This window comes from Ignavibacteriota bacterium (assembly GCA_016713565.1).
GTDB lineage: Bacteria > Bacteroidota > Ignavibacteria > Ignavibacteriales > Melioribacteraceae.
In genome coordinates, this window is sequence record JADJOX010000007.1 from 730,172 (window position 1) to 845,514 (window position 115,343).

At 31.9% G+C, this 115,343-nt stretch carries 101 protein-coding genes, 4 pseudogenes and 1 riboswitch (2 of these 106 running past the window's edge); of the genes and pseudogenes, 55 read left to right on the forward strand and 50 right to left on the reverse strand.

Annotated features, from left to right (window positions below; translation table 11 throughout):
• The 7 genes from IPK06_10515 to IPK06_10545 form a co-directional block, all read right to left on the reverse strand.
• On the reverse strand, window positions 1-241 hold the beginning of the coding sequence (locus IPK06_10515; protein ID MBK7980403.1) for a heme exporter protein CcmB. It extends 419 nt beyond the left edge of the window; the window shows 241 of its 660 coding nt (coding positions 1-241); its start codon is at window positions 239-241; its stop codon lies off the left edge, out of view.
• A gap of 42 nt (window positions 242-283) precedes the next feature.
• On the reverse strand, window positions 284-922 hold the full coding sequence (locus tag IPK06_10520; protein MBK7980404.1) for an ABC transporter ATP-binding protein: 639 nt from the start codon (window positions 920-922) through the stop codon (window positions 284-286).
• Window positions 923-1,000: 78 nt separating this feature from the next.
• Window positions 1,001-2,662 (reverse strand): hypothetical protein, encoded by a 1,662-nt coding sequence (locus IPK06_10525; protein ID MBK7980405.1) that lies wholly within the window; start codon window positions 2,660-2,662, stop codon window positions 1,001-1,003.
• On the reverse strand, window positions 2,662-4,743 hold the full coding sequence (locus tag IPK06_10530; protein MBK7980406.1) for a hypothetical protein: 2,082 nt from the start codon (window positions 4,741-4,743) through the stop codon (window positions 2,662-2,664). Before IPK06_10530 ends, IPK06_10525 begins: the two co-directional genes overlap by 1 nt.
• A complete protein-coding gene (locus IPK06_10535) occupies window positions 4,685-5,161 on the reverse strand; it encodes an acyl-CoA thioesterase (protein ID MBK7980407.1) in 477 nt (158 codons plus the stop codon). The genes IPK06_10530 and IPK06_10535 overlap by 59 nt, the downstream gene beginning before the upstream one ends.
• Entirely contained in the window at window positions 5,154-5,906 is a 753-nt protein-coding gene (gene bamD / locus IPK06_10540; protein ID MBK7980408.1) for an outer membrane protein assembly factor BamD, read from the reverse strand. The genes IPK06_10535 and bamD overlap by 8 nt, the downstream gene beginning before the upstream one ends.
• Window positions 5,907-5,953: 47 nt before the next feature.
• The gene (locus IPK06_10545) at window positions 5,954-6,550 is read right to left on the reverse strand and encodes a hypothetical protein (protein ID MBK7980409.1); all 597 of its coding nucleotides are present in this window, start codon (window positions 6,548-6,550) and stop codon (window positions 5,954-5,956) included.
• 210 nt (window positions 6,551-6,760) lie between these two features.
• Here IPK06_10545 and porQ point away from each other — a divergent pair, with 210 nt between their 5' ends.
• The 4 genes from porQ (at window position 6,761) to IPK06_10565 (ending at window position 10,834) form a co-directional block, all read left to right on the forward strand.
• Window positions 6,761-7,687, forward strand: a complete 927-nt coding sequence (porQ, locus tag IPK06_10550) for a type IX secretion system protein PorQ (GenBank protein MBK7980410.1) — start codon at window positions 6,761-6,763, stop codon at window positions 7,685-7,687.
• A gap of 255 nt (window positions 7,688-7,942) precedes the next feature.
• On the forward strand, window positions 7,943-8,365 hold the full coding sequence (locus IPK06_10555; protein ID MBK7980411.1) for a MerR family transcriptional regulator: 423 nt from the start codon (window positions 7,943-7,945) through the stop codon (window positions 8,363-8,365).
• Window positions 8,366-8,387: 22 nt separating this feature from the next.
• The gene (locus tag IPK06_10560) at window positions 8,388-9,491 is read left to right on the forward strand and encodes a hypothetical protein (protein ID MBK7980412.1); all 1,104 of its coding nucleotides are present in this window, start codon (window positions 8,388-8,390) and stop codon (window positions 9,489-9,491) included.
• A 53-nt stretch (window positions 9,492-9,544) separates the two neighbouring features.
• Window positions 9,545-10,834, forward strand: coding sequence for an outer membrane protein transport protein (locus tag IPK06_10565; GenBank protein MBK7980413.1), 1,290 nt, complete (start codon window positions 9,545-9,547; stop codon window positions 10,832-10,834).
• Window positions 10,835-10,881: 47 nt separating this feature from the next.
• Here the strand turns inward: IPK06_10565 and IPK06_10570 are convergent, their stop codons facing one another.
• On the reverse strand, window positions 10,882-12,027 hold the full coding sequence (locus tag IPK06_10570) for a hypothetical protein (GenBank protein ID MBK7980414.1): 1,146 nt from the start codon (window positions 12,025-12,027) through the stop codon (window positions 10,882-10,884).
• Between the two features lie 80 nt (window positions 12,028-12,107).
• Between IPK06_10570 and IPK06_10575 the strand changes: the two genes are divergently transcribed.
• Window positions 12,108-12,443: an ArsC family transcriptional regulator gene (locus IPK06_10575; protein MBK7980415.1), complete on the forward strand. Its 336-nt coding sequence runs from the start codon at window positions 12,108-12,110 to the stop codon at window positions 12,441-12,443.
• A 37-nt stretch (window positions 12,444-12,480) separates the two neighbouring features.
• Here IPK06_10575 and IPK06_10580 read toward each other — a convergent pair whose 3' ends face one another.
• The 8 genes from IPK06_10580 to IPK06_10615 form a co-directional block, all read right to left on the reverse strand.
• Window positions 12,481-13,098 (reverse strand): HAD hydrolase-like protein, encoded by a 618-nt coding sequence (locus tag IPK06_10580; GenBank protein ID MBK7980416.1) that lies wholly within the window; start codon window positions 13,096-13,098, stop codon window positions 12,481-12,483.
• A gap of 166 nt (window positions 13,099-13,264) precedes the next feature.
• A complete protein-coding gene (locus IPK06_10585) occupies window positions 13,265-15,337 on the reverse strand; it encodes an insulinase family protein (GenBank protein ID MBK7980417.1) in 2,073 nt (690 codons plus the stop codon).
• Window positions 15,338-15,366: 29 nt separating this feature from the next.
• Window positions 15,367-16,686, reverse strand: a complete 1,320-nt coding sequence (locus IPK06_10590; protein MBK7980418.1) for an insulinase family protein — start codon at window positions 16,684-16,686, stop codon at window positions 15,367-15,369.
• A 165-nt stretch (window positions 16,687-16,851) separates the two neighbouring features.
• Window positions 16,852-18,300 (reverse strand): glycine--tRNA ligase, encoded by a 1,449-nt coding sequence (locus IPK06_10595; protein MBK7980419.1) that lies wholly within the window; start codon window positions 18,298-18,300, stop codon window positions 16,852-16,854.
• Between the two features lie 112 nt (window positions 18,301-18,412).
• Window positions 18,413-19,231, reverse strand: a complete 819-nt coding sequence (gene amrB / locus IPK06_10600) for an AmmeMemoRadiSam system protein B (protein MBK7980420.1) — start codon at window positions 19,229-19,231, stop codon at window positions 18,413-18,415.
• Window positions 19,228-19,788 carry an AmmeMemoRadiSam system protein A gene (amrA, locus tag IPK06_10605; GenBank protein MBK7980421.1) on the reverse strand — a complete coding sequence of 187 codons (561 nt, stop codon included), beginning with the start codon at window positions 19,786-19,788 and terminating at the stop codon, window positions 19,228-19,230. Before amrA ends, amrB begins: the two co-directional genes overlap by 4 nt.
• Before the next feature lie 17 nt (window positions 19,789-19,805).
• Complete coding sequence (locus tag IPK06_10610) at window positions 19,806-20,618, reverse strand: DUF4905 domain-containing protein (protein MBK7980422.1); 813 nt, start codon at window positions 20,616-20,618, stop codon at window positions 19,806-19,808.
• A 5-nt stretch (window positions 20,619-20,623) separates the two neighbouring features.
• The gene (locus IPK06_10615) at window positions 20,624-21,997 is read right to left on the reverse strand and encodes a tryptophanase (GenBank protein ID MBK7980423.1); all 1,374 of its coding nucleotides are present in this window, start codon (window positions 21,995-21,997) and stop codon (window positions 20,624-20,626) included.
• A gap of 174 nt (window positions 21,998-22,171) precedes the next feature.
• Here IPK06_10615 and IPK06_10620 point away from each other — a divergent pair, with 174 nt between their 5' ends.
• Window positions 22,172-22,990, forward strand: a complete 819-nt coding sequence (locus tag IPK06_10620; protein MBK7980424.1) for a YIP1 family protein — start codon at window positions 22,172-22,174, stop codon at window positions 22,988-22,990.
• A gap of 119 nt (window positions 22,991-23,109) precedes the next feature.
• On the opposite strand, the gene priA is transcribed toward IPK06_10620, so the two are convergent.
• A complete protein-coding gene (gene priA, locus IPK06_10625) occupies window positions 23,110-25,575 on the reverse strand; it encodes a primosomal protein N' (GenBank protein ID MBK7980425.1) in 2,466 nt (821 codons plus the stop codon).
• Window positions 25,576-25,578: 3 nt separating this feature from the next.
• A complete protein-coding gene (locus tag IPK06_10630; GenBank protein MBK7980426.1) occupies window positions 25,579-26,616 on the reverse strand; it encodes an LD-carboxypeptidase in 1,038 nt (345 codons plus the stop codon).
• A gap of 79 nt (window positions 26,617-26,695) precedes the next feature.
• Between IPK06_10630 and IPK06_10635 the strand changes: the two genes are divergently transcribed.
• The 4 genes from IPK06_10635 (at window position 26,696) to IPK06_10650 (ending at window position 31,263) form a co-directional block, all read left to right on the forward strand.
• Entirely contained in the window at window positions 26,696-27,151 is a 456-nt protein-coding gene (locus IPK06_10635) for a DUF4920 domain-containing protein (protein MBK7980427.1), read from the forward strand.
• 279 nt (window positions 27,152-27,430) lie between these two features.
• Window positions 27,431-27,694, forward strand: coding sequence for a hypothetical protein (locus IPK06_10640; GenBank protein ID MBK7980428.1), 264 nt, complete (start codon window positions 27,431-27,433; stop codon window positions 27,692-27,694).
• Between the two features lie 131 nt (window positions 27,695-27,825).
• Window positions 27,826-28,383, forward strand: coding sequence for a PepSY-associated TM helix domain-containing protein (locus IPK06_10645; GenBank protein MBK7980429.1), 558 nt, complete (start codon window positions 27,826-27,828; stop codon window positions 28,381-28,383).
• A gap of 105 nt (window positions 28,384-28,488) precedes the next feature.
• Window positions 28,489-31,263, forward strand: coding sequence for an insulinase family protein (locus tag IPK06_10650; GenBank protein ID MBK7980430.1), 2,775 nt, complete (start codon window positions 28,489-28,491; stop codon window positions 31,261-31,263).
• 27 nt (window positions 31,264-31,290) lie between these two features.
• Here IPK06_10650 and IPK06_10655 read toward each other — a convergent pair whose 3' ends face one another.
• From IPK06_10655 to IPK06_10720, 14 genes and pseudogenes are all read right to left on the reverse strand, one after another.
• The gene (locus IPK06_10655; protein ID MBK7980431.1) at window positions 31,291-32,097 is read right to left on the reverse strand and encodes an alpha/beta hydrolase; all 807 of its coding nucleotides are present in this window, start codon (window positions 32,095-32,097) and stop codon (window positions 31,291-31,293) included.
• A 73-nt stretch (window positions 32,098-32,170) separates the two neighbouring features.
• Window positions 32,171-33,307: a saccharopine dehydrogenase family protein gene (locus tag IPK06_10660; GenBank protein ID MBK7980432.1), complete on the reverse strand. Its 1,137-nt coding sequence runs from the start codon at window positions 33,305-33,307 to the stop codon at window positions 32,171-32,173.
• A gap of 158 nt (window positions 33,308-33,465) precedes the next feature.
• A complete protein-coding gene (locus IPK06_10665; GenBank protein ID MBK7980433.1) occupies window positions 33,466-34,953 on the reverse strand; it encodes a hypothetical protein in 1,488 nt (495 codons plus the stop codon).
• A complete protein-coding gene (locus tag IPK06_10670; protein MBK7980434.1) occupies window positions 34,950-36,986 on the reverse strand; it encodes a Type 1 glutamine amidotransferase-like domain-containing protein in 2,037 nt (678 codons plus the stop codon). The genes IPK06_10665 and IPK06_10670 overlap by 4 nt, the downstream gene beginning before the upstream one ends.
• The gene (locus IPK06_10675; protein MBK7980435.1) at window positions 36,976-37,971 is read right to left on the reverse strand and encodes a PorV/PorQ family protein; all 996 of its coding nucleotides are present in this window, start codon (window positions 37,969-37,971) and stop codon (window positions 36,976-36,978) included. The genes IPK06_10670 and IPK06_10675 overlap by 11 nt, the downstream gene beginning before the upstream one ends.
• 14 nt (window positions 37,972-37,985) lie before the next feature.
• Window positions 37,986-39,254 carry a hypothetical protein gene (locus tag IPK06_10680; GenBank protein MBK7980436.1) on the reverse strand — a complete coding sequence of 423 codons (1,269 nt, stop codon included), beginning with the start codon at window positions 39,252-39,254 and terminating at the stop codon, window positions 37,986-37,988.
• Window positions 39,255-39,458: 204 nt separating this feature from the next.
• Window positions 39,459-40,706, reverse strand: a complete 1,248-nt coding sequence (locus IPK06_10685) for a hypothetical protein (protein ID MBK7980437.1) — start codon at window positions 40,704-40,706, stop codon at window positions 39,459-39,461.
• Window positions 40,707-40,727: 21 nt separating this feature from the next.
• Window positions 40,728-42,893 (reverse strand): TonB-dependent receptor, encoded by a 2,166-nt coding sequence (locus IPK06_10690; protein ID MBK7980438.1) that lies wholly within the window; start codon window positions 42,891-42,893, stop codon window positions 40,728-40,730.
• 77 nt (window positions 42,894-42,970) lie between these two features.
• Window positions 42,971-43,186 (reverse strand): carboxypeptidase-like regulatory domain-containing protein, encoded by a 216-nt coding sequence (locus IPK06_10695; GenBank protein MBK7980439.1) that lies wholly within the window; start codon window positions 43,184-43,186, stop codon window positions 42,971-42,973.
• Window positions 43,183-44,052 carry a MurR/RpiR family transcriptional regulator gene (locus IPK06_10700; GenBank protein MBK7980440.1) on the reverse strand — a complete coding sequence of 290 codons (870 nt, stop codon included), beginning with the start codon at window positions 44,050-44,052 and terminating at the stop codon, window positions 43,183-43,185. The genes IPK06_10695 and IPK06_10700 overlap by 4 nt, the downstream gene beginning before the upstream one ends.
• A gap of 19 nt (window positions 44,053-44,071) precedes the next feature.
• Window positions 44,072-45,196: a T9SS type A sorting domain-containing protein gene (locus tag IPK06_10705; GenBank protein ID MBK7980441.1), complete on the reverse strand. Its 1,125-nt coding sequence runs from the start codon at window positions 45,194-45,196 to the stop codon at window positions 44,072-44,074.
• Between the two features lie 40 nt (window positions 45,197-45,236).
• A pseudogene (locus IPK06_10710) lies at window positions 45,237-46,353 on the reverse strand (YfcC family protein).
• A complete protein-coding gene (locus IPK06_10715; protein ID MBK7980442.1) occupies window positions 46,353-47,204 on the reverse strand; it encodes a cyanophycinase in 852 nt (283 codons plus the stop codon). Before IPK06_10715 ends, IPK06_10710 begins: the two are co-directional and overlap by 1 nt.
• A 6-nt stretch (window positions 47,205-47,210) precedes the next feature.
• Complete coding sequence (locus IPK06_10720) at window positions 47,211-48,098, reverse strand: M20/M25/M40 family metallo-hydrolase (protein ID MBK7980443.1); 888 nt, start codon at window positions 48,096-48,098, stop codon at window positions 47,211-47,213.
• 386 nt (window positions 48,099-48,484) lie between these two features.
• On the opposite strand from IPK06_10720, the pseudogene menC reads away from it, so the two are divergent.
• A pseudogene (gene menC / locus IPK06_10725) lies at window positions 48,485-49,587 on the forward strand (o-succinylbenzoate synthase).
• A gap of 50 nt (window positions 49,588-49,637) precedes the next feature.
• Window positions 49,638-50,332: pseudogene (locus IPK06_10730) on the forward strand (TIGR00730 family Rossman fold protein).
• Window positions 50,333-50,373: 41 nt separating this feature from the next.
• Here IPK06_10730 and IPK06_10735 read toward each other — a convergent pair.
• The 3 genes from IPK06_10735 to IPK06_10745 are packed head-to-tail and all read right to left on the reverse strand — an operon-like array spanning window position 50,374 to window position 53,535.
• Window positions 50,374-50,835: a DUF1905 domain-containing protein gene (locus IPK06_10735; protein ID MBK7980444.1), complete on the reverse strand. Its 462-nt coding sequence runs from the start codon at window positions 50,833-50,835 to the stop codon at window positions 50,374-50,376.
• Between the two features lie 5 nt (window positions 50,836-50,840).
• Window positions 50,841-51,779, reverse strand: a complete 939-nt coding sequence (locus IPK06_10740; protein MBK7980445.1) for an aspartate/glutamate racemase family protein — start codon at window positions 51,777-51,779, stop codon at window positions 50,841-50,843.
• A gap of 55 nt (window positions 51,780-51,834) precedes the next feature.
• On the reverse strand, window positions 51,835-53,535 hold the full coding sequence (locus IPK06_10745) for a short-chain dehydrogenase (protein ID MBK7980446.1): 1,701 nt from the start codon (window positions 53,533-53,535) through the stop codon (window positions 51,835-51,837).
• A gap of 173 nt (window positions 53,536-53,708) precedes the next feature.
• Between IPK06_10745 and IPK06_10750 the strand changes: the two genes are divergently transcribed.
• From IPK06_10750 to IPK06_10765, 4 genes and pseudogenes are all read left to right on the forward strand, one after another.
• Window positions 53,709-54,173 (forward strand): PTS sugar transporter subunit IIA, encoded by a 465-nt coding sequence (locus tag IPK06_10750; GenBank protein MBK7980447.1) that lies wholly within the window; start codon window positions 53,709-53,711, stop codon window positions 54,171-54,173.
• Between the two features lie 20 nt (window positions 54,174-54,193).
• A pseudogene (locus IPK06_10755) lies at window positions 54,194-55,458 on the forward strand (histidine--tRNA ligase).
• The gene (gene rlmB, locus IPK06_10760) at window positions 55,458-56,186 is read left to right on the forward strand and encodes a 23S rRNA (guanosine(2251)-2'-O)-methyltransferase RlmB (protein MBK7980448.1); all 729 of its coding nucleotides are present in this window, start codon (window positions 55,458-55,460) and stop codon (window positions 56,184-56,186) included. Before IPK06_10755 ends, rlmB begins: the two are co-directional and overlap by 1 nt.
• 19 nt (window positions 56,187-56,205) lie before the next feature.
• Window positions 56,206-56,445, forward strand: coding sequence for a hypothetical protein (locus tag IPK06_10765; GenBank protein ID MBK7980449.1), 240 nt, complete (start codon window positions 56,206-56,208; stop codon window positions 56,443-56,445).
• A 93-nt stretch (window positions 56,446-56,538) separates the two neighbouring features.
• Here IPK06_10765 and IPK06_10770 read toward each other — a convergent pair whose 3' ends face one another.
• The gene (locus IPK06_10770; protein ID MBK7980450.1) at window positions 56,539-57,549 is read right to left on the reverse strand and encodes a cytochrome-c peroxidase; all 1,011 of its coding nucleotides are present in this window, start codon (window positions 57,547-57,549) and stop codon (window positions 56,539-56,541) included.
• A 200-nt stretch (window positions 57,550-57,749) separates the two neighbouring features.
• Here IPK06_10770 and sufB point away from each other — a divergent pair, with 200 nt between their 5' ends.
• The 7 genes from sufB to IPK06_10805 all read left to right on the forward strand — a co-directional run bounded on the left by sufB (window position 57,750) and on the right by IPK06_10805 (window position 64,018).
• Entirely contained in the window at window positions 57,750-59,207 is a 1,458-nt protein-coding gene (sufB, locus tag IPK06_10775) for a Fe-S cluster assembly protein SufB (GenBank protein ID MBK7980451.1), read from the forward strand.
• An 80-nt stretch (window positions 59,208-59,287) separates the two neighbouring features.
• The gene (gene sufC, locus IPK06_10780; GenBank protein MBK7980452.1) at window positions 59,288-60,046 is read left to right on the forward strand and encodes a Fe-S cluster assembly ATPase SufC; all 759 of its coding nucleotides are present in this window, start codon (window positions 59,288-59,290) and stop codon (window positions 60,044-60,046) included.
• A 12-nt stretch (window positions 60,047-60,058) separates the two neighbouring features.
• Window positions 60,059-61,369, forward strand: a complete 1,311-nt coding sequence (gene sufD / locus IPK06_10785) for a Fe-S cluster assembly protein SufD (protein ID MBK7980453.1) — start codon at window positions 60,059-60,061, stop codon at window positions 61,367-61,369.
• Entirely contained in the window at window positions 61,369-62,643 is a 1,275-nt protein-coding gene (locus tag IPK06_10790) for a cysteine desulfurase (GenBank protein ID MBK7980454.1), read from the forward strand. The genes sufD and IPK06_10790 overlap by 1 nt, the downstream gene beginning before the upstream one ends.
• 8 nt (window positions 62,644-62,651) lie before the next feature.
• Window positions 62,652-62,966 carry an SUF system Fe-S cluster assembly protein gene (locus IPK06_10795; GenBank protein MBK7980455.1) on the forward strand — a complete coding sequence of 105 codons (315 nt, stop codon included), beginning with the start codon at window positions 62,652-62,654 and terminating at the stop codon, window positions 62,964-62,966.
• A 30-nt stretch (window positions 62,967-62,996) separates the two neighbouring features.
• A complete protein-coding gene (locus IPK06_10800) occupies window positions 62,997-63,533 on the forward strand; it encodes a BrxA/BrxB family bacilliredoxin (GenBank protein MBK7980456.1) in 537 nt (178 codons plus the stop codon).
• Window positions 63,534-63,547: 14 nt separating this feature from the next.
• Window positions 63,548-64,018, forward strand: coding sequence for an Rrf2 family transcriptional regulator (locus IPK06_10805; GenBank protein ID MBK7980457.1), 471 nt, complete (start codon window positions 63,548-63,550; stop codon window positions 64,016-64,018).
• A gap of 2 nt (window positions 64,019-64,020) precedes the next feature.
• Here the strand turns inward: IPK06_10805 and IPK06_10810 are convergent, their stop codons facing one another.
• Together IPK06_10810 and IPK06_10815 are read right to left on the reverse strand one after the other, a co-directional pair.
• Entirely contained in the window at window positions 64,021-66,861 is a 2,841-nt protein-coding gene (locus tag IPK06_10810) for an FAD-binding oxidoreductase (GenBank protein MBK7980458.1), read from the reverse strand.
• A gap of 83 nt (window positions 66,862-66,944) precedes the next feature.
• Window positions 66,945-68,333 carry an aminopeptidase P family protein gene (locus IPK06_10815; GenBank protein ID MBK7980459.1) on the reverse strand — a complete coding sequence of 463 codons (1,389 nt, stop codon included), beginning with the start codon at window positions 68,331-68,333 and terminating at the stop codon, window positions 66,945-66,947.
• 245 nt (window positions 68,334-68,578) lie between these two features.
• Here IPK06_10815 and IPK06_10820 point away from each other — a divergent pair, with 245 nt between their 5' ends.
• Window positions 68,579-71,239, forward strand: a complete 2,661-nt coding sequence (locus IPK06_10820; protein ID MBK7980460.1) for a T9SS type A sorting domain-containing protein — start codon at window positions 68,579-68,581, stop codon at window positions 71,237-71,239.
• Between the two features lie 48 nt (window positions 71,240-71,287).
• Here IPK06_10820 and IPK06_10825 read toward each other — a convergent pair whose 3' ends face one another.
• A complete protein-coding gene (locus IPK06_10825; protein MBK7980461.1) occupies window positions 71,288-72,313 on the reverse strand; it encodes a deoxyhypusine synthase in 1,026 nt (341 codons plus the stop codon).
• Window positions 72,314-72,466: 153 nt separating this feature from the next.
• Between IPK06_10825 and IPK06_10830 the strand changes: the two genes are divergently transcribed.
• The 8 genes from IPK06_10830 to frr all read left to right on the forward strand — a co-directional run bounded on the left by IPK06_10830 (window position 72,467) and on the right by frr (window position 78,838).
• A complete protein-coding gene (locus IPK06_10830; GenBank protein MBK7980462.1) occupies window positions 72,467-73,153 on the forward strand; it encodes a DUF4412 domain-containing protein in 687 nt (228 codons plus the stop codon).
• 82 nt (window positions 73,154-73,235) lie between these two features.
• Window positions 73,236-74,300, forward strand: a complete 1,065-nt coding sequence (locus IPK06_10835) for a hypothetical protein (GenBank protein ID MBK7980463.1) — start codon at window positions 73,236-73,238, stop codon at window positions 74,298-74,300.
• Window positions 74,301-74,383: 83 nt separating this feature from the next.
• Window positions 74,384-74,824, forward strand: a complete 441-nt coding sequence (gene rplM, locus IPK06_10840) for a 50S ribosomal protein L13 (GenBank protein MBK7980464.1) — start codon at window positions 74,384-74,386, stop codon at window positions 74,822-74,824.
• Window positions 74,825-74,841: 17 nt separating this feature from the next.
• Window positions 74,842-75,228 carry a 30S ribosomal protein S9 gene (gene rpsI / locus IPK06_10845; protein MBK7980465.1) on the forward strand — a complete coding sequence of 129 codons (387 nt, stop codon included), beginning with the start codon at window positions 74,842-74,844 and terminating at the stop codon, window positions 75,226-75,228.
• A 135-nt stretch (window positions 75,229-75,363) separates the two neighbouring features.
• Window positions 75,364-76,575 carry a 30S ribosomal protein S2 gene (rpsB, locus tag IPK06_10850; protein ID MBK7980466.1) on the forward strand — a complete coding sequence of 404 codons (1,212 nt, stop codon included), beginning with the start codon at window positions 75,364-75,366 and terminating at the stop codon, window positions 76,573-76,575.
• 37 nt (window positions 76,576-76,612) lie between these two features.
• Window positions 76,613-77,482 carry an elongation factor Ts gene (locus IPK06_10855; GenBank protein ID MBK7980467.1) on the forward strand — a complete coding sequence of 290 codons (870 nt, stop codon included), beginning with the start codon at window positions 76,613-76,615 and terminating at the stop codon, window positions 77,480-77,482.
• A gap of 51 nt (window positions 77,483-77,533) precedes the next feature.
• Window positions 77,534-78,244 carry a UMP kinase gene (locus IPK06_10860; protein MBK7980468.1) on the forward strand — a complete coding sequence of 237 codons (711 nt, stop codon included), beginning with the start codon at window positions 77,534-77,536 and terminating at the stop codon, window positions 78,242-78,244.
• A gap of 36 nt (window positions 78,245-78,280) precedes the next feature.
• Window positions 78,281-78,838 (forward strand): ribosome recycling factor, encoded by a 558-nt coding sequence (gene frr, locus IPK06_10865; GenBank protein ID MBK7980469.1) that lies wholly within the window; start codon window positions 78,281-78,283, stop codon window positions 78,836-78,838.
• 57 nt (window positions 78,839-78,895) lie between these two features.
• Here frr and IPK06_10870 read toward each other — a convergent pair whose 3' ends face one another.
• Window positions 78,896-79,546, reverse strand: coding sequence for a hypothetical protein (locus IPK06_10870; GenBank protein ID MBK7980470.1), 651 nt, complete (start codon window positions 79,544-79,546; stop codon window positions 78,896-78,898).
• Window positions 79,547-79,747: 201 nt separating this feature from the next.
• Between IPK06_10870 and IPK06_10875 the strand changes: the two genes are divergently transcribed.
• The 10 genes from IPK06_10875 to IPK06_10920 all read left to right on the forward strand — a co-directional run bounded on the left by IPK06_10875 (window position 79,748) and on the right by IPK06_10920 (window position 89,858).
• On the forward strand, window positions 79,748-80,374 hold the full coding sequence (locus IPK06_10875; GenBank protein ID MBK7980471.1) for a L,D-transpeptidase: 627 nt from the start codon (window positions 79,748-79,750) through the stop codon (window positions 80,372-80,374).
• Between the two features lie 4 nt (window positions 80,375-80,378).
• Window positions 80,379-82,457 (forward strand): BamA/TamA family outer membrane protein, encoded by a 2,079-nt coding sequence (locus IPK06_10880; GenBank protein ID MBK7980472.1) that lies wholly within the window; start codon window positions 80,379-80,381, stop codon window positions 82,455-82,457.
• 78 nt (window positions 82,458-82,535) lie between these two features.
• Window positions 82,536-83,411, forward strand: a complete 876-nt coding sequence (locus IPK06_10885) for a YicC family protein (protein ID MBK7980473.1) — start codon at window positions 82,536-82,538, stop codon at window positions 83,409-83,411.
• Window positions 83,412-83,414: 3 nt separating this feature from the next.
• The gene (gmk, locus tag IPK06_10890; GenBank protein MBK7980474.1) at window positions 83,415-83,984 is read left to right on the forward strand and encodes a guanylate kinase; all 570 of its coding nucleotides are present in this window, start codon (window positions 83,415-83,417) and stop codon (window positions 83,982-83,984) included.
• A 10-nt stretch (window positions 83,985-83,994) separates the two neighbouring features.
• Window positions 83,995-84,291 carry a DNA-directed RNA polymerase subunit omega gene (locus IPK06_10895; GenBank protein MBK7980475.1) on the forward strand — a complete coding sequence of 99 codons (297 nt, stop codon included), beginning with the start codon at window positions 83,995-83,997 and terminating at the stop codon, window positions 84,289-84,291.
• A gap of 249 nt (window positions 84,292-84,540) precedes the next feature.
• Window positions 84,541-85,131, forward strand: coding sequence for a uracil-DNA glycosylase (locus tag IPK06_10900; GenBank protein MBK7980476.1), 591 nt, complete (start codon window positions 84,541-84,543; stop codon window positions 85,129-85,131).
• A gap of 9 nt (window positions 85,132-85,140) precedes the next feature.
• Entirely contained in the window at window positions 85,141-86,553 is a 1,413-nt protein-coding gene (gene dnaB / locus IPK06_10905) for a replicative DNA helicase (protein ID MBK7980477.1), read from the forward strand.
• Window positions 86,550-87,404, forward strand: a complete 855-nt coding sequence (locus IPK06_10910) for a DUF1460 domain-containing protein (GenBank protein MBK7980478.1) — start codon at window positions 86,550-86,552, stop codon at window positions 87,402-87,404. Before dnaB ends, IPK06_10910 begins: the two co-directional genes overlap by 4 nt.
• A gap of 121 nt (window positions 87,405-87,525) precedes the next feature.
• Complete coding sequence (locus IPK06_10915) at window positions 87,526-88,713, forward strand: anhydro-N-acetylmuramic acid kinase (protein MBK7980479.1); 1,188 nt, start codon at window positions 87,526-87,528, stop codon at window positions 88,711-88,713.
• Between the two features lie 17 nt (window positions 88,714-88,730).
• Window positions 88,731-89,858 carry a hypothetical protein gene (locus tag IPK06_10920; protein MBK7980480.1) on the forward strand — a complete coding sequence of 376 codons (1,128 nt, stop codon included), beginning with the start codon at window positions 88,731-88,733 and terminating at the stop codon, window positions 89,856-89,858.
• Window positions 89,859-89,939: 81 nt separating this feature from the next.
• Here IPK06_10920 and gatB read toward each other — a convergent pair whose 3' ends face one another.
• Complete coding sequence (gatB, locus tag IPK06_10925) at window positions 89,940-91,361, reverse strand: Asp-tRNA(Asn)/Glu-tRNA(Gln) amidotransferase subunit GatB (protein ID MBK7980481.1); 1,422 nt, start codon at window positions 91,359-91,361, stop codon at window positions 89,940-89,942.
• Window positions 91,362-91,471: 110 nt separating this feature from the next.
• Between gatB and bshB1 the strand changes: the two genes are divergently transcribed.
• Genes bshB1 through IPK06_10940 form a run of 3 tightly spaced genes read left to right on the forward strand, consistent with a single transcriptional unit; the run spans window position 91,472 to window position 93,493 of the window.
• A complete protein-coding gene (gene bshB1, locus IPK06_10930) occupies window positions 91,472-92,203 on the forward strand; it encodes a bacillithiol biosynthesis deacetylase BshB1 (protein ID MBK7980482.1) in 732 nt (243 codons plus the stop codon).
• Window positions 92,200-93,072: an NAD(P)-dependent oxidoreductase gene (locus IPK06_10935; protein ID MBK7980483.1), complete on the forward strand. Its 873-nt coding sequence runs from the start codon at window positions 92,200-92,202 to the stop codon at window positions 93,070-93,072. The genes bshB1 and IPK06_10935 overlap by 4 nt, the downstream gene beginning before the upstream one ends.
• A 34-nt stretch (window positions 93,073-93,106) precedes the next feature.
• On the forward strand, window positions 93,107-93,493 hold the full coding sequence (locus IPK06_10940; GenBank protein MBK7980484.1) for a DUF302 domain-containing protein: 387 nt from the start codon (window positions 93,107-93,109) through the stop codon (window positions 93,491-93,493).
• Window positions 93,494-93,503: 10 nt separating this feature from the next.
• Here the strand turns inward: IPK06_10940 and IPK06_10945 are convergent, their stop codons facing one another.
• From IPK06_10945 to thrA, 8 genes are all read right to left on the reverse strand, one after another.
• Complete coding sequence (locus IPK06_10945) at window positions 93,504-94,112, reverse strand: hypothetical protein (GenBank protein ID MBK7980485.1); 609 nt, start codon at window positions 94,110-94,112, stop codon at window positions 93,504-93,506.
• Window positions 94,112-94,735 carry a DUF998 domain-containing protein gene (locus IPK06_10950; GenBank protein ID MBK7980486.1) on the reverse strand — a complete coding sequence of 208 codons (624 nt, stop codon included), beginning with the start codon at window positions 94,733-94,735 and terminating at the stop codon, window positions 94,112-94,114. The genes IPK06_10945 and IPK06_10950 overlap by 1 nt, the downstream gene beginning before the upstream one ends.
• Window positions 94,736-94,762: 27 nt before the next feature.
• Window positions 94,763-95,878, reverse strand: a complete 1,116-nt coding sequence (metX, locus tag IPK06_10955) for a homoserine O-acetyltransferase (GenBank protein MBK7980487.1) — start codon at window positions 95,876-95,878, stop codon at window positions 94,763-94,765.
• Window positions 95,879-95,938: 60 nt separating this feature from the next.
• Window positions 95,939-97,237, reverse strand: a complete 1,299-nt coding sequence (locus IPK06_10960; protein ID MBK7980488.1) for an O-acetylhomoserine aminocarboxypropyltransferase/cysteine synthase — start codon at window positions 97,235-97,237, stop codon at window positions 95,939-95,941.
• Window positions 97,238-97,444: 207 nt separating this feature from the next.
• Window positions 97,445-97,547: riboswitch (SAM riboswitch) on the reverse strand.
• A 73-nt stretch (window positions 97,548-97,620) separates the two neighbouring features.
• Window positions 97,621-98,919: a threonine synthase gene (thrC, locus tag IPK06_10965; GenBank protein MBK7980489.1), complete on the reverse strand. Its 1,299-nt coding sequence runs from the start codon at window positions 98,917-98,919 to the stop codon at window positions 97,621-97,623.
• An 89-nt stretch (window positions 98,920-99,008) separates the two neighbouring features.
• Entirely contained in the window at window positions 99,009-99,938 is a 930-nt protein-coding gene (locus IPK06_10970; protein ID MBK7980490.1) for a homoserine kinase, read from the reverse strand.
• Complete coding sequence (gene asd, locus IPK06_10975; GenBank protein ID MBK7980491.1) at window positions 99,931-100,977, reverse strand: aspartate-semialdehyde dehydrogenase; 1,047 nt, start codon at window positions 100,975-100,977, stop codon at window positions 99,931-99,933. Before asd ends, IPK06_10970 begins: the two co-directional genes overlap by 8 nt.
• Window positions 100,978-100,979: 2 nt before the next feature.
• Window positions 100,980-103,436, reverse strand: a complete 2,457-nt coding sequence (gene thrA / locus IPK06_10980) for a bifunctional aspartate kinase/homoserine dehydrogenase I (protein MBK7980492.1) — start codon at window positions 103,434-103,436, stop codon at window positions 100,980-100,982.
• Between the two features lie 295 nt (window positions 103,437-103,731).
• On the opposite strand from thrA, the gene IPK06_10985 reads away from it, so the two are divergent.
• Genes IPK06_10985 through IPK06_11020 form a run of 8 tightly spaced genes read left to right on the forward strand, consistent with a single transcriptional unit; the run spans window position 103,732 to window position 111,887 of the window.
• On the forward strand, window positions 103,732-104,715 hold the full coding sequence (locus IPK06_10985) for a MoxR family ATPase (protein ID MBK7980493.1): 984 nt from the start codon (window positions 103,732-103,734) through the stop codon (window positions 104,713-104,715).
• Between the two features lie 6 nt (window positions 104,716-104,721).
• A complete protein-coding gene (locus IPK06_10990) occupies window positions 104,722-105,597 on the forward strand; it encodes a DUF58 domain-containing protein (GenBank protein ID MBK7980494.1) in 876 nt (291 codons plus the stop codon).
• Window positions 105,591-106,535, forward strand: coding sequence for a hypothetical protein (locus IPK06_10995; protein MBK7980495.1), 945 nt, complete (start codon window positions 105,591-105,593; stop codon window positions 106,533-106,535). Before IPK06_10990 ends, IPK06_10995 begins: the two co-directional genes overlap by 7 nt.
• A complete protein-coding gene (locus tag IPK06_11000) occupies window positions 106,525-107,520 on the forward strand; it encodes a VWA domain-containing protein (protein ID MBK7980496.1) in 996 nt (331 codons plus the stop codon). Before IPK06_10995 ends, IPK06_11000 begins: the two co-directional genes overlap by 11 nt.
• Before the next feature lie 4 nt (window positions 107,521-107,524).
• A complete protein-coding gene (locus IPK06_11005) occupies window positions 107,525-108,577 on the forward strand; it encodes a VWA domain-containing protein (protein MBK7980497.1) in 1,053 nt (350 codons plus the stop codon).
• Window positions 108,567-109,301, forward strand: coding sequence for a tetratricopeptide repeat protein (locus IPK06_11010; protein MBK7980498.1), 735 nt, complete (start codon window positions 108,567-108,569; stop codon window positions 109,299-109,301). The genes IPK06_11005 and IPK06_11010 overlap by 11 nt, the downstream gene beginning before the upstream one ends.
• Window positions 109,302-109,310: 9 nt before the next feature.
• Window positions 109,311-111,125, forward strand: a complete 1,815-nt coding sequence (locus IPK06_11015) for a protein BatD (GenBank protein MBK7980499.1) — start codon at window positions 109,311-109,313, stop codon at window positions 111,123-111,125.
• Between the two features lie 6 nt (window positions 111,126-111,131).
• Window positions 111,132-111,887, forward strand: coding sequence for a tetratricopeptide repeat protein (locus IPK06_11020; GenBank protein ID MBK7980500.1), 756 nt, complete (start codon window positions 111,132-111,134; stop codon window positions 111,885-111,887).
• 67 nt (window positions 111,888-111,954) lie between these two features.
• On the opposite strand, the gene IPK06_11025 is transcribed toward IPK06_11020, so the two are convergent.
• Window positions 111,955-112,209, reverse strand: a complete 255-nt coding sequence (locus IPK06_11025; protein ID MBK7980501.1) for a hypothetical protein — start codon at window positions 112,207-112,209, stop codon at window positions 111,955-111,957.
• A 367-nt stretch (window positions 112,210-112,576) separates the two neighbouring features.
• Between IPK06_11025 and IPK06_11030 the strand changes: the two genes are divergently transcribed.
• Entirely contained in the window at window positions 112,577-114,757 is a 2,181-nt protein-coding gene (locus IPK06_11030; protein MBK7980502.1) for a carbohydrate binding family 9 domain-containing protein, read from the forward strand.
• Between the two features lie 175 nt (window positions 114,758-114,932).
• A protein-coding gene (locus IPK06_11035; protein ID MBK7980503.1) for a TonB-dependent receptor crosses the window boundary here: on the forward strand, window positions 114,933-115,343 show its 5' portion. Its footprint extends 2,010 nt past the window's final position; only the first 411 of its 2,421 coding nucleotides appear in the window; its start codon is at window positions 114,933-114,935; its stop codon lies beyond the right edge, outside the window.

Below are 115,343 nucleotides of genomic sequence, written 5' to 3' on the forward strand. Positions count from 1 at the left end.
GAGTTAAAGTCGTTCCTCTTTCTTCTTCCGAAACAAACGCCCGCGATAATCCTGACATTGCCGAAAAGAAAATAACTACCCAGAATAATCCGCCGGTTAAATGTATGCTGACTTTTTCTTGACCAATTGAAAACAAAATCACACTTATTGTAACAAGAATAAACATAGCCAGCGCATTTATTGCGTAACGCGTTCTAAGTTCAGATTCCCAATCTTTTTTAAATACAGAAATTACATTCATTTTATAATGTTTAACCGCCAAGGTTTTAAATACTCGGAGGTTTTATATGTTTACTTTATAATTTTCTATTTCCAAAACTTCACCGCATAATGCCAAATCGGAAGTTTCATTTGACGCAACTATAACTAAATTATTTTTGCTTTCTCTATTTATTATTTCATAAACTTTTTCTTTACCGGAATTATCCAAATTGGAAGTCGGCTCATCAAAAAATAAAATTTTAGGCATATGCAAAAGCGCGGAAATAAATTTCATTCTTTGTTTCATTCCGCTTGAATAACCTTTCAGCAAATCTTTTTTTCTATTTAAAAGTTCAAATTCATTCAGCAAAAAATCCGCTCTTTCTCTATCAAACTTTATTCCTCTGATATTTGAAAAATGCATCAAATTTTCTTCTGCGTTAAATTCATCATATAAAACTAAATACGGCGAAACAAAACCGATATAATTATGTAGTTTTTCGGAAATAATTTCTTTGTCCGAATCTTTATGAATTACTTTTCCATTTGTTGGTGAAATTAATCCGGCAGCAATTTTGACTAATGTTGATTTACCTGATCCGTTTCTGCCCGAAAATCCGTAAACTTTCCCACTTTCAAATTTATAATTGATCTCTTTAAATATTAATCTTCTTCCAAAGGATTTTGTAATATTTTGAAGTGTAAGCGAATAGTTATTCATTTAATAAAAATTATAATTAGAAAAGAAACAATAAATTCAAATTTTGTACGGAATGATATAAAATTATATCGAAAAATTTTAGTTCAATATTACAAATTTCCCTTTTTTGATTTTTCCGTTGGCTTCCGTAACGTAAATGTAAACGCCGCTGGCTAATTTTTTATTATTATTATCCAATCCATTCCAAGTCACTATCATTTTACCGGAAACCGAAATTTGCAAAGATTTGGAGTACAATAAATTCATATCGGAAGAAAAAATATACAATTTTGAATTTCCGCTTTCATCGGCATAAGTCGGAAAACAAATGCTTTCATAATTATCATATTTGAACGGCTGAGGATAAACAAAATCTATAACTGATCTTTCAATATAATTTGATGCAAGTTCATTATTTATAATGTAACTATGACCAATATAACTGTTATTAACTCCTTCCATTTTGGCAAAGTAATTTTCACTAACAGCGAACGAACCGAAAAATGAACTTGTCGCAAGTGTAAAATCTATATTTATATTATTTCCGGAAGTCAAAGTTCCGTTAACATCTGAATTACTAAAAACGGCAAAAATCGAATCGGGTAATCCATGAGAAAAATCTTTTATCAATAAGTAATTTAATGATGTCGGTTCGCAGCTGATCATCATAGGCATTTTTGCAGGATCTAATTCCATTTCCACAGTTCTTGTTACCAAAGGATAAAAACTTGCTTCGGAAAAATAATTATTTTCTTTTGCCCTATATCCGGTAAAATAAAGCCAAATTCCAAATTCGTTAAACAGATCAGCAAAAGAATAACCATACTGACTAACAGAATTTTGAATCGCGATAATTGCCCGCTGATCTTTTTGTTCCATCAGTTCCCAGCTTCGTTTAATAATTTGGTCTCCGATATTTGGCGTTTCGGAACCGAATTTTTCTTTCAAGAAAATATTCCATATAGCAACATCATAACCGTCATTGGTTCCGGTATTAAACCGTGTAAGCCTTCTGTTTGGTTTATTAAAATAACTTTTCATATAATAGTAATAATCATTAACATCGTCATAAACAAATTCTTCCATAGATGTTGAGGTAAGCTCAAAGTAAAATCTGTCGGAATCTCTGTATAAATAATTCCCTACTTGAATTGCGTGATGAAATTCATGAGCGGCAGTAACTCTTGCCGCATTTATTCCTTTTGTGTAAAACGAACCCGAAAAACTATTATGAATTTTAATATAACTTGTATATTTATTTGTGCTGATTTGGTCTTCCAATTCAGTTGAGCCATATCCTCCGGCAGACGCTAAAACATAAACGTCAAATTTATTATCTCCGCCGTTAGAACCATCTTTGGGTGGAGCTGGATATCCTAAAACTTCAATTTCATATGTGTATGCGGAATCAAACGCAAGGGCTAATTCATTTACATCATAGGCAATTGTATTTATTCCGGTTGTGTCATAATGGATTTTAAAAATGCCAGAAGGACTTATTAAACTTTTCTGCAAATCGGGTCTTTCAAGAATTTCTTCTATTTTGCTCTGCTTTTCTAATGAAAACTCATTTAAACGAGACTTTACAGATGCAGAAATACCAAATCCGCATTTAAAATTTTCATTCCCTTCTCTTTGATATTGCGAACTTAAATTCGAGTAAGAATAAATAGAAATAAATTCGTTATAAAGCGAATCCAAACTTTGCGCAAACAATAAGCTGGAGGAAAAAACTAAAAATATTATTTTTTTTATCAGCATTAAATTTTCTGAAATTTTATACTTTTATCAGTTGCGGTATATATCAAATAAAGTTGTCCTTCAAAATTTTCTATCGAATAATCGATAATTTTCGGCGTTAAATAATCCGCCAAACGGCTAACTGAATCTGTATTAAAATCTAATTTAAATTTTTGAACTTTATTCTCTTTTTTAAAATATAAAATATAATTTTTTCTTTTATCTTGATAGTACCAATAATTTGACTCGTCAAATAAAGCTTTAAATAAAATGTTTTTTGTCCTAATCTGCTTTGTCGTTTTTCCGTCATAAAGAATAATCAATTCATAATCACTAAAATGTAAAATCGAGAGAATTGATTCTTGACTGTTTTTTCTTGATCTGTCTAATATTGTTACTTTAGGTTTATCTGTCTGATTGATTTTTTTACTTATTATAGTTCGGTAATTTTTATTTCTGTAATTCTTCAAACTCAGACTTCCGCTTACATTTTGCCAATAAAACATATCATTTGCTGAATTTAAAATTTGCTCCACCACAGAAGTATCAATAAAAGTTGAAAACCTGTTCTTATATTGATCTTTATCAAATTCCATTTTTGTATAATATAAACCCGCATTCGACTTTTGCAGAGTGTAAAAATTATCGGTGGAATCAATTAATATTTCTTCAACCGGATTCGCAGCATAAATAAAATTTTGATTTTTCGTTTTTGGTTTTCTTTCTGCGGATCTGATTTCAATCAGTCTTTCATATTTTGTAAAAGCCGCAAGCATATTAGATACCGGAGATATAGAAATTTGATTAAAGTCATTTACAAATTTTTCAACATTCTGATTTGAGAAATTCCCTCTTTTATCAAGAGTTAAAATTGTAGCAAAATTATTTTCAATATCGGAGATAATTATTTGACTCTCTAATTTATTCCCCGATTTTTTTAAATATATTTTTTTCGGGATTCCCCCTATGGAATAATTAAACGAATTTCTCCAATCTTTTAAAGCGCCTAATTGTTTTAAATAACCATTTTTGCTTAATATCAAAACCGAATTTGCATATTTATTTTTTAAATACTTTAAATCAGTTATTCCTTCAATTTCATAATTTATTACTAAATATTTTATATCATTTAATTTAATGTAGGCTTGTTCCGTATCAAAATTTATTGCCGCAATATCTTTAAAATTATTTTTATTGAAATCTTCGATTTCAAATATGCTTGGAATAAAATCAAAATTAAACTTTAGTGTTTGCGAAAAAGAATAAACAGAATCGCCGAGCATAATTTTTAATCCGTCGCCGTCAGCCACCGCCAAATCAATAAAGTCATCATTATTATAATGTACTTTTTTGAAAGAATATAAAGTTTTATTAAATGAAATATCTCTCGATTCATTGAATGCGTAATCAGGGTAGCTTTCCATAAATTTTAATGAATTATTCAGAATGTCAATTCCAATCAAATCAGTAAATCCATCTTGGTTGAAATCCAAAGGAATGATTTCGCGGAAAATGTTTTTATCATAAGAAGATTCTTCAATTATTTTGTTGCCTTTTAATGAAAGGATTTTAAATCCCTTAAAATTTGTTCCGGATATAATGGCTTCATTTTCCGAATTATTATCCAGATCAACAATTTCAAAAGATGTAGGATAAGAATTGAATTCTATTTTATCAATCAGCTGTAAATTGTTAGTCTTATTGAATGAAACGAGTCCTGCCATTCGTTTATTCCTTGATACGAAAAGATAAAAGTTTTCGCCTTTTGGCGATGTTTTAATCCATTTGAAATCATCAATTGGAAAAAAAAAGAATTTCCTTTCGCCCGCTCCAAATGAACCTTCGGCTAAACCTTTGTGGAGAACAAAACTCTTCTGCTGACTTCCGAATAAAATAATATCGTCGATACCATCGTCATTATAGTCAATAAATGTAAATTTTGTAAATCCCGGATATGTTACAATTTCTTGTGATATTCCGAAATTATTTAAAAGTGTTTGAGCCGGAACATTTACTGAAATAAGCAATAATGATAAAATATATTTAGATATTATTTTTCCTTTCGGTAAGCCTTTGCTTTCTTCTTTGGAGAGCTTCGTCAAATCTCCTCTTTTCATCTTCGTTTTCCGGAATAATCTCATATGTTTTGGCAGGTTTGCCATTTTTATCCACACTAACAAAAGTAAGATATGCTGAATTTGTGTGCAAATTTTTTCTAGAAATAAAATTTTCTGTAATAACTTTAACTCCCACTTCCATTGAAGTGTTAAACGCTCTGTTAACCGAAGCAATAAGCGTAACAACGTAACCTAGCTTTATCGGAAGATGAAAGTCAATATTATCAACAGACGCGGTAACACAAACTTTTTCGGCATGTTTGCTTGCGGCTAACGCTGCGCAAATATCAATCCAATGCATTAATTGTCCGCCCAATAAATTTCCAAGCTGATTTGTATGCTGAGGCAAAACGAGCTCGGTCATAGTTACAACAGAATCTTTAACAAATTTTTTTTTAGCCATTTAAAGATTTTTCTAATTCTTGTGAAAGTTCTTTTAAATCTTCTACATTATCATCGTTAGGATATTTTTTTATATAATCCGCTATATTTCTTAAAGCTTCATCTTTTTTGTTCTTTAAAATTAACAAATTTATTAATCTGTAATGTGCCAAAGGCGCAAATTTGGAATCGAAATATGTATTTTTTACGTTTTCATAATATTGGATTGCGGCGTTGTAATATTCCATCTTTTCATAAATCACAGCATTCTGATATTCTTTTTCTGCAAATTTGGAATAGAGTTCGGCAATTTTTTTTTCAGCTTCATCAACTTTGGGGTGTGTTGGGAAAAATTCAATAAATGCTTGAAATTCTTCAATTGCCTTTTTTGTATAACTTTGCTCCAATTGAAAATCTGGCGATAATTGAAAATAAGATTCACCAAGCATAAATTGTGCGTCTTGAACAAAATCACTTGCCGGAAAATCTTTAATAACTTTGCTGAATTCATATGCTGAAAGCAGATATTGCTCTTTCTTAAAATAAGTAAAACCCAAAAAATATTGCGCGTCGTCGCTTATTGAACTTCCGGTATATTGTAATAAAATTGATTGGAATTCTTTTACAGCATCGTCATATTCTTCATCGAGCATTAACTTTTTTGCATATTCCAAATGCTGCTCGGATGTTAAAGTAGTTGTGTCAACGGATGAGGAGCAATTCCAAATTAGGGTTGATGAGAATAATAATATTAAAATTTTTTTCATTGATAAATTTTCCTGATCACATAAATTAAATAAAATTACAAAAATAATTATTTGCTTCTAACGTTAAAAAATAAATAAACTGCCACAGCCGCGGTTCCGACAGCTATTGCTGGTTCAATAATACTTGAGAAAAACGGTTCATTCGGAATTTCAGGTGAAGTAAACCCGTAAGCAATATTTTGAACCGAATTAATATCGTCTAAAGCTAAGGTATCTGAAACATTATATACAAAATTTTCAACTTCGCCAAGTTTACCATTTGCGCTTAAATAAAATGAGCCTTCCAAATAAATTTTTCTATTTACAAGATAATTTCCAAAAATTCCATCTCTGAACATTTCTGGATAACCTACAGAGATATTTTTTATTGAATAATTTAATATTTCACTCTGTTCTACCTCAGTAGAAAATTTAAATCCGTTTTTTTGCAATTTTTCTAAAATTGAGTTAGAAAGCGCAATGTAATCTTCGGGGCTGTTAAATTGAAATTTATAATTCTGCTCTTTATTCTGAAACGTATTACTGATTTGGGAGACAGAAAGTCCTAATAGAGAATCTACAATTTCTAAATTTGTCTTTTTTTGCGCTAAAAAAACGCTGTTAACTATTATGAATAAAAGAATTATTGTTTTCAAAAATGGCATATAATTTTTTTTATTTGGCGTTGCAAAATACCCAATATTAAATCAAAATAAAATGCAGAATAGAATGAATTTAGAAATTGAATCGTTGATTTTAACATTTTCTTGCCGTTATTGTTCCTATTTATTTATTTATGTGTTTAGGTCAAAAATATATCAGCTTGCCTTTAAATTATTTTATCTTTAAAATCAATTAGTTAATTTTACTTAATTATGAAAAAAATATTATTAATACTCATTTTAGTTTTTAGAATTTCGGCTTTTGCACAGGAAACATTTAAATTCTTACAGTTGGATCAAAGTCCGCGCGCCTCGGCGTTGGCAGGAAGTTTTGTATCAAATAATGATGATCCCAATGTTATTTTTTATAATCCGGCTGGAATTGCTTACTTAAAAGATTCTCCCGTTTCGTTTTCATTTGTAAAGCATTTGTTAGATATTAACTCTGCGGCATTTTCTTATTCGCATAATTTTGAGGGAATAGGAAGATTCGGCGCGGCAATTCAATACATAAATTACGGAACTTTTGACGGACGAACAATTGACGGAATTGAAACAGGTGAGTTTGGAGCCGGAGAATTTGCGGCAATAGTTGGTTATTCAAATTTGTTGGGCGAAAATTTTTACTACGGCGCAAATATTAAATTTATTTTTTCTGGAATTGCGGATCGTTCATCAACCGGATTAGCGGCAGATTTAGGATTACATTATTCCATTCCGGAAGAAAGATGGAATTTCGGATTTTCAATACTTAATCTTGGTTCTCAAATTACTCAGTATTATTCATATTCTGAAAAACTTCCACTTGATATCCGTTTAGGTTTTTCCAAAACACTTTTACATTTTCCGCTAACTTTCTTTGCCTCGCTAAATAAACTAAACGGCAGCTACAATTCCTTTGGCGAAAGATTTCAACAATTTACATTTGGCGGGGAATTTAGGCTTAGCAATGTAGTTAAATTAAGACTCGGCTATGATAACGAAAAACGTAAAGAATTTAAAATCGGCGGAACAGCAGGTTTGGCAGGAATAAATTTGGGAATCGGCATACTTATATCAAATTACAATTTCGACTATTCATTTTCTTCACTCGGCGAAGTAGGCGCAATTCACAGAATCGGAATTTCCACTAAATTTTAACCCTTTATAAAAATTTAGAATATTTAGATATATAATATTATTTAATAAATACTATATATTTTACGCGATTTACAATTGTTTACATCATTAAAAATTTAGAAACAAATCTAAGACCCCGTATCAAATTTGAATTTAATTAAGTTATTAAGATATTTTTGTATGAATATATTTTTTTTTTACATAATTTTAACACCATTCACTATTAAGAAAGTTAATATTATTTGATGTTAATTTTCAATTTTTATGAAAAGTTCAATAAATTCTCCAATTTATACAATTAGCACTGCAGCTAAACTTTTAGAAATTTCCGTACATACTTTAAGAATGTATGAACGCGAAGGTTTGATAATTCCATTCCGTAAAAGCAGTAACCAAAGATTGTACTCCGATATTGATCTTGAAAGAATAAAATGCGTTAAACATACAATAAACGATTTGAAAATTAATATTGAAGGAATTAGAAGAATACTCGCGCTGCTTCCTTGTTGGGCAATTATTAATTGTTCTGAATCAGATAGAGCGAATTGCGATTATTTTAACAATTATGATAAACCTTGCTGGATGACAATACATAAAAATAATATATGCAAAGATCTAATTTGCAGAGACTGCGAAGTTTACAATAGTTTTGGAAACTGCGCGTCAATTAAACAAAAATTAAAAGAATTGCTTGTGTAATTTCTTTGAATGTGAGGAAACGATGAGATCAAAAATATTAATTCTAATTTTATTTTTTTCAACTTTTAGTTTTGCATCAAAGCACGGAATTTATTTATTAACCAACAAAGCGGCAAACGGAAGCATAACGGAAATTCAAAAAGCTATAGTTGATAATGCCGGTAAATTTAATTTCAAGGTATTAAATTCAATTGCAATTCACACTCCCGATTACGTTAAAAAAGATTCAAAAGAAATGTGCGGCTTTAAGGCACATCTCATAATATTAACATCCGACGAATATTTAAATACCATCACTTCTTATGGTTCCAAATATTTAATTGCCGGATTTCTAAGAATTGGAATTTACGAAACGCCTTCAGGAACAAATGTAATCATAACTGATCCTGAAACAATCAATCGAATTGTTTTTAATGATCTTTATGAAAACAATAAAAGAGATGTTTACAGTCAGGCAATTTCAAAAACGAAAATTTATAAGAAAAATTTAATCAATCTTCTTCATAGTGTAGTTAGCGGAGAAAAGGTTGAAAAAGCAATGGAGCCAATAAGAGAAGCCGAAGATTTAGCCGAATCGTCTAAAGACATGTTTATGATGGTTGGACCTTTAACACTTTTTAACGATCAGGATCAATTTCCAAAAATTTACAGTATGGAAAATACAAATGGTTTTGAAGGAATAAGAGAACTAAAAGATGAAATTGTGAAAAACCTTGAGGCTTTTCAACCGACTACAGAAGATAAAAATTATAGAAATTACCAGAAAGCCGATGATTTAAAATGGAAAATTATCTCTGAAATTGAATCGCCGAAAAAAGATGCAGTTCTATTGGGCATTACTCGACCTCAAACAGAATCCGTTTCATTTAACATTTCAGGAAGTGCCAGAGAAAAAAAGGGCGATATGTGTCCGGGAATTGATCACCTAACAGCATATCCAATCGAAATTCTACTTATTCAAGAAGGAAACAGCATCAGCGTTTACACTCAAAAAGAAATGCATAGAATGGATATGTACTTTTGGGATGCGGGAATGCCGGCGTTTATGAATCATATGAGTATGCCGGGTATATTGGATGAATCTATTAAAAGAGCGCTTTTGGGTAAAAAATTTATTGAGGAATAATTTCTTTTTATATTATTTTTGAACACACATACCAATCAAAATATGGAGGAAACATGAAAAAAATCGTAAAACTGAGTTTGAGTTTTATATTAATATTTGCAATTACTTCAAGTGTTTTTGCAAATGGTTTGAGTTTAAATAGTTTGGGATCTCGCGCTTTAGGAATGGGCGGAGCATTTGTGGCTCTTTCAAATGATGCAACTGCAATTTACTGGAATCCTGCAGGTTTGTCGGATCAAAAAGCATCTGTTCTTGCTTATTTTACGGGTGTTATGCCAATTGGATCTTACAAAGTTGATGCAGCAAATATTGACGCTTCTACTGCTTCAAATATTTATCCTACTGGCGGATTATTGGCAAACTACAGAATGGATAAATTAGCTCTTGCACTGGGTGTTTACGTTCCTGCCGGATTAGGCGCAGAATGGGATGCTACAGATTTTGCCGGCGCAAATGCAAAGGATACTGAATTTTTATCCAAAATTGGTGTTATTACAATTTCTCCTGCAGTTGCATATCAGGTTACAGATCAATTTTCTGTTGGTTTGGCAGTAAATATTTCATATGCAATGTTTGATATGAAACAATTTATAGCTCAGGGAGTTGCTTTGGGATTAGGATTTAGACAATTTGAGGAATCATCAACCGGATTAGGAGTTGGTGCAACTTTAGGTTTAAGATATAAATTCAATGACCAATTAACCGCAGGCGCAACAGTAAGATTAGCAACCAAAGTTGCAATGAGCGGAACAGCAAAAAATACTTTATTCCCAGCATTGCCAACAATTCCAGCAATGGGTATTGTTCCTGGTCCTGGAGAAAGTGATTTTGACAGAGACGTTACCTGGCCTTTATGGATAGGCGGCGGTTTAGCTTATAAACCAAACAAATGTTTAACTTTAGAATTAGACGCTCAATACAGCCAATGGTCGGAACTTGATAAATTAGTTGCTGTTTATGATAATTCCTATTGGAAATTAGCAATGGCGTCTCAAGGAAATGACGAATTTAAATTAGATTGGAAAGACGCAGTTCAAATTCGTTTGGGCGGTGAATTAATGGTTACTCCGGTTACCGCAGTAAGATTGGGATATTATTATGATCCAGCTCCAGCACCGGACGAAACATTAAACGTTCTTTTCCCAAGTTCAACAAATCATGTTATTACAGCTGGCTGCGGTTATTCATTTGGAAATTATACAGTTGAAGCTGCTGCTGAATATTTGCTTGGTGCTGAAAGAGATGTTAAAGCATATCCAAGTATATCAGCTCCGGAAAATATGCCTGGTATTCATCAGTTAGATGTTTTCGCATTCAGCGTAGGTTTGCATATCGGTTTATAATTTTTATTGATGGGATCCGGTCTTGAAAACAGATCGGATCTTCTTTATCATATCTTAATTCTTTTTAATGCCATATTTGCTTTATCATGAGATCCGTTATAATCTCTTAATTTCAATATTTCTTTATTTATTTTCAACGCGTTGCTTTTATCACCTTGCTGTTCATTAATTTTTGCTAAATAAACCAGCGCGCTAATCAAAAAACCCGATTCTTCATCTTCTTTATCAATAACTCTGGAAACATCTTCACAAATTTTAAAATTCTTTTCTGCCAATTCTATTTGATTTTTTCTCATTTGTTCAACAGCAACGTAATAGCTGGCTTCTCTTAAAACACTTTTATTAAAACCGACTAATTTTTTTTCGCACTTCTCAATCATATCCTGAAAAATCATGCTGCCGTTTTTATAATCATCTTTTTTAATATAAATCCTTCCCAAGTATTTTTCAAATATCGGATTGTTTGGAAAGAGTTTTGTCAATTCATCAGCATAAATTTTTGCTTTATCAAAATCTTCTTCAAATTGGTAATATGAAGTCAACAGAAAAAATTTTGATTCTATTGCGGCATATTTTGCTTTTTGCGCCGCGGCTTTCAATTGCTCAATTCCTTTTTTCTTATCGCCTTTAGGAATAAACAGCATTGCCGGCTTAATAAACGGATATTTCTCCGGAATAGCTTCCGCGTAATAATTATAAATTCCGAAACCTAATTTTACGTCCTCATTTTTCGGATCAATTTCGTAAGCTTCATAAACTAACGGCAGCGCTTCTTTTCCATCTAGAGCGGCATCAAACCATTTTTGCCTAATTGAATATAATCTTCCTCTAAATCCAAGCGAACCGCCTTTAAAAAATATCGCGTCAACGTTTTTTTCGTTTTCATCCAAAAGATCATCGCAAAAATCAATTACGTTTTCTAATTTATCTTCAAACAAATCATCATATTCTTCATTGTCCTGATCTATCATTATTTTCCACCAAACTATCATAGCGTCAAAAAATTTTCCGGCCGGGTGTTTGGGAAAATCTTTTTGAACTTTTAAAAATGTTTTCTCCGCTTCTCCAAACTTCATATTGTAAATTTGGCTTACTCCCAAATTCAATAACGAATCAAATTTTGCGCCTTGTGCAAATAGTATATTGGAAATTAAAAAAAACGATACAACTGTTTGAAAGATTTTTGTCTGCATTTAATTTTTGTATATTATTTATAGATTTCTATTTTTAACTAAACATTTAAAAAATTGTTCCATTCAAAATAGTAAATATTATGAACATTCAAATATTCGGCACCAAAAAATGTAACGAAACGAAAAAAGCTGAACGTTTTTTTAAAGAGAGAAACATTAAAATTCATTTTAGAGATTTAAGTGAAAAAGGCATTAGTCCCGGGGAATTGGAAAATATTAAAAGAAAAATACCAATTGAAGATCTGATAGATAAAAATTCCAAACAATATAATTCAAGAGGAATGAAGTACATGGTTTTTGATATTGAAGAGGAGTTAATAAATGATCCGCTTCTTTTTAAAACACCTATTATAAGAAACGGTAACGAAGTAACCATTGGTTACGAACCGGACATTTGGAAAGAATGGATTAAGTAAAATTTAAGATATTCAGAAAATGATTAATTTAATTGAACTAGAATTTAATTCCTCTTGATTTAAATTCTTCTGTTAAATTTTCATATCCTATAAATTGAATCCCATCCCAGCCGAAACTTTTTGCGGCTTCAGAATATTCAAGAACATCATCGATAAAAATATGAGTTTCGCTCGGTTGTTTGGTAAAATTTTCAACCGCCCTGTAAATTTTTTCTTCGGGTTTAACCGCGCCAATTTCGTGCGAAAGAATTAACTCGTCAAAATTCTCCAAAAACTTGTTATTCTCCCAACCAAATTTTTTGTGTATTCCGCTGGTGTTTGACAACAATACCAAATTGTAATTCAGTTTCAATTTGGGTAAAAGTTCAATCACGTCTTTATTCGCGGAAAAAATATCAGAATACATTTCGCAAAATTTTTCAGCATCAATATTGTTTTCCAGCCATTCTAAATTTATTGTTATAAATTCTTCATCCGTAATTTTTCCGGCTTCATAATCTCTGTGCATAAGATAATTATCCAAATATTTTCTATAATATCTGTCGCCTAATCCGTTTTCAATTTCATTGTAATTTTTTACCCAATTCTGATGATTAAAAGGTAAAAGTACGTTGCCAAGATCAAAAACTATTGTAGAATATTTTCTTTTTTCCATATATTTTTTCTTTTATTAAATAATAATGCAACTTAAAATTGAATGATTATATCCGAATAAAATTTAATTACATAGATTTAAAAATTAAAAGAAGTCCGCATTTACGGACTTCGCTAAGTTCTTTTTAAAAATCTTTAAGCTTCAGCCTGAGATTTTTCTTTAAATATTATTTTAATTCAAACATCGAATCGTTTAAGCCTATATTCATTTTTATTGATGTTACTTCTAATGCAATTACTTGCGGACCAACTGATTGAGTAAGTTTATATGGCTGCTTTGTTCCGTCAACTTCTTTATAATCATCCAAATCAATAGTTTGAGTAAAAATACCTTGCGGTGAATTTATTGTATTTACTTCTCTAATTTTGAACGATGTTTCCTTATCGTAGTAGTGTGTTGTTTTTTTCCCTGAAGGAATTGTTGTTACAATTTTATAAGTGTCTTTTCCGTTAATTGTTTCAATACCGTCTAATTCAACTTTAATATTGTTTTTTGCGTAATCTAAAAATGAATTTAAAATTGATTGGAATTTCAAATCTTCCAACATCTCGCCTTCTAAATTTTGAACTTGTCCCATTCCTTCAACCCTTCCTTTTTCACCGTCAAAAATAGTTGTCTGCTTTCCAACGGAAAAATCCAATTCTTGAAAAAGCTTATTTGGAGCTTTTTGAGCAATAGTTAATTTAACATTCATTCCTTGAACAACACCCTTAAATTCCATTGTTTTGTCAGTGATTGACGATAATTTTTCTCTTCCTCCGGTTGCTTCAATATATTTCTCAATTATACTTTCGGCTGTAACACCTTCTTCAACTTTTTTCAAATTAGGATCGTATTCATTTCCGTAAATATCATAATATTGAATTTTTCCGCTGATGCTGAATTTCTTAAGACCATCGGCAATTTCGCCTGCATTTCCTACAACAATAATATTAGCATTGCCAGGCTTTAAATATTTTTTTGCCATTTCCTGCACATCTTCGGCTGTCACATTATCTAAATTCTTTAAATAATTTTTATAATAGTCTTTCGGTAAATCATACATTGCTATATTCAGCGCAAAGCGAGCAATGGTTTGCGGACTTTCAAGCGAACGAGAAAAACTTCCATTTAAATAATTTTTTATTCTGTTCAATTCGTCCGCTTCAACTTTTTCATTTCTTATTCTTTTCATTTCATTAAAAATTTCGGTAACGGCGCTGTCTGTCACCGAGTTTCTTACAGTTGCCGAAGCGTTAAAACTTCCTATAATTTTATCTGAATTTAAGGAAGAACCGGCTCCATAAGTGTAACCATGTTTCTCGCGTAAATTTTGATTCAATCTTGCAGAAAATGTTCCGCCTAAAATTGCGCTCATCACAGACGCTTTTATTAAATCGGGACTATTCTTTTTAAGCTCAACAGGATATGAAACATTGATTACCGATTGAACAGAGGCATCACGATTTGAAATTCCGACTTTTGTTATCAAAGGTGCTTTCGGTAAAGGGAATTCGACTTTTTCTACATCACCTTTCTGCCATAAGCCCAAATATTTTTCACTTATTTTTTTAGCGTCTTTTAAATTTATATCACCTACAAAAACTAAATATCCAATATTAGGTTTAAAGTATTTTTTATAATAATCTTTGCACATATCCAAAGTTATTGAATTAACCGTTTCTTCTGTCATTACTTCGCCGTATGGGTGATCTGCGCCGTAAGTTAAAACACTTCTTAAATTTGAGGCAATAGCTTCAGGATCATCTTTTACGGAAGCTAAATTTGAAAGCATTTGCTTTTTTAATTTATCAAGTTCTTCCTGTTTAAAATCAGAATTCAGCAAAACATCCGAAAATATTTCCATCAGTTTATCAAAATTTTTGGTTAACGCAGATCCGGAAATTCCGGCAGATGAAGTATTTAAATCCGCACCAATAAAATCAATCTCTTCATCAATTTTATCTTTTGTGCGAGTTGCTGTTCCTCTTCTCAATAATTGACCAGAAAGTTCAGTATAACCTGCATTTTCTTTTTCGAGTATCGGATCACGATCTAATATTAAACTAAAACTAATTTTAGGCAATTTATGATTTTCAATTACAAATACTTTTAATCCGTTAGTCAACGTAAACGTTTCATACTCGCCTAAGTTTATTTCAGGTGCGGGTCCTGGTTTCGGCTGAACTTTTCTATCGACTTGCGCAACCAAATTTATTAAGGTAAAAAGTGTTAAAAAAACTGCAATTTTGAATTTCATGTTAATTTCTCCAATTCATTATAAACTTTTTAATGTTGAGCGGATTTCGGTAAATAATAAAGTACAACTCTATTTTCTTTAGTTAAATATTTTTTAGCAACATTTTGAATATCGTCGATTGTAACTTTCATATAATTATTTATTTCCGAGTTAATCAAATTTGTATTTCCATAAAGTACATGGTATGTTGCCAAATTACCTGCAATCCCCGCAACAGTCGAATTACCGCTTACAAAATCATTTTCAATTTGATTTCTCAATTTCTGAAATTCTTTTTCGCTAATTTTTTCATTTATTGATTTATCTAATTCTTCCTGCATTGCAGCTTCTAGCTCATCGGCAGAAACTCCTCTGTTGCTAATGCCGTAAGCTATAAAAAGTCCCGAGTCTTCAAGTGAAAACGGAAATGCGCCGACATTAACGGCTTTTTGTTTTTGATCAACTACTGCTTTCTGGAGTCGAGAACTTTCACCTGATGATAATAATGTTGTCAGCATTTCCAACGCATAATAATCTTCTGTTCCTATTTTCGGAATTCTATAAGCCTGCAAAACAAGTGGAAGCTGAATATTATCATAAACCGTATCTTTAATCTCTCCTGCCAAAGGCGGTTCGGTTACTTCCGGTCTTGGAACCGCTTTAACGGATTTTGGAATATCTTGGAAATATTTTTTTATTAAGCTTTGTGTTTTTTTAACGTCAATATCACCGGCAATTACAAGTGTGGCATTTTGAGGGACATAAAAGGTTTTGTAAAAATCTCTAAATTCGTCAATAGTCGCTTGATCAATATATTGAGCAGAACCGATTGGAAGCCATTTATAAGGGTGTACTTTATAAGCTCTTTTAAATGTTTCCTCTAAAATTGAACCATATGGCTGATTTTCGTAACGCTGTTTTTTTTCTTCTTTCACAACTTTACGCTGAGTTTCGACTCCAATCGTATCAATTTTTGCGTGAAGCAATCTTTCAGATTCGATCCACAAGCCTAATTCTAATTGGTTAGAAGGAAGAATTTCATAATAGTAAGTTCTGTCCTGTGTTGTATTGGCATTATTTGTCCCGCCGGCGCTTTCCATAATTTTATCAAATTGACCGCGTGGAATATTATCAGAACCTTCAAACATTAAATGTTCGAAAAAATGAGCAAATCCTGTTCTTACCGGATCTTCATTTTTTGAGCCTACATGATACATAATTGAAACGGCGACAATTGGAGTTGAATTGTCTTTATGTAGAATTACGTGAAGCCCGTTATCAAGATCATATTCGGTAAATTCAATTTTTCTGGCTTGTCCAAAAATTATCGCGGATGATAACAAAAATATTACAAATAATTTTGATTTCATTTTTCTCCTAAAGCATTTCTAATTAAATTTATTTTTTATTAAAGTAATTTACTTAATAAGGTAAAAATAAAAAAAAGGAAGTATGATTCTCCCTTTTTTTGAAATAACTCACTTTATAATTTTTTATAAAGATTTTCTATTTTATATAAAGTATTTATAAGCTGACTATCTTAGTTTTTCAAGAAAATATTTTAACAATTCTTTTCTATCTAATCTGATTTGTTCCATTGAATCTCTGTCCCTAACCGTAACCGTATTATCCTGCATAGTCTGCGTATCAATAGTTATACAAAATGGAGTTCCGGCTTCGTCTTGTCTTCTGTATCTTCTTCCAACAGCTCCTTTATCATCAAAGAAAACTTTCATAAAGGGACGAAGGTCATTTTCAATATCTCTTGCCATTTCAGGCATGCCGTCTTTGTTTACAAGAGGTAAAATTGCAGCTTTTATAGGCGCAAGTTTAGGATGGAATTTTAAGACGACTCTTATTTCACCATTCACTTCTTCTTCATTATAAGCGTCAACTAAAAATGCCATAAACGATCTTGAAGCTCCGGCTGAAGTTTCAATTATAAACGGAATATATTTTTCTTTTAATTCTTCGTCAAAATATTTTTGCGATTTTCCGGAATATTCTTCGTGTCTGCCAAGGTCAAAATTTGTTCGATTATGAATGCCTTCGATTTCTCCCCAGCCGAAAGGAAATTCATATTCAATATCGGTGGCTTCTTTTGCGTAATGCGCTAATTTATTTGCCGGATGATCATGATAACGAAGTTTTTCCGGTGTCATACCCAATTTTTTATAAAATTCCAATCTTGTTGCTTTCCATGAATCATAATGTTTTTTGTCATCGGCAGGCTTTACAAAATACTGCATTTCCATTTGCTCAAATTCACGAGTACGGAAAAGGAAATTTTTCGTGTTTATTTCGTTACGAAATGCTTTTCCGATTTGAGCAATACCGAAAGGAAGTTTTTGTCTGCTAGCGCTTTGAACATTTAGAAAATTTACAAAAATACCTTGTGCAGTTTCAGGTCTTAAATAAATAGCATTTTCAAGTTTTTCAACTGGACCAAGAAAAGTTTTGAACATTAAATTGAAATTTCTCGGTGTTGTAAAAGTTCCTTTGTTGCCGCATTGGGGACAATTTATTTCTTCCAAAAACGAATCGGCATTATCTTTATTTGATAAGAGCATTTCAAATTTTTCATCTAATGTTTTATCAGAATTAATTAATAATTTAACATTCTCATCTTTTGATTTTTCTAAAAATGTTTCAAATAACTTTTCTTTTTTCTTATCCGCAATTGCTTCGCCTAAAGTATCGAGTCTGAACCTTGCTTTACATTGTTTGCAGTCAATCATCGGGTCGGTAAAATTTTCAACATGACCTGAAGCTTCCCAAACTCTGGGATGCATTAAAATTGCGGCGTCCAAACCTTCAACATCTTCACGGTATGTCATTGCTTTCCACCATTCCGATTTTATATTGTTCAGCAATTCAACGCCTAACGGACCATAATCCCAACAGCCGTTCAAGCCGCCGTATATTTCACTTGATTGAAAAACAAATCCGCGCCTTTTAGCAAGAGATACAATTTTATCAACTATATCATTTCTGTTATTCTGTGCGATGATAAACCTCAAATTATTTAAAAAGATTCGCAAATATAATATATTTTAGGATTTTGTGCGGTATTGAAAATTAGCTAGTATAAATTATTTAATTATAGATAACAGCAGATAAATAGCCCACAACTTCCGAAGTATCTCCTGTTATATAACCGGAATCTGTTTGGGATAAAACCTTAGAATGTTCATATTTTTTTTCTTTTAAGGATTTCATTACTGCCACAATTGCTCCGCCTCCGCATGCTTCGCATTTTTTTGTTTCCAAATCTGATTGAAGTTCGCCAAATTCAAAATTATTTATATGATCTACAATTCTTCCATCTTTCTGCATCGCTTTTTCTCTTTTGTAAAAATGCGACAGATCGGAACTTGCAACAAATAAATTTTCATCATTAACAAAATTCTGCAATACATCCGCTAATTCATTGACAAACATTTTACTTTGATCGCCAATTACAATCGGCACTAATTTAAACTCACCTAACGCAATTTGTAAAAAAGGAAGCTGAACTTCCAATGCGTGTTCGGCTTTATGTCCTTCATCACCAAGAAAAATTAAATTACTTTTTTCAACAAAACTGTTACTTAATTCTTTATTTATTTCTATTTCGCCAAGAGGCGTTTTATAAGCCGTTCCGTTATAAATTGAAATGCCCGGAAAATATTCTCTATGACTTGGTGAAATTACAATTACGTTCTTAAATTTTTTATTTAGAATTGTTTTAAACCCGTATGCCGCAGTTTGACCCGAATAAATATATCCCGCATGAGGAGAAATTATTCCTTTAACATTTACAAAGTTAGATTCAAGGTTTATATTATCAAAAAATGTGTTAATAGTTTTTTCAAGTTCAGATTTTGAACTTGGATAAAACATGCCTGCGACTTTAGGTTCTCTAACAATTTTCATTTTAATACTTCCTCTTCGGAAAATACCGTAGCTGTAAATGCCTTCAAATTCAAATTTTTGATTTTCCAATATTCTTCATAAAGTCCGGCTTTTCTGCAAAGTGCGGAAAGGAATTGATCTCGGTTCATTTTATGTTCAATTGGAACTTGGGGCAGCAGCAAAGCTTTTCTTCCAACATCTTCCAAAATCAATCCGTGCTTGCCTATTACAATTTCTTCGTAATTTTCCAATGGAAATGGCTCAGACAAAATTGATATTTCCAATTTTATTTGAGGAAATTCATCTTCATTTAAAGGCTCAAATCTCGGATCATTAAATGCCGCTTGATATGCCGCATCCATTACTGTTTTACTTAATTCATCTTCCGTTTGAACGTAGCCAATGCAGCCGCGAAGCTTCTTTTTAATTGTTATTGTAACAAAGGCACCTGAATTTGTTTTAAGAATTGGAAAATCCTCAGAAGAAGGTAAATTTTTGTGTGTTGGACGAAATCCCGATTCAATTGAAAAATGCGCCAATGAAAGCAGCATTTTTTCTTCTTGGGGAGTTAATTCCATAAATCCACCTATAATTATTAAACAATTTTATATGAAAATAATTCAATTTTATTTTTAAGAACAATCAAATTGTTTTTGTAGCAAAAGAATGAATCGGGTGAATATGAATTTAAATTTTTATTTAAAATTTCAGAAATAACTTTTTTCTTTTTTTCAATATTGTAAACGGCAAACATATTATCAAGAGAATTATTTTCTTTTTTCACGTGGTAATTGAACATCAATAAATCACCGAATTGTAATTTATCAATGTTCGTTACATTCCAATTACCCTTTGTTTCCTTTGAAATTATTTCGTCGTTGGTTTGCTCGTCATTATAATGTGTTTCGGGATATTTGTAATCTGAATAATCTTCGAAGTTTACATTTTCCAAAACTGATTTTAATTTATCATCCTCATTTTCAACGTTGCCAATTATTTCACCGGAATTAATATCTAAGATGTAAATTTCCCTGCCTTCGAATTTTTTTTTGATTGCATAAATTTTATCATCAAAAATCGTTAAAAATACTAAATCATCATTTTGCCAAATTATTTGATTCTGAAAAATATCATATACAATTATTTTTTTGTGTTCCGGCATATTCGGTTTTGCGTAATGGTGAAAAATCATTTTTTCTTTATAGATTTTTTCAATGCCGATCCAAAATTTTTCTTCCAATTGGAAATTCTTTAAAATTGACTTTCCGGTGTTCAAATCAATATAGTTAAAGAATACTTCTTTATTTTCTAAATCTCTTGTTTCTATAAGTAACTTATCGGATTCGGAAATAAGCAGCCGCCAAATTTGATTTTTATCAATAAACGAAAATGTCTTTTTTAGTTTCATAATTTTTAAATAATTTTTTTAAATTTTGCAGTAAAATGTCTTAACATCGGAGCTTCATAAATTATTTTATAGCCTTTTAATTTTTCTCTATTTTTAAATACTTCTATAATTACTTCAGCAACATAATCAATATGACTTTGGGTATAAACCCTTCTTGGTATTGCCAAACGAACCAATTCCATTGCCGGAGAAATCGTATTTCCGTCTTTACCATATTTCCCGAACATAACGCTGCCTATTTCAACTCCGCGCACTCCGCCTTCAATATAAATTTCGCTGACAATAGATTGACCCGGAAATTGATCCGGAGGAATGTTAGGTAAAAATCTTTTTGCGTCAATGTAAATTGCGTGTCCGCCAGGAGGTTCTATAATAGGAATTCCGGCATTCACTAATTTTTCGCCCAAATATTCAATGCTTCTAATTCTGTATTGAAGATAATTTTCATCAACAATTTCTTCCAAACCTTGCGCAACCGCTTCCAAATCTCTTCCAGCCAAACCTCCGTATGTGGGAAAACCTTCCGTTACAATTAACAAATTTCTGCATTTCATCGCCAATTCTTCATTGTTAAGAGATAAAAATCCTCCGATATTAACTAAAGCATCTTTTTTCGCGCTCATAGTCGCGCCATCAGCATAAGAAAACATTTCCTGTGAAATTTCTAAAATGCTTTTATTTTCATATCCTTTTTCTCTTTTTTTAATAAAGTACGCATTTTCCGCAAAACGGCAAGCGTCAATAAAAAGCGGTAAATTGTATTTGTTGCAAACAGATTTCACATCTTTAATATTTTGCATTGAAACCGGCTGTCCGCCGCCGGAATTGTTTGTAATTGTTATCATTACCAAAGGAATGTTTTCAACACCGACTTTATTAATGAATTCTTCGAGTTTCATAACATCCATATTTCCTTTAAAATCCGCTTTGATCTCAGGATGTTTTCCAATTTCATTTAGTAAATCAACGGCTTCGGCACCGCTGAATTCAACATTGGCGCGAGTTGTATCGAAATGCGTATTATTGGGAATAAATTTTCCTGTTCCGCCAAGAATTGAAAAAAGAATTTTTTCGGACGCTCTTCCTTGATGTGTAGGAATGATAAAACTATGACCCGTAATTTTTTTAACGGCATTTTCAAATCTGTAGAAACTCTTGGAACCGGCATAAGATTCATCGCCTTCCATAATTCCCGCCCATTGCTTTGCGCTCATTGCGGAAGTTCCGCTATCAGTTAGAAGATCAATTATAACATCGTCTGCATGGATTAAAAATGGATTAAAACCCGCATTTTCCAAAATTTTAATTCTTTCTTCTTTTGTTGTAAATTTTATCGGTTCAACAGATTTAATTCTGAACGGTTCAATAATTGTTTTCATCTTTTCCTCAAAATCTTAAATTACTAACTTACCGTTTTTAAATTTATGAAGGTAAATTTTATCGTTTTTAGAATTTTAAACATTTTTAAAATATGACAAATTTATATTTTATTCTTATTTTATATTCATCAAATTAACTAATTCCGCTTATCAATTTAAATAAGGAATAAAAATATGGACGATTTAAACAATCGCGAAAATCCGTCTGATGAAATTATTGAAGAAGAAGAACTTGGATTTACCGATAAAATGATTGGCGTATTATCTGAGCCTGCAAATCTATTTCAGAAATTGGCAAATTTACCTTACAAAACCGTTGAGTGGTTAATTCCTATTGGACTTGTAATAATTTTTTCAATTTTATCTACTGTAATTTTGATGAATAATGCGGAAGTTAAATCCAATATGATGGATAAACAAATTGAACAGATTGAAAAGAATTTTCAAGAAGCTGTAGATAAAGGCCAAATGACACAAGAGCAGGCTGATCAACAGCTTGATATGATACAAGAACAAATGGAAAAAGGTGGATCAACACAATTAATTTTTTCAATAATAGGAATTATTATAATTGTATTTTTATCGTTTTTCATTCTTGCCGGAGTTTATTATCTGTTAGTTAAATTTGCATTAAAAGGAGATGGAGCTTACAAAACATCAATGACTGCATATGGCTTACCTCATTATATTGTTGTTTTACAAGTTATTGTAATAATTATTGTATCAATTGCAATGGGTAAAATGTTTATGGATACCAGCGTTGGAAGTTTTATTAATATGGAAAAAGATACAATTGCCGGCTGGTTTATGCATAAACTTGATATTTTCTCTATTTGGTTTTATGCGGTACTCAGTATTTCTTTGGCAAAGTTTTTTAAATCAGAAAATACTTCTAAATATTTTATCGGGGTATTCGGACTTTGGTTAGGATTCAGCTTAATTATGTTCTTTATCGTTAAAGCCGTTCCATTCTTAAAATGGTTTGGATTATAAAAATTACAACATCCTAAGTTTTTAAAACTTGGGATGTTTTTTAAAGTCATTATGATTCTGAAACAAGTTCAGAATTACAATTCATATTTTTCACATTTCACTTTCTGTCTTATCCTAATTTAAACCACACTCTGAGGATCAATATCAAAATACAATTTCACATCTCTAAATCTTGATTTTTGATTATAATCAACTAAAGCATTCATCAAAGCATTTCTTAAAATTTTTCCATTCGGATCGGATTTTCGCATACTTTTAATCATAATTTGAAATCTGAAAATTCCTTTTATTTTAGAAATTATTGCTTCGTTTGGAGGAAGAATAATTAATTTATCGCTGAATTTCATAAGCCTTTTATTGAAATCGAACGCGGCTTGTTTTGCTTTCTGCTGATCTTCATTATTAATTTCAACTAATGCAATTCTTGAAAAAGGCGGATAAAAATTCTGCTGCCGAAGTAAAATTTCATTCTCATAAAATGCTTTGTAATTATTATCCAAAACTTTCTGGAGTACAAAGTTTTTAAAATTCTGCGTTTGAATTATAACTTCACCTTCTTCTTTACTTCTTCCCGATCTTCCGGCGACTTGCGTTAAAAGTTGAAACGTTCTCTCATCAGCTCTAAAATCGGGAAGCCATAATGATGTTTCTGCGGAAATTACGCCGACTAATGTTACGTTTGAAAAATCCATTCCTTTTGAAACAATTTGAGTTCCAACCAAAATATCAATTTCACCTTTTCTAAAGTTGTTTAGAATAATTCCCAATCTGCCTTTTTGCGCAATTGTATCCGAATCAATTCTCTCTATTTTCGCATTCGGGAAATGATAAGATATTTCATCTTCGACTCTTTGCGTACCGGTCCCAAAATATTTCATATTTATTGAGCCGCAGAATTTACATGCTTTAGGTACAGGTTTAACATTACCGCAATAATGACATTTCATTACATTTTTATGAATGTGATAAACCATTGAAACCGAACAATTCTCGCACATTTCAATTGTACCGCAATCTTCACAGTAAGCTTGTGTAGCAAATCCTCTTCTGTTTTGAAGAATAATTACATTTTCTTTTTTCTTTAACCTATTATCAATTTCTTCTAAAAGTGTTTTAGAAAAAACACCGACCATTCTATTATTTTTCTTTTCTAAAGTAACATCAACCAATTTAATTTTTGGAAGTTTGGCATTATCAACTCTTTCTGGCAATTCCAGCAATTCATATTTACCCGCTTTCGCGTTATACATACTTTCTAAAGAAGGTGTTGCCGATCCCAATAAAATTGGACTATTGTAAAACATTGCCCTTAGAATTGCGGAATCTCTTCCGTTGTATTTTGGAATTAAATCATACTGCTTATAACTTTGGTCATGTTCTTCGTCAACAATTATCAATCCAATATTTTCTAATGGAGCAAATACCGCCGATCTTGCACCGATTACAATTTTATACTTTCCTTTTATAATTCCGCGCCATGAATCGTATCTTTCTCCCAATGACATTCTGCTGTGCATTACAGTAATTTCGTTTCCGAATGTATTGAAAAACCGCGAAGTGATTTGCGGAGTTAAAGAAATTTCTGGTACTAATATTAAAACCGTTTTCCCTTTTTTATGCGCAATTTTTGCAAGTTCTATATAAACTTGGGTTTTACCGCTTCCGGTTACTCCGTGCAATAAAAATGTTTTGAAATTATCTTTTTCAATTTCTTGCGAAACTTTTGAAATTACATTTTTTTGATTTTCGGTCAATACAAAATTTTGCTTTTCCTCAACATAATTTTCGGTATATACTCTTTCTATTTCCTTATCAATAATTTTTATAATTCCTTTCTTCTCAAGTGAATTTATTGACGATTGATTGGCATTTGTTTTTTTCAGTAATTCACTTTGCTGTATTTCTTTTTCTTTACTGCTCAGCAGTTCGAGAAGAATTACAATCTGCTTTTCGGATTTTTTTTCTAAGGTTGGAATTATTTCATAAACTTCATCTATATCTTTATTCAGCTTAATAAATTTTGCTTTTTTTATTCTCACTTTTGAATTTTCAATTTCATCTAAAATTGTTATCGCTCCATTTTTTTCCAAAGTTTTAAGAATAGAATAAATATTCTTTTTCTTAACCGTTTTTTGTAGATAACCAATTTTAAAAGATTCTTTTTCAGAAAGTATTTGCAGTAATTTTGATTTTGTACTTTTTATATTTTTTTCTTTACCTAGTAATTCTTTACAAAATACTGCATCGGCAATTATTGTTTTTTTTGATTCTACTTCTAAACCATACGGTACTGAGTTTTTTAATGCTTCTCCCAATGAACATAAATAATAATCTGAAATCCATTCGTAAAACTGAAGACTTTTTTCACTGAATATTGACTGGTTATCTAAAACATCTTTTATTGGTTTTATTTTTTCTTTTATGTCGGATGATTGTTTTAATTTTATTACAAAACCGGTTAATGTTCTTTTACCAAATGACGCAACTACTCTAACTCCAATTTGAACATTTTCTTCAAATTCTTCCGGAATTGAATATGTGAACGAATTTCTGAAAGGCAACGGAAAAACTATTTCTGCAAACAATATTTACTCGACCGCTTTTTCTAATAAAGTTAAACTTTTATCTTTTGTATCCAACCGCGCATTTATTCCAAATGGAAGTGTAAATTTATTCTCTATATGACCGAACGACAAATTATAAATTACTGGAACTTTAAGATCGCCAAGAATATCATTAAATATTTGAACAAGCGATAAAGAATTCTCAAATTCCGGATCTTCTTTCTTAATATCGCAATTTTTAAAAACACCCAAAGCAATTCCGGCACAATTGTCAAATTTTCCGCTCTGCTTCATTTGTGTCAGCATTCTGTCAATTCTGTAAGGTTCTTCTCCTACTTCTTCCAAAAAAATAATTTTCCCTTTTGTATCAATATCATATTCAGTCCCAATCATTGATACTACAATTGATAAATTTCCGCCGACCAACTCACCTTCACCAATGCCTTCATTTATTACAACAATTTGATTTTCATCGGTGTACGAGTTTTTCATTTTATAATTTTCACGCGGTTCAAGCAAAATATTCTGCAGATGCTGAATAGAGTAATCGTTAAATGTTGATGTGCCTACCGGACCATGAAAGCAAACCAAGCCTGTTTTTTCATAAATTGCATAAAGTAAAGATGTAATATCGCTGTAACCAATAATTATTTTAGGATTTTTTTTGATCAATTCATAATCAATAAAAGGAAGCATTCTCGCGCAGCCGTATCCGCCGCGAACTGCAACAATCGCGTCAATATCTTTATCGGTTATCATTTCATTAAAATCCTCGGCACGTGCTGAATCGCTGCCGGCTAAATAACCGTATTTATCTTTTATTGCCGGGTTATATTTTACGTTAAATCCCAAATTCTGAAAATTTGAAATTGCTTCATTTAATTGTGAGTCGCTTATATAACTTGCAGGAGAAATCAATCCGATTGTATTTCCGAAATTTATTCTTTTTGGTTTGTGTTTCTCTATAAAATTATTTTCATTTCCCACATCCGATGTTTTACATCCGCTAAAAAATAAAATCCCTGCCGCTAAAAAGGATACAATTCTGAATTTGTTTTTCATCAAATAAAATCCTTGAATTTAACTTTTACCAAAAGTAAGTTACATAATAATATTTTTAAATATAATCGGGAAAATAAAAATGAAGAAAATTATTGTAATATTGTTAGCGGTGCTATTATCAAATTTTTCAATGAATGCCGAAAATTTAAAGAAATACGGAAAAGAGATTACACTAAAAGAGAAAACTCCTATTTCAAAAATTATTGAAAATCCTGAAAGTTTTGTGGGCAAAAAAGTTTTGGTCGAAGGTAATGTTGTCGGCGTTTGCGAAAAAAGAGGATGTTGGATGAACATAAGCGGAGATAAGGACTTTGAAACTATTCGAGTAAAAGTAAATGACGGCGAAATTGTTTTTCCGATGGAAGCGAAAGGGAAGAAAGCACTTGTTGAAGGTGAAGTATATTCAATTATTGTAGAAGGCGAAGAATGTAAAGACGACTGCAAAAAAGAAGGAGAAAGTAAGGAAAAATGCGAACATGAAAAAATGACAAAAAAAGTTTATCAGATTAAGGGAATTGGTGCTGAAATAAAGTAAAATTTACTTAATATTTTTTGAATGGTCCCAAATGAATTATTAAAAATAATCGTTTGGGATTTTTTACAACTCTTTGCAAATTCTGATTTTTTTTCGACACATAAATAAAATATCATATCCTATTAAAATTTCTAACTTATTTACTTTTAAAGAATTGTGAAAATGGGTTAATATTTTCCTTGATAAGATTTTAATAATTTATTATTATACAACAAAAATAATATGTTCTTTTACGGCTTCCTATCTTGCTCTTTTAATATAAATTCATTAGGAGAAAAGATGAAAAAGAGACAAAAGAAAGAAGTTCTAAATACTGAATTTATCGAACTAAATGTTGATGGTGTACAAAAAGCCGATTCGGGAAAATATCACGAAGCTCTTCAATATTTTGATAAAGCGATTGAGAGCGATCCAATGAATTTTGTATCCTATTTTAACCGCGCAAGCGTAAAAATGCATTTGGGTGATATTGAAGGCGCGAAAATTGATTTTCAATTGTCGCAGAAATTGGCGGATAATAAAATCCATTATGTTATTGTTTGAGCAATAGTTTTAGATAAAAAAATACTTTCTAGCTCATCCAATATTTAAATAAAAATTGTAATTATTTTTAAAAATCATTCCTTATTTTTTATCTTTTTAACAAAAATAATTTTTTACTATTCAGATTTTTAATGAAGGTTAGAAAAATAATTCGCGGCTTGCATAGAGATGTAGGCTATATTGCATTTGGATTAATAATTATATATTCAATTTCAGGCATTGCAGTTAATCATGTAAATGACTGGAATCCAAATTATAATATTTCTAAAGACACATTAATAATTTCATCAAATATCGATTCAAGTTTATCAACCACAGAGTTGGCAAAAATATTAGCACAGTATTTCTCAATAAATGACAGCATAAAAAGTTCATTCCGTTCAAACCCAAATAAAATTGATATTTTTTTTCAGAAAAAAACACTTTCCGCCAATTTGCAAACTAAGATTGCGGTTTTAGAAAAAGTCGAAAACAGATTTATTTTGCGAGAATCTAATTTTCTTCACTTAAATCATGCTAAAAAAATATGGACTTGGATTGCCGATATTTTCGCGGTTTCTTTAATATTCCTCGCTGTATCAGGATTGATTATGATAAAAGGGAAATTGGGATTTTTAGGCAGAGGTAAATGGTTTATGCTCTTAGGATTAATAATTCCGATTCTATTTTTATTCTTATACTTTTACTAATGTTTTAAATGAAACTTTAACAATTTCCTACCGTCAAATTATTACCTATCAATAAAAGTAATTTATTATTAATTTTAATTTTAACTAATAAACAGAGGCAATATGATGAAACAAAAATCAGTCATTTTCTTTCTTATGCTGTTCTCAGCAATAATTTATCCGCAAAAAATTGAAGATATTGATATTAAATATGAAAAATTTGTGCTGGATAATGGTTTAACTTTAATTGTGCACGAAGATCACAAAGCGCCAATTGTTGCAGTAAATGTTTGGTATCATGTAGGTTCCAAAAATGAGAAACAAGGAAAAACGGGATTTGCGCATTTATTCGAGCACTTAATGTTCAACGGAAGTGAAAATTTTGATGATGATTATTTCCAAGCAATGGAAAGAGTCGGCGCAACAGACTTAAATGGTACTACAAATGAAGATAGAACAAATTATTTCCAAAATGTTCCAACATCGGCTGTAGACCTGGCATTATGGATGGAATCCGACAGAATGGGGCATTTAGTTGGAGCAATTACTCAGGCAAAGCTTGATGAACAGCGCGGAGTTGTACAAAATGAAAAACGTCAAGGTGAAAACCAGCCTTATGCTTTAGCTTATGAAATGATCCAAACTAATACTTATCCAAAAGGGCATCCATATTCTTGGACAGTAATAGGCTCAATGGAAGATTTGGATGCGGCTAGTTTAGAAGATGTTCATGAATGGTTTAAAACTTATTACGGTGCCGCTAATGCCGTATTAGTTGTTGCGGGTGATATTACTGCAAAAGAAGCTAAAGAAAAAGTTGAAAAATATTTTGGTGATATTCCTTCCGGACCGCCCATAAAAAAACATGAAATCTGGGTAGCAAAAATGGAAGGCAGCAAAAGACAAATTGCGCAAGATAGAGTTCCCCAAGCAAAAATTTACAAAACATGGAACATTCCTGAATGGAAAAATAAAGAATTGGTATACTTAGACTTAGCCAGCGATGTTCTTGCATCCGGTAAAGTTTCCAGACTTTATAAAAGATTGGTTTATGAAGATCAAATTGCAACAAATGTTGCAGCTTATTATGACGGTAAAGAAATTGGAAGTCAATTTCAAATTGAAGCAACGGCAAAACCTGGTGTTGATTTGGCAATTGTTGAAAAAGCTCTTGATGAAGAATTAGCAAAGTTTTTAAAGGAGGGACCGACTCAAAAAGAATTGGAAAGAGTAAAAACTCAACACCTTGCAAATTTTATTAGAGGCATTGAGAGAATAGGCGGCTTTGGCGGTAAATCCGATATTCTTGCACAGAGTGAAGTTTTTGGCGGCACACCGGATTTTTATAAAGAAAAATTGAAATGGGTCTCTGGCGCAACTGCTAAAGATCTGCAAAATACCGCGGTTAAGTGGCTCTCCGATGGTGTTAACATTCTTGAAGTTTATCCTTTTCCTCAATATAGCGAAGCTTCAATTAGTGCTGATAGATCCAAATTACCTGAAACTGGAACACCACCTGCTGCAAAATTTCCGAATATTCAAAATGCTACTTTATCTAACGGGTTAAAAATAATGCTTGCACAAAGCGACGCAATTCCTGTTGTTGATTTTAGAATGGTAGTCGATGCGGGTTATTCTTCCGATCAATTTGCTTTGCCAGGAACAGCATCGTTAGCCTTATCAATGATGCAGGAAGGAACCAAGTCAAAATCATCTCTGCAGATAAGCGAAGAACTTGCGATGCTTGGCGCCAATTTAAATACATATTCGAACTTAGACGTATCAACAGTAGCTCTATCTTCGTTAAAATCTAATTTAGATAAATCATTAAATCTTTTTGCCGATGTACTTTTAAATCCTTCATTTCCAGAAAATGAATTGGAAAGATTAAAGAAAGAAACTTTTTCAAGAATTCAAAGAGAGAAAGCAACTCCAATTCAAATGGCATTGCGAGTTTTCCCTCAATATATTTACGGAAAAGACCACGCATACGGTTTACCTTTTACCGGCTCAGGTTATGAAGAAACAGTTGCTAAAATTACGAAAGCCGATCTTGAAAAGTTTCATAAAACATGGATAAGACCAAATAACTCAACGCTTGTTGTTGTTGGCGATATTTCCATGAATGAAATTAAAAGCAAATTGGAAGAGCTCTTTGATAATTGGGAAAAAGCTGATGTACCGAAAAAGAATATTTCTCAAGTTGGATTAAAAGAAAAATCAACAATTTATTTGATGGACAGACCTGGTTCACAGCAATCCATTATTTTAGCCGGAAACGCCGCGCCTCCAAAATCTGACAAGGACAATATTGCGCTTGAAGAAATGAATACTATCTTAGGAGGATCATTTACTTCAAGAATAAATATGAACTTACGTGAAGATAAACATTGGTCATACGGTTCACAGAGTATATTGTTGGGTGCAAGAGGACAAAGACCATTTTTGGTTTTCGCAATGGTTCAATCCGATAAAACAAAAGAATCCGTTGAAGAAATTAAAAAAGAATTGAACGGAATTTTGGGATCTAAACCTGCAACTTCCGATGAATTAAATAAAGTAAAATTAAATGAAACTTTAAGCTTGCCTGGAAGTTGGGAAACCGGCGGTGCAATTGCAGGATCATTGGCAGAAATGGTTCAATACGGTTATCCCGAAGATTATTTTGAAACATATGCATCCAAAATTAATGCCTTAAGTTTACAGGATATTAATAATGCTGCATCAAAAGTTTTAAAACCGGAAAAAATAGATTGGGTTGTTGTAGGTGATAAAGCTCAAGTTGAAGAAAATCTTAAACAACTTGGTATGGAAATTAAACTTATTGATACTGATGGAAATGTTATTGAACAAGACTTGAAAAAAGCGGTTAAGACAGAAACTTCAAAAATGAATAATTAATTATTAAAATTTGAGAGACGCAAGTCTTTATTGATCTTCGCGTCTCTCATTCTTTCCAAATAAAAATTCCAACGGTAAATGAAGTCTTTTCGCCCAATCACTTTCAGTGTGCTTGCCTCCAATATCTAAATATGATTTGAAGTTTAAAGAATCTTTAAAATTATTCTCAAGTAGGTATTCAGTCATCTTAATAAAATCATTAATCAATTCACTTTCCTCACTTCCGCAGTCAATGTATAATTTTAATTTATCAGTAATATTCAATGGAACATTTTTGATCATGCGGAATATTTCACCTTCATTAACCCAAAAAGAATTGGATAAACACGCTGCTTTCCCAAATATTTTAGGAAAATTCCAAAATAACTGAAATGAAAACAATCCGCCTAAGGAAGAACCCATTACGGCTGTTTGAGAAGCAAAAGGAAATGTTCTATAATTTTCATCTATAAATGATTTTAATTCCTTAATAAGAAAACTTGCGTACTTTTTCCCTTTTTCCGAAAAATAATTATATTCGTCAAATCGATCTTTATAATTATAAATACCTACTACAATAATTTCTTCAACAATTTTTGACGCGAACAATTTGCTTAAAACTTCATCTACCTTCCAGTCATATCCAATGTAAGACGTAATTGGATTGAAAAGATTTTGTCCATCCTGCATATATAAAACCGGATAGCGTTTAGCGCTTATATTATAAGATGGCGGAAGTAAAATTATTATATCTCGTTCGTTCTTTAAATTTACGCTGTAAAATTCATGAAGATATTCAATATCGCCAACGATCTCATCTGAATTAATTATATATGAATTGAGATTATCACTCATTAATTTTAATCAACTTGATTTAACAATTGTTCAAAGATACAAACTCATTAATCAAATGCGATAAATAAATTTTCTAAATGTTTTCAATTACCTGATCGTAATAAACTCCTCTTTCCTGCAATCCCTTCAGCATAAAATTCACACAATCTTGATTTTGTCCGATAAACTCCGGCGGATAAACTCCCTTTTGTTCAAATAAACCTTCAGCCAGCATTCTAATTGCGGTTGTTGCCGTATATCCGGTTGTTCTTGCCATTGAGTGAACTTTGGATTTTGAATCATATCTATCAAGCAAATTATAGACATATCTTAATTTTTTGTTTTCTTTTTCACCTTCTACAATAATTTTCATAATTGTGAATTCTTCGTCACCGCTTTTTAATTCCCACATCGGAAATAATAGTTTACTCGTTAAATCTATCGGTTTTATTTTATTTCCTTTAATTTCAATTTCATTTGAGCTAAAAAAACCGACTTCACGCAATATTTTCATTTTTTCAATATGTCCGGGGTACCGCAGAGTTTTTTCCTTCATATTTGGAACATTTAAAGTAAACGCCAAAGATCTTAATCCGTCGCTGTTAAATGCTTCCAAAGTTCCAACTTCCGGGAAATTCATTAATTCCGGATCGGATAAAGCCGGCTTGATTATTAAGTTTCCATTTTCAACATATCTTGCGGGACGTGTATATTCCTCAATTACATCAATCGGTGAAAACGGAGCTTTATATTCAAACGGATATTCTCTCACACTCGGTAAACCGCCCACGTAAATTAAAATTGTTTCGGTTTCATCCAAAATTGAATACGCATAGCCCGCTAATAAATTGCTCATTCCGGGAGCAACGCCGCAATCAACAAGTGCCGTTACATTTTTACTTTTTGCCAATTCATCAAGCTGAATTGTATCCTCAGGCGAAAATGCTATATCGACAACATTTTTTCCCGCGGTAATTATTTCCTTTAAAGTTTCAAATCCCATAAAACCGGGTACGGCATTTAAGACAATATCGTAATTTTGAAGCAGTTCTCTTAAATCTATTTTATTAGATAAGTCGCTTTCTATTTTTTGAATATTAAATTCATCTGAAATTTTCTCAAGATTTTTCTTATTTATATCAGCGATTGCAACTTCAAATTTTTCATCTTGCGAAAGATCCATTGCCATTGGTCTGCCAACCAAACCCGCACCCAATACTAAAACTTTCATTTTTATTTTCTCCTTAATTATTAATTATTTTTAAAAACTAAAATCTACTAATTAAGTTATAATCCGCTGAAACGGTTACCGAATGATACGGCGGAAAAATAATTTGAAATATTATAAATGAAAATTCTTAGCATTGTTTTTATGAAATTAAATATCAATTATTCTCTTGTTACTTTAAGAATTGGATAACGATCATTCAATTTAATCAAATTATTATAATTTTTATATGTCGACAATCCAAGCATAGATTTTGGTTCTAAGGCAATAGAAATTAAATTCCCATACAGTTGATTTAAAGGGACAAAATAATATTCGTTTTCTAAATTCTCCGGATCAATTTTATTAATTTCGCATTTAGGATTAATTACCATATCTCCTTCAAAATCAATTGAATCGATTTTGGTAATTAAATATTCCTCAACAACATCATTTTTATTCGGCTTATAATTAGTCATTTCAATTTTATATCTGTAAATCCAAGAGATCAAATCCGTTGAGTCTTTGTGAATTAAATAACCAATAGGTTTATCAACACTAAATAAAGATTTTACAACCGGTCTAAAATTCTTAACATAAAATGTTGTGTCATTTCCGCTTCTTAATGAAAGAAGATGGAATTCCATTTCTGTTCCATTTGAAAAATGATCAAGCTGAACGGCGACTTCTTCATTTTGTTTTGGCTTAATCAGTTTTTCTCTTTCTTCAGCAACTATCCTTTTTATTTTTTTATTGTTTGAATAAAGGTACTTAATAAATCCCATCATTCCGGATTTTTGACCTTCCGCTCTTCTCTTTATATTATTTACAGAATAATCAATTCCATTAATTCCTTCTTGAATAAACGAAAAAGAATTTAAAATTCCAAAAGATTGTCTTCCATCGTTTATGTCAAATGTGCTGTATCTGATATAATTGTTTTCTTCCATACCGCCCGGCGAATAAATATTAAAAGAATATCCATTTTCATTAAGGTACTTTTTTATGTAAGGCAAATAGTCATTGTTAGTCAGATCTCGAATTTTTTGTGAAATGTTAATATTTGTGCTTCCTCCAACTTGAACATCAAAATTTCTTCTGTAAGCGACCGAATCTTCGAAAGGATAATATTCATGCACATCTAAATTCGCATCAAATAAATATTGATTGAATAAATTATGAATTGCTATGGTTTCGGGTTCGGTTAAAATTAAGTGGTTTCTATTCAGATCGGCATTGTTGCCGTTTCTTCTTTTATTTTTTTCGCCGCCGTCTGCGTTTACCTGAGGAATTAAAGCAAGATCAATTTTATCGAAAATATATTTATTCTCTTTCTTTAACAAATCATTGACCAATAAAAGCGCTCCTTCTTTTCCCGATGGTTCATTACCATGCTGCTGTGCAAATATTATAACTTTTATTTTTTTAGGATTTGTTCCGAATTTTTCATTCGAAAAGAACAAACAATACATATCTCTTTTTTCAACCGTTTGCCCAATTATTTTTGCTTCAACAAGATCATTGGATTTATCAATATTTACAATAAAATTCACCATATCGGAGTATTTTGTTATTTCTTGGTAATTTGATTTTTCTAATGGAGTAAGAATATTTTGCGTAAAAATATTGTTAAAAACAATCAGCAATGTTATTACAATTTTGTATTTCATTTTAATAGCACCATAGATTTAGTAATTGTAGAATTATTTGTTTTTAAAGTGTAAAAGTAAATTCCGGATGGTAAAATTTTAGATTCGAAAATCGCCTCGTGATTTCCTTTATTCAAATTATCATTTATCAAAGTTGAAATTTCTTTTCCAATTATATCATATATTTTTAACACAACATGTGATTTTTCCTCCAGTTCAAATCTGATCGTTGTGCTTGGATTGAACGGATTTGGAAAATTCTGATCAAGTATAAGATCATGCTTAATATTTTTATTGTGACTTTTTTCTATCGAATTAATGACATCAAATTTTCTTTCGGAAATTAAATAAATGAAATCCGGATTATTAGAAAGTGAAATTGAAATATTATTCATTGCCGCGATTTGTCTATTGCCGGAATTTCCGCTTGCTTTATAATTTGAAAAATCAAAATGTGTCGAATTTGATGCGTCGACAAATATATATGGAGTTATGCATTCACCTGAAAATTTCAAATTCGAAAGATCTATTTCAATTTTATCATTCCCATTTAAGAATAAACCATATTTTTTTTGATTCTTTGCCATATTCCAGAAAACAGAACTGATATCATTTTCGTAAAAATCACTGTTATTAAATATTGCAGGCTGAAATACAAAATCGTCAGCGATATTAAGTCCATTTGAAAATTTCATTCTACCATAATAAGATGCATAAATATCATTTTTATTATAATACATAAATTTTTCAGAAATTAGTTTTCCGCAATTCCCAATAAACATAACGGGTTTGTTTTGATCTAAATAATTTTTAAATGCGATTGCGGTCACAAAGCTTGAATCGGCTAATTTGCTAATTATATTGAGTGAATCACTAAATAAAATTATATAATCGGCATTTTCAATTTCCTGATAATTCTCGTTTGAATTTAATGATGCATCATTAATAAAAATAAAATTGGAGTTAATTGATATCGAATCTAAAAATTCATTTAGTACTAAAGCATTTGATTCAAACTCTTCATTTGAAATTATTAAAACTTTCTTATTTACAAAATTTATAAGTTCTTCCTTAATTAATTCCTTTTTAGGATTTGATAATTCCAGTCCGCTGAACAATACTAATTTATTCTTACCTGAAACTCCTTCAGTAAAATTTATAGTATGTGCTGTTGGCGGTATAAATTCGATACTTCTATTATTAAGATTATATTTCCATCCTTTAATAAGTTGATCGGCGTGAAGATTTTCAATTGTCAAATTATTTTCAAAAGAGAAATATTCAGTGTCATTTTCTTTATGAACAAAGAGCACACAACCGCTTCCAGTAACTTCAGCAATACCGTTGGGATAAATACATAATGCTGTGGCATCGTCAATTCCGATACCCAGAAGATCACTATTATTATTGAAATAGTTATTGTAAAGAAAAGTTAACAATCTTCCTTGTCTTGCTCTTTCAGTTAAATGCGAATCGAATATTACGCCGTCAACCAAATTCAAGAAATCATTTTCGAATTGCATATAGTTGTTAAAAGGATTTTGTAAAGCTTCCTCGGAATAAACAGTTCCATTTTTCGCGCTAAAATCCGATTGACCAAGTACAGCAGCTCCTGCGCTCGTTCCGGCAACCACACCTCCATATTTAAATACGGACATTATAGCAGAATCCAAAAGCGTATTTTTCCATAATCTTACATAATCCCATTGATCACCGCCTTTTATAAAAATTGCTTTTGCTGAAATAACTTCGTCAAAAATAGTCTGCAGATTGGCTTTACTTTTTGAATTTACTTTGATATTAAATGCGGTATCGGCACCAAATGACATAAAATAATTTGGTATCCAGTTTGTTTCATCATTGGCAGAAAGTACAACAATTTTACCGAAATTAGACTTTGAGACAATCCAAGAATAGGGTTCATCACTCCAGTCGCTGTAATCTTCCGATCCTCCGCCGATTGCGCAAATATATCCTTGTGCATAAGATATATTTGCAATTAGAATGGTGAAAAGAAATAATATTAACTTTTTTTTTTCAAAATTAGAAACCAAGACCTATTGAAATCCTGTGTACACTTGGCAAAATATCATATAATGAATAAGCATAATCAAAATTTATTTTTGTGTTTTGAAAAATTACATTTGCTCCTGCGCCGAATGTAAAATCTTGATCGCTGTAATTATATTTATAACCGCCTCTTAAAAAGAATCTGTCAAAAAATGAAAACTCAGTGCCAAAATGAGCTCTTTCTTTGTTATCATTAGGATGAGTTACATCAATAGCTCCCGCAACTTTTACAAAATCATATTTTAAAATATCGAATCCAATTCCTATTTGGAAATTTAAAGGAAGCGGAAAATACGATGTTGAAAGTCTGCTTGGCGTTAATCTGCTCAAAGGAAAATCCTCATCTTTTCTATATGTAAAATCCAGATCCGTTCCGTCAAATTTTGTATCTGGACCAAAATTGGTCATGCTCATTGCAATTGTAAGATTTTGAAAATCTAGTAAATATTGTGTTCCAACATCAAAAGCAATTGCGTCGGCAGATTCATTCCATATTCTTTGTGAAATATATTTAACCGTTAATCCAACAGAAAATCTATCTGTTAAATATTTGGCATAAGTTAAAGACAATGCAACATCATTGCCGTCAAAATATCTTCCTGTTCCGTTCGGTTCCTCTTCAGTTGTAATTTCCATTTTTTCAGTGCTCAACACAATTATTGATGCTCCAAAAGTTCCGACGTTTTCAATATTGTAAACTAACGCAGCGGCATTAAAATCAAAGAGATCAAACCAATTCATATAAGAGAAATGCGCGTCGACATTTTTCACTTTTGAAATTCCTGCAGGATTCCAAAACAATGCTTCAGCATCACCGGTCAATCCTACAAGCGCTCCGCCCATTGATTCTGCTCTTGCTCCAACCGGAATTTGAAGAAACTGCGCCCCGGATGTTCCTAAATTTGGATTTTGTGCGAACAACATTTTGCCGGTAATTAAAATTAGAATAATCAGAAATTTTTTTTCCATTTTTTCTCCAACCATTATTTAATTACAGCAAATCTTTCTTTAAACTCAGTTAACTTTGTTTTTACAACATACATATAAATTCCAGAAGCAATTTCGCGTCCGCCTTCTGATCTTAAATCCCAGACTTCGGTTCCGTTGGCCGCATTATGGTAAATTGTTTTTACTAAATCCGCATCTACCGTAAAAATATAAATTGTGCATTCTGAAGGTAGATTAATGAATTGAATTTGTCGCAGCGGTTCTTTTCTCAACTCGCCGTATTCAATTTCATAAAGTGAAGAAGCTACATAAGGATTCGGGACAACTCTTATCTTAGAAATATTTTCTTTGATCACCGAATTATTTATTTCCGAACCGCGGATTTCAAATTTGTACGAATCCTTTATATTAGGTAAAATCGGTTTTATTGTTTCTACGGAAAATTTATTATTGTTAGCCGGTAACCCTTCAAACTTAATTGTTCCCGTTATTCCGTTAAATGAAAAAGAATCAGAATTAAATAAAGTATCGGCGGTAATGTTTGTTCCATTAACGGAAAGTATTACAAAATTATTTCCATTTAATGTACCGTTACCATCAATAGAAACAAGATATATTTGATCAATAACGGAATCCGGATTTTCCACGCTGAAATTGATTTCAATATTATCTGTTCCGCCAATTCTGGAAACGCTTTTGATCAAATTCGGCTGATCCAATCTTATGGAAACTCCGTCGGTCGTAGTTTGAGTTTGATTTAAACCATAAGGGCGATTATTTATTACATTATCTAAATTGTTCTTTAAAACATTCAACGCAAAATTTATTGTTATTACATCATTTTCTTCCGGTAAATATTTAGCTTCTGTGAGAGAATTATCTCGCATTGAAATTTTTAATCCTTCACCGGAAATATTTATGTCTCTGCCGCCGGCCGGATAGTTATAGCCGGTTCTTATATCCGTATTTAAGGTAACGTTTCTAAGATCAAAACTTGTAGGAGAAGTGAACGTTAAAGAATATTTATAAGGTTTCGTAGCATTTGAGTCTGTAACAATTATGCTTACATTTGTAGCTAAATCTCCGTTTTCAATTCGAGGAATAAAAGCAAATGACGTTTTGTAATTATTTGATTCTAAATTATCATCATCAATAACCGAGGCATTTAATATATAATTTGAATTGCCTGTTTTAAGATTAACAACATTATCTATTTTTACCATTTCCCTGCCTAAAGCATCGGAACGCGGAGTTACTGAAATTGTATTAACTGCTTCAAGTGTATTTCCGATCGGACTTTCCAAACTCTCAATAGTAGCATTTCCTTGATCATAAGCTGTTATAGAATACCAATATTCAAATCCATTTATTATTGTTGAATCTACAAAACTATATTGCAGTCCGGTGTTGCTCCCAATTTGATTTATCTGATCAAAATCAGCAATTAATTCCCAGTTTATTCCCTTATCTTTGCTTCTATATAATCTGTATCCTTCAAAATCATATCCTTAAAATTCATCGAAACTTTGTTCTGCCTCGTCGTTCCAAAACAAAGTCGCTTTAAAGTTTCCTTCTGAAGCATTAAGCTTTGGTCGTGAAGGCGGTTTTGGAAGATTGAAATTAACGTCGACAGCATTATTTGCAACGTCAGCGTATTTAATCAATTCTTCATAATCCTCTCCGGCAACAAACGCAGTATAAAATACTAACGTATCATTAACATCTAATGTATATGGTCCGGAAGAAAGATATCCGACCAAATCCAAACCCGCAGCCGGGATTGTTGCAGGATCATCATAGTGTAAACTTGTATTGTCGCCTAGATGAAAGAATCTGCTGCTTAATGATGAATTATATAAACTTTTACTTGAAGATAAAATTCCATATTGAACGGTATCAATATCCAAATCATCATCGTACAAACTATAATGCATATCGGTAATACCGAGTTCAACCCCATTAACTTCAGGAGTTTTAAGAAGAGCTACACCGAAAAATCCGGTTTTTCCATCCTGCCATTCAGTTGTTTTCCCGTCGTCATAAAAATAAATTAGATTCTTTTCTTTAATAAAATTAAGTTTATCATCTTTATATTCGGCAATTCCGCCGCTTGCGTCACCAATGTCAATATCATTATAAAGTCCAAAAAACAGATCTTCAATTTTTTTATTGCTCGTATTTGTAATTTCAAACTTAAAGAAAAGTATATTTTTCGCAAATTTAGTTCCAAATGCATATCCGGTTTGGGCCATTTGAATACCGATAATTCCATCTGTATTATTACTGTCGTTAAATACACAATAACTGTCTTGGTCAGAAAGAATTAAATTATTGCCATTAGCATCTTTTACGGGCCAGCCTAAATTTTTATTCCACGAATTGGGATCATCACTCATTGCTACTCTTGCGGTATCGCTGTTATGATAACCGTGAGCCGCTTCCCATTCTTCATCATCTGTATATCTTGCCTGAACAACGTTGCCGGGAATTCCAACAAATTGATTAACTCGGTAGATATATTGTTTTCCGCTGTTTATCGGAAATTCTCCCGAAGGACCCTGAGTAATACTTCTTGGGTAAAGCTTTCCCCTATTTTCAAAAAACAAACCAATATTGCTTGCGTTGTGAATACCGGCAGCGCGATCTTCAATTTTTGCATTTTTACTCACGTTATAAAAATTTTGTTTTTCATTTTTATCTTGAGCAATAATAGAAGTAACTATTAGTAAATAAAATAATATTGATTTCTTTTTCATCAAATTTTTCTCGCTGAAGAATTAATTAAATCTAAATGTAAAACCCAACCTTATTGATCTAGGCGGACCAAAGTTTGAAGGATCCTTCATATATTCAATTGAATAATCACCTTGCTGAGTAAATTCAGGATCACCTGTATCTGTATAAACATATATTATATTTCTATGATCAGTTAAATTCAGTATCTCTGCAAAAATTCTCAACGTCATATCATTGTATATTTTCAATTCTTTTCCAATCATTAAATCAAGATTGTAAATCCCTGGTTGACGGAGTGAATTTTTTTCAACAAAACCAACATCTCTTCCACCCGGTGTATATGGCGCTCCTGAACTTGCCTTAAAGATTATGCTAAAGTCCATGTTTTGAAAAATTTTTTCACCGAATAATTCCAGTCCTTCGTTTTCCGGAATTATATAAGTCCCGCTGGCGTTGAAAACATGCGGCCTATCAAAATCTAAAAAGTAAAGCTGTGTTGATTCTTCGGTACCCGGATATTGTTCAGTTTCAGAAGATGCGCTTCCTTTTGCCACCGCGTAAGTGTATGTTAGCCCGCCGCTGAAGTATTTATCGGGACGAACATCTAAAGTAAGTTCAAAACCTTTTATGTTCGCGTAATCTTCATTTACGTAAAGCGTATACCCTGTATATCTTCCATCAACAAAAGGAAAATAATATCTTGTTCCTATTAAGCCGGTTATATCTCTATAATATGCTGTTAGATTAAGCGCGGTTCTGTCCGAAAATTGGTGAGCGATTCCAACTTCGTATGAAATTGTTCGTTGCGCGTCTAAGTTTGGCTGACCGAAAAGCGGTTCGCGAACATTCAAGTCATATTGTTTATTCTCAAATAAATATTGAAAATCCGGATTTTGGAAAAAGTGTCCATATGAAAAATGAAGTTTTGTTCTATCCGAAATTGGATGAGCGATTCCAAATCTTGGTGAAATTTGAGAGCGAGATTTAACTTTTAAATTTGAATTTGGTTTTAACGGATCATCTCTAAAAATTGCGTTTGCATTTAAGTAATCTAATCTTACACCCAAATTTATTACTAAATAAGGAAGTTCAATTTTATCTTGAACATAAGCTGCGCCTTCAAACGGGTTTTCAAAATAATCGTCTATGTAAGGAAAGTTTCTTTTGGGATCGTAAATCTCAAATAATTTTGCCCAATGCCTTTTGTATGATAAACCAAATTTGACTTCATTCATTGAGCCGATTTGCCATACCGCATCCGACTTTAAATCAAATGTAGCAGTTCTTGAGCTAACTAACTCAAGTGGATTTGCCAATTTATAAAATTCAAAACCGTCACCGTATTCGTCAAAGTATTGAAAATCACTAGTTCCAATATATTCGGAAGTATCTTTTCCAACTCCGGAATTATAACCTTGATTGAAATAAGAAAATTTTACATCATAGAAAAAATTATTAGCAATAGTGTGAGTAAATGACAAAGTGCTTTGCCAGCTATCAGTATTTGTAACCAAATATTGTTCGGGAATATATTTATATGAATGATTATAATTTTGATTTTTTCCCAAACTTCCTCTGTTAGTTAAAGAAATTTTTATGTTGGGAATTACAGTTGTAGAAATTTTTGCAAAAAATGATTTATCGTTTCTGAATCCAAAAGGTAGATAACTTCCCCGTTTATCAATTTCACCTGTTATAAAAAAGTTAAACTGCGGTGAAAAAATCGGTCCGCTAAGGCTCGCGTTAATTCTGTTTTCATGCAAATCTTTATAACGTTCAATTCCAAATTCGCTTGTTCTTGCTTCAATTTTACCTGAATATTTATCGGAACCGTCTCTAGTTACAATATTAACAATACCGCTAAGTGCGTTTCCATATTCCGCGTTAAAAGTTCCGCTGAGCAGACTCATTTCTTGAATTGCGTCATTATTAATTTGTGTTGCCAAACCTCCCAATAAAGGATCGGTAACCAAAGTTCCGTCAATCATGTAGGCAACTTCGTTGGATCTTCCACCGCGAACATGCAGGTTGGATCCGCTGCCCACAACTCCTGCTTGAAGTGAAAGCAATTCTGTAAATGTTTGCACCGGCAAAGATTCTATCTCTTCTCTTGTCACAACTGAAATACTGCTTGTTACGTCCTTTTGAATTAATGGAGTTTTAGCGGTTACAACAACATCCTGAACTTGAATTGACTGCGAAGTCAAATCAATATTTAGCTGCGTAGTTTGGTCAACTACAACCGATACATTTTTAATTGTAGTGGTCTCATATCCAATAAAACTTACTTTAACATTATATTTTTCGGCGGAATATTCAAAATTACATAATTCCCGTTTACATCTGTTGCGGCGCCAAGATTTGTTCCTTCTATTAAAATATTTGCACCGATTAGAGGTTCTCCGGTTTGCGAATCTTTAATTACGCCGGATATTTTTCCGGTCACTCCGCCAAAAAGAATAAATGGAAAACACAAAAAAAGCAGAAATATTTTTTTCATTTGGAACTCTTAAAAATTGTTAAATTTTGTGAGATCATTATTGATTCCGATTCTTTTAGTATTTTTTTTGCACGGTGTTTGTCCTTTATTGCACAAGCCGTAGCAATTGCATTTATTAAAACGGAAATAGCCGCAAATGAATTTGTAAAAAGCATATTATCGCTGTTAACTATTAAACTTGTTTTAGAATGAAATGTTACGGGTGATGCGGCTTTATTTGTAATAGCAATTACTTCTATTTTTCTTTCATTTGCAAATTGTGCGGTTTCAATAGTTTCCTTTGAATAAGGCGGAAAAGAAAAAACTATTAAAAGATCTTTTGAATCCATAAAAAGAATTTGTTCATGGAATAACGTATGAGTATGTTTTAGTACGGAAGAATTTATTCCAATTTGATTCAATTGATATGCTAAAATTTCCGCCAATAAATAAGAAATTCCCAAGCCCGCTGTATAAACTACTTTCGCTTTGGAAATTTTTTGAATAGTGAAGTCGAAATTTTTCCGTTCTATCAAGTTCAGCGTATCATTAATGTTTTTGATATCTAAATTTGCAACTTCGGTTAGTAAATCTTCCTCTATTCGATGTTTCTCAAATAGAGGAAAGATTTCCTTTTTTTGCAATTCTTTTTGAAGTGAAAGCGCAATTTCTTCTCTTAATTCGCTGAATCCTTTAAATCCGATTCTTTGCGCAAATCTTACAATTGACGCAACACTTGCTTTTGTACTAATGGAAAGATCATTAACATTTAAAAAAGGGATTTTATCAAAGTTATTTATTACATAATCAGCAATTATCTTATGATTCTTAGGTAATTTATTATAACTCTGAATAATCTTTTCTTTTATTTGCTTATATCTATCCATCAAAATATTATTAGTTTAACTATTTAATCAACGTCATTTTTCTTGTCAAAAATTGCTTTTCGGTTTGTAAACTATAAATATACATTCCCGATGGAAGCATACTCGCGTCAAAATTTACTGAATGTGTTCCGGCATCCAAAATTTGATTTACTACTTGCGCAACTTCTTCACCAAGCAGATTAAATACTTTTAAAGTAACTTGCGATTTTTCCGGTAAACCGAAACTAATTGTTGTATTCAGGTTGAACGGATTTGGATAGTTTTGGTTCAACGTAAATTCCGATGGAATATTTTTAACCTCAGATTTTACATCCGTCAACATTTCATATTTCTGCTGAGCTTCTTCTAAACTTGCCAACATTGCTGCTTCATTTTCACCATACGCCATCGCAAGATAAATTACAACCGAATCGCCAGGGGCAATTGTTCTTGAATTAAAAGCAGGAATTAAAATGGGATCGTCAACAACAGGATCGTCTGGTTTAATGATAAATGGACTATCGAAATTATTGTATGTTAACCAACTGTAGTATGACGTATCAACTTGATAGCTATCATACCAAACCATAGATTTAAGTGATTTGAAATCGCTGTTCAATGATTTAAATCCAACCGCTTCATGTTTTTTAATCGATAATACTTTTGATTCTGCGGAATAAGTAACCGTATCGCCGCCGGAATATGATCCTTCAACTTCTGGAATTATATCTAAACCAACAATTGCATCAATCGCGTTTGATTCTCTGCTGATTAAAGTATATTTCGCAATAATAAAGTTTTTATCCTGCCAGCAATAAATATTTTCTTTTTGAAATATACTTGGCGGTAGTCCGGAATAATCATTATTAAAGCTTCCATATACCTCATAATCACCAAATGTTGGGTTATCAAGTATTTGTACGTCTTCTTCAATTTCGATATCATTGTCATAATCAAATACTGATTCTGCACCGGTGCCGACTAAAGTAGTCACTCTATAAATTTGACGAATTGTGTCCGGCATAGTATAAAGTGCCACTCTTCCATATGCGGTTACGTAAACATTTAATTTTCCAATGTACAAATCAGCTTGCGCATTTGTTTCCGAGTTAAAGCTTACGATATTTAGAAGAAAAAAGGTAAATAATAGAATCGCTTTTTTCATTTTTGCCTCTCTGTTTTTTTGTTGAAAAATAATTTGAATTTTATTGCCAACCAATAAGATTCGGTGGAACAAGAAGTAAAAACCCTAATAACATTAAAATAATCTGCAGCGGTAAAACCCATTTAGCCCATTTTTCCCAAGGAACTTTTGCCATTGATAATGCACCCATAGTTACCGCAGAAGTTGGAATAATAATATTTGTGTATTCACCAAATTGAAATGCCAAAATTGCTGTTTGGCGCGAAACACCCGCTAAATCTGCTAAAGGAGCCATGATTGGCATTGTTAAAGCCGCTTGACCGCTTCCAGAATGAACAAAGAAATTAATTATTGCCTGAACAACAAACATTTTTTGCGATGCAAATATTGGCGACGATGATTGAATAAAAGGAGATAATCCATATAAAACCGTATCAATAATTTGTCCGTCTCTCGATATTACCAATGTTGCTCTTGCTAAAGCAACTATTAATGCAGTGCCTACTAAATCTTTTGCGCCTTCAATAAAACTTTTAATAATTACATCGCCGGTTAATCCGCCAATAATTCCCACTAAAATTCCCATAATGAAAAACATACCGGCAATTTCTTGAATATACCATCCGAATTCTATTACACCGACAACGAGCATAATCAAAGATAATAAAAATGTAAGCAGAACCAATTTGTGCTTTTTGGTAAAAATTTTATCATTGCCCGAAAGATTTTGCTCATTTAACTTTCGCTGTTGGTCTTCATTATACATGGGACTAATTTTAGGATCTTTACTAAGTCGTTTTATATAGAATAAGAGAAATAAAATTGCTACAGTTGTAGAAATTGCCCAACTGATAATTCTGTATCCAATTCCGGAAAATAACGGTACTTCAGCAATACCTTGTGCAATACCGACATTAAATGGATTTAGGAAGGCACTTGCAAATCCAATGTGCGCTCCAACCAAAGGAATGGCAACACCTATAATAGAATCGTAACCTAATGCTATTGCTACCGGGACTAGTATCAAAACGAAAGGAATTATTTCTTCGTTCTTTTATAATTCTTTCATATTGTCCGCCGGGAATTATCCAAGTAAGTATTGCAATAAAAACAAGAATGAGAAATATAAGCAGATAAGTGTTCGGAACTTTAAATTTATATTTCTTCGTTTCTTTCATTATTCAATAACTTTATGTGATTTTAGATTATATTTATCACCGCTAATCAAAACATCAAGTTTCATATTTGTAATTCCGAGATTTCCGTTTTTATCTTCACGAATATTTTTGCCTTCTATTGGATCATAAACTAACACCTGGTTACTTCCGTAAACTTCAAAAGTGCTGTCGGGACTAACAATTATTGAAGTAGATTCGTCAATTGCGACTCCCGTCAAAGTTGGATGTTCAATTAAGGCGGCAATTGTTCTGTTATGTCTTTTTCGCTTTAAGAAATGCTGATCGATAATTACGGTTTTAAGAAATCCAAAACCTCTTTTTGTTTCAACATTTCCCTTTTCAATTGTTAAAAATATTCCAGTCGAATCATTTCTTATCAATTCATTTCCCGTGATCATAACTTCGCTCATTATGGCAGCACCGGCACTCGTTCCACCAACTACACCGCCATTATTATAAATATCAAAAACTTTTTTTAATAATTTAGAACCCAGCATATCTCTGGCTAAATCGCTTTGATCTCCGCCCAAAAAGAAAACTGAATTCGCCCAATTCATTTTTTTGAGATTTGCTTCGTCATCTGCCGTTTCTTTTGTAAAGATTAAATATTCAGCTTGTGCTCCAAGATCGGTAAGTTCCTTAACTTGTATTTCACTGTTGAGTACAGGCTCTGATCCAGCATTTGGTATTACAATTACTTTCGCATTTTTTCCGCCCGCAAGTTCTACAAATTTTGTGATAATTTCACTTGTTTGCACTCCCCCGACAATTACCAATTTACCCTTAGTTTTTGCAAAGTACGGAGTACAAATTATTAATAGAGTTAAGATTGAAACAAAATATTTTTTCATGGTATTTTACTTTTTTATTATTTCTAATGCTATTTCTGCTGATTTAATCAAATCTTCAATGTAAATAAATTCATCATTTGAATGGGGATTTTGTGCGCCAATGCCTAAATTAATTGCTTCTATTCCTCTTTCATTAAGTGAATTCGCATCACTGCCGCCAAGCGAAATTTTTGGTGTTGGAGTTAATTTAACTTTTTCAATTGCATTTTTTGTTTCTTGGAATACATGTGATTTTTCTGAAATTGTAAAAGGTTTAAAATCCCAAAAATATTCAAATTCAATTTTGGCATTAAGTTTCGCGGATTCTTCTTCAAAAATTTTTATTGTTTCATCGAACTGCAGCTTTACTTTATTAACGTCAAATGATCTAATTTCACCTTCAAGTTCGGCATATTCGGGAATCACATTAACAGCCGAGCCGCTTTTGAACAATCCTATATTCATTGTGCTGTCATCGTCAATTCTTCCAAGCGGAAGTCTGCTAATTGCATTTGCCGCTACCGCCATTGCGTTTATTCCTTTTTCCGGAGCAATACCCGAATGTGAAGCTTTTCCGAAGATCTTAATTTTAAATCCAAGATCACCGCATGAAGAATAAATAAAGTTGCCGGGACGATAGCCGGAATCAAATATAAAAGCATGATTTATATTCCCATTTATTCCCAAATATTTTGAACCAAATAAAGTCGTTTCTTCGCATGTTGTAAATGCTACAGTAAAATCTTTAACAGAAATCTTTTCTTGTGATATTTTTTCCAAAGTATAGAGCAGTACCGCAATCCCCGCTCTGTTATCAACACCAAGAACCGTATCGCCGGAAGATATAATTCTATCTTCAAGAATTTGCGGTTTTAATTTTTCGGTTGGACGTGCGGTATCCATGTGCGACAGCATTACAAAATTACCTCCGCTTCCAATTTTACAAATAATATTGTTCGTGTTGCTTTTCGTAAATTCAGAAGCTGTATCTTCTTCAACAGAAAAATTTAAGCTTACTAAAAGCTTTTAATAAATTCAGCAACGGCTTTTTCGTTGCCGGATACACCGTCAATTGATGCTAATTTGAGGAATAATTCTATTAGTCTAAGTGAGTTCATACTGTAATTGCTTTTACATTGTAAATTTATTGTGTAATGGTTGTTACAGATTACAAAAAATATTTATGTATGTCAAGTCTAATTTTTAAACTGCAAAAATTTTATTTGGTATTTTTAATAATTATAAAAAAATGTCAAATAAGATTCATAGTTTTCATATATTCATTTTATAAAAGAGGGATTATGTTAATCGATAGCGTAGAACTATATCATATTAAAATGGAATTGGTTTCTCCGTTTACAACTTCAATGGGGACCGAATATGATGAAGAACATATTATTGTAAAAGTTAACTCTGAAGGCATTTCAGGTTACGGGGAAAGTGTCGCTGAAGGTACGCCATTTTACTCTTATGAAACTGTAACAACCGCTTGGCACATTTTAAAAGATTTTCTGATCACTGAAATCTTACAAAAGATTTGAAAAATGTTAACGAGGCAATTTTACTTTGGGAAAAAGTCCGAGGACACAGAATGGCAAAAGCGGGAATTGAAGCCGCACTTTGGGACCTTTTCGCAAAATCACAAAATCAATCACTTTCAAAAATTTTGGGCGGAAATAAAAATAAAATTGATGTCGGCGTAAGCATTGGAATTCAATCGGATCCTTCTATATTGATAAAAAAAGTACAAGGATATTTGGAAGAAGGTTATAAAAGAATTAAAATCAAAATTGCTCCAAATGAAGATTTACAATATATTAAGGCATTGCGTATAGAATTTCCAAACCTTCTTCTGCAAGTTGACGCAAATTCCGCTTATAATATTGAGCATTTAAGTTTATTCAAAGAAATGGACAAATTTAATTTATTGTTAATTGAGCAGCCATTATCTTATGATGATATTTATGAGCATTCCAAATTGCAAAGTGAATTGAATACTCCGATCTGTTTGGATGAAAGTATCCATTCTTTAGCAGATACAAAGGCGGCAATTGAGTTAAGCAGCTGCAAAATAATAAATATTAAACCGGGAAGAGTCGGCGGATTTACAGAATCTAAATTGATTCATGATTACTGCATGAATAAAAATATTCCCGTTTGGCACGGCGGAATGCTGGAATCCGGAATAGGAAGAGCGGGAAATGTTGCTTTAGCATCACTGCCTAATTTTACTTTACCTGGAGATATTTCCGCAAGTAAACGATATTATAAAGAAGATATTGTTGAACCTGAATTTTTTGTTAACAAAGACGGAACAATGGATGTTCCTTCTAAACCCGGAATTGGTGTTGAAGTAAATCAAAAAATGCTGGAAAAAGTAACGGTGAGAAAAGAAAAATTTTAAATTAAAATTTTCGATAGTAGTTTAACTAATTATATAAAGAATATTTTATCATGGAAAACAATAATAATCAGTCACAAATTGAACATCAGCTTCAAAACTCGCAGGAAGATCTTTGGAGAGTTTTTAGAATTATGTCGGAATTCGTTGAAGGTTTTGAGACAATGTCGAAGATAAAACCAAGCGTTATAATTTTTGGTTCGGCCCGTACAAAACCCGAAGATAAGTTTTATAAATTGGCGGAAGATGTTGCGCAGGAAATTGTTAAAAAAGGATTTGGGATAATTACCGGCGGCGGACCGGGAATTATGGAAGCCGGAAATAAAGGCGCCAAACAAGCAGGCGGAAGTTCAACTGGAATAAATATTGAATTACCTCACGAGCAATACGCAAACCCTTTTATTGATCAAGATAAACTTTTAAACTTCAGGTATTTTTTCATTCGCAAGACTATGTTTTTAAATATGCTCAAGGTTATGTTTTAATGCCTGGCGGATTCGGCACCGTAGATGAAGGTTTTGAAGTTCTTACTTTAATTCAAACCGGAAAAACAACCAAATTCCCCGTTGTTTTAATGGGTAAAGAATTTTGGGGAGGATTAATAGAATGGATAAAGGAATTTCAGCTAAAACAAGGATACATAAATAAAGAAGATTTGGATTTGTTCAGCTTAACTGATGATCCAAAAGAAGCAGCGCAAATTATTTACAATTTTCATAAAGGCAAAAAGCTTACAACTAATTTTTAGCTTAATTCAAATTTTTATTTTTTTTAGAAAGCTTAAAAATCTTAAGAAAATTTTTTACCGTTGGAAATCATATCTAAAGCTTTAATGATCCTCTTTTTTCTTGTTTCTTCCTTTTTTGCTTCTTCTATCCAACGAACGTATTCTTTTCTATGAGTATAGGCAAATTTTTCAAATGTCTCTTTTGCTGTTTTATTTGTATCTAGAACAATTTGAAAATCATGTGGAACTTCAACAATCCTGGGTTCGGTATCTTGTTCCACAATTACTTCAATAATTTCTCCAATTTCCTTTTTTAACGCATTTCTTATTTCTTTCCTTATTCCAAGTAAATGAAATTCCATACCCATTGGAGCAAGCGAACCTCTATATTCAATTCCTTCAAACGAAGCTTTTACTTTAACTTGACCTTTGGTCCCAAACTCTTTTTTGACATCATATGGAAAGAAAACAAATGTTCCGCCTCCCTTTGCCATTATTTCAGCTTTATATTTATATTTTTTCATTCTCACTAATGTTCTATTGACAATAATTTTTCATCAAATGTAAATAAGTTTGGTATGTGTTCATTTCTTATTAACGCATCGACTAAATTCCGTGAATCATTTATCAATAATTTTGATAAAATATTTATTTGATCTTCTTTAAGTTTTACCCGACTTAAAACACGATTTGTAACAAAATTTTCTCGGCTATTACTATTAGCAAAAATCCCATTAAAAATATCCGCCATTTTTTCATTTGGATTAATAATTGTATAATTCTTACCTACTAGTTCGGACATTTTTTCTTCAAATACATTTTTACTGTAAACATAATGAGTACATGCTAAAACTACAAAAAAATGTTTTTTAGGATCTCGAATCTTTTTTATCGCTTCATGCAGATATTTTTTAACCAATATATTAACTTCTGTACTATTAGGATTGATCTGAATTTCGCTTTCCAAATATTCACATGATTGATTTATTATTTTATTTTCATCACTTCCAAATTTAATTAACTTAGCTTTATGAATATTGGAATTTATTGTTGTTTCGGTTCCAATTACAATAACATTAAAATCAGACACGGTATTTATTTTAGAAAGGAGCATTTCAATTCCGCTTTCAACAATTCCAATAACCGGAATTTTTATTTGTTTTGCCGCTTCTGTTTGATCATATAAAACCGAAAGAGTATTACAAGCGATTAAAATCATATCCGGATTAAATTTCATCATTCCCTGCAAAGCAGAATCAAAAACAATAAGTTTATCATTATTATTTTTCAAACTGTTGTAGCCTAAATTTCCTCCGGCAAAAGAATTGAAATAAATCAATTCGAATTTTTTATTTCCATTTATTCTAAGTTTTTTATCCATTAATGCTTGGACGGATAATCCGCCCAAACCTGAATCGGTAGTAACGATTCTAAATTCATTTTTTGTTAATAAATTCAAATTATCCAATATAAAATCTCATATCTTATTTATTCTATCCTTCCAATTCTTAATTCTTAATTTTCTATGATTTCATTCTTTTCCCTTTTTCTTCGTGAATGAAAATCCAACTCACTACCTTACCGATGTTAATTTGTTCAAAATTATTCCAATATCGTTTATTCCTTACATGCATTGAACTTGTATCATCCGCAGGAATTAAATTTGATTCATCCATAATTGCTTTAATTCTATTTTGCCAAGTTTCCATGTTTTCAACTCTTAAATCTACCCAGCCGTCATTTGCCCAAAGATCTATTTTATCATCACTAATTTTGATTTTATTTTCACCTCTAAAAGGCGGAATTTTCATTTCATTACCGCGTAAAAGAGATTTGCCGTCTGGCAATAAAATTGGAATTCCTATAGAAATAATTTCACTTCTTAATTTTTCGTTGGTTTTAATTAATTCAAATATTTTTACCGATAAATCTTCGGGAGAAATGTTTAATATTTCTTTCATTTTCCCGGCAATTAGTCTAAGTAAATTTATTTCATGAAGTAGTTTTGATAATCTCGGAGGTCCTAATAATTCAAACGCAACGCTATTTACGCTGTGAATTTCTTCAAGTTCTTGAAGTTTTTCTACAGCCGCGTGCTGCAAAAAACCCGCACGGTAAGTTGGTTCTAAAGTAGCATTATCAAGTGCATTTATAATATCGTGTCCGGTATTGCCGCCTTTAATTTCAAATATTACATCTTCTGCAATTTCTTCGGGAGTAACATATTCCATTTGTCCTTGCGCGGAGATTGCTTCAAATTCACCTCTTGAAAATGTTCCGTTTTCACCTGTATCTATAAATACGGATTTTAATTTATTCCCGGTTAATTTTATTGGTTTCTCCAATTGAATTTGCAATTCGTTTTCCAACTTAATCACGTTGTCAAATGAGGAATCAACCAATTCAATTGACTTTCCTCTTTTTTTAATTTCATCAAAAGCAATTCTCTTCCAGGCAATTGCGCCGGTTGGTTTTATCTCCTTTGTAATTGCTCCTCCGGGTGTTCTTCCCATTAAAAATAAAAGCATTGTGTGCGCTCCGGCAACGGAAGACTTACTCAATAAAACTCTAGATGGCTTTTCCTCGCTGTGCGTATATGGAATATTGAGTCCCATTCCGCCGGTTCCGCTTGTACCGATTTTAACATAAATTTGTGTTTTCACTTGGTTCATTGAATTATATAAAATTTGGATATGACGAATTAATTGTGGAACATACTGCGTACAAATCAATTTTTCAGTTTCTTCAATTATTAAATCTGTTGAGGGATTGTTTTGAATCGTTGTGTTTATTCTGTGATAAGTAGTATATAAATCCTGATACGCAATTCCGGTCGCTGAATTTATACTGTCTATTATTATATCTGGTTTATGCTTTACAAGCAATTGGTAAATTGATGAATCGTGCAGTATTTCGTCGGATAATTCTTCCATTATATCTTTCATTAAAATCTTTCTTCTAACTGGGTCATTTAAAATTTCCAATCGATCAGAATCTTTAAAATCATTGCGTACAAAAATATTACCCCACCATGGAATAAAATAATTTTCCGGAAGATGCGGAAATTCACTCTTTAATTGTTTAACGTGAGATTCTGCTTCTTCTTGTCTTAAAGAAGTAACAATTATTTTAGCCGGATTTTCGGGTACGAGTTTTCTTGTTACCGCATTTCCGACTAATCCCCATCCGCCTAAAACTAGAACTGTTTTGTTCTTAATATCCATAATTTCCTCAAATACTTTTATTTTTTTTTAATGTTATAACTTAGCTTAATGAAAAATTCATTGCAAGAAATTTAAATTAACCTCTCATTTCTAAAAATTCTTTCGATTGTAAATAGTAAGTTCCTTTCTTACATTTGTAATTACATTTTTTAAAAAATTGAGAAGTAAATAAAATGAGAATTTGTGAAGTTTTATCTCCGGAAAATATAATTCCCGAACTAAAGGGAACAACAAAAGTAGAAGTTATTAACGAGCTGATAGATTTATTTAAAAATGACGATAGAGTTCTTGATCTAAAGGAAGTTAAAGCAAGTGTACTTGAAAGAGAAAAAATTATGTCAACGGGCATCGGACATGGTTTTGGTATTCCTCATTGCAAAACAAACAAAGTTACCGAAATAATTGCGGCATTCGGAAAAACAAAACAGCCCATTGATTTTGAATCGCTTGATGGAACGCCTGTTAATTTAATTTTTTTACTAATTGGCAAAGATAATTTGGTTGCGCCTCACATAAAATTGTTAAGCAGAATTTCATTGTTAATGAACAAAAAAGATTTTCGCGAAAAATTATTGGCGGCTAAATCCGTTTCTGAGATTTATAAAATATTTGAAGACGAAGAAAAAAACATTTCTTAAATTTTTCAATCCTTGGTTATATGATTAAAGCAATTGCAGGAACAAAAGATATTCTTCCAGATGAAATACTATATTGGAATCATCTTACCAATATAGTATTAAGTCAAATGAAGTATTTTAATTACAAAGAAATAAGAACGCCGATATTTGAACAGACTGAACTTTTTGCCAGAGGAATTGGCGACAGCACGGATATTGTAAGCAAAGAGATGTACACTTTTATTGATAGAAGCCAAAATAATTTGACTCTTAAACCTGAGATGACCGCTTCTGTAGTTCGTGCATTTATTGAACATTCACTCGGTAAGCTAAATGGTTTGAATAAATTGTTTTATATCTCACCAATGTTTCGCCAGGAACGTCCTCAAGCAGGAAGATTAAGACAATTTCATCAATTTGGAATAGAAGCGCTCGGAAGTCATAATCCTGCGTTGGACGCTGAAGTTATTCAAGTTGCGTTTACAATTTTGCAAAATTTAGGATTAGAGAATATTGAAGTTAATTTAAATTCTTTAGGCGTTCCCGAAGAAAGGAACAATTTTGCAAACGCACTAAAAGAATTTCTTTCAGGTAAAAAAATGAACTATCCGAAGACAGCAAAAACAGATTTCAAACCAATGTTCTGAGAATTTTAGACAGTAAGAATAATCATGATCAAGAATTGTTGAAAGGCGCGCCCAATTTAATAGATTTTCTTGGCGCCGAAAGTTTGGCACACTTTAACAAAGTAAAAGAATATTTAACAATTGCCGAAATTCCATTTAATGAAAATCATAAATTAGTCCGAGGATTGGATTATTATACTCACACCACATTTGAAATTTTAAGCTCAAGTGTAGGTTCGCAAAGTGCATTATGCGGAGGCGGCAGATACAATTTACTGATTGAGCAATTAGGTGGTGATTCAACTCCCGCGGTAGGTTTTGCGGCAGGAATAGAAAGAATTTTGCTTGCTTGTAAATCTGAAAATTCTATCTCTTCTTTAAATGAAAATATTGACGTTTACATTATTAGATTAAATAATGAACATGAATTAAAAGTATTTGAGATTGCCACTAATTTACGAAATCATAATATCATTGTTGAATATGATTATGCCACTAGAAGCGTTAAGGCACAGATGCGGGAAGCAAATAAGTTAAATTCCAAATTTGTTTTGTTTGTCGGCGGTGAAGAATTTACAAAAGGTGAGGTTCAAATTAAAAATATGTTAAATGGTGAACAGCAGAATATAAGCATAGACAATATCGAAATACTTTTATCAAAAATTGAAGCAGTTAAATAATGCAGAAAATATTTGGAAGAAAGCCGGTACTTGAAGCATTAAACTCAAACGCTGAAATTGATCAAATATTTATTCAATTTGGTTTGCATGGAACAATTGTAGAGCAAATTAAAAAACTTGCAATCAAGTCGAATGTTAAAGTAAGCCAACTTTCTCCCCAGAAATTCATGCAGATTGCAGAAAATAAAAATACTCAGGGAATAATTGCAATTAAAAGTGAATTTCAATATTCTGAAATTGACAAAATTTTAATTGAAGCTGAAAAATCGAAATATCCATTATTATTAATCTTAGATTCAATTCAAGATCCGCATAACTTTGGCGCGATTATCAGAACCGCAGAATGCGCGGGAGTTTACGGAATAATAACAACAATAAAAAACAGCGCCTCGGTAAACAATACTGTAGAAAAAACATCCGCTGGAGCTACAAGTCACATTAAAATTGCAAGAGTAAATAATCTTGTAAATACAATCGAGATTTTAAAGCAAAACGGTTATTGGATTGTCGGTTCCAAACTCGGCAACTCTCAGAATTATACTTCAATAGATTATAAACAGCCAATAGCTTTAGTAATTGGAAATGAAGAAAAAGGTATTAGACATTTAATTGCCGAAAAGTGTGACTTTCTAGCTGAAATTCCAATGAAAGGAAAAATTCAAAGTTTGAACGTTTCTGTAGCTACAGGAATTTTGCTTTTCGAAATTTTAAGATCACGCGGTAATTAGAATTTAGAAAGTTGTTTAAATGAAAATAACATTAGTCGCGATTGCGGTACTTTTATTAAACCTGCCCTTTGGTTATTGGCGATCAAAAGTAAAAAAATTTTCACTTCAGTGGTTCTTGGCTATTCACATTCCCGTTCCGTTTGTTATTTTACTTAGAATTTATTCTAACATTGGATTTGAGCTTTATACTTATCCTGTATTGGTTGGCTCTTTTTTTCTTGGGCAATTTATCGGTGCCAGATTCCTGGAAAATTTTTAAAAAAAGTGAAATGTTTAATTCAAAAAGAGAAGTAAATTTTATTGAACATCCGAAGTTTTTCACTCCGGATGTTAATTAAAACATTATACCCAACTACTTTTTATTCGCTTTTGTTAATTCAATATCAGTTAATGATCCCAAAAATGTAACAACTTTTTTAATTTCTTCGGGTGTTAATTGTGTAGTTAATTGCATATTGGACATTTGCGTAACAGCGTCTTCCAAATTTGGTGATTTTCCATCATGGAAATAAGGAGCTGTTAAAGCGATATTTCTTAGAGTAGGAACTTTAAACATAAACTTTTCGGCTTCATTTTTAGTAATTGCGTATCTTCCTAAATCTTTAGTATCAGAATATGGTTTATACAATCCCATTTTCTGAAACATATTTCCGCCCAATAATGGACCTGAATGACAGGTAGTACAGCCTTTATTCATAAATATTTCAAGCCCTTGAGCTTCTTCATCAGTCAACGCATTTGGATTTCCGCCTAAGAAGAAATCAAATTTATCTTTGGTAATTAAAGTTCTTTCAAAAGCGGCAATTGCTTCACCTAAATTATCCCATGAAATTTTAGGATCATTTGGAAATGCTTTTGCAAACATTTCTACGTATTCGGGTATTGCGGATAATTTACCTTCAACTTCTTTAGGATTATCCATTCCCATTTCAAGTGGATTAAGAATTGGGCCTAATGCTTGTTCTTTTAAATCTTTTGCTCTTCCATCCCAAAATTGAGCAAATTGAAATCCTGCATTTAATACTGTTGGAGAATTCCTTGTTCCTATTGTTCCGGTTTTTGCTCCCGGTGATGTAGGCTTATTATCAACTCCGGCTTTTCCCGGATCAATTGAATGACAAGTATTACATGATTGCGTATTTGTTTTTGAAAGTTTTTCTTCAAAATACAACTTTTTTCCCAACGCAATTTTTTCGGGAGTATCGGTTTCAGCACCAGGCATTGAAGCGGGCAATTTCATAAAAATACCTTTAGCTTTTGCTTGCAATGCTATTTTATCAATTTCCGGTTTCGATTCGCCGCATGAAACAATTAAAATAAAAATTGCAGCGCCAGCTAATAAAAGACCAACTATTTTTTTCATTCTTACCTCAATTTATTTGGAATAATGTTGTTTATCCATAAATATTTTATATACTAAAATAAAAAATAATATTTAATAATTTTTGAATTTCTAATTATTTCATTTACGTTAATGAACTGTTCTATTTTAGATGATTTTTTAATCTTGATATTTTTTGCAAGATTTTATAATTTTACTTAAGAAAATAAAAAGGCTGGAAAATGAGTGAAGATTTGCGTGAAGATATTAAAATAATTGAAGAACATACCAATAATGAATATAAGTGGGGTTTTGTTACCGAAATTGAAGAAGATGAATTTCCAAAAGGATTAAACGAAGATATAATTCGTTTGCTTTCTATAAAAAAGAATGAACCCGAATGGATGACTGAATGGAGATTAAAGGCTTACAGACATTGGCTTACAATGGAAGAACCTAATTGGGCAAAAATTAAAAAAGATAAAATAAACTACCAAGATTTGAAATATTATTCAGCGCCAAAAAAGAAACCTGAACTTGAAAGTTTAGAGCAAGTCGACCCTGAATTATTAGCGACTTTCGAAAAGCTTGGCATTCCATTGGAAGAACAAAAAAGATTATCCGGCGTTGCAGTTGATGCCGTCTTCGATTCGGTATCGGTTGCGACAACTTTTAAAGATACTCTTGCCGAAAAAGGAATAATTTTCTGTTCGATTTCGGAAGCAATTAGAGAACATCCCGAATTGGTAAAAAAATATTTAGGTTCGGTTGTTCCTCAAACTGATAATTATTTTGCTACTCTGAATTCCGCTGTTTTCAGCGACGGATCTTTCGTTTATATTCCAAAAGGAGTTCGCTGTCCGATGGAGCTATCAACTTACTTTAGAATAAACTCGATGGATACCGGACAATTTGAGAGAACTCTTATTATTGCCGATGAAAATAGTTATGTAAGTTATTTAGAAGGCTGTACCGCACCATTAAGAGAAAAAAATCAACTTCATGCTGCAATTGTTGAATTAGTTGCTTTAGATAATGCCGAAATTAAATATTCTACAGTTCAAAATTGGTTCCCCGGTGATAAAGAAGGTAAAGGCGGAATTTATAACTTTGTAACTAAACGAGGAATTTGCAAAGGAAATAATTCAAAAATTTCGTGGACACAAGTTGAAACCGGCTCTGCAATTACATGGAAATATCCAAGCTGCATTTTACAAGGCGATAATTCGGTGGGCGAATTTTATTCAGTTGCCGTAACTAATAATTACCAGCAGGCTGATACAGGAACTAAAATGATTCATTTAGGAAAGAACACACGAAGTACTATAGTTTCAAAAGGAATTTCCGCCGGAAAAAGTAATAATTCATACAGAGGATTGGTTAAAGTAGGTAAAAACGCAGCAAATGCAAGAAATTTTTCCCAGTGTGATTCAATGCTGATGGGAAACAATTGCGGTGCCCATACCTTCCCTTATTTGGAAATTAGTAATAATACAGCTACTGTTGAACATGAAGCAACAACATCTAAAGTTGGTGAAGATCAAATATTTTATCTTAATCAACGCGGCATTTCTACGGAAGATGCCGTTAATATGATTGTAAATGGTTTCTGTAAGGAAGTATTTAATGAACTTCCGATGGAATTTGCAGTTGAAGCGCAAAAACTTCTTGCAATTAGTCTTGAAGGAAGCGTAGGGTAAAGAATGTTATTTTGAAAAATTAATTTTCATGCTGAACGAAGTAGAAGAAATAAAAATTGAAAAGTAAAAAAGGAAAATAAATGATTATTATCAAAAATCTTCACGCAAATGTTGAAGGAACAGAAATCTTAAGAGGAATTGATTTAGATGTAAACGCCGGAGAAATACATGCAATAATGGGTCCTAACGGATCAGGTAAAAGTACTTTGGCAAATGTTTTAGCCGGACATGAAGCTTACGAAGTTACAGATGGTGAAATAATTTTCAATGGCAAAAATATTGTTGAAATGGAACCCGATGTAAGGGCAAGAGAAGGATTATTCTTAGCGTTTCAATATCCAATCGAAATTCCTGGAGTAAGTAATTCAACATTTCTTAAAACCGCTATAAACGAAATAAGAAAACATAACGGACAAGACGAAATTTCGGCTAAAGAATTTTTAAACTTAATTAAGGAGAAAGCCGCTGTTTTGGGTATGGATAGTTCTTTAATCAGCCGTTCTGTAAACCAAGGATTTTCCGGCGGCGAGAAAAAAAGAAATGAAATTTTGCAGCTTCTTACTCTTAATCCAAAATTAGCCATTCTAGATGAAACCGACTCGGGTCTTGATATTGATGCTCTTAAAATTGTATCGCATGGAGTTAATCAATTTAAGAATAAAGATAATGCTGTAATTCTTGTTACTCATTACCAAAGATTGCTTGACTACATTGTGCCGGATTTTGTTCATGTTTTATATAAAGGTAAAATTGTAAAATCAGGCGATAAAAATCTTGCTCTTGAACTTGAAGAGAGAGGTTACGACTGGATTATTAAAGAACAAACAGAATTGGTGTAAGGCAACTTGATTATGAAGAATAATAATATTAAAGAATGGTATTTAGAGAATTTCCAACATTTCACAAAAGCAAATATTGATGAATTAAGTGAGTTAAGAACTAACGCTGCAAAAATGTTTGAAGTTTCTGAGTTTCCAACAAAAAAGAATGAGGAGTGGAAGTACACAAATATTTCGCCTATCTTAAATCACGAATTTGTTCCTTCACCAAATGCAAATAAAGATGTTACAAAATTATCTTTAGATAAAAATATAATTTCTAATTTAGAAGTACATTTACTGGTTTTTGTAAATGGAATATTTAACAAGGTTTTATCAAAATTAAATAATTTGGAAAGTGATGTTGTTGTTGACAGTTTTTATTCTCAATTAAAATCAAAGAACGAATTGATCCGTAAATACACCATAAATTTGGATGAAAATTTAAATTCGTTTGCCTTGCTCAATCACACATTTACCTATGATGGTTTCTTTATTCATATTCCAAAGAATGTTACGGTTGAAAAGCCTATACATATTATAAATATTAATGTTGATGATAATTTAAAACCGCTTGTACAGCCAAGAAACTTAATTATTGCTGAAGAAAACACCGAGGCAAATATTATTTATGAATTTGTAGGCACTAACGGTGATGAATATTTTACAAATGTTATAACTGACATTTATGTTAAGGATAATTCTCGTGTTAATTTTATAAAATTGCAAAACGAATCCAATACCGCATACCACATTGATAAAACGGATATTCATCAGACCGGATCAAGCGTATTTAATCATTTCTCACTTGCTTTCGGAAGCAAAATTAATAGAAATGACATAAACGCAAAGTTAGACGGTGAGAATATTGAACTGCACCTTTACGGATTGTATTTGGGAAATGAAGATCAGCATATTGATCACCATACATTTATCAATCACGCACAACCAAATTGTGTTAGCAATGAACTTTATAAAGGTATTCTAGATGATAAATCTAAAGGGGTTTTTTCAGGAAAAATTTTAGTCGATCAAATTGCGCAAAAAACTAACGCTTTTCAGTCAAATAAATCTGTTCTGCTTTCAAATGAGGCAAGCATTGACGCTAAGCCGCAATTGGAAATTTATGCTGATGACGTAAAATGTTCGCACGGCGCAACAGTCGGTAAGCTCGATGAACAAGCGTATTTTTATATACGTTCAAGAGGAGTTTCTGCTGAAGCGGCAAGATCAATGCTTATACGAGCATTTATTGATGATGTAGTTAACGAAATTAAGATTGAACAAATAAAAGAAAAAGTAAATCACTTAATATTTGAACATTTACGCAGAGAAGAATTTTAATGAATTTTGACATTGATGTAAAATATAGTTCAAGACAAACAAAAACTTTCAGAAAGTTTTCCGTCGATGATGTAAGAAAAGATTTCCCTATCTTGAGCAGATTTGTAAACGGTAAACCATTAGTTTATTTGGATAACGCGGCAACTTCTCAAAAACCGAAATCAGTTATTGATACAATAACTAATTATTATACGTATGAAAACGCCAATATTCACAGAGGCTTACACTTTCTTAGCGAGTTGGCGACTGAATCATATGAAAACGCAAGATTGAAAGTAAAAGAATTTTTAAACGCAATGAGCGTTTCTGAAATAATTTTTGTACGCGGCGCGACCGAAGGTATAAATCTAATTTCAAATTCACTTGGCAGAACAGATTATTTTTCCGAAGGTGATGAAATAATAATCTCATATATGGAACATCATTCTAATATTGTTCCCTGGCAGCTGCTTTGCGAAAGAAAAAATCTAAAACTAAAAGTTGTTCCCATAAATGATAAAGGTGAAATCATTTTTGAAGAATATGAAAAATTGATTTCAGAGAAGACCAAATTAATTTCAATTGTACATATTTCAAATGCGCTCGGCACAATTAATCCTGTAAAAAAAATTGTTGAAAAAGCTCACGAATATAATATTCCCGTTGTTTTAGACGGAGCCCAAGCCGTTTCACATGTAAAAGTAGATGTTCAGAATCTAGACTGTGATTTCTATGTTTTTTCAGGTCACAAAGTTTTTGGTCCAACCGGGATTGGCGTACTTTATGGTAAAACAGAATTTTTGGATAAAATGCCTCCATTCCAAGGCGGCGGAGATATGATTAGAGAAGTAACATTTGAAGGTACAACCTATGATGATTTACCTCAAAAATTTGAAGCCGGAACTCCAAATATTGTTGGTGGAATTGCGCTTGGAACGGCTATCGATTATTTAACTTCTTTTGATCCCGTTGAAATAGAGCGGCATGAATCCGAATTATTGAAGTATGGAACGGAAAAATTGCTTCAAATAGAAGGACTTAAGATAATTGGAACAGCGAAAGAAAAAGCATCTGTCATTTCATTTATTATTAAAGATATTCATCCATATGATATTGGGACAATAATTGATACAGACGGTATTGCAATAAGAACCGGTCATCACTGTACAATGCCATTAATTAAAAGATTTGGTTTACCGGCAACTGCCAGAGCTTCATTTTCCCTGTATAATAAAATTGAAGAGATCGATCAATTATATTATGCGCTTTTAAAAGTAAAAAAAATGTTTTCTTAGGTAATAAAATGATTGATAAAGGTTATATCGAGCAAAAAATAATTTCCGTGCTGGAAACTGTTTATGATCCTGAAATTCCGGTTAATATTTACGAACTTGGAATGATCTATAATATAAAAGTTGATGAAGAAGCAAACGTAGAAATTACTATGACGCTTACTTCGCCTTCTTGTCCTGTTGCGGAAAGTTTGCCAGGAGAAGTAAGACAAAGAATAAAAGATATTGAGGATATTAAAGATGTTAAAATCAATTTAGTTTGGGAACCGCCATGGAATAAGGATATGATGAGCGATGAAGCAAAATTGAATTTAGGTTTTTTATAATAAATTATAACAAAAATAGAAAGGCGTAAAATGTTTGAAATAAATAACTCTTCACCAATGTACGATCCACGAGCGGTGCAGCCAATGAGAGATGAACTTACTTATGTTGGATTTAAAGAATTAACCAGCTCTGATCAAGTTGATGCGGTACTATCAAAAAAGAATGATGAAACAACATTTGTGTTCATCAATTCCGTATGCGGATGCGCAGCTGGCAGCGCAAGACCCGCTGTTTCATTGGCATTACAAAACAATATTATACCGGATAACATTGTAACCGTTTTTGCCGGACAGGATAAAGAAGCCGTTGCGACAGTAAGAGAAAAATATTTGCCCAAATTTCCTCCGTCTTCACCTTCCGCGGCACTTATAAAAAACGGCGAAGTGATTTTTATGCTTCCTAGGCATCATATTGAAGGCAGGTCTCCGGAACAAATTGCCGAAATTCTTCAGAAAGTGTTTTCAGATAATTGCAAAAATAACGGACCGTCAATTTCAAAAGAAAAGTATGATAAATTAATTCATGCAAAAATGTGCGGTTCAAAAATTCCCCTAAATGAAGAATAATTTAGATTACTAACATGAAATTTACATCGCAAGAAGAATATGGTTTGAGATGTTTAGTTAGACTTGGAAATTCTTACGATTCCGGAATAGGATTGACTATTCCGGATATTAGTAATAATGAAGGAATTTCCGAAGATAATGTTGCAAAAACTTTAAGACTACTCAGACTTAACGGCTATTTGGACAGTGAGCGAGGACGAAACGGCGGATATACGTTAACCAAGCATCCAAAGGATATTTTGATTGGTGACGTAATGAATATTTTGGGCGGAAAATTTTTTGAATCGACTTACTGTCAAATACACAGTCCTGATTTAGTGATATGTACTCATTCAACGGATTGTTCAATTAGATCATTCTGGCAGCTAATTCAAAAATCTATAGACCAGGTAATGAATAACTTAACATTACAGGATCTGCTAAATTCGGAAAAAACCGTTTTTGAAGAAACAGCAAAAAAAATTGATCTGCAGCAAGCAAGTTAAACTTATTTTGTTTGTGTACATTCATCAACCAAAAAAACAATTGATTGATAATTAATACCGCTGTACTTGGTTAGTCCAATTTCACATGTCTTGCTTGTGGAATATCCATTTTTACAATTATGTTCGCTTACAAACTTTTCTAATCCGTTCAATGCAGATTCATTTAGTTCCGGGAATGTAAATCCTCTATCGCCAGCAAAGCCGCAGCAGTTGATCTCTTCAGGGACATAAACATTACTGCTGCATCTTTTTGCAATTGTAATAAGCTTTTCTTGTAATTCCATTTTTGTAGCGCTGCACGTTGAATGAACAGTGATCGGCTTATCAGATTGGCTAAAATCTAACTCATCCAAAAGAAAATCATGTATAAATTCTATGCTGTCGTAAATTTTCAACGTGTATTCTTTATGTAGTTCAAGTTTATCTTTTGTTGTTTTTGCGCATGGACTTGTATCAAAAATAATTGGAATACTGCCATTAGCACTTGATTTCATCAAACTGGAAATCAAGTCCGTATTTTTTTTATCGCCTTCATTAAAAAATCCTTTACTTGAAAATGGCATTCCGCAGCAAAGTGAATTTATATTTTCCGGATAATAAATTTCATATCCTGCTTTGTTCAATAATTTTTCCATAACAGAACCTAATTCTTCTTTATATTCGGAAGAAATTTGATTACCAAATGTTCTGCTTATACAGCTTGGGAAATACACAACTTTTTTCGAATCGGATTTGTGCTTAGACTCTTTGAAATTAATTTTTGAATTTGGAGGAATTTCCTTTATCCAAATTGGAATATTTTTATTAGTTATTTTATTAAATAATGTAGAAATTTTTACTAATGCGTTATTACCAAAAATACTTTTTGCTAAATAAGCAAAATTGAGTGAAATTTTTATTGACGAAACAACAAATGCAAAATGTTTTTGAATGAATTCTGCAATGATACTTTGCTCTTTAGTAATTTCGGAATTTCTAATTTCTTTAATCAACCTTCCTGTATCAATATCAACAGGACAGCTTAACTCACACAAACCATCTGTCGCGCAAGTTTCATCACCATAATATTTAAATGAATTATACAAATTATTAACAAGAGTATTTTTTTCATTATTAGATTTTGACTTATGAATTTCACGCCAAACGGATATTCTTTGTCTTGGAGTTAAAGTTAAATTTTTTGAAGGACAATTATTCTCACAAAAACCGCATTCAATACATTTATCAATTATATCATTTACAATTGGAGTCGGTTTCAAATTTTTCAAATGAATATTTGAATCGTCATTTATTAATACTCCGGGATTTAAAATTCCCATCGGATCAAATATTTTTTTTATCTGTTTCATTATTGAAAATATCTCATCGCCCCATTCGTATTTTACAAACGGGGCCATATTTCTGCCCGTTCCGTGTTCAGCTTTTAGTGAACCGTTATATTTTTTTATAACCAATTCAACTACGTCATTCATAAATTTATTGTATCGCTCAATTTCATTTTTTTGATTAAAATCAATAGATAAAACAAAATGAATATTACCGGAAAGAGCATGTCCCCAAATAATGTTTTCAAAGTATTGATGATTCTTGAATAATAATTGAAGATCGTTTACTGCATTTGCCAAATCAACGGTTTTAAAATTTATGTCTTCAATTATTACGGTCGTACCGGAACGTCTGGATTTACTGACTGAAGTAAACAAACCTTTTCTAACATTCCAAAGTTTGGTGAATTCAATTTTATCAGTTGTAAACTCAATTGGCAAAATTGTTTTTACATTTTTAAGTGCGGACTTTATTTTTTCGATATTGTTTTCGAGTTCAATAAAATTTAGCGCTGAAGTTTCAATTAAAAGTGCTGAACAATTCTCATCTAAAGATTTTAGAAATATCGGCATTCCTTTTTTATCTTCGACAGATTTTAATGATGCTCGGTCCATAAGCTCAGCCGCATCAATTGGCAGTTCATTTAAAATCGGAATTACAGAACAAGCGGCTGAAATACTCGGAAATATTATTAGTGAAGTCGCTTTATTAGGATAGGAATCAACAGTATTTAAAGTTACTTCCGAAATAAATCCCAATGTGCCTTCAGAACCAATTATTAAATGCTTAATAATTTCAAAAGGATCGGAAAAATCAATAATCGAATTAATGCCGTATCCCATTGTATTTTTAATTTTATATTTTTCATTAATCTTATCAGTTAAAAATTTACTTTGCTGCAAATCCTTTTTTATTCTAAGCAGATTTACAATAAACTCTTCATTGTCTCTAATAAACTGTGGTTGCTGATATGAATTCGCCGTATCCAAAACATTACCGTTTGCCAAAACAATTCTTACATTTTTAATAGTATTGTACGCATTAAATTTCGTACCGCTTGTCATTCCGCTTGCGTTATTTGAAACTATGCCGCATACCGTTGCCGCGTTTATTGAAGCCGGATCAGGTCCAATTTTTTTATTGAATTTTAACAAAGCTCTATTTGCGTTAATTCCAAGAACTCCGGGTTGAAGTACAATGTTTGATCCATCTTCAGAAACTTTTATTTTATTCCACGATCTATCGGCAATAATTAAAACCGAATCGGATATTGATTGTCCTGATAGACTTGTACCGGACGCGCGAAATGTTATTGGGATATTAAACTCACGACATTTATTTATTACAAAAATTACTTCCTCTTCAGATTTTGCTTTAACTACAATTTTGGGAGTCAGTTTGTAAAAACTCGCGTCGGTACCATAAGCCAATGTGTTTAATTCATCATTAAATAACCTGTTGGGAGGGAATTTACTTTTTAAATCGTTAAATAATTTATTATAGTTTTCTTTTAACATTTGCAGATTTCAAGGAGTAATTGAAAAGTTTTTAATCGATAAAAAATGGAATACCAAAATGATATTCCATTTTAATTTAATTACTATTTAGAACACGCCGACTCAACTTCCTCAATTGTTTTCGGAATTGGTTTTCCTAAAACTCTGTTTCCGTCTTTAGTTATCAAAACATTATCTTCGATTCTAATTCCGCCGAAATTTCTGTACTCTTCTAATTTTTTATAATTAATATATTTCACAAATTTCTTTTCGCTTTTCCATTTATCAATAAGCGCGGGAATAAAATAAATTCCGGGCTCAACAGTAAGAACATAACCTTGCGCAAGCGGTTTTGCAAATCTTAAATATGCCAAACCAAATTGATTGCTTCGTTTCAAAGTTTTATCATATCCGATATAGTCCTCTCCTAAATTTTCCATATCATGAACATCTAATCCTAACATGTGTCCCAAACCGTGTGGAAAGAACAAAGCATGCGCGCCATCATTTACGGCTTTATCTGTATTGCCTTTCATTATTCCAAGTTCCTTTAATCCCTTTGCAATTACTTTTGCCGCATGAAGATGAATTTCTTTGTACTTTACTCCAGGTTTCATCATTTTAATTGCTTCGAGCTGAGATTGAAGAACTATATTGTAAACTTCTTTTTGCTTATCTGTAAATTTACCGCTAACGGGTATTGTTCTTGTTGTATCGCTCGCGTAACCTAGTGACGTTTCGGTGCCGGAATCTAATACCGCAATTTGACCATTTTCCATTATATTTTCATGAGAATGATTGTGTAAAATTTCACCGTTAACTGAAAAAATAATTGGGAAAGAAACTCCATTTCCTTTGGAAACCGCAACTCCATTAACTTTTCCGCAAACTTCCCTTTCTTTGATTCCCGCTTTAATTTCTTTCATTGCGGTTAAATTCATATCGTAACTTATTTCGAGGGCTTTTTCAATTTCCGCAACTTCTTCGTCAGATTTTATCAATCTTTGCTGAATCACCGATTTAATTAATTTAAGTGAGGCATTTTTATTAATTTCGTCGATTTTCATCTTAAGCAAATTATGAAGCAAAATTATATTATCCGCTCTATATTGCGGTAAGTAATGAATTTCATATCCTCGGGAATTTTTTTTCTGAATGTAGGAACATAATTTTTCCATAGGTTTGGTGTTTGCAACTCCCACACTTTCGGCTTTATTTTCAATTGTATCGTCAAAACCCATCCAGATAATATCGTCAAGACTTCTATTATCGCCAAAAATTATTTCTTTATTTTTTTTAATATCTATTACTGCTGCCAAATTTGGTTCGTTTATTCCCCAGTAATACAAAAATGAACTATCCTGCCTAAATTGATAAGTATTGCCCGCATAATTCATTGGAGATTCATTATTCCCAAGAAATAAGAGTATGCCGTCTTTGAATTTTTTCTTTAATATATTTCGTCGCTCTACATAAATTTCTTTTATAAACATTTTTGCTCCTAAAATTTTTGACAAATTGACATTTTATATATTAAATTACTATTAAGAAATGTTATTATAAAGTTTTTATTTTTTGTTTTCCACAATTTTTTTTAACAAAATCGGTGAATTTAATTATGAAAAAATATATCAAAAATTATTTTGTTCATTTTTTATTATCCTTCGTTGTTTTATTTTCTTCCTTTGACCTATACACTAATAGTATAAATTCTAAATCCGAATCTCATTTTAAAAAATTGGGTAGAAAAGAAAGAAAAATTGTTAGAGATAAATATTTCTTTAACATGCTGCGTGACCCAAATACAAATAATATTCCTGATAATATTAGAAATCGTGAGCTGGATTTTGCAAAAAAATTACCGAAAAAAGATAATTTATTAAAATCCAATACAGCTGGATTTGATTGGAATGAAGTTGGACCCAATGACGTTGGCGGCAGAACACGAGCTTTAGCAATAGATGTTACAAATTCAAATATAGTTATAGCAGGCGGAGTTTCCGGAGGAATTTGGAAATCAACGGATAAGGGTGCAACTTGGCAGTTGAAAAGTAGTAATGAAGCCTACAGCATTACATCTATTGTTCAAGACCCTAGAAACGGATTTACAAATAATTGGTATGCATGCGGCGGAGAGTTGAACGGAAACAGCGCATCCGACAGAGGATTTACAGCAAGATATTACGGAAACGGTTTATATAAATCAACAGATAACGGCGAAACATGGAGTTCAATCGAAAATTCCAAAAGTAATCCAACCAAATGGGATTCCAATTTTGATTATATGTCAAAACTTCTAATTCATCCAACTACAGGTACTTTATTTGCGGTCGCAAACGGCTTGGGAATTATAAGATCGACTGATGGCGGCGCAAATTTTACTACATCATTAGGAGGATTAAATGATCATTATTTCAGCGATATTATTGTTAAAACGGATGGAACATTAATTGGTGTAATTTCCGAATACGGTTATAACGATACAAAAGTAAATCCACCCGGAGTTTATAAATCAAATAATGACGGCTCGAGTTGGACAAATATTACTCCCGCTGATTTTCCTACTGTACATCATAGAAGTGTTTTAGCAACATCAAAACTTGCTACACCAGTGTTTTATATTCTTACATTTACCGGTGAGACTTTTAATGATAATAATGAAAATGTGAAATTATACAAACTTAGTACAGATAATTCTGTAACTGAAAACTTATCAGCCAACTTACCGAAATTTGAATCAACTTCTTTTAAATTACAAGGTCACCTTTACACGCAAGGAAGTTATGATCTTGCAATGGCAGTTAAACCGGATAATGATAATTTTGTTTTAATAGCCGGAACAAGTTTATTCAGATCAACAAATGGTTTTTCCACTTTGATTACGGATCAAAAATTAAATTGGATTGGAGGATATCATCCTACGGAATTCTTTTATCCTAATTTACATCCTGATATTCACGTAATTGCTTTCGATCCATTAAATAGTAATAATGTTTGGGTAGGTCATGACGGCGGTTTGAGTTTTACAAGCAATATTTCGGATGAATCATATTCTGATTATTTTCCTTGGATAGATAAAAATAACGGATACAATGTAACGCAATTTTATACTGTTAGTATAAGTAAGAAGCTGGATGATTTTAGAATTATCGGCGGAACGCAAGATAATGGAACACCTTTTTTCAGGTGGAATGATTTAACCGCAAACAGCACAGATTTTAGTTCGGGTGACGGCTCACATTGTTACTTAGCTTCATCCACTTATGCTTATACCTCAATTTATAATGGAAAGATATACAGATTCAAGTATAATACACAGGGTAATTTAGAATGGAACGCAAATACAACAGATGTAACTCCTGATGACGCAACTGATCAATTATTCATTAATCCTTTTGTAATAGATCCGGTTCCTACAGAAAGATATATGTATTATCCTGCAGGAAATAAACTTTGGCGGAATAACGATATACGCGGACAGAACGATGCGTATGACATTACTAATTACTGGTCGGAAGTTCAAGGTTTAGCAATGCCAACTAATTTTACAATTACTGCGATGGGTGTTTCTACCAAAACTCCTGAACACGTATTATATTATGCAGGCTATAATAATCAGAATGTGCCTAAACTTTATCGATTAGAAAATGCGCATACAGCAACTGATGGTTTTACAGATGTTTCAATCAGCAATGCTCCGAGTGGTACCTATGTTCACAGTATTTCAATTAATCCCGAAAATGGAAATGAAATTCTAGTTGTTCTTTCAAATTACAATATAGTTGGTTTATATCATTCTGTTGACGGCGGACAAAATTATACTGCTGTTGAAGGAAATTTAACCGGTACCGATACTAATCCGGGACCTTCAATAAGATCGGCTATAATTTTACCTTACAATGGAACAAAGTATTATTTTATCGGAACAAGCACAGGTTTATATTCAACAACTAATTTAAATGCGGAAAATACTGTTTGGGAACAAGAAGCATCCGATAAAATCGGAAATGTAGTGGTTGAATATCTTGATGCCCGAACATTGGATGGAACTATTGCAGTTGCCACACACGGAAGAGGCTTATTTATTGGAAAAGCCAACGGCTCAGTTGATGTTAATGATAATATAAAAATTGAAAATGAATTTTCATTAAGCCAAAATTATCCAAACCCTTTTAATCCAAGTACATCAATTGATTTTACAATTCCTAAAACACAAAACGTTAAACTTTGTGTTTACAACATTACCGGAGAATTGGTTAAAACATTAGTTAATAAAAATTTAGTAAATGGAAAATATTCTATAAATTTTGACGCAAATAATTTAACAAGCGGAATTTATTATTACAGACTTGAATCGGATAATTTTAATACAACGAAAAAAATGATTTTACTGAAGTAATACAAACCTCCGAGGTTTTAAAAATCTCGGAGGTTTATTGAATATTATTTACAAATATAATTTTTGGAATTCTCTTTTTTCTCTGTTCTTCCAAGCACCTTTGTGATAAGCATATCCGGCGACTAAAGGCATAGCTATTGTGGCTTCGGAATAAACCATTTGTTCATAAGTAGTTTCAACTTTTCCCCATGAACTTGCTTCCTTTAAAGTTGAACCAGAGAGCGCGCCGTCTCTTTCATCGGCTACAGTAATTTGTACGGCATATTTATGCATCGGTGAATCTTCCTGCAAAATATCGGCGGCAACAACAATATCTTGCGTGAAATTTTTCGGTACACCGCCGCCAATCATAAAGATTCCGGTTTCTTTTGTGTTTAATTTAATTTTTGTCAATTCAAGAAAATCTTTTCCGGAATCGAATGACACATGTTTATCCGGATTATTATATTGGTGAACAACAATTCCAAATCCGGCGGAGCAATCCGAAAACGCAGGAACAAATATTGGAACGTTCTTTTTATACGCGGCATAAATTACGCTGTCATCAACTTTAGGACCGCCGTTTTCATCCAAATATTTTCCAAAGTTCCACAATAATTCTCTTGATGAATAAGGCTTCGGCTCCAAACTGTTAAATATTTTTTCCGTTGTTTCATCGCATATTCTTAGTTCGTCTTCGTCAATATAAGTATCATAAATTCTATCAATATGCAAATCCCTCAATTGATTATCATCGCTGAACGGAGTTCCTAAATAATGCTTAAAGCCCAATGCTTCAAAAAAATCTTGATCAACCATTATAGCGCCAGTCGATACAATTGCGTCAACCATATTATTATTTACTAAATCAAAAACTACCTTTTTCAATCCCGCGCTAAATAAACTACCAGCTAAAGTTAAAATTACGGAACAGTTTTTATCTTCTAACATCATATTATAGATTCTTGCGGCTCTGTTAAGATCACGTGCCGAAAATGCCATTTTTTCCATCGAATCAACCAACTTAATTACATTATGTTCTTTTATGTCAATATGTTCAATAACACCTTTTAAAAAATCCTTTTTTTCTTGCATTTATATTCTCCTTTATGTTGTGGCACAAAAATAAATCATTTTTACATTTTATAAAATTAAAAACTCAATTATAATTCCAATTTAGTTTTTACGCAAAAATATTTATATTAACTTAGTTTAGTTTTATAAAGAATTTAAATTCATGGAGGATAAATGATTAGCAAAATATTAAAAACCGCGCTACTACTTTTTATTTCAACAGCAATATTAACAAATGCGCAGAATTATTTTGAGGGAAAAGTTAAGTTCAAAATAACCGATGACGAAGAAGAATCTCACTTAATGGAATACTTTTTAAAAGAAGGAAATTTTAGAATTTCCATGTTTGATGATGAAAATGTTTCTGCAATATTTATTTATAGAAAAGATAATTCATACATCTTAATGCCCGAAGATAAAATGTATATGAATTTAAACAATTCGATATTTACAAAACTCGGTGATATGTTCAAAAAAAATGCTGAAGAAGAAAAAGACAAAAAAGAGTTTAAATTTGAGAACTATAAAACCGGTAAGACTAAAAGCATATTAGGTTACGATTGTGAACAATGGATAAATAAAAGTGAAATTGACGATGACAATTATGAAGTGGAAGCATGGATAACAAGTGATTTGGGTAATTTTATGTTTATGGAAAACCCAATGGGCGCGGGATTTACGCCTGCTTGGGGAAACTCAATGAAAAACCAAGGATATTTTCCATTGCAGGTAATAACGAAAGATTCCGACGGTGAAATTGTTTCTACTTTTGAAGCAGTTGAAATAAACAAGCAGACATTAAATAATAATCTATTTGAAGTTCCTGCTGATTATAATGAAATGAAAATTCCTGGAATGTAAAATTTTTAAAGGCCGTAAAGAATATTAATTACAAATTTCATTTTATAATAAATTTATATTTTTTTACAGCCTTTTATTTGATATGAAAAATTACTTTTCTAAATACATTACTATAATTTTATTATTCATTATTATTTCTTGTTCATCAACAAAAGAAATTTTTGATGCAGAGAAATCCACATTCAAAATAATTGACGAAATTGAACCGAGGATAATTTCTTTAGAAGGAGAAATTTCGGAAAGAAAATCGGAAATATCCGGACTATGCTGGTTTAATGATTTTTTACTTTTACTTCCTCAATATCCAAATTTTTTAACTAAAAATGAAAATGGCATTATCTATTACATAAAAAAAGGCGAAATTAATAATTATCTTTTTAGTAACGCTAGTAACGTGATTTCACCAAAAACATTTAAAATCGATTTATCCGATCTGGATAAATATTTTAATGAAGGTTCCGGATTCGAAGGGATTTCAGTAATTGATAATAAAATTTTTCTTACAATCGAGAGTATGAAAAACGGTGAAATGCAATCATTAATAATTTCAGGGGATATCGATTCAACAAATAAGACCATTTCATTGGACAAAAATTCAATAAAGAATATTCCGGTTTCGGCAGAAATATTTAATTTGAGTTGTGAAGCAATCGCTTCTAAAAACGATACAATTATACCCATATATGAAGCAAACGGAAAAAATGTTAATCCAAATACTTTTGTTAATATTTTTAATAATAATTTGGAAATTCAAGAAAAAATAAATTTTCCAAATGTTGAATATCGAATTACAGATGCAACAATTATTGATGAAAACGGAAAATTTTGGGCAATAAATTACTTATTTCCAAAAGATGGGAAAAAATTAATTCCGGCGGAAGATCAATTATTCATAAGACATGGAATTGGAAAAACACATAAAAATTCCAAAGCGGTTGAAAGAATTGTAGAATTTGAGCTAAAAAACCATAAAATTTCAATTACAGATAAACAGCCGGTTTACATTAAATTGCTTGAAAACGACAGCAGAAATTGGGAAGGTTTGGCAAAATTGGATGAAAAAGGCTTTTTAGTAATAACAGATACTTTCCCACAAACAATTTTTGCTTTTATTCCCTATAATTTTTCTTATTTGCCGGAAAAATAAATTAATCTTCAAATTCTTGACATTTCAAATTCATTAAGATATATTTACAAGCTCTAAAAAAATCTCTTTTATGGAGGAAATAGTTGAAACAACAAAAATTAACACGATTTATTAAATCTGAAGATGCTGATCAAAAATGGTATGTAATTGATGCTAATGATTTAATTTTGGGTAGATTAGCCGCTAAAGTCGCATCAGTTATTCGTGGAAAACATAAACCGATTTTCACTCCAAATACTGATACCGGTGATTTTGTAATCGTTGTAAACGCAAATAAAGTAAAAGTAACGGGAAAAAGAGAGTTGATGAAAACATATTTTACTCACTCTATGTATCCGGGCGGAGCAAAAATAAAATCTTTTACCGAGCTAATAGCTAAAAAACCTGACTACGTTATTACTGAAGCTGTTAAAGGTATGCTTCCTAAAAATAGATTAGGCAGACATTTATTAAAAAAATTAAAAGTTTATGCTGGTTCTGAACATCCGCATTCAGCACAAAAACCTGAAGTTTTAAGTTTATAAAATTAATAGGAATTTAAATGGCAGATAAAATTTTTGTTGGAAGAAGAAAAAATGCTGTTGCACGCGTTATTTTAAGAAACGGATCTGGAAAAGTTACAATTAACAATCGTGAATTTGAAAATTTTTTCCCGGTTGCGGATAATAGAGACGATGTTATTACACCATTTAAATTTACCGAAACTTTAGGTAAATACGATGTTCTAGCCAACGTTGAAGGCGGCGGAGTTCGCGGTCAAGCCGAAGCTATTAGATTGGGAATTGCAAGAGCTCTTATTAGCATTAATCCCGATTTAAGAAAATTAATTAAACCTGAAGGTTTGCTTAGAAGAGATCCAAGAATGGTTGAACGTAAAAAACCGGGTAGACCAAAAGCAAGAAAGAAATTTCAATTCTCTAAAAGATAATATTTCTGAGAATTTTTTAATAATAATCAATTATTCATTAACATTCATATTTTCTGATTTACCGCCTGTGTCCTACCAAAAAATAGGGATCTAAGGTAAAGTTGAAGAGAATAGAAGACTAAAACAGGAGTTAAAATGGCAAAGTTAGATCTTTCCCAACTCATCGAAGCAGGTGCTCACTTCGGACATTTGACACGCCGCTGGAATCCTAAAATGAGACCATATATTTTTATGGAGAAAAACGGAATCCACATAATCGATCTTAAAAAAACTCAAATAGCAATTGAAGAAGCCGCGGATAGAATTAGAGAAATTTCTTCTGACGGCGGTACGGTTTTATTTGTCGGTACAAAAAAACAAGCCAAAGGCGTAATTGCGCAAGAAGCAAAAAGAAGCGGAATGAACTGGGTTAGCGAAAGATGGCTTGGCGGAATGCTTACCAACTTTTCAACTATCCGTAAAAGTATCGCAAGAATGCAGAAAATTGATAAAATGGAATCAGATGGTACTTTTGAAAAAATAACAAAAAAAGAACAGTTGTTCAGAACCAGAGAAAGAGATAAACTGAGAAAAATTCTTGACGGTGTTGAAACAATGAAAAAAATGCCTAACGCTATTTTTATTGTCGATATCAAAAAAGAATCTATTGCTATTAATGAAGCATTACGTTTGAATATCCCGATATTTGCAATTGTTGATACAAACTGCGATCCCGATCCAATTGATTATATTATTCCTTCCAATGATGACGCTGTTAGAGCTATCGAAATAATTACTAAAGCTTTTTCCGATGCTGTAATTGAAGGAAGTTTGAAATACAACGAAGTAAAAGCAGAAAAAGCTGCTGAAAAAGAAAAAATTAAAAAACAAGAAGAAGAAACAACTGAAGATAAAAAAGGCGCAAAACCAAAAATTAGAAAAGTTAAATTTAACGATAAAGGCGAAAGAAAAGATTTTAAAGACGGTGATAAAAAAGACGCCTCCACTGATGATTATCTTCCGTGCGAATCTTATAAAGGCGAAAGCGGATTTCACAAATTTAACGATGATAAAAATCAATTTTTCTTTGGATATAACGGCAAAGACGGAAAAACTTATTTGAGATCAGAAGGATATACTTCCGATAAAGCTATGCTGAACGGAATAGACGCAGTTAATAGAAATGCGGGAAATGATAAAAGATGGTTTACGGGAACAACAGACGATAAACAGTATTATTATGTTCTTAAAGCCGCTAATGGTCAGGAAATTGCAAGAAGCTGTTATTATTCATCAAAGGAAGAAATGGAAAAAGACTTTGCGTGGATTAAAAGTAAAGAATCCGGCTTGGCTGCTGAAGTAAAATAATTTAGAATTTTGTTTATTAAATATAGGATAGATCATAATGGAAATTACTGCGCAATTGGTTAAAGAGCTTAGGGAAAAAACCGGTGCCGGAATGATGGATTGTAAGAAAGCACTAACCGAAGCTAATGGTGATTTTGAAAAGGCAATTGAAATTCTTAGAAAAAAAGGCGCTGCTGTTGCCGCTAAAAGAGCTGAAAGAAGTGCAAACGAAGGAATTATTCTTACAAAATCTTTAGATAACGGATCAAAAGCCGTAATAGTTGAAGTTAACTGCGAAACAGATTTTGTGGCTAAAAGTAATGATTTTATCGATTTTGCAAATTTCGTTCTTGATGCAATTATTGAACATCAGCCTAAAAATACAGAAGAGTTATTGGCATTAACCCATAATGGAAAATCGGTTCAAGAAGAATTGACCGCAATTATAGGTAAAATTGGAGAAAAAATAGAAGTATCCAGATTCTTAATTGAAAAAGCTGAAAATGGTGTTGTTGTAGATTACGTTCATCACGGTTCTAAATTAGCTGTTTTAATTAGAATTGACAATGTAAGTGATTCTTCAAAAGATGAAGTTTCAAACTTGGGTAAAGATTTTGCAATGCAAGTAGCGGCAATGAAACCTTATTATGTATCTAGAAATGAAGTTCCCTCAGAAATTCTTGAAAAAGAAAAAGATATTTATAAAGAAGTTGCCAGAAAAGAAGGTAAACCCGAGCAAATTCTTGATAAAATAGCTGACGGAAAATTGAATAAGTATTATCAGGAAAATTGCTTAATAGAACAAGCTTCTATTAAAGACAACTCAAAATCTGTTGGTGATATACTTAACGAACTTAATAAGAAAAATTCATCTAACGCAATTGTAAAATTATTTCATCGATTTCATCTCAGCGATGAAAAAAAATAATTATTTTTAAAGGTCTTAAATTTTAAGACCTTTTTTTTTATTGAGGAAACAATGTTAAAATACAAAAGAATACTTCTTAAGCTAAGCGGTGAATCTTTAATGGGAAATTTAGGTTATGGAATTGATCCCAATATTTTAATCTTTTTTGCGAATGAAGTGAAAAAAGTTAAAGATTTAGGCGTTCAAGTTGGAATTGTAATTGGCGGCGGAAATATTTACAGAGGATTGAATGCAGGCAAACAAGGAATTGACAGAGTAACTGGCGATCAAATGGGAATGCTAGCAACAGTAATTAATGCTTTGGCGCTTCAAAACGCGTTTGAAACAACCGGAATGTATACAAGATTAATGACCTCGATTAAAATGGATGAAATGGCTGAACCATACATCAGAAGACGCGCAATCAGACATTTGGAAAAAGACAGAGTTGTTATTTTCGGAGCCGGAACAGGACATCCGTATTTCAGTACCGACACAGCCGCATCATTAAGAGCCGTTGAAATTGAAGCCGATGTAATTTTAAAAGGAACAAGAGTCGATGGAGTTTATGATTCCGATCCCGAAAAAAATCCAAATGCTTTAATGTTTTCTGAAATTTCTTATCTTGAAGTTATGAATAAAAATCTTAGAGTTATGGATTTAACGGCAATTAGCTTATGTCAAGAAAATCAGCTACCTATTGTTGTTTTTAATATGAACAAAGAAAATAATTTATTAAAAGTCGTTACCGGCGAAAACCTTGGAACACAAGTAAGTAAGTAAATAAATTTTGAATGATTAAGAATCTTAGAGGTAAATATGAACAACCAAATAATCAAAGATGCTAAATCAAAAATGGATAAAAGTATTGAAGCTTTCCGAAATGAAATCTCGAAGATTAGAACCGGTAAAGCAACAACCGCGCTTTTAGACGGAATTAAGGTAAATTATTATGGAAATCCGACTCCATTAAATCAAGTAGGAAATGTTTCAGTTCTTGATTCACATACTTTATCTATTACTCCATGGGATAGAAGCGTTGTAAATGATATCGATAAAGCTATTCTTTCAGCGGATTTGGGATTGAATCCAATAAGCGATGGTACAAATATTAAAGTTCCAATTCCCCCTTTAAATGAAGAAAGAAGAAGAGATTTAGTAAAATTAGTAAAAAAATTCGGTGAAGAAGCTAAAATTGCAATACGCAATGTAAGAAGAGAAGCTAACGATCATTTAAAGAAAGCGGAAAAAGACAAAAATATTTCTGAAGATTTACGACACGACGCCGAACAAGATGTTCAAAAATATACGGATGAGCATATCAAAAAAATTGACGACATGATAAAACACAAAGAAATTGAAATTATGGAAGTTTAGTTAATATTGTTAAAAAGACGCGATCTTATAAAATGGTCGCGTCTTTGAATCTCAAAATTAAAAATTCACTCTAAAGCCTATATTCCACACTAAAACATTAAGATTTACCTTTTCTGTACGCCGAATCTCCCCAATTTGTCCATATTCAGTTTCGGAACAAATTGGTTGATCATACTTAACAGTAGGATTATTGATTTGAAACTTAAAACCGAAAATAACACTTAGAGGTTGTTCTGGATAAAAAATACTACCAAAATTCAAATTAGTGAAAAAACCAGCTTTGTTTCTTCCAAAAAAATATTGTTCAGCACAATTTGAGGGCATATTAAGATATGTTACAATACCTATTGAATTATAAATTCCCATTTCAATTCCAATAAACGGTTTTATAATTAACGAATCTATCTTAATTATATAAGGAAAATATTTTGTTTGAACACCTACTTTTAATGAGGATTCGTAAGGATCATCTGGGGGAGGATTTTTAATGAATGATTTATTAATTCTTGAATCACTTACTGTTGCAGATAAACCAGCACTTAAAATATCTTTCATAAATTCATATTCTGCCTCTAAATTATAAAAGGATAAGGATTTATAATTTTTTCCGCTAATTAAACCGGAATAATTAAATCCAACAGAAAAATCTTGTGAGAGTAATTGAGTTGAAAATATTAACAAAATGCAAAATACTACTTTTGTTTTCATTTGCATCTTAACTTTATTGTTTAAATTGGGTAACAATCTAAAAACAATAATCCTAAATTATTTCATATTAAGTTAATTAAATAATTTGGTAAAAGTAAAATATTTTGAATGAATTAGGAAATTTATTCTCCAAATTTTCTTATTCCTATTTATTATATTTATCCGGTTAAATCAGATTTATTTTTTAGTTAATAATAATTTATGCTGAGAAATGTTATATATATAATTGCCAGCATGCTCTTTTTCTTTTCCGGTATTGTTGCTTATGGAATTATACTAAACTTAAATGAAAAGCCTTTGGAAGTAATTTTAAAGGAAAAGAATATTACCGGCTTGAAAAATGTAACTATTTCAATTGATAGGAAAAATTACAAGCTTAGTTTATTTAGCGATACGACTTTAATAAAAAATTACAATGTTGTTTTCGGCAGAAATAATAATTCAAACAAAATCTCTAAAACTGATAACGCAACGCCTGTCGGAAGTTATTTTATATGCAAAATTGATACAAACAATATTTATTATAAAAAGCTGTTTCTAAATTATCCTAATTTACAGGATGCTTCTGAAGCACTGAAAGAAAATATTATTTCGCAAAATGAATTTAAAAGTATTACAAAAAATCTTGACCAAATCGGCTGTTCGTTTGCCGAAACAAAATTAGGAGCGGATATCGGAATTCAAGGAACAGGTGAATATAACATTGTATTTAAAAATTTACCTTTCGTTTTTAATTGGACAAACGGTTCTATTGCCTTAAGCAACGAAAATATTGACGAACTTTTATCTGTTGTTACGATTGGAACAAAAGTTTACATAAAAAATTAATTTCATGAATTATAAGATTTTCACTTTCACATTTTTTTTAACCTTTAATGTTTTTTCAGCTCCATTATTCGCTCAAAACGAAAATAAAATTGAACTATCTTCCATAAACTTTAAGGGAAATGATTATTTCATATCGTCTGAATTAGAAGAAATAATTGTATCTAAAGAAAGCCCAAACTGGCTATCACAATTTCTCGCAAGTTTTTCCAGTTTCGGCAAAGGCGCTACATATTTTGATTCGCTGAATCTTACAAACGATATAAATATTTTGAAAAGTTATTATTTCGCTCACGGTTTTTTTCATACAAAAATATCTGCTGAGTATACTATTGACAAGAATGGTAATGAAGTTGCAGATTTAACATTTAACATTATTGAAAATGAACCGACAAAATTCAAAAAATTAGTTATCACGGGTTTAGAAAATATCCCTCCTTCCTTTTCGTCAAAAATTAGTTCAATGATTTCAATTGACAGTACGGTTCAATATTCGGATTTTAAAGTTGAACAAAATCGAGATATAATTCTAAGTTATCTGCAGGATAACGGATACATGTCCGCGCAAGTCGATCAGCCTATTGTTGAAATTGATACTATTTACACAAATTCCGTTACGGTAAGTATGAATTTTGATATAGGCAACAGATATAAAATCAGCAGTGTAACGGTTGAGAAAAGCGGTCCGGGAAAAGATTTGGTCAGCGATGACCTGATTAAAAAAATAGTAAATATTGAACCAGAAAATTATTTCAGTTACCACAATCTAAAATTATCGCAAGTTAGACTTTACAGAACCAATCTTTTTTCATCCGCATTAATTACGGGAAGCGCCGCGGACACAATTATTAATTATGTCCCAATCAGAATTGTTACAAATGTTGGTCTTTTAAATGAATTCGCACCTGAATTAATTGCGATAAGAGATAGAACAGAAAGCACCTCTTTAAAGTTAGGTTTTGGTTTAAGCTGGACAAATAAAAACTTCTTTGGAGACGCGAGAAAATTTACCATCGGAAGTTCGGTTTCTTCAGAAAATATTACTCAATTCCTAAAAGCCGGAAATCTTGCCGATAATATTTACGGCTTGGCAGATTTGCGCGCGACTATAGAACAGCCGTTTTTATTTGGAAATCTTATTAATACTACTCTCGAGGCGTTTTACACATTAGAAAAAAAACGTGATGAATGGAATGCGAATATTTACGGTACAAAATTAAATCTTAACTTTGAACTACCACCTTATATATATTTGACCAGTTTAAGCAGTCATTTTACACTTCAGAGAAGCGAATATATTTTTAAAGAAAAATATATTCGAGATAATTTGGATTCACTCTATTCGGGAAATATTGAAAGCAATAACACAAATGTTGTACTTGGTGTTAATTTAGCGGCAAACAAAACGAACGATCTGCTTTTTCCTACCGAAGGATATTCGCTTTCCGCATTATTTGAAGACGGAAATTCACTTCCGTATTTGGCAAGCATGATCGGCAGTTACAATTTTACACAATCCGCTTATTATAAGTTTGTGTTAACTTCAACTTTATATTTACCGATTTTAACAAATTATTTTGACGCGTTCGGAACAAAATTAAAAATCGGGAATATTCAAGCATATTACGGAAATAAAAGAAATATTCCGTTTAATCAAAGATTTACTGCCGGCGGAAGCAACTCAATTAGAGCTTGGGGCGCAAATGATTTGCCGTTAATAAATAGAAAAAAAAGAAATTTACCGGATGATCCTTCTCAAAGTGAAATTCAAAATATTATCAGGAATATAACACCCGGAGGATTTTTTCTTTTTGAAGGTTCATTTGAATTACGCGAGCGTTTTACGGAAAAAATCGGTTTGGCTTTATTTTTTGATTATGGAAATGTTTGGAATGATTTTACAAAATTTAGATTTAACAGTTTATCACTTGCTTCGGGATTCGGATTCAGATATTATTCAGATTTTGCGCCTTTTAGATTGGATTTTGGTTTTAAAGTTTTTGATCCAAGCAGTAAAACCGCTTTTTACAACAGAAAACTCTTCGATTTTATGGAAATTCAAATCGGTATAGGCGAAGCTTTCTAATAATAATAATTTCAACTTATTTTTGAATAAAATCAATATTTTGGGTAAATTTAAAGCTTATCTTTTAGGAAATTCTCTATGCTGAAAAGTATGACCGGAATCGGAACCGATGCTTTCTCAAATGAAAATTTTACTCTTGAAACCGAAATTAAAAGTTTAAACAGCCGTTTTTTGGATCTATCCATTAAACTTCCAAAAGAACTTTATAAACATGAATTTGCGATTAGAGATTTAATTAAAAATAAAATAGGACGAGGAAAAGTTACACTTAGTATAGTTTTGACTTATAATAAGTTGACAAACGGAAATTCTCCTATAAATTCCAATGCGCTCAAAAATGCCGTTGATATTTTGACTCAAATAAATAACTACACTAATTCTGATTCGAAAATTGAGTTAAATCAAATTTTAATGCTTAGAGATATGTTCCTTTCGGAAAATCAAGAATCGAACGGAATTGATTTTGAAATTATTGCAAATTCAGTTTCTTCCGCTGTTGAGAAATTTAATCAAATGAAAAAATCCGAAGGTCTGGAACTTAAGAAAGATTTGGTTTTTAGAATCAATAAAATTTTAGAAGAATTGACAAAAATTGAAAATATTACTAAAAATTCCACGGTTGAATTTTTTGAAAAATTTAAGGAACGCGCCAAGAAATTAGCCGATGAATATATTGATGATAAGGAAAGGTTTACTCTAGAAATGGCAATTCTTTCTGAAAAACATGATATAACTGAAGAAAGCATAAGGCTGAGAAGTCATATAAAATTATTTTGTGAAACGTTGGATAATGACGAAGATTCCGGACGAAAATTAAATTTCATAACGCAGGAAATGAACAGAGAAATTAATACAATTAATAGTAAATCAATTTCATCTGAAATTGCGCATGCTGGTATTATTATAAAAGAAGAATTAGAAAAAATCCGTGAACAAATACAAAATATTGAGTAAAATTTGAGCGGGAAAAAAGGAAAATTATTTGTATTTTCAGCTCCAAGCGGTTCCGGAAAAACTACAATTATTAAAAATGTATTAAATGATTTTAAGGATTTAGTATTTTCCATTTCGGCAACGACAAGGAATAAACGCCCGAACGAAATTAATGGAATAGATTATTTTTTTTTAGATGAAGATTCTTTCAAACAAAAAATTGAAAATGATGAGTTCCTTGAATGGGGTAAATTTTTTGGATATTATTACGGTACTTTGAAAGATTTCGTTTTTGAAAAAATCGATAACGGTGTTTCATTGGTTCTTGAAGTTGACGTAAAAGGCGCGGTAAATATTAAAAAAGTTTATAAAGATTCCGTACTAATTTTCATTTCACCGCCAAGTATTGAAGAACTGAAAACACGCTTGTATAACAGAAAAACCGAGTCGGATGAAGATTTTGCCAAAAGAATTGAAAGAGCTGAAATGGAATTGAATTACAGAGAAAAATTCGATTATAATGTTTATAATTATAATCTTGATGAAGCAAGTAAAGAAGTAAATAAAATTATAGAAAAAGAATTAAGCAAATAGGAGAAACAAAATGGGCGTAACACCTGTAGATTTAAGAGTTCTAAAAGAAAAAGCAGCTAATTTATATGAAGCTGTTATCGTTTGTGCTCAAGAGGCAAGAAGAGTAAATGAAGATAATAAAACCGAATTCAGCAATCTTATAAGCACATTTGCTCCGGCAAGCGATGATGATTTTGATGAAAGAGATAATCAAGAACAAGAAAAGATTTCTTTGGAATTTGAAAAAAGAAATAAACCTCACATTGTTGCCATCAAAAAGATGGTAGATGATAAAATTGATTACCGCTTTAAGAACACCGAAGAGTAATAAAACTTTTTCATTTAAAGAGGAAGTCAAAACGACTTCCTTTTTTTTTACAATTTATTTTATTTAACTTTTGTTTAAGATATTTATTCAAATATAAATTTGAAGTCAGTGATAGATAAAAAACAAATATTAGAGGAATTAAAAAATCAGCAGGAAATATTTGGCGATGAGCTGTATGAAAAACTAACTCTCGAATTCAAATCACCAATTAAGCAAGAACCTAATATTAAAGAAAAAACAGAATTTTATATGCCCTCAACAACGTTATTTGAAGATTACTCAAACTGCAAAAGCTTAACAGAACTTTACGATTCCATTCATAATTGTCAGAAATGTCCTCTTGGCAAAACCAGAACAAAATTTGTTTTCGGGTCCGGAAATCCAAATGCCGACGCAATGATAATTGGCGAAGCACCGGGTGCGGATGAAGATCAGCAAGGACTTCCATTTGTTGGCAGAGCAGGAAAATTACTGACCGATATTTTAAAAGCTATTAATTTTGAAAGAGACGAAGTGTATATTGCCAATATTTTAAAATGTCGTCCGCCGAATAATAGAAATCCGCTTCCGCCGGAAATGGATGAATGTACACCTTATTTGTACAAACAAATTGATTTGATAAAACCAAAGGCCATTTTACTTTTGGGTTTAATTGCCGCAGGCAGTTTATTAAAAACAAAAGACAGCTTAACAAAATTACGCGGCAATGTTTTTGATTTGAATGGAATAAAAGCTATGGTCACTTATCATCCCGCCGCGCTATTGAGAAATCCTAATTGGAAAAGAGGCTGCTGGGAAGATGTTCAAAAATTTAGAAAATTATATGACAGCATAAAATAAAAAATTATTATGGATCAATTACAAAATCAAAATAATCTCATCAATCAGCCGCCGCAAGCTGTTGAAGTGGAAAGAGCAATATTAGGCGCAATAATGCTTGAAAGAGAAGCAATTGATAAAGTTGCATCAGTTGTTCAATCCGAATGTTTCTACGATAAAAAGAATCAATTAATTTTTGACGCGATGCTTTCGCTGTATGAATCTAATGAACCCATTGATTCTGTCTCTCTCTATGAAGAATTAAAAAAGAACAATAAAATTGAAGCTGTAGGCGGACCGGTTTATATAAGTAAATTATCGCAAAATATTTCTTCAGCCGCAAATGTTGATTATCACGCCAGAATAGTTTTAGAAAAATGGATACTGCGAAAGCTCATCAATTCATCAATGGAAATTGCAACAAGCGCGTACAAAGGCAATGAAGATGTATTTGATATTTTGGATTCCGCCGAAGCAAAAATATTTGAAATTACAGAAGCGGGATTAAAAGAATCATACAAAACTATGGACCGCGCAGTTCGTGAAGCGATAGAGCATATTGAGGCAATTCATTCAAAGAATATTTCTTCATTTTCTGTTCCAACGGGATTTTTTGGTTTGGATGATATGCTTGGCGGTTTTCAAAAATCTGATCTTATTATTATTGCAGCAAGACCTTCAATGGGAAAGACCGCATTTGCTCTTTCCGCGGCAAGAAATGCCGCCGTTGATAATCAAGTTCCGATAGCGGTGTTTAGTTTGGAAATGGCAACTATACAATTAGTAATAAGATTAATTTGCGCAGAGGCACGCATAAACGCTCACAGTGTTAGAACTGGAAAATTTAAAGCTGAAGATGGCCCCAGAATTAGCAGAACAGCGCATAAACTTTCGCAAGCGCCAATTTATATTGATGACACTCCGGGTCAAACCGTGTTGGAAATTAGAGCAAAAGCAAGACGGTTGAAATCTGAAAAAAATATCGGATTGATTATAATCGATTATTTACAGCTTATGTCTTCCAGTACTAGAATGGACAGCAGAGAAAGAGAAATTTCTACAATTTCCCGATCTTTAAAAGCTCTTGCCAAAGAATTAAATGTTCCGGTTATCGCTCTTTCTCAGTTAAACAGAGCTGTTGAATCAAGAAGTGATAAAAGACCGCAACTTTCCGATCTTAGAGAATCAGGTTCAATTGAACAGGACGCAGATGTTGTAATTTTTCTAAATCGTCCCGAATATTACGGTATAACTCAATTTGCCGATGGAGAATCGACTGAAGGTATTGCGGAAATTATAGTCGGTAAGCAGCGTAATGGTCCCACAGGAGATGTAAGACTTAAATTTCTTAAGGATTTTGCCAGATTCGAAAACTTGGATTTATTTCATTCAAGTTTTGAACAGCAAATATCATCAAGTGAAGAAGAGGATTTACCAATATGAAAATGTTTTATTTTTTTGTTTTTATTTTAATATATAATTTAAGTATCTCTGCGCAATCAATTTATTCGGAAAATGACGTTGAGATATGTAATTCAAAATTTGAATTTGCGGTTTCAAAAAATTTACAAAAATTACCCATAAGTGAAGTTGTTGCCGCAATCGGTAAAACTTATTTAGGTTTAGATTATGAGGCTTTTACTTTAGAAAAAGGAGATTCGGAACAGCTTGTTATTCATCTTTCCGGTTTGGATTGCTATACATTTTTTGAAAGCTCACTTGCGTTTGCGAGATGCATAAAAGAAGGAAAAACTACTTTTCAAGATTATCAGAATGAAATTAAAAATCTTCGTTATAGAAACGGAATTATTAATGAATATCCGTCAAGACTGCATTATGCGGCAGATTGGTTATACGATAACTCAAAACGCGGAAATGTGAAAGACATAACTAAAGAAATCGGCGGAACTAAATTTGACAAAAAAATTAATTTCATGAGCACGCATTCCGATTTGTATAAACAATTAAAGAATAATCCTAAATTTGTAAAAGAAATAAAATCTGTTGAAGATTCAATGAACAGTCGAGATTATTATTATATTCCTCAAGAGCATATCGGCTGTGCCGAAAGTAAAATTAATAATGGCGATATAATTTTAATTACCGCAAAAACGGATGGCTTGGACATTTCGCATACGGGAATTGCCGTTAAAATGGATGACAATAGAATTCATTTTATGCACGCGCCTATCAAAGGGAAGAAAATTCAAATTACCGAACAGCCGCTTGCCGATTATGTAAAAAGTGTTGAGAAACATACAGGCATTATGGTTGCAAGAGTTTTAGAGCCATAAATAATAAGGTTTTTTGTTTTCATTAAATAATTGCGACCGGTCAATTCAATAATTTTTATAAGTTTGTTCTTAAGAAAATTTATTATATTAAAAAATATTAAGAATAAATTTTTCGAAAACAATGCAAAGACTTTTTGACCTTTCTAAAAAAGAAAAGAAATTTGTAATAGGAATTATGTCCGGAACTTCTTTGGACGGAGTTGATGTAGCGCTTGTTGAAATTGATGGAAACAGTATTTTTACAAAAATTAATTTGATTGGATTTTTAGAATTCCCTTTCCCAAATGGTTTGAAAGATAAATTGTTGAAAAATTCAATTAAAGAATCGAGTAACGTTGAAGATATTTCACAATTAAATTTTCTTATTCCAAATATTTATTTTGACGCAATTCAAGTTCTGTGCAGATCTCTCAATTTCCCCATCGAAAAAATTGATTTAATTGGTTCGCACGGACAAACAATTCAGCATTTGCCGAATAAACAAAATTATTTTGATTACAATATTTCTTCTACATTGCAGATTGGCGATCCCGCTGTATTAGCTAAGTTAAGCGGAGTTATTACTGTCGGGGACTTTAGATCTGGCGATATGGCTTTGGGTGGAGAAGGTGCTCCGCTTGTTCCATATTTTGATTATATTTTATTTCATTCGCATCTGAAAAACAGAGCTTTGTTAAACATCGGTGGAATTTCAAACTTCACAATCTTAAACAAAGAAAAAGGATTGAAAGATGTATTCGCTTTTGACGTTGGTCCTGGCAATATGCTGATAGATATTGTTACAAAAAAACTTTTTGATAAAGCGTTTGACAATGACGGAAATTTTGCCAGATCAGGAAATTTCAATGATGAGTTATTTGAAAGACTGAAACTGCAAGATTCTTTTATTGAAAGGCAGCCGCCTAAATCTACGGGACGTGAATATTACGGTGAAAGCTTTTTATCAAATTTATTTAAAGATTTTGAAAACTTAAAAAGTGAAGACTGGCTTACAACAATTACAAAATTTACGTCATACGCAATTTTTAGAAATTATAAAAAGTTTATTGAGGAAGAAACAAAAATTGATGAACTAATTGTAAGCGGAGGCGGAGCAAAAAACAAATTTTTGTACGAATGTTTAAGTAAAGATTTCGGACAAGAGATTGAAATAAAAATAATTGATGATATCGGCGTTTCATCTGACGCGAAGGAAGCAATTTGCTTTGCAGTTCTGGCAAATGAAACGGTTTCGGGAAATCCTACAAACATTCCGAGAACAACAGGCGCTAAACATCCTACAATTCTCGGTAAAATATGTTTACCATAATTTCTTGAAAATACAAAATGCCAATTCACGAAATAGAAGCTAAATCAATTTTACGTAAATACAAAAAAATTGATTCATGGTTCATTTCTCATTACGGAATGAACTTATATAGAGGCTGCACCCACGATTGTGTTTACTGCGACGGCAGAGCTGAAAATTATTTCGTGGAAGGTGATTTCGGCAAAGATATTGTGATAAAGAAAAACGCAATTGAGGTTTTAAGAAATGAATTAGATCCTAAACGAAGAAGAATTCCATTAAAAAAAAGTTTTATTTTACCCGGCGGTGGCGTTGGAGATAGTTATGAGCCGGTTGAGCAGAAATATGAATTAACGCGTAAAGCTTTAGAACTGCTTTACGAATTCGGTTATCCGGTTCACATGTTAACAAAATCTGTATTAATTAAACGCGACTTTGATATTCTTCAAAAAATAAATAAGCAAAACAGAGCTATAATTAGTTTTAGCTTCTCTACCGTTGATGATAAAATTAGTAAAATCTTTGAACCTCTCGCTGCTTTGCCTTCAAAAAGATTAGAAACAATTTCGTTCTTTAAAGATCATGGCTTTGCGTGCGGAATGTTTTTAATGCCTGTAATTCCCTTTATTACCGATACTCCTCAAATGATCGAACAATCAATTAGCGAAGGTCTTAAAGCAGGAATTGATTTTATAATTTTCGGCGGAATGACATTAAAAGCCGGCAGACAAAAAGAATATTTCATGAAAACTATTTTCGAACATTTTCCTCACATGCAAATTGAATATGAAAATTTATATAATAATGATAATTGGGGAAATCCCGCAAAAGAGTATTTTGAAACAGTGAATTATACTTTCCAAACATTTGCTCAGAGAAATAAAATTTCCAAAAGAATTCCGGCCTATTTATTCAACAATATTTTAAATGAAAATGATTTGGTAACTGTAATTCTCGAGCAAATAGATTATTTGTTAAAACTTAGAGGTTATAAATCAAATTTTGGCTATGCGGCATATGCGGTTTCAAAATTAGAGACAAGCATTTCAAGCATACGATCTGAACTTGGACAAATAAATGGAATCGGTCCAACAATAAGAAAAATCATTTGGGAAATTTTAGATACCGGAACTTCCAGGTATTATGAAAGATTATTGGTTGAGTAAAAAATAACCGGAACGCAAGTTATTATGATTTAATAAGAAATTAAAATATTATATCAAACTTGATGATCAGCATGTTATTTATCACTTTAATTTTTCTCTCAATAATTGGTTCACTATTTGAGGATTTGCCTTGCCTTTAGTTTCCTTCATAATTTGACCGACGAAAAATCCTAATACTTTTTCTTTGCCGGATTTAAATTCCTCAACTTGAGATGGATTGTTTTTAATAACATTATCTACAGCAGTTTCAATTGCGGAAGTATCGGTAATTTGAATTAAATTTCTCTCTTCAACAATTATGTTCGGATCTTTATCGTCTTCCAACATTATGGGAAAAACGTCTTTGGCAATTTTGCTGCTTATTTTATTTGCTGTAATTAAGTTAATCAACTTTCCCAAATTTTTTGCGGAAACAGGAAATTTAGTGAAAGTTAATTTTTGTTCATTTAATATTTTTAAAACATCCCCCATTACCCAATTAGCTGCAATTTTCGTATCAGCGGTTTCTTTTAATACTTCTTCAAAATAATCAGCCATTTCTTTTTGTGAAGTTAAAACTTCGGCATCATATTCGGTTAACTGAAGTTCGTTAACAAATCTCTCTTTTCTTTTTTTCGGAAGTTCAGGCATACTTTTAAATATTTCGTTTTTCCATTCTTCACTTACCACAACAGGCATTAGATCCGGATCGGGAAAATATCTATAATCATGCGCTTCTTCTTTTCCTCTCATTGAAGCTGCCTTATTTTGCTCAGCGTTCCACAATAATGTCTGCTGCACAACTACACCGCCGTCCTCAACTAAATTTATTTGTCTATCAATTTCAAAATCAATAGCGCGCTGAACATTTCTAAATGAATTCATGTTTTTCACTTCGGTACGCGTTCCTAGTTTAGAAGAACCTTTTGGTCTTATTGAAATATTCGCGTCGCATCTAAGCGAACCTTCTTCCATATTTCCATCACAGATACCGAGGTATGTAATGATCTGTTTTAAATTCGTTAAATATTGATAAGCTTCTTCCCCGCTGCTAAGATCGGGTTCGCTTACAATTTCCATCAGCGGCGTTCCGCATCTATTTACATCCACTAAAGTATCCGAACCTTGATCATGAATAGATTTTCCGGCATCTTCTTCCATGTGAATTCTTTTAATTCTTATTTTTTTCACTTCACTGGTATTTATATTAATAAATCCATTTTCACAAATAGGCAGTTCAAATTGTGAAATTTGATAGCCCTTAGGAAGATCGGGATAAAAATAATTTTTTCTTTCAAACGTTGAAGTTTCATTGATAGTGCAGTTTGTTGCCAATCCCATTAATGTTGTAAATTCAACAACTTTTTTATTTAAGACCGGTAAAACTCCCGGATGACCCAAGCAAACCGGACAAACATTTGAGTTTGCCGGATTCCCGAATTTTGTAGAGCAGCCGCAAAATATTTTTGTCTCCGTTAAAAGTTGAGCATGAACCTCTAAACCAATGACCGCTTCAAATTCCAATTTTAACCCTTTTGTAAAAATTTATGGGGTAAATATAATTATTTAAAAATAGAAAATTTTGAAATCGTTTATAATTTTATAATATTCGGTTTTAAAAATTGAGGTAAAAATTGAAATTAGATTTTATTGCTTTCGCTGCGCATCCGGATGATGCTGAATTATCAATGGGAGGCACAATCGCAAAATTAACAAAAGCCGGTTCAAAATTTGGAATTGCTGATCTGACCGGCGGTGAACTTGGAACAAGAGGTTCTAAATCAATTAGAAAAATTGAATCGAAAAATGCCGATAAAATTCTTAATGTTGCCGTTAGAGAAAATTTAGGAATTAAAGATGGTCATGTTTTTATAAATCAGGAAAATACATCGAAAATTGTAAAAGTTATTAGAAAGTATCAGCCTGAAATAATTTTTGCTCCATACTTTAACGACAGACATCCCGATCATATTGAAACAAGCAAATTAATTAAACGTGCAATGTTTCTTTCCGGATTGCCAAAATATAAGACAATCGTTAATTCAAATGCTCAAAAAGCTTACAGACCAAAAAAGATTTATTATTTTATGCAGACTTACGAATTTATTCCATCTTTCATTGTTGACATTTCTGAAACCTTTGATACAAAAATGAAAGCGGTTTGGGCTTATCAAACACAATTTTTCAATAAAAATTCGAAAACAAACGAGCCGGAAACTTTTATTAGTAATCCGGAATTCATAAAATATTTGGAAGCGCGCGCCAAGACTTTTGGATTTAAAATTGGGAAACCATTTGGTGAACCTTTCTTTTCTGAAGAAGCAATTGAAATGGATTTATTTAACATTTTAAAAGGGAATTTATGAAGTTAGGACTGATTGGCACCGGTTTAATGGGTAAGCCTATTGCGCAAAAATTAGTTGAATCAAATCATAAATTAAATATTTACAATAGAACAAAAAGCAAAACAGCAGAACTAGCAAAATTAGGAGCCGTCGCATTTTCAGATATTATAGAATTTATGCAGGAAACTGATGCAATTATTTTAATGCTTTCAAATTACGATTCAATAGATGAAGTTTTATTCGGCAGCAACATTGGAAATTTTGAAAACAAAACTATAATTCAAATGAGTACAATTTCACCATCGGAAAGTGTTGAATTAAACTCACGAATAAAAAGACTTCGCGGAAGTTATTTTGAAGCCCCCGTTTTGGGAAGCATTCCTCAAATATTAAATGGAGAATTAATTGTTTTAGTCGGTTCCTCTAATGAACAGTTTTCAAAATGGAAAAATATCTTTGATACATTTAGCAATAAGGTTTTGCATATCGGCGAAATTGGACAGGCTGCGGCAATGAAATTAGCACTGAACCAATTGATAATTTCCGAAACAGTTGCATTTGCTGTTAGTCTTGGCTTTGTAAGAGAAAATAATTTGAATGTTGAAACATTCATGGAAATATTACGAAACAGCGCGTTGTACGCACCAACATTTGATAAAAAATTACCAAATTATCTTAGCGGAAATTTTGATAGTCCAAATTTTCCGGTAAAACATTTACTAAAAGATCTGGATTTGATGTTAAATTCATTTGCGGAAAAAAATATTAATACGGATTCATTAAAGTCGATTAGAAAAATTTTAATTGATTCAATTCAAAAGGGCAACTCAGATAAAGATTATTCGGCAATATATAATTCGGTTCATCTCCAAAAGAGAAACCAATTTTGATTTTTGTCATCAAACAAAATAAAAAGGATTTAGTATGACATATTACATATCTAAAATTGTCGATTATTCATTTGATGATGCTTTAATAAAAGTTCAGGAAGAATTAAAAAAAGAAGGGTTTGGTGTATTAACTGAAATTGACGTTCAGTCAACATTAAAAAATAAATTAAATGTAGATTTCAGGAAATACAAAATACTCGGAGCGTGCAATCCTCCTTTAGCTCACAAAGCGATGAAAGCGGAAGACAAGATCGGAGTTCTTCTTCCTTGTAACGTTATCGTTCAGGAAACTGAAGATAAAAAAATTGAAGTAGCTTTTATGAATCCTATTGTTGCAATGCAGGCCGTTAAAAATGAAGCGCTTGGTCAAATAGCCGAAGAAGTGACAGGCAAATTGAAAAAAGTTTACGAGCTATTATAATTTTATTTTGTTAATCAAAATCACCAAAAATAAATCCGAAATTAAAAGAAATATTATTTAAGTCGGAATTACTGATTTTCGAATTTTTCTCTAAAAAATAAAAATTGTAAGCTAATCCTATTCTTATTTCAAGCCAATTAAGAGTTGGAATTTCTGCAAATAATTGCGGAGCACAGACTATTCCACCAAGATTGATAGCGGGATTTTTTGGCTTAAATAGCGGAAAAGATTTTTCATATCCAATTATTGAAACATATCCGAGATTTATTAATACTCCAGAGTAAACATTTTTAAAATTTGAGTAATAATAGCCGCTTAAAATCCCGGATTGGGCTAAGGAAAAATATTTCAGTTCATTTTTAAAATTAACTTTCAAATTTGAAACAAAACTTGAAGCATAAATTCCGGCTAAATATTTTTTCTCAACTAAAATTCCGCCCTCAATTCCTTGAAATGAAAAAGCTTCTCCAAAAAAATCATGATGCTGATGAAATAAAGAGCCATAAAAATTTACCTTAACTTTGCTAGAGTCTAAATTAAAAGGATTTTGCTCTTGGGCATAACAAGAAAAATAAATAAAAGTAAAAAGAATATATAATTTAACAGAAAATTTTAACATTACAGATTTATTAATTTATATGATAAGAGAAATGTCCACGTTTGTAAAATGCCTATATTAATTCTTTCAACTAATCCGAAGTAAGCTAATTTGTGAATAAATAAGTAAGCCGTAAATCCGCCGAAAAGAAATATTAAAATTCCTGCTACTATAGATAATACTCCAAATCTTTTCCAGAATGTGTCTTTTAAAAAACCAAGTCCAATTGTTACGGGTGTTAGAATTGTAATTGGCGCAATTAACGCAGTAACTACTAAATGCATAAATCCGGAAAAAGATTCTTTACTCCCAGGTAAATCTTCAGGAAATATTCCATACGAGATTGATAAAATATGAAGTGAGATAAAAAGTAATCCGCCTATAAAAACTAATCTGATGTGTTTTTTACTTTCCAGAAAAGTGAAAGCAAGTGCAAAAATTAGCGCGCAAAATCCATATATTGTTGTAATTGCAAGTAGTAAAAATCTGTTTGGAGCTTGGCTTGCGGTCAAATCACTTATAGGCTGCTGCAGATTATTATAATCCGGCCATAAAAAGCTACCAAGTACAATATGAAAAATATAAAATATTACAGAAATTATTCCGGCTGAAAATAACAGCTTTCTAAAATTAAAAGTTGCCATTACTTGAGCAAATTCCATGAATAAAAATTAATCTAAAAATTTTCTAATTATTTTATCAAGTTGATCAAACTCAATTAGAAATGCGTCATGCCCGTGTATTGAATCAATTTCAGTATAATCTTCGTTTGGAATTTGACTTTGATTTTCTTTTTGTTCTGCAACCGGATATAGAATATCAGAATTAATTCCAACACATTTTGTTTCAGCCTTTATTAATGAAAGTGCGTTTGTTATTCCGTTACGGTCTTTTCCAACGTCATGATAATCCATTGCCTTACTTAAATAAAGATAAGTGTTGGCGTCAAATCTATTTGTTAGTTTTTCGCCTTGGTAATTAAGATAACTTTCTATTTCAAAAATATTTTCTTTATGATTAAATCCACGGCCGAATTTTTTATTAAATGAATCAAAACTTCTATAACTGATCATCGCAATTTTTCGAGCTAAACCGATACCTTTTTCAGGCTGATGTTTGTAATTACCGTTATTCCAAACAGGGTCATTTATAATTGCATTTCGAGATGCTTCGTTCAAGCCAATTGCCCAAGCCGAATGAGCAGCTGAAGTCGCGATTGGCATTATTTTATCAACTAAATCCGGATACATAATAGCCCATTCCAAAACCTGCATTCCGCCAAGCGAACCGCCGATAGCCAATGTAATTTTGTTAATTCCAAGTTTAGCAAGCAATGCTTTTTGAACTTTTACCATATCTCTAACTGTTATTTCGGGAAAGTTCATTCCGTAAATAGAATTTGTTTTTAAATTCAAACTTGTTGGACCGGTTGTTCCGTAACAACTGCCTAAAATATTTGAGCAAATTATAAAATATTTATCCGTATCTAAAGGTTTCCCGCTTCCAATTAAGGGCGACCACCAGCCTTCTTTACCATCAAACATTTTATTATACGAATAAAGCTTAGGATATTTTTCAGAATTTTTAATTTCAATATCTTCAATAATTCCGGCTGCATGCGCGTTTCCCGTCAAAGCGTGGTTAACAATAATTACATTGTTTTTTTCTTTGTTTAAAGTTCCGTAAGACTGATAAGCAACAGTTACAGAATCTAATTCCGCGCCGCATTCAAGTTGAAGAGGAACTGACTGACTAAATAAATTTTCAAATTTAGTAATTACAATCATTTCCTCTCCTCACAATAAATTTTCATTACATTCCAAAATATTTATTGCATAAAATATAATTTATTTTCCATTTAATGCTTGTTCAAAATCATTAATAATATCATCAATATGTTCAATTCCAACAGATACTCTTATAGCTTCAGGTGCTACACCAGATGCTCTTTGTTCATCATCGGAAAGCTGCTGATGTGTTGTTGAAGCAGGATGTATAACAAGAGTTTTTGCGTCGCCTACGTTTGCCAGCAAACTTGCAAGTTTGACTTTATTGATAAATTTCTTTCCTGCTTCTAATCCGCCTTTTATGCCAAATGAAAGCATCGAGCCGTAGAAACCGCTGCGTAAATATTTTACCGCATTTATATGAGAAGGATATTCTTTTAATCCTGGGTACCAAACCCAATCAATTGCAGGATGGTTCTTTAACCAATTTGCCAATATTAACGCGTTGCTGTTATGCCTTTCTATTCTTAATGATAAAGTTTCCAATCCTTGTAAAAATAAAAATGAATTAAACGGACTTAAGCATGGACCCAAATCTCTTAATCCCTCAACTCTTGCACGAATAATAAAAGCAATATTTCCAAACTGTGATCCTTTGCCAAAAACTTCATTAAAATTTAATCCATGATAACCGGGTGAGGGTTCTGTAAATAATGGAAATTTTCCGTTTCCCCAATCAAAATTTCCCGAATCAACAATTACTCCGCCTATAGAAGTTCCATGTCCGCCAATCCATTTTGTTGCCGATGCTACAACAATATCGGCGCCATAATCAATTGGACGAACTAAATAGCCTGCCGCGCCAAATGTATTATCCACAATTAATGGTATTCCATTTTTATGCGCTACTTCGGCAATCTTTTCAAAATCCGGGATATTTAATTTTGGATTACCTATTGACTCAATATATATTGCTTTAGTTTTATCATCAATTAATTTCTCAAAATTCTCTGGTTCATCTCCATCGACAAATTTTACATTTATTCCGAGACGTGGTAAAGAAACTTTGAATAAATTAAATGTTCCTCCATAAAGAAAGCTTGTTGATACAATATTATCTCCGGCTTGCGCAATATTAGTTATTGCCAAAAGTTCGGCTGCTTGTCCGGAAGAAGTTGCAAGTGCGGCTACTCCGCCTTCTAATGCTGCTATTCTTTTTTCAAAAACATCCGAAGTCGGATTCATTATTCTAGTGTAAATATTTCCGAATTGTTTTAATCCAAATAAATTAGCCGCGTGTTCCGAATCATTAAAAACATAAGATGATGTTTGATAAATTGGAACTGCCCGTGAATTTGTTGCCGAATCAACTTCTTGTCCAGCGTGAAGCTGTAAAGTTTCATATTTATAATTACTCATTTTATTCTCCTTTCAGTTAGAATTTTTTTGTTTTGTGTTTTTACTTCAATTTTCTAAATACATTAATTTATTTCAATTCTATCGCAAATAATTAAGCTAAAAAATCTGTATATATTTTGATCAAGAAAAGATCATATTTTTGAAAGTATCAAGAGGGCAAAAAAAAACCTCCCGGGAAAAGATTCCAAAGGAGGTTTATAAATTCCGATATTATCTTTCCCTATTTACTAGGGCAGGATTTGGCACCTTTCAATAATGACGGTTGCCAAGGCTTCACAGGGCCTGTTCCCTCTGCCTTTCTTGATAATTGAATTACTTAAAGAACGTTCAAATTTTATTGATGGAGAAAATATAAAAATCTTCTTCTCAATGCAAGTAATATTTTAGTTTTGTAAAATTTCTTTTAAATCTTTATACTGATTAGAAATTTTAATTGTATTGCCAATTTTATTTAGACAACTTTTTAATCGGTCAGGAATTTCAGGAATAATATTTAAATTATCTTCAATTACATTAATAAATTTTGCCGGATGCGCAGTTTCTAAAACAACTCCGGATACATTTTCGTTTATTGTATTTTTGTATTGATCAAAAGCCAAACAACCGACAGCTCCATGCGGATCAATTACGTATTTAAAATTATCGTATAAATATTGAATTTTATTTAATGTTTCCTCATCCGAAAAACTTTTTGAAAAAATTAAATCCGAAATTACCTTGTGATCATTTTTATAAAGATCGATAATTCTTGCAAAATTACTTGGATCACCTACATCCATTGCGTTTGACAAAGTTTCAACCGAAGCTTTGGGCAAAAATTTTCCTTCACCAATAAATTTTGTGAAAACGTCATTTTTATTTGTGGCTGCAATAAATTTATTTATTTGCAGTCCCATTTCTTTGGCAAAAAGTCCCGCTGTTAAATTTCCCAAATTACCGCTTGGAACTGAATAAACTATTTTTTGATCTTTGTTTTCAATTTGTTTGTAACTTTCAAAATAGTAAAACGACTGCGGGATCAATCTGCCAATATTTATTGAATTAGCCGAACTTAAATTTATTTTTGATTTTAAATTTTCATCCACAAATGCGGTCTTAACCAAACGCTGACAATCATCAAAAGTTCCTTCGACTTCAACTGCCGTAATATTGTTGCCTAATGTGGTAATTTGTTTTTCTTGTATCTTACTTATCTTTCCGCTTGGAAATAAAACCAATACTTTAATTCCTTCAACATTTAAAAATCCATTTGCAACTGCGCTTCCGGTATCACCCGATGTAGCAACTAGAATAGTTATTTCCTTATTTAATCCTTTTAGAAAATATTCCATTGTTCTTGCCATAAATCTGGCGCCAAAATCTTTAAAAGCCAAAGTTGGTCCGTGAAATAATTCAAGTATGGAAAGATCGTCAGAAAGCTTAATAATGGGAGCTTCAAATGAAATTGAATTTTCAATTATAAAATGTAATTCATTTTCGGAAATTTCATCTTCAATAAAATTCCTTGCGACTTTAAAAGCGATTTCTTGTAAAGTAAGATGTGACAGATTTTTAAAAAATGTTTCAGGCAATCTCGAAATTTTTTCTGGCATGAACAAACCTTTATCGTTTGCCAATCCTTGCAGAATTGCCTGCTTAAAACTTACTTTGTTTTCTTTATTATTCGTGCTGTAGTATTGCATATCTCAATTAGTTATTTCCGAATATTACTATCGAAAATCAATTTAAAGCTCTGGATTCCCGGAGAAACCGGGAATAACAGAAATGATTATTAAATTATTTTTGGTCCGTGTGGATTTATTTTTGAAATATATAAAGTTGATTTGATTCCTGATTTATTTACGATTCTTTTCATTGCTGAACCTATTTTTTTTGCGTTATCAAGAGAACCGGAAAAAGCAAAAATTGAAGGTCCGGATCCGGAAATGGAACAGCCAAAAGCACCGGCATTTATTGCAGCCTTTTTAATTTCATAAAAATTCGGAATCAATACCGCTCTTGCCGGTTCTGATATTTCATCTTCTATTGATCTTGCAATTTTATCTAAATCACCTTCGTATAAACCCGAGACTAAAGTTCCGATATTACCAAAATGTTTACGAGCTTTTTTAAGCGGCATATTTTTTTTAATTAATTTGCGTGCTTGTTTTGTTTCAATAACAATTTCAGAATATAATACCGTGCAAAATAAATTTTTAGGAACCGGAAGTTTAACTACGTCTATTGGGTTATAATCTCTAATTAAAACAAATCCGCCAAACAATGATGGCGCTACGTTATCGGCATGTATTGCTCCGCTTGCAATTGATTCACCCAAAACGGCAAAGTTTAATACTTCCATTTCATTAAAGTGATTATTTAATAATCTGTTCATTCCGTATACTGCGGCAACAGAACTTGCTGCGCTTGAACCAAGTCCACTACCAATCGGCATTTTTTTGTGTATCTCAATATCCAAGCCTATTTTTTTATCGCCAAATATTCTAAGCATTTCCATTAAACCGTAGGTAGCTGTATTTTTTTCAATAGCGTAAGGAAGAACTCCGTTGTCTCCCGTTATTTTTTTAATTTTAACAATTCCGTCATTTCGTAAACTTAACGAAACAATATCTCCGGGTTTATCAATGGCAAAACCAATTGTATCAAAACCGCAGCCAACATTAGAAACTGTAGCGGGTGCAAAGACTTTTATTTTATTCATTAATAATTCCGTTTAAATATCCTTGCGCTTTCAATAATTCTGCAAGTAAAATTGTTCCTCCTGCGGCTCCTCTAATTGTATTGTGCGAAAGCACAACAAATTTATAATCAAAAATTTCACATTCGCGCAAACGACCAACGGAAGCAGCCATTCCATTTTCTAAATTTCGGTTTAATCTCGGTTGAGGTAAATGATCTTCTTCAAAAAAATGGATTGGAATTTTAGGAGCAGATGGTAAATCTAGTATTTGAGGCAACGATTTATATTCTTTCCAAACTTTTACAATTTCTTCTTTGGAAGGTTTTTTAGAAAATTTAACTTGAACATTTTCTAAATGACCGTCAATGACTGAAACTCTGTTGCATTGCGCACTAATATTAATATCTGCGAATTCTATTTCCGAACCATTTAGTTTACCCAAAATTTTTAATGGTTCCGTTTTCATTTTATCTTCTTCGCCGCTTATATATGGAATAACGTTATCAATAATATCCATACTTGGAACTCCCGGATATCCTCCTCCAGAAACTGCCTGCATTGTTACAACATTAACCGTTTCTATTCCAAACGCATCATGCAGAGGTTTAAGAGCCATAACCATTCCAATTGTTGAACAATTTGGATTTGTAACAATTCCGCCAGATTTATTTTTCAATAACTCCAAATGTTCATAATTTACTTCGGGAATAAGCAAGGGAACTTCTTTATCAAATCTATGGTTTTTAGAGTTTGAAATTACAAAGTATCCTTTGTTTGCAAAGTCGGTTTCTATTTGTCCGGCGACTGAAGAATCTAATGCACTAAAAACTAATTTTGAATTTAAATTTGGCTCGCATGCTTTTACTTCCATATCAGCAATTGTTTTATTAAGCTGAGAAGCCATCACCCATTTTGTTGCATCTTTGTATTTTTTACCCGAAGATCTTTCCGAAGCCGCAAGTTCAGAAATTTGAAACCAAGGATGATCGGATAAAAGCTCTATGAATTTTTGTCCAACACTTCCTGTTGCGCCTAATATTGCAACTGGTATTTTTTTCATTTTCAACCTAAGTAATTAATAATTCTTAAAATATCCGCAAAAATTCCTGAAGCGGTAAATTCCGCGCCGGCTCCTCTTCCTCTAATTATTAAAGGCTGAGTGGAATAATTTTTTGTTGTTATTGCCGCTATATTGTCATTTCCCTTAAGATTATAAAACGGATGTGTTTGATCAACTTCAACAAGTTTTACAGTTGCCTTATTATTTTCATAAGAAGCAATATATCTTAAAACTGATTTATTTTTAACTGCGGAAATTTTTCTTGCTTCAAAGTCTGAATCGGCGGCTTCCAAAATTTGGAAGAACGTTTCAATAGTTTTAACTTTTCTTGCTTTTGCGGGAACTAAATTTTCAACATCAATATCTTTCAGCTCAAAGTCAATACCAATTTCTCTTATCAGAATCAGTAATTTTCGTGCGACATCCAAACCGTTAAGATCGTCACGCGGATCCGGTTCGGTATAACCGCTTTCCTGTGCCGTTTTAACAATATCGGAAAATTTTTTATCTTCAACAAATGAATTAAATAAGTAGCTTAAAGTTCCCGAAAGAATACCTTCTATTTTAATTATTTTCTCGCCGCTGTTAACCAAATCTTTAATTGTAGAAATAATTGGTAAGCCAGCGCCGACATTTGTACTATAAAGAAATTTTACATTTTTCTTTTGCGATGTTTGTCTTAACTTTTTATAAAAATCTAATTCTTTTGTATTTGCGATTTTATTGGGTGTAGTTATAGATATGTTTGATTTAAGAATTTCTTCATAAAAAGGAATTGCGGTTTCGTTTGCCGTACAATCAATAAAAATTGAATTTGCCAAATTTAATTTTTGAATTTCTGCAACGAATTTCGATATGTCGGATTTGGTTTTAGATTTCTCCAAAATATCTACCCAATTATTTACATCAATCCCGCTTAAATCAAAGTGCATTTTTTTACTGTTTGCAATACCAATTACTCTTAGTTCAATAGACCTATCATTTTTAAGAAAGTCTTTTTTATCGGTTATATATTTTAATAACGCGCTGCCAACCAATCCAATTCCAACCAAGAAGATGTTGTATACCTTTCTTTCGGCAAGAAATAATGAATCATGCAGAACATTCAAAGCTTTAGACAATTCTTCATTCTTAATTACGCAAGAAATATTCAATTCGGATGAACCCTGAGCAATTGCGATAATGTTGATACCGTTTTTACCCAATGCTTCAAAAACTCTTCCCGATATTCCCGGAGTGTGACGCATATCTTCGCCAACAACCGCGATAATTGAAAGATTTTTTTCAGCTGTAATTTCCCTTACTCTTCCGTCAAAAATTTCTAAACGCAACGCGTTTTCAATCGCGCTTTTTGCTTTTTGACCTTCATCAGGAAGAACCGCGATACATATACTTAATCCGGAAGAACCTTGCGTTAACATTAAAGATTTAATTTTTTCATCGGCTAAGGAATCAAATATTCTCGAAGTAATTCCTTCGTTGCCGAAAAGTCCGCTTCCGCTGATTCTCAGCAAAGTTATATTATCAACAGAAGAAATCCCTTTTGCGCTGAATTTTATTTTGGGCTGTTTTTCTAGTATAACAGTTCCCTTAAAATTAGTATTGAAAGTATTTCGAATTCTAATTTTTATATTATTATCAAACGCAGGCTGCATTGTAGGTGGATAAATTACTTTAGCGCCAAAGTACGACATTTCCATCGCCTCCTGATACGTAACAGCTTTTAATGGAATTGCTTCTTTCACTTTTCTTGGATCAGCCGTTAAAATTCCGTTTACGTCTGTCCAAATTTCTATTTCTTCGGCTTTTAATGCAGAACCGATAATTGAAGCCGTAAAATCTGAACCGCCTCTTCCCAAGGTTGTAATTTCGCCTTCTTCATTTAAGCCGATAAATCCGGTCACAATTTGCATTAACTGATGTGCTTTAAAATATTTTACGATATTTGAATTTGTCTGTTCATAATTTACATGTGCATTACCGAAGTTGTTATCAGTTTTAATAATTTTGGTTGCGTTTAAATATTCACATTCAATTTTTTTACTTTTAATAGCTTCTGCAATTATAAAATTTGAAAGTCTTTCTCCATAACTTAAAATATTGTCTAAAATTCTGGGAGTAAGTTCTCTCAAAAGGTAAATTCCTTTTAGGATATCATTTAACTCATCAAAATGATCCGTAATATGTTTTTGAGCTGAGTTCTTTTTAGAATGATTTACTAAAACATCAAACGCGTCCAAGTGTTTTAAACGTAATGATTGAAATAATCCAAGGTAGGAATCATCTCTTTTTAAAGCTCTGTTGCTAAGATCAATAAGTTGATCCGTAACTCCACCGAATGCGGAAAAAACAACCGCAATTTTAATATTTTTTGAATTATAATCTTCTATAATATTGATAACTTGAGAAATTCTTTCCGCATTACCAACCGAAGTTCCGCCAAATTTTAATACTTTCATAATTTTGCATAAATTTTCATAAACAATCGGGTATTATATAAATTAACATCATTAAGAACAATATTTTAATTACAAATTGAGATGGAAAATTTAATTTATTTGAATATTTATAACATCGTATTCATTCAATATTCTAAAAAATTCTATATGATGAAAAAATCATTTTGTTCGATTTCTAACAATTTTCACTATATTTGGATTTTGTATAAAATCGAAATTTTAAAAACTTACTGAAACTTATTGAATACAACATTGTAAAATTTACAATTCTTAAAATAATTTAAGGGACTTTATTTTGGAGATCACAGAATTAAACGAAAAAATCAGTAAAGAAAGTGAATTCATTGATGTTCTTTTAGCTGAAATTGGAAAAGTTATTGTCGGTCAAAAAGAAATGGTTGAGCGATTGGTAATCGGACTTCTTGGAAACGGACATATTCTATTGGAAGGTGTTCCCGGATTGGCAAAAACATTGGCAATTAATACTTTGGCAAATTCAATGGACGCCAAATTCCAAAGAATTCAATTTACACCCGATTTGCTTCCGGCAGATTTAATAGGAACAATGATATTTAACCAGAAAGAAGGAAACTTTTCAATTAAGAAAGGTCCAATCTTTTCTAATTTCATTCTAGCAGATGAAATAAACAGAGCTCCAGCTAAAGTTCAAAGTGCATTACTCGAAGCAATGCAGGAAAGACAAGTAACAATAGGACAAAATACTTTTAAATTACCGGAACCATTTTTGGTACTCGCGACACAAAACCCAATCGAACAAGAAGGAACATATCCGTTGCCTGAAGCACAAGTCGATAGGTTTATGTTAAAGGTAAAAATAACTTATCCTACCCGTGAAGATGAAATGAAAATCCTTCATAGAAATGTTGGATCAAAACCGGCAGCAATAAATCCCGTTATAAAAATAGACAGCATTCTTAAAGCAAGAAATTTAATACATGATATTTATGTTGATGAAAAAATTGAAAAATATATTCTTGATATTGTTTTTGCAACAAGAAAACCAAACGATTACGGTTTAACAAAATTATCAAACTTAATTAGTTACGGCGCATCACCCAGAGCTACAATAAATTTAGCATTGGGAGCAAGAGCAAATGCATTCCTTAAACGAAGAGGATATGTTGTGCCAGAAGATGTTAGATCAATTTGTTATGATGTTTTACGTCATAGAATTGCCGTAACCTATGAAGCAGAAGCCGAAGAAATAACTTCGGAAAATATAATTGAAGAAATATTAAATAAAGTTGAAGTTCCATAGTAGATAATGCTTACTAAAGAAATTTTAAAACAAGTACGCCAAATTGAAATTAGAACAAGAGGCGTTGTAAATGAAGTTTTCTCCGGAGAATATCATTCCGTTTTTAAAGGAAGAGGAATGGAATTTTCCGAAGTTCGCGAGTATCAATTCGGCGATGATATTAGAAGTATAGATTGGAACGTTAGCGCCAGATTCGGTCATCCGTTTGTTAAAATATTTGAAGAAGAACGTGAACTGACATTAATGCTGTTGGTTGATTTAAGCGGTTCGCTTGTATTTGGAAGTGTTGAAAAAACCAAACAGCAGATTGCGGCTGAATTAACCGCAATTCTTGCTTTTTCTGCAATGAAGAATAATGATAAAGTCGGTTTAATTCTTTTTACAAATGAAATTGAAAAATTTGTTCCGCCCAAAAAAGGTAAAAGTCATATTTTAAGAATTGTAAGAGAAATTCTTTCTTTTGAACCTCAAGGAAATAAAACAAATATAAAAGGAGCTTTGGAATATTTTAATCATTCGATTAAAAAGAAAACCATTGCGTTTTTAATTTCGGATTTTATTGATAAAGGTTATGAAAATATTCTTAAAATCATTAGCAAAAAGCATGATTTGATTAGTATAATTTTAGAAGATCCAAGAGAAAAAAATTTACTTGACGCAGGACTTTTAAAATTTAAAGATTCCGAAACCGAAGAAATCAGATATTTGGATACAAGCAATAAAATGGTTCAAGAACATTTTAAAATGAAGATGCAGGAAAGAAAAAATTTCCAAAATAATCTTTTTTTAAAAAGCAGAGTTGATACAATTCCAATTGATATTTCAACGTCGTATGTAAAACCACTTATTGATTTCTTTAAACTGCGTGAGAAAAGATGGTAAAAATTTTTCGGATAATACTGCTATTTTACTTATTCCTGATTTCCGGTAGTTTGTTTGCTCAAAACATAAAGGCTTCTGCGGCAACCGATACTTCCGATTATCTCGTCGGCGATTATATAAAGTATAAAATCAGCGTTGAATTTGACGAAGGAATACGCGTAATTCCGCCAAAATTAACTGACCAGCTTGCGCCTTTGGAGGTTGTAAAATCACTTCCGGCAACACAAGAAGAAGATAAGAATATTCATAATTTTAATTATATACTTTCCGGCTATGATTCAACGTCGGTTACTATTCCGCCTATTCCAATAACATATTTCGTCGGAAATAATACCGATCCCAAAATTATAAATACAAATCCGGTTACAGTATTTATTCATACTTTGGAAGTAAATCCATCGGCTGATATTAAAGACGTAAAAGCGCCGATTAGAATTCCATTCGATTGGCTTTTTTGGTCAATTTTAGTTTTAGTTTTATTATTACTTGCCGCTTTGGCTTATTTCTTGTATAAAAAATATCATAAACCAAAAGAAGAAGTTAGAGAAATCAGAAAAGTTCCGGCATTGCCTTTACATATTTTAACACTTCAAAAATTGGATTCGCTTAAATCAAAAAAATTATGGCAACAAGGTTTAGTTAAAGAATTTCATTCCGAGATTACCGAGATAATTAGAAAATATTTTGAGGAAAGATATAATTTTAATTCACTTGAAATGACGACTTCCGAAACCGTCTCAATTCTAAACCGGGTTATGGACAATCAGAAAATGATTGATACTTCTAGGAAATTTTTGGAAAATGCGGATATGGTTAAATTCGCAAAATTTGTTCCACTTGCAACCGTAAATGATGAAATGATGAATCAAGCTTACGATATTGTACAAAAGACCAAAAAGGAAGATGAATTTGAAATGGGAGTAAGCCGTGTTCAATAACATTATATTTGCTTATCCTTATTTACTTTATCTTCTTGCTATTATTCCTTTAATACTTTTTTGGTATTGGAAACAAAACAGAAAAAGATCTGCGGCAATTACTTATTCTAACTTGGAAATTTTCAGCGATCTCGATAAAACATTAAAAGAGAGACTGCGTCATTTACCAATATTATTAAGACTTATTGGACTTTCGCTTTTAATAGTTGCTTTAGCACGACCTCAAACATTCTCTTCCGGAGAAAATGTTTATACTGAAGGTATTGATATTGCAATGTTATTAGATATTTCCGGAAGTATGCTGGCCGAAGATTTTAAACCAAACCGGCTTGATGCCGCTAAAAATGTAATTGATGAATTTGTTGCCGGAAGAACAACGGATAAAATCGGCTTGGTTATTTTTGCTAGCGAAAGCTTTACTCAATGTCCGCTTACAATTGACTATCCAGTTTTGCGCGGATTGCTAAAAGATATTCAAAGCGGAATGATTGAGGACGGTACTGCAATTGGAACCGCGATTGCAAACGGTGTAAATCGTTTGAAAGACAGCGAAGCTAAAAGTAAAATTATGATTTTATTAACTGACGGCGTTAATAATAGCGGAGAAATTGATCCAATAACAGCCGCTCAAATCGCGAAAAAATTCGGTATTAGAGTTTACACGGTTGGTGTTGGAACAATGGGTGAAGCTCCATATCCATTTCAAACACCGTTCGGCAAAAGATATCAAATGGTTCCGGTGGAAATTGATGAAAAAGTTCTTAACGAAGTTTCAAAAATTACAGACGGAAAATATTTTAGAGCAACAAATAATAAAAAGTTGGAAGAAATTTATAAAATAATTGATACGTTAGAAAAAACAAGAATTGAAGTTACAAGCTATAGGAAAGCAAAAGAGCTTTTTTATAATTGGTTAGGACTTGGATTATTATTTATCTTAGCAGAATTATTTGTTTCAAAACTTTATTTGAAAAAATTACCATAACATTATGTTTAGATTTGCACACGGCGAATATCTTTATGCTTTATACCTAATTCCAATTTTAATTGGTTTGATTTGGTATACAATTAGAAATCAGAATAAACTGCTGGAAAAATTTGCGAATGTTAAATTGCATAAAATTTTATTTCCTATGCGAAGCAAATTTAAAATTATTTTTAAAAACAGCTTAATTATTTTGTCAATCCTATTATTGATTTTAGCGTTAGCCAATCCGCAGATTGGATCTAAAATTGAAGAAGTAAAACAAGTCGGTATTGATGTCTACATTCTTTTAGACGTTTCATTGAGTATGAAAGCGGAAGACATTAAACCAAGCAGATTGGAAAAAGCAAAACATGATATTGCCAAATTGATTCAAAAACTTAAAGGCGACAGAATCGGTTTAATTGTGTTTTCTGGAAAAGCATTTATTCAATTTCCTTTAACAACGGATTACGCGGCTGCAAATTTGTTTCTTTCTGCCGTAAGTGTTAATTCAGTTCCGCAGCCTGGTACTGCTATTGGTCCGGCAATTAAACTTGCGCTTAATTCATTTAAAAAAGATGAAGAAACACAAAAGGCAATTGTTATTATAACAGACGGTGAAGACCACGAAGGCGAACTCGATACTCCAATTGAAGAGGCTAATAATTCAAATATAAAAATTTATGCAATAGGTTTAGGCTCACCGCAGGGAGCTCCAATTCCGGTTTACAGCAGCGACGGCGCGCAGGTTGGATATAAAAAAGATGCTTCGGGAAATATCGTACTCACTAAACTTGATGAAACAACACTGCAAGAAATTACAAGCAAAGCAAACGGAAAATACTATCAAGGCTCCAATACAGATGATGAATTGGGAATGATTTATGACAATCTTGCTAATCTAGAAGGATCTGAATACGGCGCAACAAAAATTACTGAATATGAAGACAGATATTATTACTTTTTAATACCGGCTTTATTAATTCTTATTGCCGAAATATTTATTAAAGAAAGAAAATCAAAATTATTTGCTAAATTTGAAAAGCAGGAAGAAGTTTCTGAAAATGAAAGCTAAATATTTCCTTTTATTTGGGTTTACGATAAGCTGTTCTTCATTATTTGCACAATCCACGCGCGGTTTGGTAAATGATGGAGTTAATGCTTATGAGGAAAATAAATATGCCGACGCCGAAACCAATTTTAAAAAAGGCATTGAATCAAACGTTGAAAATTTTGAAGCAAGATTTAATTTAGGCGATGCGGTTTACAAACAAGGACGTTTTGACGAATCAATAGAAGAATTTAAAAACTCATTTCCATTAGCTAAAACGGATACTGATAAAGCAAAGATTTTTCATAATATTGGGAATTCACTATTAAAAGCCAAAAAATTAAAAGAAAGTATTGGAGCTTATAGAGAAGCGTTAAAACTTAATCCAAGCGATATGGAAACAAAGTACAATCTTTCATATGCAATAAAACAAATGCAAAACCAACAGAATAATCAACAAAATCAGAATAATAAGAACCAAGATCAACAAAATAAAGATCAGAATCAAAATCAGGATCAAAATAAAGATCAACAGGATCAGAACAAAGATCAGAAAGATCAAAAACAAGATCAAGATCAGCAGAAACAAGATCAACAAAATCAGCAGCAGAAACCGGAACCTAAGGATGAAATTTCTAAAGATGAGGCTCAAAGGATTCTTGACGCGTTAAAAAATAACGAAGCTGAACTGCAGAAAAAAATGAGACAGCAAAAGGTTAGAAAGTCAAATGTTGAAAAAGACTGGTAATATAATAGTATGAGAAAATTTTATTTTTTCCCTCTTATTTTTTTAATCGCTTCAAGTTTATTTGCACAAAAATTTGAAGTCAGCGTCGATAAATCTACGGTCGGGCAAAATGAAAGATTCCAAATTTATTTTACTTTCGAAAATGGTGATCTTGGCAAGTTAAACAATTTTAGAACCCCAAGTTTTAAGGGATTAAAAATACTTAGCGGACCAAATGAATCGCGCAGTATGCAGATAATAAATGGACAAGTTTCGGGATCGATAACCTATTCTTTTATTGCGGTTGCTCCGGATTTGGGTACGGCGGAAGTAGGCTCATCTTCTGTTGATTATGCCGGAAGTAAACTCACGACAAATCCAATCACTATAAATGTTGTACAAGGAACTGCGACGAGTCAAAACATTGACAAACAGCTTGGAATCAGCAAAGAAGAATTGAATAAAAATGTATTCATCAGAGCAATTCCAAATAAAACTTCAGTTAAACAGGGTGAACAATTAACGGTTTCATATAAACTTTATACAAAGCTAAATATCTCTTCTCCGCAAATTTCCAAACTCCCAACATTCAACGGATTTTGGTCGGAGGATCTGGAAACTTCACAGAATATACAATTCGGCATAGAAATGTATAACGGAGAAAGATATAGAGCCGCGGTTATCAAGAAAGCAGCTTTATTTCCTACAAAAAGCGGTAACTTAGTTCTTACTCCATTTGAATTGAAAATTCCCGTAATTGTTAAAAGTAAAAGAAATAGAAATGATATTTTTGACGACTTTTTCAATGATTCATTCTTTGGGAGAACTGAAACAATTGATCATCTCGCAAAATCTAATAGTTTAACTATAAATGTTGATCCGTTACCGGAAAACGCGCCAAATTCATTTTCGGGCGCGGTTGGTAAATTTGACTTTTCAGTGGAACTCGATAAAACATCGGTTGAACAAAATGAAGCAATCACGGTAAAAGCAAAAATATCCGGGACCGGAAATATTGCGTTGTTAAAATTACCCGAAATTAACTTTCCTGCCGGATTTGAAAAATACGAACCTAAAACAAGCGAGAAAATTTTTAGGTCAAATCTTATATCGGGTAGAAAAGATATTGAATTTCTTATAGTTCCTCGCATTCCGGGCGTAAAAGAAATTTCACCCTTGGAATTTACTTATTTTGATCTCGATAAAGACCAATATGTTACGCTAAAATCAGAGCCATTTACTGTTAATGTTAAAGAAGGAACTGGAAATTATGCTCAAAATGCGACGGGTTATTCTAAGGAAGATGTAAAATTACTCAACGAAGATATAAGATATATTGTTAACTCTCCGTCAAATTTTATTAAAAAAGAAGAAATTGCTAGAATTAGTGTTTTATTTTGGGCAGGATTGATACTTCCGCTCGGAGCATTATTTACTTTGATATTTATAAATAAGAAGCAATTAAAGTTAGCCGGAAATTTATATTTAATGCGCTATCAAAAGGCTTTGAAAAATTCCAAATTGAAATTAAAAGAAGCAAATTTATCTTTGGAAAAAAATGATTTAGGCGCCTATTACAATAACTTATCCGCCGCATTATTTGGTTATTTGGGTGATAAGTTGGGTATTCAACAAGCTGAGTTTACTTTGGATAGAGCAATTGAAAAATTAAAGACTTTTGAAATTGACGATAATTTTATTGCCGGATTAAAAAAAATATCAGAAAAATGTGAATTTGCAAGATTCGCTCCTAATGCCGTGGGCAGTGATAGCGGAAAAACTTTGTTCAATGGAGTTGAAGGAATAATTGAAAAATTAGAAAGTTCAATTCATATCAAAAAATAATTTAATATGAAAAATTTATTAGTGATAATTGCATTATTTATAGTCGTTTCTAATTCTTCCGCTCAAGATTTAGAAACAATTATGAAACAGGGAAACGAATTTTATCAAAGTAAACAATATAATGAAGCAATTACGAGTTATGAGTCAATTTTAAAACAAGGTTATATCAGCGGCGATTTGTTCTACAATTTAGGAAACGCGTACTTTAAAATAGGACATTTGGGAAAATCAATTTTATATTATGAAAAAGCATTGAAAATTTCTCCTTCAAATGAAGATGCAGCTTATAATCTTAAAATCGCAAACTCAAGAACCGTCGATAAAATTCAAGATATCCCGACATTGTTTTTTATCCAATGGTGGAATATTTTATTGTCTCTTTTTACATCAGCTACCTGGCAGATAATTATAATTATTTTTTATCTTTTATTTCTCGTGTGCATTGGAGTTTATTTTTTAATAAGAAACCTTCAGTTACAAAAATTCGCTTTAATTTTCGGCTTTATTAATATTTTTTTACTTTTTTTATCCATTATTCTCTTTATCTCAAGCATAAACAGAGAAATGAATTTTAATAATGGAATTTTAATTCAATCCGTTATTTCAACTAAAATTTCACCGGATATACAAAGCAGTGATGCTTTTGTTATTCATGAAGGAATTAAATTTGAGATTGAAGACAAAGTTGATAATTGGTCAAAGATTAAACTTTCAGATGGAAAAGTAGGCTGGCTGCCAAATCAGAGTTTTGAAGAGATTTAAAAATAAAAAGGATCTTTAATTAAAGACCCTTTGATTTATTAAGAAGCTTTTTTTGTTTCAACAGATATTAAGAAGCTTTTTGATACTCTTTAGTTAACCAATTTCTTGATTGTAAGTAATATTTTTTAATTACTGATTCATCGAATTCCAATGCCCAAATTACATCAGGATTTACTTGCGAAATGATTTCTTCGTCAGTATTATTAAATTTTAATCTGTGATAATAGATATTTCCTTGAGGAGTTTTATATAAATTATGGTTTAATTTATTGCTTCCTCTGTTATCTATTGTCCAGTCAAATTTTTCTGCTTCGTAAATCATTTTGGCTCCTTTTGAGTATTCTATTTTGATATTTCCTTTTACTTTTCAAGTTTGGTGCCAATACCAAAAAGCCATAAAATGATTCAAATTCGCAATTTTTATTCAATTTTATATTGTATCAAAATGTAAAATCTCATTTTTGTGTTTCATTATGAATCAACTCCAACTTTTGATATTTCTGAACTTTCGATTTTATTGCCTAAAAACATGAAGAGAAATGAATTTAAAAAACTCTTTAAATAATTTCCGATAATGAACTTAGATTTAAACAAATTCAAGCCATTCACAATTTTATTTTTCCTTAATAATATTATTGAACAAATAAATTAGTTTTACGTCCAATTTGCATGAATAATCAGGTATCTTGATGAAAATAAAATTTACGGGAATTCTCTTTATTATTTGTTTTCAATTTCTCACCGCACAAAGCTCAGAAAAGGAATTAAATCTAAATTTCATAAAAGAAGAAATAAAAGTCGATGGATATATTGATGATTCATGGGATTTAGCTGATTCTGTTTCTGATTTTATAGAATTTTTGCCTTATAATTCAGTAGAGCCAAAAAGAAAAACAACCGCAAAAGTCATTACCAACGAAAATTCAATTTATTGTTTAATGATTTGCTATGATGAAATTGAAAATATTCAAAATTATACTGGCAAATTGGATGAATTTTCCGGAGATATTGTTTCTTTTATGATAGATACATTTGGCGATAAAAGAACCGCTTACAAATTTGGTGTTTCTGCAAGCGGAGTTAGAGTAGACTGCAGATTACTTGATGACGCGAGAAATAGAGATTACAATTGGGATGGTATTTGGTTTGCCGATTCTAAAATTTATAATTGGGGATTTGTAGTTGAAATGGAAATACCTTACAAATCAATTCAATACGATAAAACACTCAAAAAATGGGGATTGGATTTTGATAGATGGCGTCCGATAGACTCCGAAGATATTTATTGGGGAAAGTATGAGCAAAATGAAGGTCAAAGAATTTCTAAATTCGGCGTATTAAATTTAAATGACTTTTCGCCAAAAATTGACGGATTAAATTTAGAAATTTATCCTGTTGGAATTTCAAAAGCTACTTACTTAAAAAATGATAAATACGACGTCGATCTTGACGCAGGAATTGATATTTTTTATAATCCTTCACAAGCATTAACATTTCAGCTAACCGCAAATCCGGACTTTGCTCAAATTGAAGCTGATCCGTTTGATTTTAATATTTCAAGGTATGAATCTTATTTTGAAGAAAAAAGACCGTTTTTTACCGAAGGAAGTGAAGTTTTTTCACCCTCCGGAAGACAAAACAATTCAGGATTTTACAGACCTTTGGAACTTTTTTATTCCAGAAGAATCGGCAAGCTGCTGCCTGATGGAACAGAAGTACCACTGCAAATTGGGACAAGAGTTTTTGGAAGATACGATGATTTTGAATACGGTGGTTTCTTTGCTCAAACAGGTAAAACAAATTATAAAAATGACGGCGAAAAATTAACAGAAGATAATGCTGTTTTCGGTTCGGCTAGAATAAAAAAGCAAATTTTGGAAAATTCTTCTGTTGGATTATTATTTGTAGGAAAGCACAGTAATAATGAAGACAACGGTGTTTTAGATGTTGACGGCGCTTTTAGAGGTGCAAACTGGCAACTTGCATATCAATTGGCCCGTTCTTTTAAAAATGATGAAGGTGATTATGCGGTATCTGCCGGATATACACAATTTATGGAAAATTGGCTTAATCTTTTTAGAACAAGATACATTGGAAATAAATTTGATATTGATCAAATTGGTTATGTACCTTGGCGCGGGACATCAAATTCAGTCGGTTTAACCGGCCCCCGCTGGGAATTTAATGAGGGTCCGATAAATGCAATTCTGCTGTATTTTGGCGGATATTTAGGTTGGGAAAAAATAGATAATTATACCGATTACGGCGGCGTTTTGGGGTATAATATGAATTTTAGAAATAATTGGGGATTTGAAATTAATCTTGATGCTGGAAAATCAAAAGACCAAAAAATTTACTATTCTTCATACAGCGCAAGCTTAAGTTCATGGTTCGATATTTCACCCAAGTGGCATGCAAATTTAAATTTGGGGTATACAAACACTTATAATTTTTCAAGAGAATATTTGGCTTTTTATTCATGGGCAGAAACATACTTTAATTGGAATGTTCTGAACTTTTTAAATGTTGGAACCGCGCTTAATTTTTTCATTGAAGGAAATCCCGAACATAAAATTGAAGATATTACAATGAATGCAAGGCCATATTTTTCACTTACCCCAATTAACGATCTAAATATTAAAATGTATTTCGATAATGTATTTGTAAAATCAACGGATAAATTGGAGCAGTTGATAATAGGCTTTTTGTTTGCATATAATTTTTCGCCTAAAAGCTGGATCTATTTGGCTGTGAACGATGTACAAGACAGAAGCGATCGTTACGATATTAATAACAATTTGTTGGATAGAAAATTACACGTTAAAAATAGAGCCGGTGTTTTTAAAGTAAAATATTTATACTATTTTTAATTTTATTCCCCCGAATGAATAATATTAAGAAATGTTTTTTAATTAAAATTCTATTTAGTAGATTTTAGTAAATCACATTATAATAATATCTATTTTTACAAATTCAGTTTTATTGTAAACCTTTTTTAATTCTATTTGTCTAACGAATATTAAAAATTTTTGGAAAAAAATCTTCATGAAAAATTTTATACTTTTTGTTCTTCTATTAATGTCGGTTAACTCACAAATTTTTTCACAAAGAAATTTAGAAAATTCAATTAAAGGGAAAGTGATTGATAAAGATGCGAAAGTTGCTTTGGAATATTCTAATATAATACTATTCAGTCAAAAAGACAGCACGCAGTCAAACGGTACCGTTACAAATGCCGAGGGTAATTTTATAATTTCTAATGTCCGTCCCGGTGAATATTTTCTAAAAATTAGTTTTATTGGTTACGAAACAACTAAAATAGAAAATTTAAAAATTGGTCCGCGGACAAATATTGAATTAGGCGATATATTATTAAAAGCCGAATCTTTTAATACAAAAGATGTTGTTGTTAGCGGAGAAAGAGCTGCTGTTTCATACCAAATAGATAAAAAAGTA

Coding starts and splice junctions, on each gene's coding strand:
- IPK06_10520 (MBK7980404.1), bottom strand. CDS start 922: ATGAATAACTATTCGCTTACACTTCAAAATATTACAAAATCCTTTGGA.
- IPK06_10525 (MBK7980405.1), bottom strand. CDS start 2,662: ATGCTGATAAAAAAAATAATATTTTTAGTTTTTTCCTCCAGCTTATTG.
- IPK06_10535 (MBK7980407.1), bottom strand. CDS start 5,161: ATGGCTAAAAAAAAATTTGTTAAAGATTCTGTTGTAACTATGACCGAG.
- bamD (MBK7980408.1), bottom strand. CDS start 5,906: ATGAAAAAAATTTTAATATTATTATTCTCATCAACCCTAATTTGGAAT.
- IPK06_10545 (MBK7980409.1), bottom strand. CDS start 6,550: ATGCCATTTTTGAAAACAATAATTCTTTTATTCATAATAGTTAACAGC.
- porQ (MBK7980410.1), top strand. CDS start 6,761: ATGAAAAAAATATTATTAATACTCATTTTAGTTTTTAGAATTTCGGCT.
- IPK06_10560 (MBK7980412.1), top strand. CDS start 8,388: ATGAGATCAAAAATATTAATTCTAATTTTATTTTTTTCAACTTTTAGT.
- IPK06_10565 (MBK7980413.1), top strand. CDS start 9,545: ATGAAAAAAATCGTAAAACTGAGTTTGAGTTTTATATTAATATTTGCA.
- IPK06_10570 (MBK7980414.1), bottom strand. CDS start 12,027: ATGCAGACAAAAATCTTTCAAACAGTTGTATCGTTTTTTTTAATTTCC.
- IPK06_10575 (MBK7980415.1), top strand. CDS start 12,108: ATGAACATTCAAATATTCGGCACCAAAAAATGTAACGAAACGAAAAAA.
- IPK06_10580 (MBK7980416.1), bottom strand. CDS start 13,098: ATGGAAAAAAGAAAATATTCTACAATAGTTTTTGATCTTGGCAACGTA.
- IPK06_10585 (MBK7980417.1), bottom strand. CDS start 15,337: ATGAAATTCAAAATTGCAGTTTTTTTAACACTTTTTACCTTAATAAAT.
- IPK06_10590 (MBK7980418.1), bottom strand. CDS start 16,686: ATGAAATCAAAATTATTTGTAATATTTTTGTTATCATCCGCGATAATT.
- amrB (MBK7980420.1), bottom strand. CDS start 19,231: ATGAAAATTGTTAGAGAACCTAAAGTCGCAGGCATGTTTTATCCAAGT.
- amrA (MBK7980421.1), bottom strand. CDS start 19,788: ATGGAATTAACTCCCCAAGAAGAAAAAATGCTGCTTTCATTGGCGCAT.
- IPK06_10610 (MBK7980422.1), bottom strand. CDS start 20,618: ATGAAACTAAAAAAGACATTTTCGTTTATTGATAAAAATCAAATTTGG.
- IPK06_10615 (MBK7980423.1), bottom strand. CDS start 21,997: ATGAAAACAATTATTGAACCGTTCAGAATTAAATCTGTTGAACCGATA.
- IPK06_10620 (MBK7980424.1), top strand. CDS start 22,172: ATGGACGATTTAAACAATCGCGAAAATCCGTCTGATGAAATTATTGAA.
- IPK06_10630 (MBK7980426.1), bottom strand. CDS start 26,616: ATGAAAAACAAATTCAGAATTGTATCCTTTTTAGCGGCAGGGATTTTA.
- IPK06_10635 (MBK7980427.1), top strand. CDS start 26,696: ATGAAGAAAATTATTGTAATATTGTTAGCGGTGCTATTATCAAATTTT.
- IPK06_10640 (MBK7980428.1), top strand. CDS start 27,431: ATGAAAAAGAGACAAAAGAAAGAAGTTCTAAATACTGAATTTATCGAA.
- IPK06_10645 (MBK7980429.1), top strand. CDS start 27,826: ATGAAGGTTAGAAAAATAATTCGCGGCTTGCATAGAGATGTAGGCTAT.
- IPK06_10650 (MBK7980430.1), top strand. CDS start 28,489: ATGAAACAAAAATCAGTCATTTTCTTTCTTATGCTGTTCTCAGCAATA.
- IPK06_10655 (MBK7980431.1), bottom strand. CDS start 32,097: ATGAGTGATAATCTCAATTCATATATAATTAATTCAGATGAGATCGTT.
- IPK06_10660 (MBK7980432.1), bottom strand. CDS start 33,307: ATGAAAGTTTTAGTATTGGGTGCGGGTTTGGTTGGCAGACCAATGGCA.
- IPK06_10665 (MBK7980433.1), bottom strand. CDS start 34,953: ATGAAATACAAAATTGTAATAACATTGCTGATTGTTTTTAACAATATT.
- IPK06_10675 (MBK7980435.1), bottom strand. CDS start 37,971: ATGGAAAAAAAATTTCTGATTATTCTAATTTTAATTACCGGCAAAATG.
- IPK06_10685 (MBK7980437.1), bottom strand. CDS start 40,706: ATGAAAAAGAAATCAATATTATTTTATTTACTAATAGTTACTTCTATT.
- IPK06_10695 (MBK7980439.1), bottom strand. CDS start 43,186: ATGAAAAAAATATTTCTGCTTTTTTTGTGTTTTCCATTTATTCTTTTT.
- IPK06_10700 (MBK7980440.1), bottom strand. CDS start 44,052: ATGGATAGATATAAGCAAATAAAAGAAAAGATTATTCAGAGTTATAAT.
- IPK06_10705 (MBK7980441.1), bottom strand. CDS start 45,196: ATGAAAAAAGCGATTCTATTATTTACCTTTTTTCTTCTAAATATCGTA.
- IPK06_10715 (MBK7980442.1), bottom strand. CDS start 47,204: ATGAAAAAATATTTTGTTTCAATCTTAACTCTATTAATAATTTGTACT.
- IPK06_10720 (MBK7980443.1), bottom strand. CDS start 48,098: ATGCTGTCGCACATGGATACCGCACGTCCAACCGAAAAATTAAAACCG.
- IPK06_10735 (MBK7980444.1), bottom strand. CDS start 50,835: ATGAAAAAATATAAATATAAAGCTGAAATAATGGCAAAGGGAGGCGGA.
- IPK06_10745 (MBK7980446.1), bottom strand. CDS start 53,535: ATGGATATTAAGAACAAAACAGTTCTAGTTTTAGGCGGATGGGGATTA.
- IPK06_10750 (MBK7980447.1), top strand. CDS start 53,709: ATGAGAATTTGTGAAGTTTTATCTCCGGAAAATATAATTCCCGAACTA.
- rlmB (MBK7980448.1), top strand. CDS start 55,458: ATGCAGAAAATATTTGGAAGAAAGCCGGTACTTGAAGCATTAAACTCA.
- IPK06_10765 (MBK7980449.1), top strand. CDS start 56,206: ATGAAAATAACATTAGTCGCGATTGCGGTACTTTTATTAAACCTGCCC.
- IPK06_10770 (MBK7980450.1), bottom strand. CDS start 57,549: ATGAAAAAAATAGTTGGTCTTTTATTAGCTGGCGCTGCAATTTTTATT.
- sufB (MBK7980451.1), top strand. CDS start 57,750: ATGAGTGAAGATTTGCGTGAAGATATTAAAATAATTGAAGAACATACC.
- sufC (MBK7980452.1), top strand. CDS start 59,288: ATGATTATTATCAAAAATCTTCACGCAAATGTTGAAGGAACAGAAATC.
- sufD (MBK7980453.1), top strand. CDS start 60,059: ATGAAGAATAATAATATTAAAGAATGGTATTTAGAGAATTTCCAACAT.
- IPK06_10790 (MBK7980454.1), top strand. CDS start 61,369: ATGAATTTTGACATTGATGTAAAATATAGTTCAAGACAAACAAAAACT.
- IPK06_10795 (MBK7980455.1), top strand. CDS start 62,652: ATGATTGATAAAGGTTATATCGAGCAAAAAATAATTTCCGTGCTGGAA.
- IPK06_10800 (MBK7980456.1), top strand. CDS start 62,997: ATGTTTGAAATAAATAACTCTTCACCAATGTACGATCCACGAGCGGTG.
- IPK06_10805 (MBK7980457.1), top strand. CDS start 63,548: ATGAAATTTACATCGCAAGAAGAATATGGTTTGAGATGTTTAGTTAGA.
- IPK06_10810 (MBK7980458.1), bottom strand. CDS start 66,861: ATGTTAAAAGAAAACTATAATAAATTATTTAACGATTTAAAAAGTAAA.
- IPK06_10815 (MBK7980459.1), bottom strand. CDS start 68,333: ATGTTTATAAAAGAAATTTATGTAGAGCGACGAAATATATTAAAGAAA.
- IPK06_10825 (MBK7980461.1), bottom strand. CDS start 72,313: ATGCAAGAAAAAAAGGATTTTTTAAAAGGTGTTATTGAACATATTGAC.
- IPK06_10830 (MBK7980462.1), top strand. CDS start 72,467: ATGATTAGCAAAATATTAAAAACCGCGCTACTACTTTTTATTTCAACA.
- IPK06_10835 (MBK7980463.1), top strand. CDS start 73,236: ATGAAAAATTACTTTTCTAAATACATTACTATAATTTTATTATTCATT.
- rpsI (MBK7980465.1), top strand. CDS start 74,842: ATGGCAGATAAAATTTTTGTTGGAAGAAGAAAAAATGCTGTTGCACGC.
- rpsB (MBK7980466.1), top strand. CDS start 75,364: ATGGCAAAGTTAGATCTTTCCCAACTCATCGAAGCAGGTGCTCACTTC.
- IPK06_10855 (MBK7980467.1), top strand. CDS start 76,613: ATGGAAATTACTGCGCAATTGGTTAAAGAGCTTAGGGAAAAAACCGGT.
- IPK06_10860 (MBK7980468.1), top strand. CDS start 77,534: ATGTTAAAATACAAAAGAATACTTCTTAAGCTAAGCGGTGAATCTTTA.
- frr (MBK7980469.1), top strand. CDS start 78,281: ATGAACAACCAAATAATCAAAGATGCTAAATCAAAAATGGATAAAAGT.
- IPK06_10870 (MBK7980470.1), bottom strand. CDS start 79,546: ATGAAAACAAAAGTAGTATTTTGCATTTTGTTAATATTTTCAACTCAA.
- IPK06_10875 (MBK7980471.1), top strand. CDS start 79,748: ATGCTGAGAAATGTTATATATATAATTGCCAGCATGCTCTTTTTCTTT.
- IPK06_10880 (MBK7980472.1), top strand. CDS start 80,379: ATGAATTATAAGATTTTCACTTTCACATTTTTTTTAACCTTTAATGTT.
- IPK06_10885 (MBK7980473.1), top strand. CDS start 82,536: ATGCTGAAAAGTATGACCGGAATCGGAACCGATGCTTTCTCAAATGAA.
- IPK06_10895 (MBK7980475.1), top strand. CDS start 83,995: ATGGGCGTAACACCTGTAGATTTAAGAGTTCTAAAAGAAAAAGCAGCT.
- IPK06_10900 (MBK7980476.1), top strand. CDS start 84,541: ATGCCCTCAACAACGTTATTTGAAGATTACTCAAACTGCAAAAGCTTA.
- dnaB (MBK7980477.1), top strand. CDS start 85,141: ATGGATCAATTACAAAATCAAAATAATCTCATCAATCAGCCGCCGCAA.
- IPK06_10910 (MBK7980478.1), top strand. CDS start 86,550: ATGAAAATGTTTTATTTTTTTGTTTTTATTTTAATATATAATTTAAGT.
- IPK06_10915 (MBK7980479.1), top strand. CDS start 87,526: ATGCAAAGACTTTTTGACCTTTCTAAAAAAGAAAAGAAATTTGTAATA.
- IPK06_10920 (MBK7980480.1), top strand. CDS start 88,731: ATGCCAATTCACGAAATAGAAGCTAAATCAATTTTACGTAAATACAAA.
- IPK06_10935 (MBK7980483.1), top strand. CDS start 92,200: ATGAAGTTAGGACTGATTGGCACCGGTTTAATGGGTAAGCCTATTGCG.
- IPK06_10940 (MBK7980484.1), top strand. CDS start 93,107: ATGACATATTACATATCTAAAATTGTCGATTATTCATTTGATGATGCT.
- IPK06_10945 (MBK7980485.1), bottom strand. CDS start 94,112: ATGTTAAAATTTTCTGTTAAATTATATATTCTTTTTACTTTTATTTAT.
- IPK06_10950 (MBK7980486.1), bottom strand. CDS start 94,735: ATGGCAACTTTTAATTTTAGAAAGCTGTTATTTTCAGCCGGAATAATT.
- metX (MBK7980487.1), bottom strand. CDS start 95,878: ATGATTGTAATTACTAAATTTGAAAATTTATTTAGTCAGTCAGTTCCT.
- IPK06_10960 (MBK7980488.1), bottom strand. CDS start 97,237: ATGAGTAATTATAAATATGAAACTTTACAGCTTCACGCTGGACAAGAA.
- thrC (MBK7980489.1), bottom strand. CDS start 98,919: ATGCAATACTACAGCACGAATAATAAAGAAAACAAAGTAAGTTTTAAG.
- IPK06_10970 (MBK7980490.1), bottom strand. CDS start 99,938: ATGAATAAAATAAAAGTCTTTGCACCCGCTACAGTTTCTAATGTTGGC.
- asd (MBK7980491.1), bottom strand. CDS start 100,977: ATGAAAAAAATACCAGTTGCAATATTAGGCGCAACAGGAAGTGTTGGA.
- thrA (MBK7980492.1), bottom strand. CDS start 103,436: ATGAAAGTATTAAAATTTGGCGGAACTTCGGTTGGTAATGCGGAAAGA.
- IPK06_10990 (MBK7980494.1), top strand. CDS start 104,722: ATGCTTACTAAAGAAATTTTAAAACAAGTACGCCAAATTGAAATTAGA.
- IPK06_10995 (MBK7980495.1), top strand. CDS start 105,591: ATGGTAAAAATTTTTCGGATAATACTGCTATTTTACTTATTCCTGATT.
- IPK06_11005 (MBK7980497.1), top strand. CDS start 107,525: ATGTTTAGATTTGCACACGGCGAATATCTTTATGCTTTATACCTAATT.
- IPK06_11010 (MBK7980498.1), top strand. CDS start 108,567: ATGAAAGCTAAATATTTCCTTTTATTTGGGTTTACGATAAGCTGTTCT.
- IPK06_11015 (MBK7980499.1), top strand. CDS start 109,311: ATGAGAAAATTTTATTTTTTCCCTCTTATTTTTTTAATCGCTTCAAGT.
- IPK06_11020 (MBK7980500.1), top strand. CDS start 111,132: ATGAAAAATTTATTAGTGATAATTGCATTATTTATAGTCGTTTCTAAT.
- IPK06_11025 (MBK7980501.1), bottom strand. CDS start 112,209: ATGATTTACGAAGCAGAAAAATTTGACTGGACAATAGATAACAGAGGA.
- IPK06_11030 (MBK7980502.1), top strand. CDS start 112,577: ATGAAAATAAAATTTACGGGAATTCTCTTTATTATTTGTTTTCAATTT.